This window comes from Pseudomonas extremorientalis, from assembly GCF_024584605.1.
In the GTDB taxonomy this organism is placed as follows: domain Bacteria; phylum Pseudomonadota; class Gammaproteobacteria; order Pseudomonadales; family Pseudomonadaceae; genus Aquipseudomonas; species Aquipseudomonas extremorientalis.
This window is the reverse complement of record NZ_CP089519.1, coordinates 1,257,114-1,372,456: the sequence shown is the minus strand read 5'-3', so window position 1 is coordinate 1,372,456 and position 115,343 is coordinate 1,257,114. Positions and strand designations below refer to the sequence as shown.

The following is a 115,343-nucleotide window of genomic DNA, read 5'->3' as shown; positions in this document are numbered from 1 at the left end:
CCGTGAAACCACGTCTGATCCGCCAACTGTTCCTGCCGCCCCTGATCATCGCCCTGATGATCGGCCTGGGTTTCATCGGCTTCTGGGTCAGTGAGTACTACGGCATCCGCACCCTCAGCGACACCGGCGAACGCCAGTTGGAGTTGCATGCCCGCACCGTCGAAAGCGAGCTGAGCAAATACACCTACCTGCCCAGCCTGCTGGAACTGGAGTCCAGCGTCTCCACGCTGCTGGCCGACCCGAACCAGGAAACCCGCAAGACCGTCAACGATTACCTCGAAGGCCTGAACCGACGCAGTCGCAGTCGGGCCATCTACGTGATGGACACCACCGGCCGCGTGCTGGCCACCAGTAACTGGCGCGATGCCGACAGTTACCAGGGTGAAGACCTGTCCTTCCGCGCCTATTTCCAGAACGCCGTGCGGGGCCAGCCAGGTCGCTTCTACGGCATCGGCAGCACCAACGGCGAACCCGGCTACTACCTGGCCCACGGCCTGGAAGAGCATGGCAAGATCATCGGCGTCGCGGTGGTCAAGGTACGCCTCGAAGCCCTCGAAGAGCGCTGGCAACGCGCACGCCTCGAAGCGTTCGTGAGCGACGAAAACGGCATCATCATCCTCTCCAGTGACCCGGCCCGGCGCCTCAAGGCCGTGCGCCCGCTGAGCGATGACACCAAGGACCGCCTGGCCCACAGCCTGCAATATTACTGGGCGACGCTGAACGAGCTGGAGCCCCTGGCCCGCGAGCGCCTCAACGAAGGCACCGAGAAGCTGACCTTCCCGGCCAACAGCGAAGTGGTCAACGACGCCCACGAAGTCAGCTACCTGGCGCAGACCCGTCCGCTCAACGACACGCCGTGGAATTTCACCCTGCTCACCCCGCTCAACGACCTGCGCCGCGCCGCAATCAACCAGGGCATCCTGGTGGCCGTTGCGTTTGGCCTGGTGGCGTTTTTGCTGATTGCCTGGAACGAGCGACGCAAAGTCATCGCCACACGCCTCGCCGCACGGGAAGCCTTGCAGGAAGCCAACAGCCAGTTGGAACGACGGATTGCCGAGCGCACCGCCGACCTGCGCGCCAGCAACGAACGGCTCAAGGGCCAGATCCGCGAACGGCGCCAGGCCGAAGAAACCCTGCGCCGTGCCCAGGATGAACTGGTGCAGGCCGGCAAACTGGCGGCCATCGGCCAGATGTCCACCAGCATCGCCCACGAATTGAATCAGCCACTGGCCGCGCTGCGTACCCTGTCCGGCAACACCGTGCGTTTCCTGGAGCGCGGCGCCCTGGATACCGCCAGCGCCAACCTCAAGACCATCAATGAACTGATCGACCGCATGGGCCGTATCACCGCCAGCCTGCGCTCCTTCGCCCGGCGCGGAGACGACCAGGGCGAAGCCAGCCTGGCCAAAGCGGTAGACGCCGCGTTCCAGGTGCTCGGCGCACGCATGGACAGCCTGCCACTGACCCTGCACCGCGACTTTTCCCACGCCCAATTGCAAATCGACCAGACGCGCCTGGAACAGATCCTGGTCAACCTGATCGGCAATGCCCTCGACGCCATGCAAGCCCAACCGGCCCCGCAATTGTGGCTGGAGGGCAGCAGCAGCGAGGGCAAATACCGCCTGCAAGTGCGCGACAATGGCCACGGCATCGATCCCGAGGCGCGCAAGCATTTGTTCGAACCGTTCTTCACCACCAAGCCCGGCGAGCAAGGCCTGGGCCTGGGCCTGACGCTGTCTGCCAGCCTCGCGGCGGCCACCGGCGGCAACCTCGCCGTGGAACACCCGGCCAGTGGTGGAACGGCCTTTGTCTTGTGCCTGCCGCTGGCGGGCACTCAACAAGCTGAGTCGACATGAATACAAACGCTACCGCCGTTAAAGAAGACCTCACCGTGCTGATCGTCGAAGACGACCCCCACGTGTTGCTCGGCTGCCAGCAAGCCCTGGCCCTGGAAGATATTCCCAGCGTCGGCGTGGGCAGTGCCGAAGAAGCCTTGAAGCGCATCGGCGAAAACTTCGCCGGCATCGTGATCAGCGATATCCGTTTGCCGGGCATCGACGGCCTGGAGCTGCTCACCCGCCTCAAGGCCCTGGATAAAAGCCTGCCGGTGGTGCTGATTACCGGGCACGGCGATATTTCCATGGCGGTCGGCGCGATGCGCAACGGCGCCTATGACTTCATGGAGAAACCCTTCTCCCCCGAACGCCTGGTCGACGTCGCCCGGCGCGCCCTGGAGCAGCGCGGGCTGGCGCGAGAAGTCTGGTCGCTGCGCCGCCAATTGGCCGAGCGCGATTCGTTGGAAGGCCGCATCATCGGCCGTTCGCCGGCCATGCAGAACCTGCGCGAACTGATCGCCAACGTCGCCGACACCTCGGCCAACGTGCTGATCGAAGGCGAGACCGGCACCGGCAAGGAACTGGTCGCGCGCTGCCTGCATGATTTCAGCCGGCGTCACGCCCACCAGTTTGTCGCCCTGAATTGCGGCGGCCTGCCGGAGAACCTCTTCGAAAGCGAGATTTTCGGCCACGAAGCCAACGCCTTCACCGGTGCCGGCAAGCGCCGCATCGGCAAGATCGAACACGCCCACGAAGGCACGCTGTTCCTCGATGAAGTGGAAAGCATGCCGATCAACCTGCAGATCAAGTTGCTGCGGGTATTGCAGGAACGCACTCTGGAACGCCTGGGGTCGAACCAGAGTGTCGCAGTGGATTGCCGGGTGATCGCCGCCACCAAGTCCGACCTCGACGAACTGAGCCGCGCCAACCAGTTCCGCAGCGACCTGTACTACCGCCTCAACGTGGTAACCCTGGAACTGCCGCCCCTGCGCGAGCGTCGCGAAGACATCCTGCAACTGTTCGAACACTTCCTGCAGCAGTCATCCCTGCGTTTCGACCGCACTGCGCCGGAGCTGGACAACCAGACCCTGTCGAGCCTGATGAGCCACGACTGGCCGGGCAACGTGCGCGAATTGCGCAACGTCGCCGAACGCTTCGCCCTCGGCCTGCCCGCCTTCAAGAAAAGCGGCGCCAGCAGCGGCGGCCAGGGGCTGGCCTTTACCGAGGCAGTGGAGGCCTTCGAACGCAACCTGCTCAACGATGCGCTGCAACGCAGCGGCGGCAACCTGACCCAGGCCAGCCAGGAACTGGGGATGGCCAAGACCACGCTGTTCGACAAGGTCAAGAAGTACGGGTTGAGTCACTGATGGACTTGCTATTGAAGGCCGCCCTCGGCGCGGCAGTGGTGCTGATTCTGGCGGCGCTGGCCAAGACCAAAAACTATTACATCGCAGGGCTGGTGCCGCTGTTTCCGACCTTTGCGTTGATCGCCCACTACATCGTCGGCAAAGGGCGCTCGGTAGACGACTTGAAGACCACGATCCTGTTCGGGATGTGGTCGATCATTCCGTATTTTGTGTACCTGGCGACCTTGTATGTGATGGTCGATCGGATGCGGTTGGAGGCATCACTGGCCGTGGCCGCCGTGGCGTGGTTGATGGCCGCGACGGTGCTGGTGAGCATATGGGTACGCGTCCACACCTGACCCAGCACGGTCAAAACTGTGGGAGGGGGCTTGCCCCCGATGGCGGTGTATCAGAGACAGAAAAGCTGTCTGACCCACTGCAATCGGGGGCAAGCCCCCTCCCACCTTTGAACCTCGATGTGTCAGCGGACGATCTTGTCGACCTGAATGCCCAGCTTCTTCAGGCGATACCAGAAACTGCGCTCGGAAATCCCGATCTTCGCCGCCGCTGCGGCCTGCACGCCATTGCTCTCCTGCAACGCTGCCAGAATATAGGCCTTCTCCACCTCTGCCAGCGCCGCATCCAGGTCCTGGGGAATGCCCGGCCCATCGCTGAGGATCGCCGTCACACCGCCCTCGCTCGGTTTGGATGCAAACAGATAACCCGGCAGGTCGATATCCTCGATTACCGGTGACGCCGCCACGATGGTCGCGCGCTCCACGCAGTTCTGCAGTTCACGGATATTGCCCGGCCAGTGATACGCCGCCATGGCCTGCAAGGCTTCCGGGCTGAAGCCAGTGATGCGTTTGCCGGCGGTGGCACTCAGGGTGTGGGCGAAGTGGCGGGCCAACGGCGCGATGTCTTCCACCCGCTCGCGCAAGGCCGGCAACGGGATCGGGAACACGTTGAGGCGGTAATACAGGTCTTCGCGAAACTCTTTGTTGGCCACCGCGTCCAGCAAATTCTTGTTGGTGGCGGCAATCACCCGCACGTCCACCTTGCGCTCGCGCAGGTCGCCCACCGGTTCGATCACCCGCTCCTGCAATGCACGCAGGATCTTCGCCTGCAACGCCAACGGCATGTCGCCCACTTCGTCGAGAAACAACGTGCCCTTGTCGGCCTGCTGGAAGCGCCCTACCCGGTCGGCCACGGCACCGGTAAACGCGCCTTTGCGATGGCCGAACATTTCGCTTTCCAGCAGTCCTTCCGGGATCGCCGCACAGTTGACCGCCACGAACGGCTGGTCGGCACGGCTGCCGTGTTTGTGGATGGCGCGGGCGACCATTTCCTTGCCGGTGCCGCTTTCGCCGGTGAGCAGGATGGTGGCGCTGCTGTCGCGCACCGAGTCCACCGCCTGCAGCACTTTGCGAAACGCCGGGCTGTCGCCCACCAGGCTGTCGAACTGTGCGTGCTCGTCCAGTTCGGCGCGCAGGCGCGCGTTGTCGCGCATGATGTCGCGAAACTGCAGGGCCTTGGCCACGGTGATGTCCAGCTCGTCGATATCGAACGGCTTGGCGATGTAGTCGTAGGCGCCATTGCGCATCGACTGCACGGCGTTTTTCACGGTGCTGTAGGCAGTCATCACGATCACCGGCACGTGGGGGTAACGCACCTTGATCTCGGCCAGCAGCGCCGGCCCGTCCATGCCTGGCATGCGCCAGTCGCTGATCACCAGGTCGATGTCTTCCTGCTCCAGCACCTTGAGCGCGTGCAGGCCGTTGCCGGCGATGAACACCTGCACGTTGTTCTGGCCCAGGGCCGACGCCAGCAGGTCGCAGAGCTTGGGTTCGTCGTCGACTACCAGAATGTTATGCGTCATGACTGTCCTCGTCGTCTTCGCCCATCGCCGGAATGTACAGGCTGAACGTGGCGCCGGCATCTTTTTCACTGGCGCATTCGATGCTGCCGTCGTGACTTTCCATGATCGAATAGACTTTGGCCAGGCCCAGCCCGGTGCCCGAGGCCTTGGTGGTGACGAACGGGGTAAAGATACGCTCGATCATGTCCGCCGGAATGCCCTGGCCGGTGTCGGCGATGCTGATCACTGTGTTGTCGTCCACCGAGCGAATGCCCAACGTCAGCCGCCCGCCTTCGGGCATCGCGTCGACGGCGTTGAGAATCAGGTTGAGACACGCCTGCTTGAGCTGCTTGGCGTCAGCATAGATGGTCGCTCCCGGCGCCTGGTCATCGACATGCGCATCGATCGCATGGGTGGCCAGTTCCGGCGCGCAAAAGCCGAGGATCTCGTCCACCAGCGCGCGCGCCGGCTGCAACACGCGCAGCGGCGGGTTGGGCTTGGCGAAGTCGAGGAACTCGGTGATCAGGTCGTTGATGCGGCTGACCTCACTGACCACGTATTCCAGGTGACGCTTGTCGGTTTCCGGCAGATCGGCACGCCGATGCAACAGTTGCGTGGCTGTCTTGATGATGCCCAGCGGGTTGCGGATCTCGTGGGCCAGGCCCATGGCGACTTCGCCCAGGGCGTGCAGGCGATCGCGTCGGCGCAACTGGGCCTCAAGGTAATGCAACTCGCCCAGGCGCTCGGTCATATGGTTGAAGGTGCTGCTCAACTGCGCCAGCTCATCGCCGCCGCTGACCGGCACACGGTGTTCGTAGTGACCCGAAATCACCGCGTCCACACCTTGGGACAGGTCGCGCAGCGGTTTGGTCAGGCGCCGCGACACCAACACCCCGGCCGCCAGCGACAAGGCCGAGCTAAGCAGGAAGATCAGCACGAACAGGTTGCTCTGGTTGACCAGCCCGACCAGGCTGGTGTGGCGCAGCAGACCGCTGAAAATCACGCCCTGCAAATCCCCCGCATCATTGAAGATCGGCCAGTACAGCCCGCTGTAGTTGTTGGTGAACTGCTCGCTGGGCTGGCGGGTGCTGCGCATCGCCGCTTCGACGCTCTTGGGGATGCGCGAGGGGTGATCCACGAAGCGCTGGGTCGAGAAGATCTCGGAAAAACCGTCGGGGTTGGCCAGGTACAGGCGCAGGTCGAGGGAATGCACATCGGCCACGCTGGTGAGGAAACTGCTGTCCAGGTAGGTGGCGACCAGCAACAGGTAGTCGACACCGTCACGGCTGGTTTCAAAGGTCGACACCACCAGGCCGGTATTCACCCCGGCCACCTGCACGGTCTGCAACACCGCGTTGCTGGTCAGGTTGATCTGTTTGACGATGTCATCGGAGGCGGTGCTGAATTCGACCTTGTGGTCGCTGGCGCGAATCAGCGCCACCACGTCGATGTCGGTAGCGTCGGCAATGTCGGCGGTCAGGCGGTCGTGCTTGGCGGCTTGCCGGCTTGACGGCGGGCTGGTGTAGCGCAGGAACAATTTGGCCATGCGCGCGTTGTCGTGAAGGATGTCGCCGATTTCGTCCTTGACGATCTTGGTCGACTCCTGCAGCCAGATGCGCACGTTGCTGTCGAAGATCTGCGACAGCGTGGTCGCGGCCAGCTCAGCCGCGATCATGGTAGGAATCACGCTGACCAACCAGAACGCCAGCACCAGCTTGCGCTGGACGCTCCAGCGCGAAATGGCAAAGGGGCGGGCTTTCTGGCGGGTCTTGGTGATCATCAGGTTTCGCTTATCGCAGCAGCCATGGCAGGGTCGGAACGGTCCGGTCGAATAAACAGTTTTACAAGCTTGAGCAGGCCGTTGACCAGCCGATTGCGGTGACGAAAAAACACACTGTTGCCCTGGAACTCGCAACCCAGGCGCAGCTTACTGGCATACCCGGCCTGGCCGCACTCATACACGGCAATATTGTGTTGAATACAGTAGTCGACATTGGTCAGCCAGCTGCGGAAGTACAGGTTGTAGTCGCGGGTGAACGCCACGTCATGCCCGAAAAACTTGTCCACCAGCCGGTGTTGGTCGACCAGCACCAGGTTGAACGCCACCAGTTGCTCGTCCACCCAGTAAAGAACACAGACCGCGCGCTCATCCAGGCGTTCGAGCACACCGGTGAAGTAACCGGCGGGCAGCCGTTCGAACTGCAACTCGGCACGCGTGAGCGTGGCCTCGTACAAGCGCATCACCTCGGGCAGCACGTCGTCGATATTGCGCCGCCACTCCACCCGCGGCCCCGGCGCACGCAGCTTGCGGCGCAGGTCCTTGCGTGTGGATTTGCCCAGCGAACCCAGGTAGGCATCCACCGAGCCGTACGGCAGCGGCAACACGCCGGTGGGCAAGCTCGGCATGCTCTGGAAGCCTGCCGCGCGGCAGCTCTGGAGCCAATGCGGATCCTTGCTCGGCGCATCCTTGACCGCCACCAGGCCGATGCCGAAGTCATCGGCATCCTGGCGGGCGGCGCCCAGCAGGTGCTTGAGCAACAGCGGACGCTGCGCATCCGCCACGCTGCTGGCGAAACCCACGTCGCAGCGTTCGGCCACCGGCGATCCGAGGGCATACAGCCCCAGTTGCAAAAGCCCCGGCCACAATCGTTCGACACGTTCGGTCAAGCGCTTGCCGGCGCCCGACACCGTGGTGTCGAGGCGATAATGCGTGATGAACGCGGCAGCCACGGCCACCAGCGTTCCATCCTGATAAACCGCGAGATAACGCCACTGGAAATCATCAATGGCCGCGTTTTCCACGGCTACGTAATAGTCCCAGTCCTCCAGGGCACCCGGGAAACAGTCGTTCCAGGCACTGCGCTGGATAGCCCGGATGGTCGGGAAGGCTTGGGCGGTGATCACATCGTGTCCTTTGTCAGAGTCTATGGCGGAGAGCGGGCTTGCTGTATCGAGTGGGCTCGCCACAAAGTGAACTGGCGCCCATGGCGGAGGTGTGTTGTTCGACGAAATCGGCGCTCAATTCGATCACCCGGCGGTATTGCAGGTCGACGGTGATCATGTGGTAGCAGTTGTCCAGCAGGATCTTGGTCACCGGCCCGCCGAGGTGGCGTTCCACGTAATCGGCGTTCCAGCGGCTGGTGATGTCGTCCTCGATGGAGTGCAATACCAGCGCCGGTACGTTGATCGACGGCATGCGTTTCTTGACCACGGCGTTCATCCAGTGCAATTCACGCACCGTCACGCCCTCCATCGTCAACAGGCCCGCCTCGCTGCTTTCGCCTTCCTTCATCTGCCGTTCAACGATGGCGCGCAGGCGTTCGTTCTTGATGCCGTAGGGCGGCTTCTCGGTAAAGCGGAACAGGCGCACGCCGAACGGGATACGGATGAGCAACGGCGTGATAAACGCCATTTTGTTGATGCTCCACCCGTCGTACTTGAGCGTGGTGGAATACATCAGCAAACCGGCCACCTGGCCCGGATGCTCCGACGCCAGGTACATCGACATCACCGCGCCCATCGACAAGCCGCCGACAAACACCTGCGCGTGGCGTTGCTTCACGCCCACGAAGGTCTTGCGCACGCCTTCGTACCAGTCCCGCCAGCCCGTGGCCTGCAGGTCGCTGTTGTCACCGCAGTGCCCGGCCAGGGTGGGCACGTACACCGTGCAATTGCCCACCTTGGCCAGGCCCTTGGCGACCTGGCGCAACTCCGTCGGGGTGCCGGTCAGGCCGTGGATCAACAGGATCCCGACCGGACCGTCACCGAGAACGAAACCGGCATCACCTTCACCGAGGTCGATCCCGACGCTGTTCACCGGTTGGTCGCCCGCACCAGCAGTTGCTCGAGCAGCTTCAGGCCCAGCTCGATTTCCGGGTAGCTGATTTCCAGGGACGGTGCCAGGGTGATCACGTTCTTGTAGTAGCCGCCCACGTCGAGGATCAGCCCGAGTTTCTGGCCGTCCACCACCATGTCGCCTTTCATGCCTTCTTCGACCATGTAGTCCAGGGTCGCCTTGTCGGGGGTGAAACCATCCGGGGCGCAGATTTCGCAGCGCAGCGCCAGGCCCAGGCCGTCGACATCGCCAATGATCGGGAAACGTTTCTGCAGGTCCTGCAGGCCTTCGAGGAAGAACTTGCCCTTGGCCATGACCATCGCGCCGTAGTCGATCTCGTTGGTCATCTTGAACATTTCCAGGCCTACCGCCGTGCCCAACGGGTTGGAGGCGAAGGTGGAGTGGGTCGAACCTGGCGGGAAGATCTTCGGGTTGATCAACTCTTCACGGGCCCAGATGCCGCCCAGTGGGTTGAGGCCGTTGGTCAGCGCCTTGCCGAACACGATCACATCCGGCTGCACGTCAAAGTGTTCGATCGACCACAGTTTTCCGGTGCGGTAGAAGCCCATCTGGATCTCGTCGGAGACCATCAGGATGCCGTGTTGATCCAGCACGTGCTTCAACTCGCGGTAGAAGTTCATCGGCGGGATCACGTAGCCGCCGGTGCCCTGGATCGGCTCGACGTAGAACGCGGCGTATTCGCTGGAGCCGACTTTCGGGTCCCACACCCCGTTGTATTCAGTCTCGAACAGGCGGGCGAATTGCTGCACGCAGTGGCTGCCGTATTCTTCCTTGGTCATGCCTTTGGGGCCACGGAAGTGGTACGGGAACGGGATGAACTGCGCGCGCTCGCCGAAGTGGCCGTAGCGACGACGGTAGCGGTAGCTGGAGGTGATCGACGAAGCACCCAGGGTGCGCCCGTGGTAGCCGCCCTCGAAGGCGAACATCAGGCTCTTGCCGTTGGTGGCGTTACGCACCACTTTCAGGGAATCTTCGATGGACTGCGAACCGCCGACGTTGAAGTGCACGCGACCGTCGAGGCCGAATTTCTTCTTGGCATCGACCGCGATCATTTCCGACAGCTCGATCTTGCCCTTGTGCAGGTACTGGCTGGCAATTTGCGGCAGCGTGTCGATCTGCTGTTTCAATGCGTTGTTCAGGCGCGGGTTGGCGTAGCCGAAGTTGACCGCCGAGTACCACATTTGCAGGTCGAGATAGGCCTGGTCTTCGGTGTCCCACACGTAGGAGCCTTCGCAACGGCTGAAAATACGCGGCGGCTCGATGTAGTGAACGGTATCGCCGTAGGAGCAATACTTGGCTTCTTTGTCCAGAAGGATCTGGTCTTCGGCGGTAGCGATACGGATATCAGACATGATGGAAGAGTTCCTGGTTGTCAGCAGTAAAGGTGGTGGCGTTGGCGGCGATGCCCTGAGGCAGCAGGGCCAGCAATGCAGGCAGTTCGGCAAAGGTGTCGAAGCGTGCGTGAGGAATGTCGTTGGCTTCGCAGTACTTGGCGAGGCTGCCCTTGGCGAACACGAAGTCGGCGGTGGAGGCCACGCACATATCGGACTTGCCGTCGCCGATCACCAGCACGCGCTTGTTGCGTGGGGTGGACTTGCACTTGCAGTTGCCGGAAGCGGCACGGCAGGCGTCGCTGGCATACGGGAAGTCGATGCGCCAGCTGTTCTGGTCGACCTGGCGCAGGCGGTTGGCAAGGATCGGCAGCAAGGTCACGTAATTGCGCGACAGGATGCGGGCGATGCCCTGCTCGATGCCGTCGCTGACCACTTCGATGGTCGCACCCAGTCCCATGACGTGGTCGACGAAGTCGGGGAAGTCCGGGTCGATCTCGACGCTGTCGAAGTACGCCAGCAGCTCGGAAGGTGTGGCCTTGATCAGCGCCAGTTGGCGGCTCAGGCATTCGCGTGAACCGATATGCCCATCCAGCCATTCCTGTTCGATGGTTTCCCACTCGGGGCCGGCGAAGCGTTGGAGGACGTTGTCGATGACATCGGTGGGGGTAATGGTCCCGTCGAAGTCACACACGATATGCCACTGGATCATCGTTGTTTACCTTGGAGGAGCGCGCTGTGTGCGCTTGCACCAGAGGTAGAGCAGGGACTGTGCCAACTGGCCACCACCCAGCAGGGCTGGGGCTCTGGCGCGTATCGAGGGCGGAATGTGTCGTCGAAGCTACAATTTTTGTAGCTTGCTACAAACAAGATGAGTGCTTGCGTGAAGCGAGCCCTTCGCGCGTTCATGCGCACGTAATCAATCAAGGAACCTGACCATGTACAGGATCACATGCGCTGCATTCGCCGGTTTGCTTGGCCTGTGGAGCTTTTCAAACGCTGCCCTGGCCGAAGGCATCACCGGTGAAGTGGGCGCAGGCATCAGTTATCAACCCCATGACCCCACCGCCAGCCGCTACGAAGTCCGCCCCGTGCCCTACCTGGACCTGGATTGGGGCAGCGTCAGCCTGGGCACCGATGACGGCTTGACCTGGAGCGCGCTCAACACCCACGGCTTTACCGCCGGCCCCTATATCAACTACCTGTCGGGGCGCACGTCCAATGGCGATCTGCAAGGCCTGCGCAATGTGTCGGACATGGCCGAGGTGGGTGGCTTCGTCCAGTACGCCCCGGCTGATTTCTGGCGGGTCTACGCGCAATTGGGGCAAGCCGTGGGCGGTGGGCATTCGCAGAGTGGCGCCCTCGGCAAACTGGGCGGCGAACTGGGCTACCCGCTGGGCGGCGGGATCATCGGCAGCAGCGGGCTGGTTGCGCATTTTGCCGATGCACGCCAGACCAACACGTTTTTTGGCGTGGATGACAACGAAGCCGCTTCCACCGGCTTTCGTCCCTACAACGCCAGCGGTGGTTTCCAGAACCTGACGCTGACCCAGAGTTTCGAATTTCCCCTGGCTGCCAACTGGTCCTTGCTGACCAGCGCCAGCTGGATTCACTTGGTGGGATCGGCCGCCAACAGCAGCATCGTCAAAGAGACCGGCGATGTGAACCAGGGCCAGGTGCAGACGGCCATCAGCTACAAGTTCGATTAGGTTGGTCTGGGGTTTGCAACAAGGTGCTGGAATCCACTTTTCCAGGACATTCTTCATGGCTCGCCCCGCTTACCGCCTGCTCCATCACTCGCTCTGGGACCTGGTGCCCATCGCCCTGGGCCTGGCGCATTTCGCATTTGTCGTCTGGCTGGTTGCCGCCTTCCATCACCTGAGCTGGTGGGCCCTGGTGCCGCTGGCGCTGCTTTACGCAGTCAGCCTGTCGTGGAGCATCAACAGCATCTCCCACAACCAGATCCACAACGCCTACTTCACCCATCGCGCCATGAACCGGGCCTTCGACCTGCTGCTGTCGGTGACCATCGGTTTCTCCCAGACGCTCTACCGCGACATCCACAATCGCCACCACCGTGGCAACGCCGACCTGCCGGGGCCGGACGGTAAAACCATCGACCCGCTGTCGATCTACCAGCGTGGCCATAATGGCCAGCCGGAAAACCCGTGGGCCTATACCTTCCTGAGTTTTTTCCGCGACGATCCCAAGCCGTTCTACGCCGAAATGACGCGCAAACGCCCGGCCGATGCGCGCTGGGTGAAAGTCGAGATCGGCGTGACCGTGGCGTTCTACATTGCGCTGGCGTTCTACAACTGGCAGGCGGTGCTGTGGCTGTTGCCGTTCTGGTACCTGGGCCAGTGCCTGTCATCGCTCAATGGCTACTACGAGCATTTCGGCGGCAACCCAAACCTGCCGATCGCCTGGGGCGTGAGTTCCTACAGCGTGCTGTACAACCTGATCTGGATGAATAACGGCTACCACGCCGAGCACCACTACCGGCCGAAGATGCACTGGACCCAGGTGAAGGCGTTTCATCGGGAGATTGCCGAGCAGCAGCGGGAGGCGGGGGTCAAAACACTTCCGGTGTCCCATGGCCTAGGTTTTTTGGTGAAACACCGCAAACCCTAGCCACTCAGTTTTCCTCGCCCTCTGCCAGGAGGGCGATACCCCCGATGATCACCGCCACCCCCACCCAGTGCAGCGGGCTGATATGTTCCCCCAGCCCCAGCCACGACCCGAGCAACACCACCACAAACACCAGTGAACTCAGCGGAAACGCCAGGGACAGGCTGCTGCGCCGCAGGATCAGCATCCATACGAAAAACGCGCCGATGTAGCTGGCAATCGCCGCCAGGATCCCAGGGTTGCGCGCCACTTGCGCCAACCACTGCCAACTGAAATCCATCTGCCCCAGTTGATCCCCGGCCACTTTGGTAAACAACTGGCCAGCGCTTTCGGTGCAGATCAACAAGGCCCACAGCACCACCGTGCCCAAACGCCCATGCAGCCATCCGGTATTCATCGTTTGCGTACTCATGCCTGACTCCCTGCAATCGCCACCAACATCACGCCCAAGGTAATCACCAGCGTGCCGAGCCAACGGCGCCGGCTGACGGTTTCGCCCAGCACCACCTTGCCCGCCAGCACCACGCCGCAATACGCCAGCGCGGCCGCCGGAAACAGCAGGCTCAACGGTGCTCGGGACAACGCTTCGAGCCACACGAAAAATTCGACGGCATAGGCGCCGATCCCCGCCCACAGCAACGGCGCATTGAACACCTGGCCCCAGAACGCATTCAGACGAAAACCGCCGTCCAACTCCGGCAAACGGTCCAGGCCGATCTTGAAACACAGCTGGCCGATCACATCGAGCACGATGGAAAACGCCACCAGCAACACCACGGTCAACGTCACGGGAACAGCTCCTCAAACAGATCAATCAGGGCTTCATTGGTCGCGGCATTGCGCTGCAAGTCCTCGGCACTCCAGCGTTCGGGCGGCGGCTGGTCGGACTTGGCCTCCCAACGCTTGAAGGCATTGCTGAACGCCGGCGTGGCGAACTCGCCGCACACGTCGATGCCGATGATGCGCTTGCGCGCCGCCAAAGCCCGCAAGGCTTGCAGCAGGTGGCTAAGGCGCATGCCGCCCTGATCCCAATTGGTGGCGGCGTCTTCGCTGGCGAGTACGTCTTTGTCGAGGGTGATCCAGATTGCCTCGGTGGGGAGGCTGTCGATCATCTGCTCAAGGAACGCCGCCCAGTCCAGCTCGGCCAGGTTGCGCCAATGCAGGTGGTTTTCCCGCTGCTGGTGGCCAGCGCCGTCCCCTACCCGCCCCCAGACTTTGGAGGGCGCATGCTGCCAGGGAAACAGCTGCAATTGCCCGCGTTTGAGGGCACCGAGGTTGCCGCCGCGCAGTTGCGGGTTGTGCAGGTCGTCGCTGCACGGGCCGAGGGTGACGATGCGTTTGATCGCCGGCATTTTCAACGCGCGATTGACCCACGAACCACAGTGACGCTTGGGCGCAAAGCGCACCCAGTCGGGGTGGTTGTCGAAGTGGATCAGGCTGATGGGCTCTTTCAAATCAGCCAGGAATGCCGGCGTGAGGTGGTGATAATCGCCGGAGCCGACAAACAGGATTTCCGGCCGTGCGTCGGAAGGCCGGGGCCGTTGGGCCAGGCGTTCGGCGAAGCGCTTCCAGGTTTTTTCGGTGGACCACAGGCGCAGCTTGGGGCCAAGGTCCAGCAGGTCGATACGATGGGCGCGCCCACTGGCCAGGCGCCGGGCAATCGGTGCCTGGCCGGTGAGGCTGTGGTCGAGGTCAAGAATGTTCAAGGCAGTGTCCCCTAAGGCTTTATGGGGTCAATGCAAGGGACGGGCCAGCACCTGTCTCAAGACCAATGGAGAACAATGTGGGAGGGAGCTTGCCCCCTATAGCAGAGTGTCAGTCAACACATGTCTTAACTGAACCACCGCTATCGGGGGCAAGCCCCCTCCCACATTTTGACCTGCGTTCGGCGTTAGTTTTTGGATTCGCTGATGATCTGCCGGATCGCGCCTACAAAAGCTTCCGCCGGCTGCCCACCGCTGACGGCATATTGATCGTTGAACACGATGGTCGGCACCGAGGTCACGCCACGGGAGATCCACAGTTGTTCCTGTTCGCGGACTTCGGCGGCGTACTCGTCGCTGGCCAGAATCTCGGCCGCACGCTGGATATCCAGCCCGACGCTCTCGGCAATGATCGCCAGCGTCGCGTGGTCGGACGGGTCCTGCTGGTCGGTGAAATACGCCTTGAACAACGCTTCCTTGAGGTTGTATTGCAAGCCCTCCAGCCCGGCCCAATGCAACAGGCGGTGCGCGTCGAAGGTGTTGTAGATGCGGCTCTGGCCGTCAGTGCGGAAGGCGAAGCCCAACCCGGCGCCCATGTCGCGGATGCGCTCGCGGTTAGCCTGGGATTGCTCGGCGGTGGAGCCATATTTCTCGGTGATGTGCTCGACGATGTTCTGCCCTTCGGCGGGCATGTTCGGGTTCAGTTCGAACGGCTGGAAGTGGATCTCGGCTTGCACGTCGGCGCCAAGCTGGTCGAGGGCTTCGGTCAGGCCGCGCAGGCCGATGATGCACCAGGGGCAGGACACATCGCTGACGAAATCGATTTTCAGGGGAGTACTCATGGCAGGCAACCTCGCTGGCAGTAATGCGCCGTAAAGGTTGCACGATACACCAATGTCACAACACCTTCGAAGGCTCGCCCAGGTCAATCTGCGCCCAGTGCGCCGCATCTTCCCGATGGGCTTGCAGGTACGGCAACACGGCCGTCAACAGGGGCGCCTTGAACGCTTCCTGGAACCGATGGGCCATGCCGGGAATCAGCTTCAACTGGCTGCCCTGGATATGCGCCGCCAGGTGCACGCCGTGCATCACCGGCAACAACGGGTCGGCCGTGCCGTGCACCACCAGGGTCGGCACGCGCAGTTGGTTGAGCAACGGCACGCGGCTCGGTTCGGCGAGGATCGCCATGATCTGGCGCTTCACGCCGTCCGGGTTGAAGGCGCGGTCGTAGGACAGCGCCGCCTGGTGCAACAGCGCCTGGCGATCATCCTTGACGTTCGGGCTGCCCAGTGCGGCGAGCAAGTCGGCCTGCTGCTCCAGGGCCACTTCACGATTCGGCGCGCTGCGTCGCGACAACAGCTGTACCAGCGCGGCATTCGGCGCCGGCAGGCCTTCGGCGCCGGAACTGGTCATGATCAGCGTGAGGCTTTCGACCCGCTGCGGCGCCATGGCGGCCAGGTGCTGGGCGATCATCCCGCCCATGCTCGCGCCGAGTACGTGGAATTGCTGGATCTGCAACGCGTCCATCAGGCCTATGGCGTCATCGGCCATGTCGGTCAAGGTATACGGAGCCGCCACCGGCAGGCCGAGTTTGTAGCGCAGCACTTCGAAGGTCAGGTTGGCATTGGCCGGAGCCTGGCGCCAGGTAGACAGGCCGACGTCTCGATTGTCATAGCGGATCACCCGGAACCCTTGCTGGCACAAGGCGACGACCACCTCGTCAGGCCAGTGGATCAACTGTCCGCCCAGGCCCATCACCAGCAGCAAGGCAGGGTCGGACGCACGGCCGATGCTCTGGTAGGCGATGCTCACCTGAGCCAGGTCGACCGTTTGGGTCGGGACATTCACATCACATCGAGAAGCCGCAAAAGACGGCAGGCCGAACACTAAGGCGGCCAATAAAAACAACACACGCATGGAAAACACCGAAACGCAGAACCCCAGTAGAGCGCGAGTCTGATGAAGTTTGTTCAAGCGCGCTGCCACAGTTGCGTGACAGTTTGATGAAGAGTGCTCAACGGTCACTGTCGACAGGGCTTACAACATGAGACAAACTCACGTCATTCCGATTCGTCACAAATTGTATTCATGGAGAGCCCGTGCTCGAAATCCGTCACCTCAAGACCCTGCACGCCCTGCGCGAAGCCGACAGCCTGGTGGAAGCGGCCGAGCGCCTGCACCTCACGCAATCAGCGCTGTCTCACCAGTTCAAGGAACTGGAAGAACGCCTGGGCATGCCGCTGTTCGTGCGCAAGACCAAGCCGCTGCGTTTCACCAGCGCAGGGCTGCGCCTGCTGCAACTGGCCGACGCCACCCTGCCGCTGCTGCGCGGCGCCGAGCGGGATATTGCGCGATTGGCCGGCGGCACCGCCGGGCGCCTGCACATGGCGATCGAGTGCCACAGTTGCTTCCAGTGGCTGATGCCGACCATCGACCAGTTCCGCGATGCCTGGCCGGAAGTCGAGCTGGACCTGGCCTCGGGTTTCGCCTTCGCCCCGCTGCCGGCCCTGGCCCGTGGCGACCTCGACCTGGTGGTCACCTCCGACCCGCTCGAGTTGCCCGGCATCACCTACGTGCCGCTGTTCACCTACGAAGCCATGCTGGCCGTGGCCAATCAGCACCCGTTGGCGAACAAGGCGTACATCGTGCCGGAGGACCTGCTGACCGAAACCCTGATCACCTACCCGGTGGAGCGTGACCGCCTGGACATCTTCACCCGCTTCCTGGAACCGGCCGACGTGGAACCGGCCCAGGTGCGCACCTCGGAACTGACGGTGATGATGATGCAACTGGTGGCCAGCGGCCGTGGCGTATGCGGCATGCCCCACTGGGCGCTGCATGAATACAGCTCGCGTGGTTATGTGAAAGCCAAGCGCCTCGGCGAGAAAGGCTTGTTCGCGACGTTGTATGCGGGGATTCGCGCCGACATGCTGGATGCACCGTACATGCGCGACTTCCTGCTGACGGCCAAGGACACCTCGTTCTCCACCCTGGATGGCGTCAGCGCGGTTCGCTGACCGCCCCCCATCAAGCGGACGTCGCGCAGCCGGCCAGCGATTCGCGGTAGAACGGCAGGATCAGGTCGCGGGTCAGCGGCGCCAGGTGCAAGCCGCCGTCGCCCATGGGATCGATCCAGCGTATTTCCTCGATTTCAGCGGCGGGCGTCACCGGTACGTCGATCCGCACCTGGAACAGCTCGGCTTCCACGGTGAAACCCGGCTCGTTGGCGGCCGGCGCCGAGAAGTGCCCCAGGTACAAGGCCTGGCCTGGATCGATATGCAGGTTCAGCTCTTCGTGCAGCTCGCGGGCCAGGGCCTGGGCGGGTTGCTCACCGGCGTCGATCTTGCCGCCCGGCTGCATGAAGGCCTGGGTGCCGCGCTTGCGAACCAGCAACGTGTGGCCGTCACTGCCGATCAGGAGGGCAGCAGCAATGCGGATAATGGTGGACATGCAATAAACCTCAGGCGCAAAAGCGGCAAGGATCACATGGGCATCCGTTGCAGGCAATCGCCCCCGGGCACGCGTTCACCCACACACATGCACCGCAACACGTGCAACCACCCACCCTAGACTCCGAACTCTGATCCAGCCGTGCGCAGCAAGCGCCTTCCATACGAGTTCACCATGTACCAGTCATCGCTTCCCCCCTCAGATGCCCCGGAACCACTCCTGCCGGTCAACGGGCCTGCCGACCTCTCGCAACCCGTGACCCTGCCGGTGGTACCCGCCGCCAACCAGACCGGCGACACCCAGCAAGTGCTGCTTATCCAGGCACTCGGCAGGTTCAATACCCAGACCGACGAACTGCTCCAGCAACAGCCGAATCTTGAAACGGTGTATCAGCAACAGTTGGCTGCCTTGTTTCCTGAATTGCAGCGGCCCATCAATCCCAACCACATTTTCTACAGCCGCTATCGCGAGGACGTACCGGGCCAGAAACAATGGCTGGGCAGCGAACCCCTGGGATCACTGCTGGCCAGGTTACGCGGCCCCGACGCGCAGGCTTATCTGACGCAAGAGAGCGGTGCCTTCTACCGGGAAAGCGGTACCGTGGATGAGGCCAAACGCCTGTCTGCGGCCAGCCCGACCGCCACACTGGCGGGCGTGCTGGAAATCGCCTTCACGGTCAAGCTCAATGAATTCTGGAGAGATCGGGAAGGCGACCAACCGACCCTCGAGGAGCGACTGGTCGACCTGCGCCGGCAGGTCCTGGCCCACCAATTGGCCCTGCGCACGCTGGACGGCACATTGTCGGCCGCGTCACGGACACTGGCGGACACGGTATTGAAATACCCCACCGCCGCGGCGCGCAAAAAGGTGTTTCCCACAGGCCCCAGACCTGCCGTGTACCGGCTGGCGCTGGACAATGGCAGCGAGTTCGCCGCCGCGTTCATCCTGAACGCCACCGGTGGCACACCGCCCGTTGGCAGCGTGCTGCTCTTCAGCCCTGGCGAAGGCTTCGAGGAATTTGAAAACCTGGCGCGGTTGAATGAAACCGTGGCGGCACGTCTGCGCGCCAGCGACCCCGCGGGCCAACGCCTGATTGCCAGCCTGCCGCTGGCCGCTCAAGCACACGCGAGTGACACGCCAATATTGGCGAGCGACCCGGCACGGATCGAGGCCGATGTGATCGCCGACCACGTCCGCTCCCTGCGGGTACGGCAGTACTTCAACACCCGGACGGCTCTGCGCCAACAGACGTTGCCACTGGCCGGTGAACTCGCTCTGGTTGCCGACCTGGCGAAACACCTGGATGTATCCGCGGCCCTCGCGGCACGCAACCTGCGCCTGGTCGCGCCGCACGACCCCGTCTGGCTGAGCACGGCCAGCCCGGCGGACCAGCAGTTGTACCGACAGCTGGAAACAACCCTGGTCGACAACAATGAGGCGCTGCGCCCACTGCTTGAACAGATTTCGACCCTGCCGGCATTCGCGGAGGATGAAACCCGCAAGGTGCTCAGCCGCCAGAAACCGGAATATGCCAATGTGGACCTGGACGTCCACAAGAGCCTGGTACGACTGCGTGTGAGCACGTCAATGCCAGTCAAGGTCACGGGTTATCGAGACGACGAATCCGAAACGGTCTACATCTGTGAAGACCCACAGCTCGATATTCCCCTGGTGTTGACGGAGCAGACATTGACCTTCGGCACCTGGAACGTCAAAGAAGTCGTGGACCTGCGCACCCTGGGAAGCTATGCCCGGCGCAACATCGATGCGTGGTCGCCCCATGAATTGCACAGAACGATCACCGCCACTGCCGACCTTTTCGACACGCGAGGAGAAAAAGTCGGCAGGCTCGACAACGCAGACCTGCGCGCCCTTGCCCTACAGGCCGACATTGGCCAGCAGTACGCGGCGTACCTCAGGGCGGCGTTCGCGCCAGACGGTGAAGGCCGCGCTTTCGCCAGCGCCTGGCAGCACGCGAATGCGGCAAGGATGCGCAAGGACGCCTTGGAGAGTCGGCTCAATCCTGCTGTCAACGACCTGTTTATTTTCAAGACACCCGGCGGTGGACTGGACTGGGTACAGGCAGTTGCGCAGCATCCCGACCCCACCACCCGGCCCAAGGTCGGCCAGTTCGATATCGAGGTCAATCTCCTGGTCATGGGAGGCGGGCTTGAAGGGGGCCAGGGAGGCCAGGTGATCAACGGCGTGCTGGTCATTCAGCGCAAGGGCACCAGGCCCGGCGGCGTGTGCGTGCTTTACACACCGGAGGCCCCCGATGATGCGCCCTTCAGGGAATTGGTGCTGGGCCTGGCGGAACTCGATACGCTCAAGGCCAAACCCGAATGGCGTGCCTATTTCAGCCAACGGATGGCCACGCACGATGTGCGCGAACTCTCCCGGGTATTCAATGACACTCGCAGCGTGCACCGTTATGCCCTGACCCCGGTCACCGGCGAACTGCATGCCTATTTGTATTCGGCACAACTGGGCTTTCAGCTTTCCCATGCCGATTACCGTTCGCGGACCAACGCAGAAATTGCCCTCGAATCGGCAGTCAACGGCTTTTTATTTTCCGTCGAAGTGGCTGACTTCCTCCTCGGACTGTCCCTGTTCAAGGCCCTGCGGCGCCTGGCCCACCGCTACATTGTCCGGGGGGTGCGCAACGCGCAGAAGTTGGGGCGCAGTATCCCGGGCCTGATCCGCAAAATCGGCGAAGACAAAAAAGCCTCCATCGTTCTCGCCAAACCCTCGATCCGCCCGCTGGACCCGGCCTGGGTCGATGTCGCAGAGTACCGACTGCCCCACTCGATCGACGCTCTTTTTGACGTCGAAGCGTTTGCCCAAACCCACCATTTTCGACTGTCGCGCGCGATGGGCGCGCTCAGTTTCATGGACAGTCGCAATCAGCATTTTGTCGCGATGATGGGCAACGACGGTCGCTATTACCTGTATGCGTCCCATGTGGAAGAAGGTGCGCGCTTTATCAAGCACCCGACGGGGAATAAGCCGGATTTCATGGTTGTGCCGGGCGATGCAAAAAGCTGGAAGCCACGCTTTGAGCGTACGACACGCGGGGGCGGGTCGGTGTTGGGCGTTCTCGGGGGGCGTACCGCCGAACAGCAAGTGCACGATGACCTGATCGCAGCGATGCGCATCTACTTCTCTGCTACCCATGGCGAAGCGATGCTCAAGGAGGTGACCGTGTCACAGAAACGTCGACTGCTGGACAACGCGCTGGAGCGCCTGAGTGTCGATGAGGCCACGTTTCGCCGTATTGTCTGGGGGCAGCGGGGGGTTCCCGCGCCGCGACTGCGCGAGACGTTATTGAACATTGAATTCGAAGCGAACCTTTATACACACCTGAACAAGACCACCTACTTCCTGTCCGGACAATTCACCCTTTCCAGCGAGGAGATGGAAAATCTGTTTATTAAAATCAAACGAATCGTTGGCCGGAACGACGACTTCTCAAAACACGTCGTGGCATCGATCAGTATTATCGACCAAGATACCGGCGCCACTTTCGTCGGTTATGCGTTCACCCAGAAACAGCTGAACAGCCTGACCAAGTTCGATAATAAGTTTCACTTGTCCACCTGGCGGCAGGAAACCCTCGAGGCGTTTGTGAGAGAAAAAGGACGCACGAAGATCGTCCAGGACATCGCTACACAACACAACATCAGCTTTAACGAGGCCTTGAAGAAACTGCTCGAGGCCCAGAGTATCCAGGAAGCCTTGGAAACGTTCAGGATCGAACGGCGCCGTGAGTTTTTACTGAAGCTCGGCGTCGATTCATTTTCAGACGATTTCAAAAAAGCCGGCATTCCCTACATTGTCTTGTCCCACGGCGAAAGGACCGGAGCAGTCTCCAGTTTCAAGGCGGTGGACAGCGTGACGGTCGCGGAATTTGAAAGAACCATTCCCAAATTCTCAACGCCTTTGGAATTTCAACCCGCACACCCGCCACTTCCTCGCGGTGAAAGGCTGCCTCAAAGGCCACAAACCCCTGTGCCACCGAGCCCCGTCACCCCCTCGGGCGACGGGGCGGCCCACATCGTCAGGTTCGACGAGCTGATGGAAACCCAACTGTCTCTGCTGCCAGCCAACGCCAAAAGCAAAATCGACGAAATCGTTCAGGACATTCAAGGAGGACGGGTCAGCGGCAAGAAAATCGGCAGCTACAGCTACGTGGATCTGCCGCAACTGGACCCAGGCGCCGGGCGCGGTCGATGGCGAGTGGCGCTCGAGAAAACCGGGAAAGACGGTGAGAAAGACGTGTACGTGCTCAGGGGCATCATCGACTATCACGGCAGCCGGCGTAAAACCTGGGGCCTGTAGGCAAACCGGGCCCCGTACGGAGCACACTAGGGGAGTTGCGCCTGCTCCTCGGGCGTCTTGATGAACACGCTGTACTTGGCGCCCTCCATCGCTTCGAACGCAATCAACTTGTCGACCAGCGGCAGGTTCAACACCTTGCCGGCGTTCAACAACAACATGCCGTTGTCGGCATTGAGGTTGCGGGCCAGGACCATGCCGGCCTCCAGTTCCCGAGTGGTGAGGACTTTTACCGTGGGGTCGCCCAGGGTCACGTCGCTCAGGAAGGTTGCGCAGGCCTGCACGAAATCTTCCACTAGGTCCGGATCGTAGAGGCGCCCGGCATATTTGCGGATAAACAGCAGGGCTTCATCGCTGTTCAAGTTGCGCTCGAGGATCAAGCCTTTCTGCAACTCGATGAAGTCCACCGCCAATTTCAACAGCCGTGAACCGGGAGGAATCGACTCGCCCTTGAGGTGGTCGGGAAAGCCCGTACCGTCCCAGCGCTCCTGATGATGGCGAATGATCCGCGCCGCGTCTTTCATCGGTTCAAGGGTCATCAACAGCGATTCACTCTGGGCCGGGTACTCGCGGTAGAGCGTGCGGTCGGTGCTGTGCAATTTGTCCGACGGCGACACCATCATGCTATCGGTCCAGCTCAGCTTGCCGATGTTGTAAAGCGCGGCGGCCATGGTCAGGTCGCGGGTGCTGGCTTCATCCATGGCCTGGGCGGCGCAGTACACGCGGATCAGTTCGATCAGCGCACGGTTGGTCTGCTTGTCCCTGGGCAGGCGCAGGTTGGCCAACAGCGAAAACACCTCGGTGCCGGTCACGTAGCTGCGCTTGAGTTCTTCGTAGGCCAGGTCGAGCATGTCGGCGGTTTGCTGCAACTCGGCGGTGCGCGACGCGACGCGTTTTTCCAGGGTGGCATTGAGCGCCTTGAGCTGGTCGTTCTGCACCTGGGTCAGCCGTTCAAGCCGCTGATGCTCAAGCGCCTGCTGCAGGATCAGCTTGAGTTCATCGTCATTCCACGGCTTGGCGATATAACGGTGGATCTGCCCTTCGTTGATCGCCTTGATGATGGTCGGCACGTCAGCGTAGCCGGTCAGCAGGATACGACTGGTGGCCGGGTACAGCCGGTGGACTTCGGCCAGTAGCTGCGCGCCATCCATGCCGGGCATGCGCGCATCGCTCATGATCAGGTCGATGGGCTGTGCCGCCATGATCTCCAGGGCCTGGGCGCCGCTGCCGGCCAGCACCACATCGAAGGCTTGACTGCGCAACAGCCGGCGCAGGCTATTGAGAATCGACTCTTCATCATCGACCAGTAAAACAGTGGGTTTCTCATCCATGGTGACCGCGCCTTCAAATCAAACAAAATGGAGCTAAATTGAACCCTTGTGCCCGGCCAGCTTCCTTCGCCTGAGGCGCGGGGTTGATTTGACGCCAACTGGCCGTCGATATCAAGGGACCTCGACTATGCTGACAGAACAGGTTGGCGCCCCGCTCCGAGGCGAAATCAGGGAAGGAGTCGTTATGCAGTCAAACCCTTTGTCGTCACGGAACAGGCCATGACTGCTGATTCCGCCAGGGCCAACCGGCGCATTCTGATCGTCGATGATACGGCCTCGATCCATCAGGACTTCCGCAAGATTCTCTGCGCCGATGCCAATGGCGAGCCTTCGTTGGAGAACCTTGAGGAAGCGCTGTTCGGCACCGCCCCTAAAGTACGCCAGGCCTTCAAGCTGGACTCCGCCTACCAGGGTGAGGAAGCCCTGGAACTGGTCAACCGGGCCCTGGCCGCCAACGCGCCCTATGCCCTGGCGTTCATCGACATGCGCATGCCGCCGGGTTGGGATGGCCTGCAGACCATCGAACAGCTGTGGAACGTCGATCCCAACCTGCAGATCGCCCTGTGCACGGCTTATTCCGACTATTCCTTCGAAGCCATCGAGGCGCGACTGAAGTACAACGACCAACTGCTGATCCTGAAAAAACCCTTCGACCACCTGGAAATCCGCCAGATGGCCAGCGCCCTGACCTGGAAATGGCAGCTTGCCCAGGATATCGCGCAGAAAGTGCTCGGCCTGGAGCGCACCATCGAAGAACGGGTGCAGGAATTGCTCAAGGTCTCGCACCTGTTGCAATACGACACCCTCACCGAATTGCCCAACAGTACCCTGCTGGGCGACCGGCTGACCCAGGCGATTGCCTTGGGCCGCCGGCATGACACGCAACTGGCGGTGATGTTTATCGGGCTGGACCGCTTCAAGCGCATCAATAATGCCTTGGGCTATCCGGTGGGCGACGAGGTGCTGCAACAAGTCAGCCAGAGCCTGGTGGCAGCTGTACGTGAGTCGGATTCGGTATTTCGCTACGGCTCGGACGAGTTCGTGGTCGTGCTCAACGATATCCAGCATCCCCAGCAAACCCAACATATTGCGCCAAAAATACTCACCGCCGTTAAAACCACCCGGCATGTGGCAGGGCACGACCTGAGCATTACCGCCAGCCTGGGCATCAGCATCTACCCCAATGACAGCGGGAATGCCGTGGAGCTGATCAAGCACGCTGAAACCGCCATGCACACCCGCAAGGAACAGGGCCCGGATGGTTTCAGCTTTTACACCGAAGACATGAACCTGCGCGCCCAATTCCAGCAAAACCTGGAAAGCGCGATTCGCCAGGCGCTGGACCGCAACGAGTTTGTGCTGCACTACCAGCCGAAGCTGGACCTGAAATCCGGCAAAATCGTCGGCGCCGAAGCGTTGATCCGTTGGTATCAGCCACGCTCGGGCTGGATCAAGCCAAGCGACTTCATCCCCGTGGCCGAAGACAGCGGGCTGATTGTGCCCCTGACCCAATGGGTGCTGCGCCAGGCCTGCGAGCAGGTGCAGTCCTGGCGTGCAATGGGCCTGCCGCCATTATGTGTCTCGGTGAATATCTCACCCCTGGACTTCCGCCAACGCGACTTCGTCGACAAACTCGCCGCCGTGCTGAAGCAAACCGGCGTGCCGCCGTACTTGCTTGAACTGGAAATCACCGAAAGCGTGCTGATGCAAAATGTCGAAGAAACCGTCAAGACCCTGCACACCATCAAGGCCATGGGCGTGCGCCTGGCCCTGGACGACTTCGGCACCGGTTACTCCAGCCTCAGCTACCTGAGACGCTTCCCCATCGACGTGTTGAAGATCGACCAGTCCTTCGTGCGCGGCCTGAACGTAAATAACCAGGACGAGCAACTGATCAGCGCTATCATCGGCATGGGCAGGAGCCTGGAACTGACTATCATCGCCGAAGGGGTCGAAACCCTCGATCAGCTGAGTTTCCTGCAAGCCCAGCTGTGTGAAGAAGGCCAGGGCTTTTTATTCAGCAAGGCCGTGCCTGCCAAAGACTTTGCCCAGTTGCTGCAAGTGGGCTGCGCGACATTGATGCCCACCCCATAGCCCTATGCTTGCAAGGAGTGCTCGCTTGAGCAATGTCTCAACTTACCGTCTTGGCCTGATGTTCATGCTGGGCCTGGCGGCACCGCTGCTGGCCGCACCACTGGATGAAGCGCTCAAACCGCTGCCTGCGGTTCCCACGCTGGACCCGGCCAGGGTCGAGCTGGGTCGCCAGCTGTTCAACGAACCGCGCCTGTCGGTCAACGGCACCCTCTCGTGCGCCAGTTGCCATCGACTGGCGTCCGGCGGTGCCGACGACAAGCCGTTTTCCCTTGGCTTCGACGGCAAGCCGGTCGAGATCAACACGCCGTCGGTATTCAACGCCAGCCTGAACTTCAAGCAGTTCTGGAATGGCCGGGTGGATACCCTGGAAGCCCAGGTCGAACAGGTGGTGATCAGCCCGGTGGAAATGGGCAGTGACTGGAAAACCGTGGTGCAGAACCTGTCCGCCATGCCTGCCTACCAGACCGCGTTCAGCCAGGCCTACCCCGACGGCGTCACCGCCGCCAATGTGCAAAACGCACTGGCCACCTATGAACGCACCCTGCTGACACCCAACTCGCGATTCGACCAGTACCTGCTGGGCAACACCGAGATCCTCACGACCCAGGAAAAGTACGGCTACCAACGCTTCAAGGACTACGGCTGCATTGCTTGCCACCAGGGGGTCAATATCGGCGGCAACATGTTCCAGAAGTTCGGCGTGATGGGCGACTATTTCAAGGCACGGGGCAATCCGGTGGAGTCGGACCTTGGGCGCTACCTGCTGACCCAGGACGAAGAGGACCGCCATGTGTTCAAGGTGCCCAGCCTGCGCAATGTAGCCGTCACCGCCCCGTACTTTCACGACGCCTCGGCCAGGACCCTGGAAGAAGCGGTCGATGTGATGTTCAAGTATCAACTGGGGCGCAACCCTTCCCAGGAAGACAAGGACCTGATCATTCAATTCCTCAAGACCCTGACGGGCGAATGGGCGGGCAAACCACTATGATCCTGGCCAGACGCCGTACCAGCCAACTGCTGCTCGCCCTGATCACCGTGCTGCTGGCCTCGACGCTGGTCTTTCTGTACTTCAAGTCAGGCCGTGACCAGACAGCCAGTTACACTCACTCGCGGGACCTGATCCGGCAACTCCAGCAACTCAATGCCCAATGGGACAGTGAGGTGCTCAAGGCCCGGATCTCTATTACCCATAACTACGACCCCCTGGTCGCGCCACTGCTGGAAATGACCCGGCTGTGGACCGAGCTGAAAAGCCGCGGTTCCTACCACGAGGCCACCGACCAGCCCCGCTGGCAGGCCGATCAACAAGCCTATGAGGCGGCCATCCAGGAAAAGGCCCGGTTGGTGGACCAGTTCAAATCCCACAACGCGGTGCTGCGCAACTCGCTGGCCTTCCTCCCGACTGCCGAGGACGATATCCAGGCCCAATTCAACCGGGTGGACGATGAGGGCAAGGCGCAACTGCAAAGCGTGGCCACCGACACCTACGACCTGTTGCTCAGCAGCCTGGAGTTCGCCCAGGTCACCAGCGATGATCGAGCCGCCGACATTCTCGTCGGCCTGGGCAAGCTGGCCGTCAACAAAGAGTTGCTGCCTGTCGAGTTCCAGGCGCCGGTCGATATTCTCAGCAATCATATTTCGCTGATCCTGCGCGAACAGCCGTTGGTCAACAGCCTGCTTGAACGGATCGCGGCGGTGCCCGTGGCCGAACGCCTGGATGACCTGACCACCCATCTCAACCAGGACCAGCAGACGGCCGACCTGATCGACCACCAATACCACCGTTACCTGCTGATTTTCTCGACCTTGCTGGTGGTGCTGTTGCTCTACCTGGCCGTGCGCCTGTTGCGCAGTTTCGCCGAGATCAACCGGGTCAACCGCGCCTTGCAGGCGGCCAATGAAACCCTGGAGCAACGCGTGGAGCGGCGCACGCAGCAACTCAAGGATGCCCAGAGTGAACTGATGGACAGCGCCCGCCAGGCCGGCATGGCCGAGATCGCCACCAACGTGCTGCACAACGTCGGCAATGTGCTCAACAGCGTGAACATTTCCGCCGACCTCGTCAGCCGCAAATTGCGTAGCAGCAAGGCCCTGGGCCTGGGTAAAGCCATGCAGTTGATCAACGAACGCCAGGCTGACCTGGGCACGTTCCTCACCGAAGATGAAAAGGGCAAACTGTTGCCCGGCTACTTGAACCAGTTGGTGGAAGCCATCGCCGCCGAACAGCAGGGCATGACCGAGGAACTGGCGCAGTTGAGCAAAAGCGTCGACCACATCAAGGACATCGTCGCCACCCAACAATCCTACGCCGGTGCGTCCACGCTGCTGGAGCCGGTCAACATCAGTGCCTTGATGGAAGATGCCTTGCGCATGAATGCCGGCGCCCTGAGCCGTCACCACGTCACGGTGGTCAAGGAGTACGCACGGGTGCCGGAAATCCTCGGGGATAAACACCGGCTGTTACTGATCATGGTCAACCTGATCAGCAACGCCAAGTACGCCATGTCCAACCTCACCGACCGGCCACGACAAATGACCCTGGTTGTCCAGCCGGGAGCCGATGACACCTTGCAGATCAGCGTGAAAGACGAGGGCGAAGGCATCCCCCCCGAGAATATGACCCGGATCTTCACCCACGGCTTCACCACCCGCAAGGAAGGCCACGGCTTCGGCCTGCACAGCTGCGCCCTGGCCGCCGTGGAAATGAACGGCCAGCTCAGCGCACACAGCGATGGGCCTGGCCTCGGTGCGGTGTTTACCTTGACGATTCCTCTCACTCTTGCCGGAAGCCCCCCATGAACCAGCCTCCCAACCGGCGCATCTTATTGATCGATGACACACCGTCGATCCATGACGACTTTCGCAAAATCCTGATGCCTGCCGTCGAATCCAACCAGGCGCTGGATGACATGGAGTCGGCCCTGTTCGGCGACACGGCCAAAGCCCAGGCCCAGGTGTTCGAGTTGCATTCGGCATACGGTGGAGAGGAAGGCCTGCAACTACTCATCACGGCCATGGCAAACAAACAACCCTACGCCCTGGCCTTTGTCGACATGCGTATGCCCCAGGGCTGGGATGGCGCAAAAACCATCGAGGAACTCTGGAAAGTCGCGCCCGACCTGCAGGTGGTGGTGTGCACCGCGTATTCGGACTATTCCTGGGAAGACCTGCTGGAGCGCCTGCACGCCCATGATCGCCTGCTGATCCTGAAAAAGCCCTTCGACAATATCGAAGTCCAGCAAATGGCCAACACCCTGGCCAACAAATGGGACATGGCCCGGCGTGCCTCCCTGCAAACCGCGCACCTGGAACAACTGGTGGAACAGCGCACCCAAGCGCTGCAACTGGAGATCGACGAGCGCAAGCACCTGGAAAGCCAACTGGTGCAGTCGGAAAAACTCGCGTCGCTGGGGCAACTGGCGGCGGGCGTGGCCCATGAGATCAACAACCCGGTGGGGTTTATCTCCTCCAACCTCAGTACCCTGGATGGCTATTTCAACCAGCTGCAACAGATGCTGGATGCCTACCGGACGGTCGAGGATAGCCTCGCATCGGGAACACAGCGCGATCAACTCAAGGCGATGCGCGACGAGGTGGAACTGGACTTTCTCAAGGAAGACATTCCGATCCTGATCAGGGAATCCAAGGAAGGCATCAGCCGCGTGGTACAGATCGTCAAGGACCTGAAGAACTTCTCCCGGGTGGACAACGACCAGACCTGGCAATTTGCCAACCTGCAACAGGGCATCGACTCCACGCTCAACATCGTCGCCAGCGAACTCAAGTACAAGGCCGATGTGGTCAAGCACTATGCCCCGCTACCGGAAATCGAGTGCCTGGCATCCCAGCTCAACCAGGTGGTGATGAACCTGGTGATCAATGCTGCGCAAGCCATGGGACCCGAGCGCGGCACCATCACCATCAGCAATGGTGTGGAAGGCGAGCATGTATGGCTGGAAGTGGCCGACAACGGCTGTGGGATTGCGCCTGAGAGCGTGCAGAAAATCTTCGACCCGTTCTTCACCACCAAACCGGTGGGTGAAGGCACAGGGCTGGGTCTGTCGCTGTCCTACGGCATCGTCAAGAAACACCGGGGCGATATTTCCGTCAGCAGCGAACCCGGCAAAGGTACGACGTTTCGGGTGGTGCTACCGATCCGGCAGACGGCGGCGTAGAACACGCCGCCATCATGTCGCTCAGGCCTCGGCTTTTTTCGGGCTAGAGCCAAACGACGCGAACCGCTTGTTGAACCCGGCAATGCGGCCTTCGGCCTGGGTCTTGCGCTGTTGGCCGGTGTAGACCGGGTGCGAGGCGCTGGACACGTCCAACGGAATATACGGGTAAGTGTTGCCGTCACTGTGTTTATGGGTGCGGTCGCTGTCGGCGGTGGAGCCGATCAGGAAAAACACGTCAGCGGCGGTGTCGTGGAACAGCACGGTGCGGTAATCAGGATGGATACCAGCTTTCATAAGGCCTCCGGGGCGTTTGAGTGCATTCGATGCGTTATACAGTAACACACGTCACATACCCAAACGAGAACAGATTGCAATAAGCATATACCTGTCAGAACTCACAGTAGACGTTGTTGGTGACTAACCAGACACTCCAGGTAAGCGCGTTGCCTCGGAGCACACGTATGAAGCGTCGACTGCTGATCCTGCTGCTCACTTACCTACCCTTGGTCGCGATGGCTCAGGATGACGTGGTCGAGCACTTGCTGGCGCAGATGACCCTTGAAGAAAAACTGGGCCAACTGACGCTGTTACACATAGTGGACACCCCTAACGGGGCCATCAACCATCTGCAAGGCCAGAAACACCTGGCGATGACTGATGTTGGCGCAGTGATAGGCGCCAGCGGTGCAGAAAAAACCCGTCAATTACAGCGTTTCGTGGTGGAAGGCTCGCGACTGCATATTCCTTTGCTGTTTTCTCTAGATGTCATTCATGGTTTTTGCACGATGTTCCCGGTCCCGCTTGCCGAAACCAGTGCCTGGGACCCTGATCTCACCCAGCGCACCGCGCATGCCGCCGCAGTGGAGGCGACGGCCAGTGGCGTGCATTGGACGTTCGCACCGATGATCGATATCACTCGCGACCCACGCTGGGGGCGAGTGGTGGAAGGTTCCGGCGAAGACCCCTTCTTGGGCTCGGCTATGGCCACGGCGCGAATCAAGGGTTTTCATGGAGACGGGCCGGCCAGTACGGCGTTCATGTTGGCCTCCGCGAAACATTTCGTGGCATACGGCGCCGCCGAAGCAGGACGCGACTACAACACCGTAGACTTGTCGCAACGAACGCTATGGGACGTCTACCTGCCACCCTTTCGGGCCGCCGTTCAGGCAAGCGTCGATGCCATCATGCCGGCTTTCAACGAACTTGAGGGGCTGCCAATGGCCAGCAACCAAGCACTGCTTGACCGTGTGCTGCGTCAGCGATGGGGGTTTTCGGGAATGATCGTCTCGGACTATGAGGCACTGGCGGAACTGATCACCCATGGCACTGCAGCGACACCCCTGGACGCGTCACGTCAAGCAATTGAGGCAGGCGTGGATGTAGAACTAGCCAACCAGTTTTTCAGGCTGACCCTGCCCTATCTGGTCAGTAACGGCCAAGTGCCGATGGCGACCGTGGACAACGCCGTACGCCGAGTACTCAAGGCCAAGCAACGGCTGGGCCTGTTCGATGATCCCTATCGCTACAGTGATACAACCCGGCAACGCTTGCTGTCCCAGACTCCGGAAGCCCGCGCACTTGCCCGAGAAGCCGCACAAAAGTCCATCGTGCTGCTGAAAAATGCCGATTCATTGCTGCCCTTGTCGAAAGATCTTCAAAATATTCTGGTCGTCGGCAGCCTCGCAACGGATGTCGCTGCCAGTCTGAAAACCTGTATGGCTGCGGAGCAACCCATCGGGGCGATCTCAATTCTGCAAGGCATACAGAACGCCACCTCCCCCGCCACTCGAGTGATCTACGTGCCCGGCGCTTCACCGTCAAGCCAGGACACCCGGGGTATTGCAGCGGCACAAAACGCTGCCCAAGACGCCGATGCAATCGTCGCAGTATTGGGTGAAACGTCAAACATGTCCGGCGAAGCCAACAGCCGCGCCAGCCTGGACCTGCCCGGCGCCCAGAATGCCCTCCTGCGGGCTCTCCTGGAAACCGGGAAGCCTGTGGTCGTTATCCTGGTGAATGGCCGCCCACTGGCACTGACCGACACTGTCGAGCAGGCGCCCGCAATCATCGAATCCTGGTTTCTGGGAACCGAAGCGGGCAACGCCGTGGCCGATGTACTGTTCGGCGACATAAACCCAAGCGGCAAACTGCCCATGACCTTCCCCCGCAGCGTCGGGCAGGTTCCCATCTACTATGCGCACAAAAACACCGGACGCCCGATTTTAGGCGAGGACGACAGTTGGAGCTCGCGTTACATCGATCAACCCTCGACCCCGTTATACCCTTTCGGTTTCGGTCTGAGCTATACCAGGTTCAGCTACGGCACGCCTCAATTGAGCAGCACGCGCCTCGGCTCCAGCCAGCCCTTGACTGTAACGACCACCGTTACCAATACCGGCCCACGCGCAGGCGATGAAATTGTTCAGCTGTACCTGCGGGACGATGTCGCCAGCGTCACCCGCCCGGTACGCCAGTTACGCGGCTTTCGCAAAGTGCATTTGGCAGCCGGCCAAACCCGGGAAGTGGTTTTCACACTCGATGAAAATGACTTTGCAGTGCTGGATGCGGATTTTGAGCCAAGGGTGGAAGCCGGCACCTTCACCCTGTTCGTTGGGGGTGATTCAACCACCGACAACCAGGCCCACTTCGAAGTCACTGATAGCCGCAAGCTCTCTATATCGGGCCAGTCCGTCTCACCCAGCATGCCAAATTGAACATTCCCACAGGTTGTCTAGGGTTTCCTTACAGGCGCAGAATGCCGTACCGACCAAAAGAGTCTGAACCCAAGGAAACCGTATGAGCCTGTCGTTGTTAAGCCGTTACGCCTTCTTTGCCGTGTGCGTCCTGTTCACCCTTGCCAGCCTCCCTTTTATCGAACACGAATGGCTCTGGCCCATCACGGTGGTCACCGGCGTGTTGAGCCTGATCGGTCTGTTCGACCTGCTGCAAAGCCCCCACGCCGTGCGCCGCAACTACCCGATCCTGGGCAATATCCGTTACCTGGTGGAAGCCATCCGCCCGGAGATCCGCCAGTACCTGCTCGAATCCGACAGCGATGCCCTGCCCTTCTCCCGCGCCCAGCGCTCACTGGTCTACTCGCGGGCGAAGAACGAAACCGCCGACAAACCTTTCGGCACCCTGATCGACGTGTACCAGTCGGGTTTCGAATTCATCGGCCACTCCATGCGCCCGGCGCCGCTCAGCGACCCCAGCGCATTCCGCGTGATGGTCGGCGGCCCGCAGTGCACGCAGCCGTACTCGGCATCGGTGTTCAATATCTCAGCGATGAGCTTTGGCTCGCTGAGCGCCAACGCGATTCGCGCGTTGAACCAGGGCGCCAAGCTCGGCAACTTCGCCCACGACACCGGCGAAGGCAGCATCAGCCCTTACCACCGCGAAAACGGCGGCGACCTGACCTGGGAACTCGGCAGCGGTTACTTCGGTTGCCGCACCAGCGATGGCCGTTTCGACCCGGAACGCTTCGCCGTGCAGGCGCAGAACCCGCAAGTGCGCATGATCGAAATCAAGATGAGCCAGGGCGCCAAACCCGGCCACGGCGGGATCCTGCCCAAGCACAAGGTCACCCAGGAAATCGCGGACACGCGTGGCATCCTGATGGGCGAAGACTGCATCTCGCCGTCGCGTCACAGCGCGTTCTCCACACCGATCGAATTGATGCAGTTCATCGCGCAACTGCGTGAACTGTCCGGCGGCAAACCGGTAGGCTTCAAGTTCTGCCTGGGCCACCCGTGGGAATTCATGGGCATCGCCAAGGCCATGCTCGAAACCGGCATCCTCCCGGACTTTATCGTGGTCGACGGCAAGGAAGGCGGCACCGGCGCCGCGCCAGTGGAGTTCACCGACCATATCGGCGTGCCGCTGCGTGAAGGCCTGCTGTTCGTGCACAACACCCTGGTGGGCCTGAATCTGCGCGACAAGATCAAGCTCGGCGCCAGCGGCAAGATCGTCAGCGCGTTCGATATCGCCAGCGTACTGGCCATCGGCGCCGACTGGGCCAACTCGGCGCGCGGCTTCATGTTTGCCATTGGCTGCATTCAGTCCCAGTCGTGCCACACCAACAAATGCCCGACCGGCGTGGCGACTCAAGACCCGCTGCGCCAGCGCGCCCTGGTGGTGCCGGACAAGGCCCAGCGCGTGTTCAACTTCCACCGCAACACCCTCAAGGCCCTGGCGGAAATGCTCGCGGCGGCGGGCCTGGAGCATCCGTCGCAACTGTCGGCCAAGCACCTGGTGCGGCGCATGTCGGCGACCGAGATCAAGTTGTTCTCGCAGTTGCATGTGTTCCTCAAGCCGGGCGAATTGTTGACCGGTGAGGTGAATGGCGAGTTCTATTCGCGGATGTGGCAGATGGCGCGGGCGGACAGCTTTGAACCCCACGAAGCCAGCGCCGCGTGATATCAAGATAACGACCCTCACCGCTGAACCGGACCACCGACGGCATCGTTGAAACAAGGAGATTCACATGCCGTTACTGGACTTTTCCGCCATCGCTGCGCAACTACCCGAGAGTTGGAAATCCAAGCGTCTGGGCCAGGTTGGCCGCGCGTGGATCAAGGTGTTGCGTATGGATGAGCAGGCGTACGAGGTAGAAACCCATGACTACAACGAAGGCTTACTGGTGATCGATGGCCTGTTGCGCCTGAGCATCGGCGACGACGAAATCAGGGTAGGCGCCGGCCAGATGTACCTCGTGGAAGCCGGTATCGCCCACGCAGTGCTCGCCGGCAGCCATGGCACACTGGTCATCATTGATGTCTAGAGACATTCAGTAATATCCAACCTTTGCAATTGCTTACAAATACCGCCAACCTGCGCCCGCCCGACGTGCGGCGTACGACAACGCCCACGCTCACCTGTCCTTGTTAAACCTGATATTCAAGAGCCCGTAGCCATGCCTGACGGACGCGACCCACGCATCGATTTTTTTCGGGGCCTGGCGTTGATCTTCATTTTCTGGGATCACGTCCCCCACAACCCTCTCGGCCAGATCACCTTGCGCAACGTCGGTTTCAGCGACGCGGCGGAGGTGTTCGTGTTCCTCGCCGGTTTTGCCGCCGTGCTCGCCTACGGCAAGATCCTGCAGCGCGACGGTTACTGGCTGGCCAGTTTGAAAATCCTGCGACGCACCTGGGTGCTGTACGTGGTGCATATCTTTTTGCTGGCGCTGCTGATGGGCATCGTGTTCTTCGCCAACAGCCATGTGGAAACCCGCGACCTGGTCGAGGAGATGGGCCTGACGCACTTCGTCACCCACCCCCAGCAGGCGCTGACCGACGAACTGCTGCTGCGCTTCAAGCCCAACCTGATGGACCCGCTGCCGCTGTATATCGTGCTGTTGGGCGGCCTGCCGCTGGTGCTGCCGATGATGATGCGCCGGGTCGAGGCCGTGGTGGCTGTGTCGCTGGCGATCTACTTGATGGCGCCCTGGATGGGCTGGAACCTGCGCGCGATTGCCGACGGCGTGTGGTACTTCAACCCGGTCACCTGGCAGTTGCTGTTCGTGCTTGGCGGCGCGGCGGCGGTGTACAGCCAGCGGCCGAAACCTGTGCAGGTATGCCCGTTGTCGCGCCAGCCGCTGTTTGTCGCATGTGCCCTGTATGTAGTGCTGGCTGCGGTGATCACCCTGTCGTGGCGCTGGCCGCACGTGCATGACGCCTGGATGCCGGCCTGGCTCAGTGATGGGCTGTACCCGATCAGCAAGACCGATTTGTCACCGGTGCGCCTCGTGCACTTCCTCGCCCTGGCCTACGTTACGGCGAAGCTGTTGCCCCACGTCGGCTGGACGCAGAACCGCGTTGCCACTGAGGTGTGCCGCATGGGCCGCTACTCCCTGGAAGTGTTTTGCCTTGGGGTCGTGCTGGCGCCCCTGGCAGACATGATCAACGCCTTGGCCCACGATGCCGTCGCCATGCAACTGGCGACCGCCGTGGCCGGTGCGCTGTTGATGGTCGGCCTGGCTATGTGGCTGGACATGCTCAAGCGCCTGGACTCGGCCCCCAAGCCCGCGCTACATAGGTAGCGCCCGGCAAAACCGGCAGGGTGATTCCATTTCCTTCCACTTAACCCGTGAAAGGAAATGGCCCATGCCAACCCATCAACTGCTCAACGGCCTGTCGGGCAACCTGCAATCGAGTGATGCCTGGGGCCGACAGCAAGCCCTGGAGCAGATCCGTGAAACCCTCACGCGCACACTGAACACCCTGAGCCCTGACCAGCAGCGCGATTATGTGCGGCTGCAACGCAATGCCCTCCAGGCCCTGAAAGCGGTAGAGACAGAAAACAACGCCCTGATCGGCACGTTCAAGACGTGGGGGCAGGCCCAATTGCGCGCGCGCATCGGCAACCAGGACCCCAAGCGCGTCTTCCTGCACACGCGCTACCTGGAACAGGTGCAGCCGCCGATGCCCTGGGAACCGCGCACCAGTTCCACCAGCCTCTCCCGGGAACGGCGGCGTTTTCGCCGGGCATACGATGAATGGAAATACCGCTCCCATGTGTCCACCCTTTCGTTGTGGGACGCCGCGTGCCTGAACTTCGACTTCACCACGGGCACACCGCAACGCCAGGGCAGTACCTTCGTCGATGCCTCCTACTTCACGGGCAATGAAAACCCGGTGTTGACCGTTCAGGGTTTTGTCGAGATCGCCCGCGAGCTGGACCTGGGCGGGCAACTGCAACGCACGCTCGATGCAGCCCTGGGCCGGGACGGAAGACTGCAACAGTTGCTGCAGGACAGCGCCCGTGCCTGCCTGCTCTTCGAAGCGTTGGAAGCCTATCGCAACCGCGCCGTGACAGGCGTCACCCTTGAACTCTACCACCGCCTGACCCAGGCCATTGAGGGCAGTGGCGCGGCGCTGGAATTCGAAACACTTGGGATGAGCACCGGTATCACGCTGCTGCCGGCGGTGCCGTTCGTGCCTTCCGACGAGACCATCCCGGTGCCGCTGCTGCTGATCCGGGTGGGCAGCCTCGGGGTAGTGTCCTACTTCCCGTTCCGTCCCGGCGGTGCGCTGCACTATCACGTCGACAGCAACGCGGCCCACGCGCACTTCATGCAGCAACTCAAGGACAGCCACCGCCGACATGACCTGGGCTGGTTTGCACGACAACTGCCCGTGACCGAAATGACGGCGTTCAAGCGCCTCGACCAGCAGGAGCGACGCCCGGAGCACCTCAGCGCCCTCGCCGGCTTCCTGTACGACACGTTCCATCGCCTGTTCCCGGCCAAGACCCTGGACAGCCTGCGCTTCAGCCCAGACCCCAGGCACGGGCGTCCCGAAACCCTGGTGCAAGCCCTCACTTACCGTCACGTCCAACACTACCAGGCCAATCTTTCCACCCTGGCCACCAGCCGCTCGACCCGCGACTTGCAGGCCGTCATGGACGGCGCTGCCGCCATCGCCGACGAAATCCTGCAATTGCTGCTGACGCCCATGCCCGGCGGCGTCACCGGCCTGAACCGGGTGATGCAGGTGGTGGTATTCGGCAGCCTCACCTACAGCACGATCGTGGGTATCAATGAAGCCGCGAAGGGCCAGGCCATGGACTTTGCCGCCGCATTGGCGGACGTGATGGACCTGGCGATCAACGGTCTGTTGATCACCACCGCCGGGCGGGTGCATCGGCTACGCATCCAAGGTTTGCTGCAACGCCTGGGCAACCCGCAAAAGCTGATGCGCAACGACGACACCGGGGTGCTCTGGAAACCGGACATAGGCCCCTACGCCATTCTCGATCAGAACCTGCTCAATGGTCAGACGCCCAATGCCCAGGGCGTGTACCAGATCAACGGGCAGCAGTACGCCTGGTTGAAGTACGGTGAAGAGCGACGCGTCGTGGAAATCAGCCATGACGCCAAGACTCTCAGGTTCGTGCTCAAGCAGGACAACGGCAGCGATGCGGCGCCGCCGATCGTGTTCGACCCCGCCTTGCAAGCCTGGACCCTGGACTTGAGAAACGCCCATGACCTGTCCGACGTGCAACTGCTCGAGCGCATGCTGCCCAATGGCTCAAGCCCGGTGCCCAGGCTCGACATGGAACGCATGCTGCGCAGCATCTCCCCCAGCCGCGCCACCCTGGACAACGTCTGGGCCGGCGCGCCTGCCCCCGTCAACCTGACCGAAGGCGTCAGGCGCCTGCAGGTTGACCGGCTCATAGACCAGTTGATCAGCGACTTTCACCGCCGCGGCCACCTGCCGCCCCATGCCGATGGGGCGGTGCTGTGCCTGTTGCCTCACGTGCCCGGCTGGCCAGCAGATGCGTCCCTCCGGGTGCATGACGCCCAAGGCACGCTCATCGAAACCTATGCCGCCGCCGATACCCCACCGGCCACGGGCACCGTTATCAAGCTCAAGCGCCGCGACGATGGCACCTATATCGCCCTGGACGGTCCGGACACCACCGTCGTCTCCCAGGAGCCGTTGTTCGAGCTGATCCTTGAGCAACAGCCTTCCGGTTCGGTACTGGGCAAAGAAGGCAGCCCGCACTTGACCACGGCGCAACGCATCGCCCGCGTGCGCCTGCAAATCAGCGAGCTGGCCCAGGCCCGGCGGTTGGCGCTGTTCAGCGCGCTGTACCGCTACGCCGGCCAGGCCCGGCATGAAGTACCGGCCAGTGATCCCGCACGCCTCTTTACGCCACTGAAGGTCGCGCCTCCTTTGGTGGAGGTCACGCCTGTGCTGAAGACACTGCGCGAGCGATTCGCACCGTTGACCCCGGCAAACCTGGCGCAACTGCTCAACGACATGCCCTTGAGTGAGCCTGAGCAGGCGCGCTTGCTTCAGACCGGCAAATTGCCGCAGGCGCTGCACGAGCACCTGGAGCATCACCGGACCGCGCTGCGCATCGATGTGGCCATCGACGGCCTTTACCACCGCCGCGCATCCAATCCGGACACCGATCGATGGGCGCGGGAGTTCGCTGTCAGCCTGCTACGCGACGCCCTGGGACGACATTTCGTGGTCACCGATATGAGCAGCGGCGATCCCAGGCAACGTTACGAATCCAGCGGACCCGACGACACCACGGTGGAATTGCTGTTCTACGGCGAAGGTCGCTACGAAGCCTACGACATGCGTAACGGCGGGCCGATCCCGGTATCACCGGCTGTCGACAGTTTCTACCTGGCCATCGGCTCGGTGCTGCAACCCCACGAACGCTTGAAACTGGGTATGCAATCCGCTTCCGATGCCCAGGGGTTGCGCACCACCCTGGGTGACCTGATGAGCGCCCAGCGCGGCCCTAGCGGCTATGTCAGTCTGCTGGACCTTTCGTTGCACCAGTACGAGCAGAACGTGGTGCTGCCGGCACACTTGCAAGCGGGCGCCAATGGCTTGTATGACCTGGACGGGCAAACCCTGCTGCCGCTCTATGGCTCGTTGTATCCGGTTGTCTATGACAACAGCCTGCGCAAGTGGCGGCTCAAGCACCCGGAAAAAATCGGCGTCGACACGCCCACTCTGGAACACAACCGTCGGGGCGCATGGCGCTTGTCCACCGAGAACCCGATGATCTGGAGCGATCATCGCCTGCTCTACCGCCTGGGTGCCCAGGACTACAACGTGGACGAAACCACCGCCGCGCGCATCCTGAAAATCACCGATACGCCGGCTCGGGCCCTGCGCGAGGTGCACAGCGCTCAACTGCCACCACCACCTTTGCTGGAAGACACCTGCAAACGCTTTCGCATCGAGCGCGACATTCTTCACTTTATCCAGGCGATGACCACCTATTCTGCCCAACAGAATGCGCGACCGTCCTTGCAACTGCAGCTCGCCAGCCACTTGCCTACCTGGCCGGACAGCCACAGCCTGGAGGTTGTCGACGACAACGGCCGCGTGATCAGCCAATACCGCTATCACCCCACCACCGAGAAAATACGCCTCACGGAGGCCGAAAGCCGCAGTCGCGAACCGTTGAAAAAGCTGGTGCAGAACGACGCCTTGACTCGCGCCTTGCTCGGCGAACTCCCGGCCACCCAGGAAGAACGCCTGTTCAAACTGGCCAAGACCATCGCCGAATATGCCTACCGCGAACGTGCGCAACTGTTCGACAACCTGTACGCCCAGAGCGAGCAGGGCGGCAACCGGCTGGAACAGCGCTTGAAATCCAATTTCCCGCAACTGCCCCGTAGCGCGGTCAGGGCCATCCTCGACCAGGCCACGCCGCAGGAACTCAAGCAACTGCAGGACCATAGTCAGGTCGGCCTGCGCCTGGTCGAACAGGCCCGGCTCACCGCCGACGATATGCGCCTGAACCGCGCCTACGAAGGCCTTTACCTCAGGACCCTGGCCAACCCCGACAGCGAAAGGATCATTTTGCATCTGCTCAAGGAGCTGCCCGGCTGGCCCCGGCAATTACGCCTGGACATCCACGACGGCAACGCCAGGGGCCGTCTGCTGGAGAGCGCCGGTCACCTCACCGGTATCGACCGACGCACCCTGGCGCGATTCAACGGCGGATTCCATGCCTATGACAAACAAGGCCGCTTGCTCAGCGACCCCGCCGAGGTCGGCAGCGACCTGTTGAGCGCCATCGCCCTGTTGCTGTCGGAAACCGAGTGCCGGACCCTGGGCATCGCCGACAGCGTTGACCTGTCCCCCCTGCGACACGCAATTGCCGAGCTGGCGTTGAACCAGCGCATTGCAATCAAGGGCCTGCTCGGCCTACGGCATATACCGCCGTGGCTGCAACCGCCGATGCAGGTGGACAGCTCGTTCATCGCCTATCCGTTCTCATTGAGAGGGCTATGGCCATTCGGCGGGGACCGGCCGGTGAACCTGGTCAGTAAAGTCCGCGAGCTTTACCCCAGTTTCAGCCACGCCAGGGCGCAAGAGTTGATCAACGGCCTGGGCATGAGCGAACCCGCCGCCCTGATCGAACTGCAACGCCGCAAAGCCGAGTATCAAGCCCTGCAGTTCGAATTGCAGCGCTGGATCGATACCCCCCAGGCCGTCGATGATCCGAACACCGATCCGGTCGGTTGGAACTACGGCGTGCGCAGGCAATTGGCCGACCGCATCCTGCGGGCCTGGCGCCAGGAAACACGCGCAGCCTATGACGGCGATACGGGACTGTTCGACACTCACCAACTGGTGCTGCGCCTGGACGGCAACAGCTTGCCCGACGCTGATTTCATCTTGAGCAACCGTAGCTTCGAGCACATTGAATACCTGCGCATCGACGGCGACGCCTTCCCGCAGACCGGCAACGCCTTCCTCGGCAAATTCACCGGCCTGACCCATCTGAAAATCGACTGCATGCTCAATGAGCTGCCCGCCAGCCTGACGCAGATGACCCAGCTTGAGAACCTTGACCTGAGCGACAACACTATCGTGCTGACGGCCGAATCCCGCCAGCGACTGGCCGGTATGACGCGACTGGCCGAGCTCCACCTGGATGGCAACCCCCTGGGCCTGACCCCGGATGTCTCCCGAATGGCCCGCCTGCGCGTGCTCTCGTTGCGTCAGACCAACATTGATCAGTGGCCCATCGGCGCCGACACCCGCAGCAGCCTGCGCACCCTGTTGTTGCAGGAAAACCGCTTGACCACGGTACCTGACGCAGTGCTTTCCGACGTGCGCATGGGGCCGACCAACCGCAACACCATCCTGCATGACAACCCGTTGAGCGAAGCTACCCTGGCCAGGATTCGCGAATACCGTCATCGCACCGGCATCGTCATCGGTGGCGCATTGCCGGGGATCTTGCACCAACAGGCCATGTCCAGGGAATTCAGCCGCTGGCTGGCCGGTGTTCCTGTCGCACAGCACAGTGCACGGCAACAGTTATGGGAGCAATTGCAACACCACGAGGGGGCGAGGTCGGATGACGCGTTCCGGGTACTGCGCGACCTGGTCCAATCCTATGCCTACACCCACAGTCCGGCCAGCCAGCAAGTCCTGACCACCAGGGTCTGGCACCTGCTCGAGGCCATGGGCCAATCAACTGAGCTGCGCGAGCGAATTTTCCTGAATACCTATGTCGCCGGTACGTGCGGCGATGGCGCCATCCTCGCCTTCATCGATATGGAGATTCAGCACAAGGTCCACCAGGCCCGGTCCCAGGCCGGCAGCAACCAGGCCGACCGGGATCTGCTGGCGCTTGCCAAAAGCCTGTTCTACCTGCGCCAGGTGGACCAATTGGCCGATAGCCACATCCAGGGACTGCGTGACGCCGGGGTGGAGCCGGACGATGCGGAAATCAAGCTGTATTACCGGCTGCGTTTTCTGCCGCAATTCGAACTGCCGATCCAACGCGAAGAAATGCTGTATGCCGTCGAGGACTGGGTTGATGAAAGCGACATCGCCGCCGCCCGCCGCCACCTGGAAGACTTGAGCAAGACCCAGGCGGCGCAGAACGCACTACTGATGGAGGAGTTCTGGATCGAGTACCTGGCCCGCAGTTACCCGGAGCCCTTCTCGACCATTGAGAACGTAGTGAGTCACCAATTGAACAGCCTGAACCTGGAGATCCCGGACAGACGCTCGGAAGCCTACCTGGAACGTCGGCAATCGCTGGTGGAGTTGCAGATCGCCGAACGTAATCGCCTGATACGCCAGTTGACCGAAGCGGCTCAACTGGCGCAGCGGGCCCATTGAGCGTCACGCCGAACGCGTGGCACCCTGTGCGGTGTCCAGCGGTTGCAGCTTGAACACGTAGAACAACACGGTCAGCAGCACCAGGAACGCCGGCCCCACATACAGCGCCACGCGGGTGTCCGGGAAGTACGCCATCAGGCCCACCACCAGCACCAGGAACGCCAGGGCCAGGTAGGAACTGACCGGGTACAGCCACATGCGGTATTTGAGCCCTGCCCGTTCGGCGGGGCTCAGGCCTTTGCGGAACTTGAGCTGGGCCAGCAGGATCATCAGCCAGGTCCAGATCGCACCGAAGGTGGCGATGGAGGTGACCCACACAAAGACTTTTTCCGGCACCAGGTAGTTGAGCAACACGCCTAGCAGCAAGGCAAAGATCGACAGCAGCAACGCCTTGCGCGGCACGCCGTTGCTGGAGGTCTGGCCGAACGTGGCCGGCGCCTGGCCGTTCTGCGCCAGGCTGTAGAGCATGCGCCCTGTGCTGAAGATGCCGCCGTTGCAAGACGACAGCGCGGCGGTGATCACCACGAAGTTGATGATGCCCGCGGCGGTCTTGATACCGAGCCGTTCGAAGGTCATCACGAACGGGCTGCCCTGGGTGCCGATCTCGTTCCACGGATAGATCGACAGGATCACAAACAATGCGCCCACGTAGAACAACAGGATGCGCCAGAACACTGAGCCGATGGCGCTGGGAATGGTCTTTTGCGGGTTCTTCGCTTCACCGGCGGTGAGGCCGATCATCTCGACGCCCAGGTAGGCAAACATCACCATCTGCAATGACATCAACACGCCCTGCACGCCATTGGGCATGAAGCCGCCGTGGGCCCACAGGTTGGAAATCCCCAGGGCCACGCCGTCATTGCCGAAGCCGAAGGCGATGATGCCGACGCCGCCGATGACCATGGCAATGATGGTGACGATCTTGATCAGGGCGAACCAGAATTCGAACTCACCAAACGCCTTGACCGCGATCAGGTTGATGGTGCCCATGCTGATCAACGCCGCCAGGGCCCAGATCCAGCGCGGCGTATCCGGGAACCAGACGCCCATGTACACCGCCACGGCGGTGATCTCCGCCACGCAGGTTACCAGCCACAGGAACCAGTAGTTCCAACCGGTGAGAAAGCCCGCCAGCGGGCCGAGGTAGTCTTGGGCATAGCGGCTGAAGGAGCCGGCTACCGGGTTGTGCACGGCCATTTCGCCGAGGGCGCGCATGATCACCAGGATCGCCAGGCCACCGATGATGTACGACAGCATGATCGCCGGGCCGGCCATTTCGATGGCCTTGGCCGAGCCGAGGAACAGGCCGACGCCGATGCAGGCGCCCAGCGCCATCAGGCGGATATGCCGTTCACCGAGTTCGCGTTTGAGCGGGCCGCCTTGAGCGGTCTCGCCATGGGGCAGTGGGTTGCCGACTGGCATAGGGTACAACCTCATTTTGTTATTGGATTGTCCGTCGAGTCTCCAGGGCGCGGGCCGGTAAGCCGGCACCCTTGCCGAGACCGGGGCCGCCTCATGGACGGGCCCTTCTTGCCAGGCAAGATCAGCGGGGCGTGCAGTATAAAAAGCCCGGAGCAGGGTCTTTCACTATAAAAGCGAGGCAATTTAGTGGAAGTGCTCGATATCTTGCAATTTAACAGGAGCATCTGACCTACATTGAGCGGCAAAACGTCGCGGCAGGCCCGCCCCCACAACCATCGGAAGGTTCTGACTCGAAAAACACATTTCCCTCACAAGCAGCGCCCAGCGACTACGCTTCAAGCAAGTCCGATCAATCTGCGTGAATGGATCAATCGACTATGGGCGCACTGTGGCAAACCGAATCGACCAAGGCTGCGAAACCACAAGGCAGTTCGGACCCAGCGCCTTTACCCGAAAGTAAACCCCGGCCGCGCCATGGGCGTCGCCTGTTCTGGTTGATCGTGCTGATGGCGCTGATCGCCCTGGGCTTTGCCGCCGCCAGGGAGATGCGCACCTCGCACCTGCAGGCCGAGGCACTCAGCCGGCTGGCCCGCGACCTGACTTATGACGTCAGGCCCGGCCCCAGCGATGCGATCGTTTACCCCGGCGCTGGCCCATTCGATCGTCGCCTGGGATACAGCGACCTCGATACATTCCTGCCGCGCTTGCTCAAGCGCGGCTACGTGATCGAAGCCCAGGCGCGGTTTTCCCCCGCGTTGATGGACTACAGCGCCAAAGGGCTGTTCGTGCCCTACACGGAAAAAATCCAGGCGGGACTTTCCATCACCGATTGTCGCGCCGTGCCGCTGTATCGGTACGACTACCCGCAACAGTTGTACTCAAGCTTCACGGCTATCCCCTCACTGGTCGTGAACAGCCTGCTGTTCATCGAAAACCGCGACCTGCTCGACCCCGCGCAACCCCAGGCCAACCCCGCCGTGGACTGGCCACGCTTCGCCAAGGCAGCCTGGTCGCAAGTCGCCCGGCTGCTGCACCTGCCGGGCCAGAGTGCCGGCGGCAGTACCCTCGCCACCCAATTGGAGAAATATCGCCATTCGCCAGACGGGCTGACCGTATCGGGTGGGGAAAAGCTGCGACAGATGTTTTCCGCCGCCGTGCGCGCTTACCATGATGGGCCAGAGACCTTGCCGGCGCGGCAGGATATTGTGCGCGACTACCTCAACAGCGTGCCGCTGTCGGCGGTGCCGGGGCACGGTGAAGTGCACGGCATGGCCGAGGGATTGCGGGTGTGGTACGGCGCCGACTTCAACCAGGTCAACCAGGCATTGCGCGGCCCAGTGAATGCGCAGCAAGGCCTGGCGTTGCGTCAGGTGCTGTCGTTGATCATCGCGCAGCGTCGTCCTTCCCATTACCTCGCCAAAGGGCGGGACGAACTTGCCGACCTGACCGACAGCCATTTACGCCTACTGGCCCAGAATGGCGTAATCGGACCTGACTTGCTGAAGGTCGCCCTGGCGAGCAAGGTCACTTACCGCGACTGGGCACAACAACCCACGCTTCAACCGATAGAAACCAATAAAGGCATCAGTGTGGCCCGCAGCCGTTTGGCCGCATTACTGGACCGGCCGCTGTACGACCTCGACCGCCTGGACCTGTCCGCCACCACGACCCTGCAAGCGCAGTTGCAGGGCCAAGTCAGTGACTACCTCAAGCAACTCGCCGACCCCGAGTATGCACGCCAGATCGGCCTGATCGGCGAGCGCCTGCTCACTCCCGCCAGTACCGCCCAGGTGCGCTACAGTTTCACCCTGTTCGAACTGACCCCGGACGGTTCGCGGGTGCGGGTACAGACCGACAACACCGACCAGCCCTTCGACATCAACGACGGCAGCAAGCTGGAGCTGGGCTCCACCGCCAAGCTGCGGGTGCTCACCACTTACCTGCAAATCATCGCCGAGCTACACGCCAAGTACGCCGCGCAAGCGCCCGCCGCGCTGAAAAAAGTCGCCGTCGACGACCAGGACCGCCTGAGCCGCTGGGCCCTCGACTACCTGATCCAGGCCCCGGACAAATCCCTGGCCGTCATGCTCGACGCGGCGCTGGACCGCACCTACTCGGCCAACCCCGGCGAGCGCTTCTTCACCGGCGGCGGCTTGCACAGCTTCCATAACTTTCGCAGCCAGGACAACGGCCGCAGCCCGACCCTGCGCGACGCCTTGCGCGAATCGATCAACCTGCCATTTATTCGGCTGATGCGCGACGTGGTGCGCTATGTCACCTATTCGGGCGAGAACAACAGCGCCGAGTTGCTCAAAGACGACAGCGACCCGCGCCGCCAGGAATACCTCGCCGGTTTTGCTGACCGCGAAGGCACCACCTTCCTGCGCAAGTTCTGGAAGAAGTACCAGAAGAAAGATACCCAGGCACGCCTCGACACCTTCCTCGACAGCCTGCGCCCCACGCCGATCCGCCTGGCCGCCGTGCACCGCTACCTGTTGCCCGACGCCAGCCAGGTGAGCTTCAACCTGTTCGTGCGCTCACACCTGGCCGGCATCAAGACCCACGAAAAACTCACCGACGAACGCCTGCAAAAACTCTACAAGGACTACGGCCCCGGCACCTACGACCTGCCCGACCAAGGCTACATCGCCAAGGTGCACCCGCTGGACCTGTGGTTGCTCGGCTACTTGCTCAACCATCCCGAGGCGACGTTCAGCGAGGTGGTCAAGGCCAGTCAGTTCGAACGCCAGGAGGTGTACAGCTGGTTGTTCAAGAGCCGCCACCAGAGTGCGCGGGACAGTCGCATCCGCACCATGTTGGAGATCGAGGCCTTCCTCGACATTCATCAGCGCTGGCAGGCCGTGGGCTACCCCTTCGATCACCTGGTGCCATCCCTGGCGACGGCGATCGGCAGCTCTGGCGATCGCCCGGCAGCCTTGGCGGAGCTGATGGGGATTATCCTCAACGATGGTGTGCGCCCCAGGGTGCTGCGTATCGACAGCCTGTTGTTTGCCGCCGGCACGCCTTACGAAACACGCGTCGTCAACGACCCGGCGCCGGGCAAGCAGGTGATCCCGGTCGAGGTCGCCAGAGCCCTGCGCGGCGCCTTGTCCCAGGTGGTGGATGCCGGCACCGCCAAACGCGTGGCCGGCAGTTTCAAGCTAGCCGACGGCACGCCACTGGCCATGGGCGGCAAGACCGGCACCGGCGACAATCGCATCGAAACCATCGGTGCTGGCGGGCGGATCCTCAGTTCCAAGTCGATCAACCGCACGGCCACCTTTGTGTTCTACATCGGCGAACATCATTTCGGCACCCTGACCGCCTTTGTGCCGGGCGCCTCCGCTCAACAGTTCACGTTCACGTCGGCGCTGCCGGTGCAGGTGCTCAAAGGCATGGCACCGCTGCTCAATCCGTTATTACAACCGGGGAGTCCCACCATGTGCCTGGCCGCTACTCACTGATTCAAAGGCCACCGCGCGACATGCCTGGGCGAAACAGACATGTAGTGGTTATGTAGGCCCGTCATTCCCTCGGCGGCCAATAGTGTGGGCATTCGCATGCAGAGACCTGCTCTGTATGGATAACCTTATCGCTACAGGACACCCAGGCTATGCCTACACAACCCCAGACCTCTACCGAGGACCTGCTACGCCGCTTGCCTATCCGTATCACCGCCATCGAGCACCTGCTGGACGCCCAGCCGGACTTGGCGACCGTCATGGCCACCGAACTGCGCCAGGGATTAGCGAAACTGGCACCCGCCAACCCGCCGAATCCCGATACGGTTTATCTCAACGAGTACGAGATTCCCTCGCAGACAGAGCAAGGCAGCGCACCTCGCATTACCCGGACACGTAACCTGACACAGCTGCTGCAAGAAACGATTGCCACCCAAAACCTGCCGACCGAGCTGGCCAAAGAGCCGCAAACCGGTAGCGTCAGTCAAGCCGCCGGGTTCTATCCAACTGCCCATGGCACCGGACGCGACACCGAACTGGCCGCGTTGGAAATCTCGGCAGTCAGTCAGTTGATCAGCGACCTGCAACTCAACAGCCAGACGCTCTACGTGAACACACTCAAGACGTTCTGGTCGTCGCCCCACGCAAGCACCGGTGCCCTGAGCGTCCTGGCGGCCGTGAGTCAAAAGCAGCGTGAGGTATTTACGCTGGAGGCGGACCTGAAGCTGCATGATGCATGGCAACAGGTCGAAAAGGCCGAGCAGAATCTGAAGAAAACGCCTGAAGATACTCAGGTTCAAGCGGCTGTGGCCACAGCCAAGTCACACCTGCAGGTGCTGATCGAAGGCCGGCAATTGATCGAAAACCGCGTACTCCATGAAACCAAGAACAACGCCACACCGCCGCTCACACTCAGTATTGCGCTGAACGCTACGAGCCCGCCTGACTGGACCACGACGCTCAACGGCTGCTTCGTGCTCACCGAGCAACTGCATGGGGCCAGACCGACCGTCCTGTATACCCCACAATGGGGGGGTGAATTTTTCGAGAATTTCTCGTCCATGGAAAATGCCTTGCGTCTACGCCTGGTGAGAAGCGCCGAAAGAGACCTGCTGTTCGCCAACATTGCCGCCAAGGAACACGCCCGCGCCAGGAACGTGTTACGCAATGAGCAGAAATTGACCTATGCGCCGATCACCGGGCAGGTATTCAGTGCGTGTCTGCACGCTCGGCGCATCCAGCAAGAGGCCGATATCGACCGGGCCTTCGATATGTCCCACACCACGTTCGAGACCCTGGCAGCCAGCGTACGCGCCACGCTGGCACTGCCGCTCAAGGGCAACCCGGGCTTGATCGCCCGCCTGCCTGTGCAGCCTGACTTGACACAGGCATCTCCCGTCCCGCTCACCCTGCCCGACACTGCGCAACAAACGCGTCTGATACAGCAGTGGAACTCGCTCAACCAACAGCTGGACCAGGTCCTGGAAAAGCACAAACATCCCTCGCTGGGCACTGTGCTGACGTCACTGCTCAAGGAGACCTTTGCACAATTGCCTGACGATACAGGGCTGGACAGCCTGTATGTCAACCGCTACCGCATCGACAGCAAGGGCGCACGCCATTTTGAATCTTCCCGCCCATTACTCGAGGCGGTGTGTGCCTTATTGCTTTGGGACAACACTGCAGTGGAAACGGATGAGGATCACGCCACTCAAGAAGATGACGCCAACCTGGTCGAGACCTTCGCCGAAAGTGTCTTTCGCAGCGCGACCGCGTTCAGCGAAACCGACCAACTGAACCAGACCGGCACACTGTCGGACCTGGCTCACAAGCTGAAAACACGATTGGCCGAACGGGTCACCACTTACTGGCGTACGCCAATAGCACCCGAGCTGGTCTGCCCACAGGTCCGGCTGATTGATATCCAGCGCCAAATCCTGGAGGTACAGGCACGCCTGCGCGTGGCCGACAATACCCTGAGCCCGCAGGCCAAATTGCTGATTGACCGTGTGCTGCGCTACCCGACTCAGGCGCGGCGCGAAGCGAGCTTCAGTCATGGCAACCGTCCCGGCGTCTATCAATTGACCGTAGTCACCGTCCGCAACGAAGTGGCGCGCATGGCCGGCAGCTTCGTCCTGACCTTCAATGACGGTTCCAGCCCGGTCACTCCTCATTGGCCCCAAGGGCACAAAAACCTGAGTACCCAAACAGCGGGCGTTGGCGCGGTAGTGTTATATACCCCGAACATGGGCTTTGAAGAGTGTGCATCCCTGCAAGCTCTGCATGACACACTCAAAGCCCGCATCAATGCCGGCGAAGACGCCGGCAGATTGTTTACCAGCGGCCTACCGCTGTTGGGTCAGCATGGAAAAACCGGATTGTGGGGCGATGACTTGAGTCGCATATTCGCGCCGATCGCAGACGATTTTGTGGCAGACAGCATCCAGGCCTTGCTCGACAAACAGCTCTCTGACATCGAAACCATTCTGGGCCTGACTGAGAATGGCTCGGACAGCGAAAAAAATGGCCGCGTGGAGCTGGCGGAACTGGTGGATATGGCCGGACCGTTCCTGGCGCGCAACCGGCTGCTGATAGAACACTGGCGGCCGGACTGGGAAAAGCGCTTGAGCGCGGCGGACCAGAAGGCTCTGCAAGATCAAGCCGACACCACCCTGGCCAAACAGGATGAACTGGCCAAACAATGGCAAGCGCTGATCCCCACATTGGCCGAGTATGCCAAGCAACAGGTACTGCCAAAAATTCGCGCCTTGCTGGTCGAAAAAGGCCAGGGCTATCCCGCGCAGGGCATCGACCCGGACAAAATAACAGTCGTCCGTACTACCCGAATAAGGATTTCATCCGGTGCCGGCTTTGGGTCTGTGCATGAAGAGGTCAAGAGCAGCAAGATGAGCCTGACCAACCTGCTGTTGAAAAACACCAAACCGTAGCAAATGGGCTTCAACTGGAAAGAAGGCGAGCTGTTGAATGCCGAACTGACCACCGCCCAGGGAGAATGGGTGCGCGATGCCAAGGGGACCATCATCACCTTGGAGAAAGAACGTCTTGAGCAGTGGCTCAAGGACCTGGATGTTGGCCAGCAGTACGAACAAAACGTGCTCGAAAAATACCTCGCCCCTCAGGCTACGGCAGCCGAGGCCCAGGCCTTGAAACAAGCCTGGATCGCATGCCAGGCAGCTGTCCTGGACTACGCGGCCCTTGCGGCCCGGTTGAATCCTGATATCTACCGCAGCCAAATGCCCGGTGACTCCGGGCAAAAGAAAGCGGCCGCTTGGGTGGAGGCGGTGCTCGCCTCGCCATCCCCCGCGACACGGCCACGGGTCGACGGGCAGGCAGTGATCGCCAACGCGCTGATGTTCAACCCGGCCAGTAACGCGCCCGAAGGATTAGGCGGGCAGACCGTGAATGGCGTGCTGATTCTCTCCACTGACGCCGATGACATGCGGGTGCTGTATACCCCGAATGCACCCGACGGTGTGGAACTCAGGGAACTCGCCGACGAGGCCGAGCTGGTACAACTGATGCGAGGGCCGGCCTGGCTGGATTATCTTCGCGCACGCCTGCCCGCCGATACACGCTTGCTCAATCATCGTCTGGCCGCGCATCGAGGCGATGTATTGGTCGGGCTGTACCGGCAGAACTACCTGTACCTGCTGGACAAAGCCGACACTGAAAGCTTGACCAACGAAGAATTGGAGGCCCAGTCGACCCTCAACAAGGTACTGTTCGGCGTGGACGTAGCGCTGAGCGTGCTGGGCGGTTTCCCCTGGAGCGGCCAGTTGGCCTCTTCGGCCGCCAGGTTTGTCGGTCGGGTGGGGCGCACGACGGTCCATACCCTGCGCAGCCTTGGACAAACCGTGGCGGGGCTCGTCGTGCGTCGCGGGTCACGTGCGCAAACGCTGTTTGAAGTCGCAAGAGTCACCACTACGGTTGCCGGGGTAACGCGAACAACAGGCCTGGGCATCAAGCCGCTGTCCATGCTACTGCGGCCAGGGAGAAACACACTGCGTCCGGACCTGCTGAAATACCAGAACGACTTTCTGCAAGAAAGCGCCCGCCTGGTGGTGAAAGGCGGCATCCCGGCCGGTGCAGAACTGGCCGAAGGCACAGGCATCTATCGCGTCCCCGGTTCGCCCAGTACCTACCTGGTACGCAGCGTCGGCGCAAAGGGCAAAGAGCAGGTGTTCCGTATTCAGAATGCGTTCAACCTCTATGACAGCAATGGCTTGGTCGCGCCGGTACTCACACCCGCTGGAGGCGTGACCCCGTTTCGGTTGCGGCGCCTGCCGAACAAATTCTGGGAGCTGGACACCTGGCAACGCCTGCCCGGCGCCGGGCCAAAAACCGACAGTCAGGTCGCCCAAGCACTCAGGGAATGGGACGCATACGTCAAAGCCGATGCGGCGTCCTCCACCCCACAGGCCGCTCTGAACCCGGCTGTTTTTTTCACAAGTCGCAATATCCCGTTGAAAACATGGAACAAATTCGTCAGGTCAGGCGGCGAAATAACTAAACGAGGCTTGGCACGACTCAACCCTGAGGGCACTACACATCTGTCAGACAATCTGTTCATGAAATGGGTAAACATGGAGCAGACGACCAAAGAAGCGGCGGATGCATTTATAAAAACACATGGCATTCACCCAGATCGTTGGAGCGAGTTCGTCGCCTGGGGCAAGCTGAACAAAGTTGGCGAGGCCCGCAAGGCAAGACTGACGAGCCTATCCGGCGGTTATTTCACCCGGATCACCGACCAGCATTTTCAAGACTGGTATCAGTTGGCCCTTAAACCGGTAAACCAGAACGCAGACGCAGTCTGGAAATTCGCCATCGATCGTGGCATTCACCCGCCATCCTGGACGCAATACGTGAACGCCGACGGCACCTTCAACACGAATATTGGAACAGTCGCGGAGCGTGTCAACCGACTAGGCCTTGAGTTCCCCCTTGACTTGACGAAACCCGGTCCGTCCTTACCCCCCACCTGAATCGCACTCGGCTGCCACTGCAGGAGCCGGGCTCGCTCCTGCAGATTGTGGCTAAACCTCTGAATCCCAGATCACCGTGACGCTGCCTTCATGAGTACTGGCCTGTCCAGGCCGTAAAAGAAGGGATTTCCAATTGCCTGACCGATGTATGGGCACGGTGCTGGTGCCGCCCTGGCAACCCGGCAGCCAGACCCTGTGCCGGGCAACCACTGAACTCAGTCGAGGCTGAAAAACAGCCGGCGTGCCATGCCCAGCGAGAGCTTCCCGCGCTCAATCTCAGGGATGGGCTCGAACTTGCCGGTCTGCCCACGGCGAATACGCGCAAACATCGCGGCTTCGACCTCAGCCTGGTCCTCGCGGCCCAGGTATTCCTGCCCGGGTTGCTTGAGGTGAGCGGCCTCGTAAGCCTCATTCTGCCGCGTCTGCGTCTTGTAGTGGAAATGGGCAAAGCACAGCGCCCGGCCGGTGGCGACATCGGCAACCTTGTACACCTGCAGGTAATCGTTTTTGTGCTTCTTGAGCTTCACCCGCTCACCGCGACGGGTAATCTGCACTTCGCGGTGGCTATACAGGAACTCCAGCGTGTCCGGGGTGATCGGCCGCAGCTTGCTTGCGCGTATCCGTGCGTCCAGGCCGGCCGCCTCCAGGCTCGCCACTGCGGCACGTAAACGGCTGACCATGGCCTCGGCTTTAGCCTGTTGCACCACCGCTAACCGTGCGGTGTCAAGCATGCTCAATTTCTTGCGGATGTCCTCGGCCACCCATCGCCGACTGATAGCCTGTGACTCGAGCAGGTGCTGCAGGCTCGCCGGTTCATTGACGGATTCGATCATCTTCTCCACGTTCCGGATGGCTTTTTCGTCATTGGCCAGCAAGTCTGCGCCCTTCTCCATCAGGCTGCTCAGTTCACGATTGGGGCGCCGCCGCGAGGGGGGTGGCTGGGCATCCCACACCCCATCCTCGGCTTCGGTGAACGCTGCGATGACCGCACCCGAGGGGTCCTGCAGCTCGGCGGTTTCGCCGCCCGGCAGCCCTGGCGCTTCACTCAGTTGCGCCACATACAGGTCGCGATTTCGCGTGCGGATGATTTTCTTGCGCCGCGCCCCAGGTACCGGCGGGGCAGGCTTGGTCTTGGGTGCGGCCGGCACCTCCCCTTGTTGCAGCTCGTTCAACTGACGTTCGATGTGCAGATGCAGGTCTGTCAGTAACGCCTGGAGTTGTTGCAGGTACTCCACATTAAACTTGTCCGGCTCCATTGCCCGCCAGAATTCGATTTGATCGTCGGTTTGCGCGTACACCCGGTCAATGCTCTGCAACAAATCAATGCGTTCCTGGTCAGTGACCTGAAGGTGACGCAAGTCCGCCATGGAACGGTTAGCCCGGCGGGCTCGATTGATGGTTTCACTCACGCTGTCAAAAAACCCGTCCTCCAGCGGTGGCCCCGCCACATCAATGGCAATGCCCCACAAGGTGGTAAATTGCAGGGCCTGCAGATCCTGGACCGACGGCCGTGCGGGCAAGGCTGCCGTGAGCGCCTCGGCCTTGGTGCGACCCTGCTTGGGAACTTGCCGTAGTTCGTCGAGGTAGCGATCCTCCAGGGTCCGCCAGCGAATGGCGTTTTCCTGAATCCTTGCCAGTTCACGCAGGCCCTGCCCAAGGGTTGAATGGGCCTGGCGATTGATGTCCGATTGGGCCTCATCCTCGGTTTCGTCTTCCAGTACCTTGAGCACCGGATCGAGCTGTGCGTTGGTCACGACCATGTGCTCGCGTGACAGGGAACCGAGCAGTTGCGTGCTCAGTATCACCGACTCCAGAGCCTCGCACAGTTCTTGCTCATAATGCGGACGCGGCGCCAGGTCACGCAATGCGCGCAGGCACTGCAATTCCCGCTGGGCATGACCCAGCGCTTTTTCAGCCTCCTGTTGATAGTGCCGGCTGGCTTCGATGCGACGTTGCTCGGCAATCGCGCCCACGGGCTGTTCGACGACGACGCGGGCGACCGCCATCGCACGGCGCGCCCGCGCCTGGGCCAGGCGTGCCTGTTGGTAATCTTCAGTCAGGGCATCCTTGAGTGTGCTCGCTGCCTGGCGTGCCTCCTGCAGCATCGAGTCGGCTGCGCCGCCACGCAGGTGCAGACCAAGATCGACGTCCCAACGCCCCTCACCGAGGTGCTTGAGCCATGGCCCCTGGACCTCACCGGTGGCGCTGACCACCCGCACCCGCCCCTGCTGGATCTGCACCCGGTAGACATGCCCACGCACCCGCGCCCGCCACTGCGGCGGCGTGGCGGAAGAGACCTTTACCAGGCCTTGCATGGGGCCGCTGGACTCGACAAGGTCCAGCGACTCGGCGGCGGGCGGCAGCATGAGGCTCAAGGCTGTCAACCGCGCCTGCATGGCCGGGGTCAAGGTATCCCGGGCATTGGCCCACCCCAGCGGCGCGCTGAACGCCACCGGCGCATCAACCCGCACTGGCGCGACAGCCACAGGTTCGGCACGTGCCAATGGCGCGAACGCCGGGTGTTCGAGGTCCAGGTGACGCTGCAAGTCATGGGGTGCGGCCTGATGCGCCAGCACCGCTACCAGGTTTACGAGCATGTCAGTGACTGCAGCTGCTCGCGCCTGCGGGTCGGTACTGCGCACGCTCTCAAGGTCATGTTGCACGCTGTCTGCCAGTTGCAACATCCAGCCCGCCAGTGCCATCGGCCCGCGCAGGAATGGCAGCAGGTTGGTAAACAGCAACCAACCGATCGTCTTCAGACTGGCCCAACGCTGCTCGGCATTGGACTGGGACTGGCGGTCGGCCAACGCCACCAGCGCGTCGGCAGTGGCCTTGAATACCTGCTGCGTCGGGTCGCCAGGTGCCACGTGCTTGTGCAATTGCGCGGGCCCCGGCTTGGTATAGACCGCGAATTCATCCGACGGTAGAAAATGGCGGATATGCGGCTCGCTGAAACCACCGTTGGCGTACACCGCCTGGCGCCGGGGCTCCATCCAGATGAGTGCCTGCTCTTGCAGCTCGCCCGGAGCCTTGATCGCCTCGAACAACGCCGCCAGGTTTTCATACTCCTGCAACATCGGGCTCAGCAGCGGCCGGTACAACAGGTGCGGCCCATCATGCCCGGCCTGTGGCCCGATGATGAACTGGTTGGCAACCACATCCGCAGCCTGATCGGGCGCAGCCTGGAACGCCAGCGGCCACAGGGCCATGGCTTTTCCGTCGAGCAGACGTTCCGTCGGGGTGGCTTGCAACGCGGCCTGCAGGCACAGGAACCCGCTGCGGGTCAGCCCCTGCAGCCCCCTGGCCTTGTATTCCAGGGCAAGCAGCGGCAATTGATTACGCAGTTGCCGGCTGAACAGACGCTGGCGGCGAGCGGCTTCAGTGGCATCGTCCACCAGCTTGCGTCTAAGCAACTGAGGATAGAACTGCCCGATATCAACCTGTTCGATGCAGGTGCCGAGCAGGCGGTAATTCAGCCACGCAGGGGCGTTCTCGCCCTTGAGGGTGATTGCCTTGGGGGTATGGGGAAACCCGGCGAGATTTTCCAGGGCCAGTTGCACCAGGGTCACTGTGACAGGTTCGACTTCACCGGCGATGAAACCACCCGGCACCGGTACGGCGGCGGCGATCACGCGATCAAACCTGATACTGATTTCGTGTGGTTTCAGTTCGACCGTCCCTGGATGCTGCTTCAAACACGCCCGCAATTGCTCATCGGCGAATTGCTCAATGGACGGGATGCCGTCCAGGTAGTCTTGCGCCCCGTCATCGTGCCCGGTCAGCGCCCAGCCGCGCAGCAACTGTGCAAAGGCCGCGCTGTCGGTGGCATCGGCCTGGCTCAACCACAGCGGCAAGCCGGCGCGCAATCGCTGCTGATACGGACTCAGTTGCGCGACAAACCAGCCGAGGGGGTCAATGATAGCGTCCAGCAATTGCTGCAAGGCCAAGGGCGTACGCGGCACCAAGCGGTTGATACGGTCGATGTCGCGCAATTGACGCTCCAGGAAGCTGGCCGCCAAGGCATCGAAAGGGTCACCCTCCACAGGCCGGACGAACCAGTGCGCAACCTGCCCGACCGGCAACGGGTCCACCTGCCCCACTAACAGCACTCCGATATCGTCCATGCGTTCGATGGGCGTTATCCCCGACGCCGGACTATAGAGCAGCAAGCATGAACCACCTTGCGGCAACGTTCGATCAAGCACCAGCCAGGGCAGTGTGCGCACCTGGTTTTGCTGCGACAGGTGCACGGTCTGCACCCGTAGCGTCGGGCTGTCCAGGCTCCATTGGCGGTCTGGCCGGTTCGGGCGCAACAGCGCCTTGGGAAACAGCTGCGCAACGCGCGCCTGGCTCATGCCGGGCGGCGTTTGTGCGTCGTAGAACAACGCCAGCAATTCATCGGACAAATACCCCCAGCGCACCATGTCCACGGGCATTGCCTCGTGCCACCACGCCTGCAGCCGCTGGGCAAAAGCCTCCAGCAGCAAGGCGCCGCACTCATTGATCAATACCTCCAGCTCGGCGAGGCTCAGCCCACCCGGCTCAAACACTTCGCGTACGCGTCGAACCACTTGGTGGCACGCTTCTACCAGCAACATCGGCCGCGCAGACGCCAGGCGCTCCACCAGCAACTGCGCCAATGAGACATAACGCCAAGCCCCCGCGCAGGGTGAGGCTTCTGGCGTCACGAGGTGCAGCGCTCCGGCGCGCTCATTACGCGCCGCAAAATGCTGGTCCAGATAGGCCTGGGCACTGTCCTGGGCCACCGCCAGCAATGACGGTGGGTCACTGAACAAGGTTTCGATCTGTTCGATATGGGCCTGGCGTCGGGCGCTGGCAGTCATGGTCATCCGGGTATCTCCGTCGAGTAAAGCCGCACACGCTAGCTCCTTGCTTGCGCCTTACCGACGTAGACAGTTACTACGCTTGCCTCACCTCACGCCCCCAGGCTTTGTGACCTAACCCGCGTTTTGTCTGATAACCCCGATCAGTTGTCATGCCCCGGACCAGTAGCTGTCCACCGCCAGTCGCCCCCGCCGGCGCTTGAGCCCACGCTTCAGATCTCGGAGTCCCAGACCACCGTGGCCGTGCCGGAATAAGTGGTGCCGCTGCCCTGCTCGAGCATCTGCGCGACTGCATCGGCCTGGACTGCAAAGTGCAGGGTACTGGGTTTGCGGTCGATGTAACGATTGGGTTGGAAACGTTCGCTGCCGCTGCCGTCCAGGCGCAGAGGCAGGTGATTGACCGGGCGCCCGGCAGCGTCGCTCAAGCCTGCCGGTAACGTGACCGCAAGGTCCAGCGGCACCTGGTGCGTACCATTGCTTACGCTGCAGGTATTGCCCATCGGCACGCCGCATTCCAGGGTCATCTTGAAGTGGGTACTGGTCCACAGGTTGACGGTTTGGTCGCGGTACAGACGGGTCGGTTTGCGCCCGTTCTGCAGCCAGGCCTGCCAACCTCCCTGGGGCTCCAACTGCACGCGGTTGCCGCCGGGAGGCACTTCGACTTTGAAGATGTGGTCGACATCCAGCTCGAAATTAACCAGGAAGGTATTGTCGTTGGCCAGGGTGATGTCGCCAAAGTCGAAGTCCATGCCAGGGCCCACAGTGTAAAGCATCTGCCCATGGTAGGTTCCCGCTGGCATGCTCAGTGGGTTGGGGGTACGCAGTTCATAGGTAAAGTACAGGCTGGCGTAATAAAAAACAGGCAGATTAAACAAGGCCTGAGTGACGCAGGCTCCGGCGTATTCCGGCACTAGCCAGAGCCATTGAACCTGGTAACTGGTGCCATTGAGCACCCCCGTGGGCAGGCACGGTGCCGGCGCTTTATGCCAGCGACCACTGCTCCATAACGCTTCATAGCCGCCACCATTGGTGATCTGCATGACGTCCCCGCCATGACGGGCCCAACCGCCAATTCCCGAGATACGTACCTCAAGTTCGCCGGTATCACCTTTATCGTTGTTAACCGAGACGGTTCGCCATTCAGACGGTATCTTCAGGTAAACCCCCTGGCGCGGATCGTCATGGTTGGCGGCAACCGGCGCCCCCGTTATCACCCCCACGGGCAAGTTCAAACTGAACCAGCCCCTGGGATCACAATAATAAGCAAAATGCTGGCAGAACCCGGTGCTGGGGGTGACGTTGGTAAAACGGTTGACCATAGGGTTGCTGGGGTCGGGACGAAACTTGGCCCGAACCTCAGCGGTGCCGGCCTGGGCCGCACCCGATACCCACATTAGAATAAGGACGCAGGCCCAGTGCCTGGCGCGTAAAAAGGCCATCAGTTCACTCCTGGCGCAATGGCATCGAACACCATGTGCACCGTGCCGTAGTAGTTGCCCGGCGCGTACTCATCCGCCGGTTTGATCGCTGCGATTTCCAGGGCCACCCGCTTGCCCGGCGCGGCGTCGGCGCTGGACACTACCTCAGTGGACGCCAGCCCCAGCACCTGCTGGTTGAAAGTCACACGCAGGTCGATACGGTCTTTGCCGTTGTACAGAAATGGTTCGGCATCCAACCGCGCGCCAATCGAGCCGCTGATGTTTTTGACATCGAACTGCGCACGCAGCGGGCTCAGTTGCGCCGATATCGGGTTGTAGTCCAGTGTCTGCTCGCGATGCACCAGCATCGGGTCCACCGGCAGCACATAAAACTGGGCTGTGGGAATCTCCACGAATACCTCGAAGGTTTCCCGCTCTACCGCAGCCCGGGCCGAGGGCAACACGCAAATAGCACTGAGCGAGGCGAATGCCAGCGTCTTGAAGAGTGTGATCACCCCTTGACCTCCATCGGTTTTTTCTCGCTGCCTTCGATCAGGCTGAAGCGGTAGGAGCGGCCAGGCTCTTTATCGAATCCATAGGAACGACCGGCCATGATGTGGTGCTTGACCGTCGGCCGGCATTCCAGGGTATTGGCCGCCGAGCAGTCCTTGAATTCATCGACCACCACGACACTGTTGCCCTTGTTGACCAAGGTGTAGCGCTTGCCTTCGTCACGCACCTGGGTGTCAAACCGCACGTTGCTGGGGCGTACGAAAAATACCGTGCCGTAACCGGCCAGCACGCGTACGCCAGCAGCCAGGCTGTCTTTGTATTGCTTACGCTCTTCTTCGGTGACGGCGAACTCGTCTTCGGTCTCGGGCACCACCGGTACGAAGCGCACGCGGAAGTAGCGTTCCTTGTCACGGTTGCCCATGAACAGCAGGCGCGTGCCCTGGGTGCCGTTGGCCGGTACGATCAGCCGCGCCGGGCTGGCCATCAGGCCATCGCGCGCAGCGGCCCCGGGCTGGTTCTGCAACGGTACTTCACGGTAGGAGCCATCGGCGTCGTAGATCATTTCCAGGATGTTGACCTTGACGAATGCCGTGGAGGTGCCGCCATTGAACACCCGTTTCATATAGGTGCTCTTACCCGCCTCCAGGTAGTCGTAGACCACGCCTACGTTGATCTGCGGGCCCGCCTGGGCCCCCAGGGAGAAAAGACATACGCATAACAACCAAAAACGTTTCATGCCACAACCTCATGTTTTGCAAGCGGCCAAACGCGGCCGTTTATCCAGGAACTATTCAACCCGCTGTTGCCGTGCCCAGGGTGGCCTCAGCCAGGGTGTCGGGGGTACAGCGCAGATCACCGATCATCAGCACATCGCTCTCCTGGCGCGCCTGGCTGGGGTCAAGGCGGAACTGGCAGAGCAACTGGTTGGCGTAGCGCACTTCCAGGGTGGGCGAGCTGGCGTTCATCTCCATGGAGAAGAACCCGTCGACCTCGCTGACCCCGCGACTGGCGTGATTGATCACGTGGTGCCCCTTGAGCGGCCGGCCCTGGGCATCCAGCAGGCGACCGAGCACCGTGACGGTTTTCATCACGCTGATCTTGCGGTAGCCCACCCCGCCCTTGTTCAAGTGGTAGCTGGACCGCGCCGGCTGAATGTTGGCCGCTGGTGGATGGTTGCCCTCGAAGTCGAAACTCAGGGTGCTGTTCTTGTAGGCGGTGATGGGCACGAAGTTGCGCCCCGGCCGCAGGGTGCTGCTGCCGCCGGTAAGGTCATCGGCGCGCAGGGTGATGTCGTCCAGGTCGGTCTCCACATCCACGATCATCCCGGCGCCGTGGCCTTGGGGCTGGCTGCTCAGGGCAACTTTCTGCCCGCCCACCGCGACGGTACTGCTCAGGTTCAAGCCACCGGTGATCTTGTTGTTGAAGGAGGAACGCTGGGCAAAGGCATCGCCGTACAGCGCATCGGTCTGGAAGCTGGTGCGACCGGACAACCCGACGCCGTAAGTATCGGCAATCGCCGTGGCCGACACGCTTTGCAGCATGTGATCGTCCAGGGTGCGCTGGTAGGTCAGCGAGCCATTGTTGTCGCGGCTGCCATCACGGGCGGTGCGCGTGCCGAGGCTGGCGGACCATTGCTCGTTGGGCCCGCCCAGGGCCAGGCTGACGCTCACGTCGACGCCCACGTTGCGTTTGTCGCCGGTGCTGGAGGTGGCCGGGCGATCGAACACCGAAAAGCGCCAGTTGGCATCGCTGCCAAGAAGCTTGCCGCGCTGGTTCCAACCCAGGTCCAGGCCGACCCCTTCGACGTTGCCCTGGCTGTAGGACAGGCGCGAGTTGATCGAACTCTTGTTGCTCAATCGATGGTTGATCGACAGCGACGAGTTGCTGGTCTGGCCGATAAAGGCGGTCCGCGGCCGCAGCCGTGTGCCGTCGGGGAGGATCTCGTAGGTGCGGCGGGTGTCCAGCCAACTGCGGTTGTGGCTGAGTACCACGCTGCCGTGCCCGTAGCTGTAGAGGCCTTGCATATCCAGGCCGGTGCCATGGTCCTGGGTCTGGTAGACGTTGGCGTAGAGGCTGGTGCTGTTGGCCAGTGTCCAGTCGATGGACGTGCCGTATTGCATCTTCTCGCGCACTTTGCGCGTGGACAGGCCCAGGATTACCCGTGGATGGGCCAGGTAGTTGGCGCTGGCGCCGTAGGTCATGAACCCGGTGGCTTGTTCGTCCCAGTTACTGAGCAGCTTGGTTTCCCGACCGACGAAGGTGTTATAGCGCCAGCGTTCGTCGGCATTGCGCCAGTTGTTGGGTTTGTACACCAGTTCCTGGGTGGTGGCCGTGGTCAGCCCGTCTTCGATCAGACGCACCTCTACTTCATAGATGCCCCCCGGCAGCGAGCGTGTGTCGAGGGTCTGCAACCCCGCCGCCACCGGCTGGCTATTGATCAACAGGCCATTACGGTAGATCTCTACCGACGCCTGGCGGCTGGCGGTGACGTAAATCGGGTACACGCTGGGCTTGGGGTTGTTGATCAGCAGGCTGTCGGAGCTGCCGTACATCAGGCCCACGGCGGTGTCGGGGTTGGCGCCGAATGAGCGGACCTGCCGCGTGAGGCCATCGGAGCCAGGGGTGAAGTAACCCAGGCGCAGGAAGTTGCCTTCCATTTCACGCTGGCTGTAAAGCTCATGCACGGCGTGGTACAGCGTGGTATCGGTGCCGCCGAAACGCGACAGTTGCAGGTTCAGTGCCTGGGTCCAATTGCCGACGCTGGCGCTGGCTTCCAGGCCATAACGGCCGCCCAACGCTTCATCCTGCCCACCATTGAGGTTCAATTGGTTATTGACGATCAGACCCAGGCTTCCGGCCTCCGGCTGGTCGTAATAACGCTTGGTCTGCGTGGTGCGCTCGACGTTCTCGGTGAGGATCGAGACCAATGAGTTTTCCAGGCTGTAGTGCATCGCCAGGAGTTGCTCTGGGCAACTTCTTTCGCAACTTCCAAGGGTCATTCCCTGTTGCAGGAGTTGCTGCCACTTGGCCCGTTCTGAAGCCGCGAAGGGACTATCGTTGGCGTCTGTGAATTCCAGCAAGGTAATACGGTCATTGCGATCCAGCACAATCATGGCCTCGCCGAGAAACTGTTGGTCCAGTTCCACGCGCACGGCCAAGGGCACGTCAAAAAAGTGCTCTTCGAAATCGTTTGGCAATCCCTTGGACTGTGACAGCAAACTGCCCGGCGTCGTGCCAGGCGCTGTCGGCGCGGCCAGGGCGCCGGCGCACATCAATAGCGCCAGCGCGCCCGCAATAGGCGTCTTCGAAAACATGAACGGAATACTCGTAAATACGCACAGTCAGGGCTGCTTGACAAGGTCGGCAGCCATTGCCGGCGACCGACCTTGGGTCAATGCCCGCGTGATCGTCGCGATCACGGGGCCAGGGGTGCTCCGCGTCGGTTACGGATTCGGCGTACGCGGCACGGCGTCGAAGATCACCGTGTAACTGGCGGTGTACAGGCCATTCTGGGTGTCTGTCGGCTTGGCCGGAGTGATCACCAGGTCGGCCTGGGTGCCCGGGGTGGATTGAGGGTCGTCCACCACTTCCTGCGGGGTGCCAGTCAGGGTGACGCCGTTGAAGGTGTTGGTCAGCGCAATGCTGTTGGAACCGTTGTACAGCGCTGCCGAAGACGGGCCGCCTTCGATGTAGGCATGCACCGAACCGTCGGTGTTTTTCACATCGAACGTGGCGCGCAGGGAACTCAGTTCACCGCTCACCGGGTTGTAGTTCATGGTTTCGTCTTTACCGAAGTTCGGGTCCCGTGGCTGAGCATGGAACTGCTTGGTCGGGATGTCGGCCTTGATGTTAATGGCGGTGCGCGCGTCATCGGCGGCAACGACCAGGGTTGAATTCAAGGCGACCGCGACCAGAGCGGCCGCGACGGAAAGTTGTTTCAACATAGCGATATACCTGTTGGCTAAAAACAATTTAGTGGAGTCATTAAAAACCTGCATTACGCAAACTTTTCAACAACTTGCATTGACGAACGTACCGTCTCGCCCTATGCCCAACCAGTATTCTCAAAATAAAAGCCCAAGTAAGCAGTCCGCTTCTCTACTTCATGTAGCCAAGACACACCTAGTAATATGGGAAAAAAGTGGCATTTTGCCAAAACTTTAAAATCAACTGTAAGAAACAGACTACTTGATAATAAACGAGAATAATTACGCACCGAACACGTTTGTAAGAACAGTATGACATGCGCATAAAAACTCCAACTCTCGCGTGCCGACAACGCGTGTAAGAGCACACCACTCACGACTTGAGTAATAGCTCTATTTATACAGAGTTGAATAACTCGAAACTTTCAGCCTGCTTGCCAAGCTCGTAATGCCTTGCGTGCCGTTGGTCGGGTGCGTTTGCCCTATCTATAAGATATATCTTACGTTGTATCTAAACACGACAGGAGAAGCGAAATGAGAGGACACCCTCACCACGACAGCCACGACGGCTTCGAAAAACGCGGCGGTCGCGAACGCGGTGGCCGCGGCCCGCGGGTCTTTGCCCCAGGCGATCTGAAATTGCTGCTGCCGGCGCTGATCGCCGAGCAGCCCTGCCACGGCTATGACCTGATCCGCCAGATCGAAAGCCTGTTCGACGGCGCCTACAGCCCCAGCCCCGGGGTGATCTACCCCACGCTGACCTTTCTTGAAGAAAGCGAGTTGATCAGCGGCGACACCGAAGGCGGGAAAAAACGCTACACAATCACCGACGCCGGTCGTCTCTTCTTAAGCGAGCAGACGGTTGCCCTCGACGGTATTCGTCTGCGCATGGACGTGAGCAAGCGCGCGCTGCGCGGCCAGGACCGACCGCCGGAAATCCACGAGGCGGTGCACAACCTGCGCCATGCCTTGCATTCGCACCACGGGCGCTGGAGCCCGGAAGAAATCGTGCGTGTCGCGGCGCTGCTCAACAGCACCGCCCAGGCCATTGTCGACGGGGAAAACCAATGAATACGCAAACCATCCATCGCGTTACCCACGAAATCAAACGTCGCCGCCTGCAGGTGCTGCGGGTGGTGGACATCACCCCGCGCATGCGTCGCATCACCCTGGGCGGGCCAGAATTGGCCGGGTTTGTCAGCCTGGGCAGTGACGATCACATCAAGCTGCTGTTCCCCCAGAACGCCGCCGAACAGGCCGCGCTGGAAAGCCCGACGTTCGCCATCAAGGGCGACGGGCCGCAACCGGCCATGCGCGACTACACGCCGCGGCGTTTCGACCTGAGCATCGGTGAGCTGGATATCGACTTCGTGCTGCATGGCGACGGCCCTGCGTCTACCTGGGCCGAGCAGGCGCAGGTTGGCCAACACCTGTACATCGGCGGGCCACGGGGCTCGATGATCGTGCCGGATATCTTCGACAGTTATCTGTTGATCGGCGATGAAACCGCCATCCCGGCCATCGCTCGCCGCCTGGAAGAGTTGCCGGCCGGGCGCACCGTGCTGGCCGTGATCGAGATCGCCAATACAGCCGAAAAGCAGGCGCTGCAAAGCGCGGCCGACGTCCAGGTAGTCTGGGTGATTCGCGGCCAGGACGACCTGCTCGACACCGTGCGCAAACTGACGCTGCCGAGTGGCTCGCTGTACAGCTTTGTCGCCACCGAAACCAAGCTGTCGCGCCAGGTGCGCCGCGTGCTGCTGGACACGCACCAGGTCAAGGAGGAGTTCCTCAAGGCCGTCGGTTACTGGCGCGCCGAAGGCAGCGACGAAGAATGAATCAGGGCTGGGGCTTGATGAGCTTGTCCAGCCCCACCACCGCCCCTGCTATCGCGACAAACCCCGCCAGAATGCCCCCCGCATTCACGAACACCTGTGGATAACCGAGGGTGCCCACATCAATGAACGGGTACTGATACTGCCCGAGCAAATCCCCCCGCAGCAGCACATAGGCGAAGTACACCAGCGGGTAAATCACCCAGCCGGCGATGTGCCTGAGGTGCAGGTTGCCCTTGGGCACGCACTGCCACCAGTAGATAAAAAACAGCACCGGCATTACGTCGTGCAGCAACTCGTCGGCAATGAACTGGAAGCCTTCGGGTTGCCACAGATGCCGCAGCAACAGGTTGTAAGCCAGGCCCACCACCAGGATGCTCACGGCGATCCCACTGCTGATGCCGGGCGCGAGGAAAAACCGCTTCGCGGGTGAATCGCGCCTCACCAGCGCATAGCTCAACACCACCACCGCGAGGGTGTTGGTGAGCACGGTGAAGAAACTGAAAAAATTGACCAGCCCGCCCATCAAGCTGGCGCCGGATTCCCAGCGCGAATAGAAAATCAGGTATTGCTGAATCACCAACCCCACCCAACCAGCAAGCGCCGCCGCAGCCACAAACCGCTTCATGGGATCAGTCCAGCGGGCGTTTGGTACGCATCAGTTTCACGTACAACCCTTCGACTTTTTCCCGCGCCCACGGGGTCTTGCGCAAGAACGTGAGGCTCGACTTGATGCTCGGGTCGCTCTTGAAGCAGCGCACGTCAATACGTTCGGCCAGGCCGGCCCATTCGTAATGCTCCACCAGGGTGGTGAGGACGTGTTGCAGGGTCACGCCGTGGAGAGGGTCGTTGCTTGTCGCGGTCATGCCAGGCCTTTAGAAAAGAGAACACACAGCTGCGCACTTTAGCACGATCAAAAAAGTTCCCGTTTTCAGCGAAAAAGAGATGTTATATTGTAACTACAAATCTCAAATCTTTTCGTTGCTTTACAAAGGAATGCCCAATGCTCTTCTCTTCCCTATGGCGCCTGTCCCCGCTCGCCGCCGCCCTGCTGATCGGCTCCGAAGCCCATGCCCTGGAGCTGCAACCCCAAGTCATCACCGGCAACCCGCTGGGCAGCGAGCAGCTCGCCTCGCCGACCACCGTGCTGGAAGGCGATGACCTGACCCTGCAACAAAAGGGCAGCCTCGGCGAAACCCTGAACAAGCAGCCAGGCGTGTCGTCGTCGTACTTTGGCCCGGGCGCCAGCCGGCCGATCATCCGCGGGCAGGATGGCGACCGCATTCGCATCCTGCGCAATGGCGTGGGCGCGCTGGATGCGTCGTCGCTGTCCTACGACCACGCGGTGCCGCTGGACCCGGTCAACGTGGATCGCGTTGAAATCGTGCGCGGCCCGGCGGCGCTGTTGTATGGCGGCAGCGCCATCGGTGGCGTGGTCAACACTTTTGACAACCGCATCCCCACCGAAGCCATCGAAGGCATCCACGGTGCCGGTGAATTGCGCTACGGCGGCGCCGACACCACGCGCAGCAGCGCCGGCAAACTGGAGGCAGGTAACGGCACGTTCGCCTTGCACCTGGACGCCAACGCGCGGGAATTCAACGACCTGAAAATCCCCGGCCAGGCGCGCAGCCGCCACGCCCCGGCAACCGACGACGTCCCCGGCAAGAATGGCCGCCTGGGCAACAGCGACGGGCGCCAGGACGGCGGTGCCGTGGGCGGTTCCTACACCTGGGACGACGGCTATGCCGGGTTGTCCTACAGCAACTACGACGCCAACTACGGCTCCCCTGCCGAACAGGATGTGCGCATCCGCATGAAGCAGGATCACTACGCCTTCGCTTCGGAAATCCGCAACCTGCAGGGGCCGTTCACCTCGGTGAAACTCGACGCGGGCTACACCGACTACGAGCACCGCGAAATCGAAGGGGGCGAAACCGGTACGATCTTCAAGAACAAGGGGTATGAAGCCCGGGTAGAAGCCCGCCACCAGCCGCTTGGCCCGTTCGACGGCGTGGTGGGGGCGCAAGTGACCCGCAACGAGTTCTCCGCCCTCGGCGAAGAGGCCTTCGTGCCGCAGACCGACACCAACGCCGGCGCGCTGTTTATCCTCGAAGAAATGCAGGCCACCGAGCGCCTCAAACTCAGCCTCGGCGGGCGCCTGGAACACACCAGCGTCGACCCGGATGCCAAGGGCAACGCGCGTTTTGCCAATGCCGACAAATCCAATGACTTCACCGCCGGCAGCTTGTCTTCGGGTGCGGTCTACACCCTCACACCCGTGTGGTCCCTGGCCGCCACCCTGGGCTACACCGAGCGTGCACCGACCTTCTACGAGCTGTATGCCAACGGCGCCCACGTCGCCACCGGCACCTACGAGCTGGGCGATGCCAACCTGAAAAAAGAAAAAGCAGTGTCTAGCGACCTGGCGCTGCGCTTTGACAATGGCACCCACAAGGGCAGCTTCGGGGTGTTCTACAGCCGCTTCTCCAACTACATCGGGCTGTTGGGCAGCGGTCGCACGCTGAACGATGAAGGCGAAGAAGACGCGGGCGGCATCCCTGAGTACAAGTACTCTGGCGTGCGGGCACGCTTCGCCGGCTTTGAAGCCCAGGAACACTGGAAACTTGGCGAAAGCGCCTACGGTAAGTTCGCGCTGGAACTGTCGGGCGACTACACCCGTGCGACCAACCTCGACACCGGCGAAGCCCTGCCGCGTATCGCACCGTTGCGTTTGAACAGCGGCTTGCTGTGGGAACTGGACCGCTGGCAGGCACGTATCGATGTGGAACACGCGGCGGGCCAGGGTCGCGTGCCGGATAACGAAAGCAGCACCGATGGCTACACCACCCTCGGCGCCAGCATGGGTTATCACTTCAATATGGGTGGCAGCCAATGGCTGGCGTTCGTGAACGGCGAGAACCTGACCAACCAGACCGTGCGCTATGCCAGCTCGATCCTGCGCGATATTGCCCCGGCGCCGGGTAGAAGTGTGCAGTTCGGCGTTCGAACCACCTTCTAAAAATTTTCCCCCCAGCCTGTAGCAACCCGCTTACTGTGGCGAGCGGGCTTGCCCCGCGTAGGGCTGCGCAGCAGCCCCAAAACCAGTCACTGAGTCTTTTTCAAAGAATGCGGTGAATTGACAGGGGGCTGCTTCGCAGCCCTACGCGGGGCAAGCCCGCTCGCCACAACAAGCCCGCTCGCCACAGGGCAGGGTTTCATGAAGCCAACGTTGCAGCGACTATCTGTCACTGTTACCAAATCTGAAATGATGCATCTTGCGATTTACGCTTTCTCTTGAAGCCCTCTCCCTTTATCCTTGCCGCAACAAACTGAAACGTTTCACGCCCCCCGGTCGACCTCATCTTGCTGATTATTCCCACCTGCAAAGACAGCGCTGTCTTACCCCGAGCTGCGCCTGGGGATAAATCGCCCGTCTGTGGATAACCCCACTTATCCCCAGAAAAACCGAATTAACGCTGAACCAAGCCCGTGCCGAATCGTCATCTACAGTGAAGCACGGGGTCACATAATTCCAACGTCACGGAGAAACACACTATGAGCACTGATGGTGCTTCGAGCCCAAGCCGCCTGCTGCCCAGGTTGCTAGGCGTCTTGCTGCTGATCATGGGCCTGGCCTTGCTGGCCGGGGGTATCAAGCTGACGATGCTCGGCGGGTCGCTGTACTACCTGCTGGCCGGTATCGGCATCACCCTGACCGGCATCCTGTTGCTGGCCACCCGCCGCGCCGCGCTGGGCCTGTACGCACTGGTGTTGTTCGCCAGTACCGTGTGGGCGCTGTGGGAAGTCGGCCTGGACTGGTGGCAGTTGGTGCCGCGCCTGGCGCTGCTGTTCGCCCTGGGTATCGTCATGCTGCTGCCGTGGTTCCGCCGTCCGTTGCTGCGCGGCCAACCTGCCCCACTGGGCACTGGCGCGCTGAGCGTCGCCGTGGTGTTGGCAGGTGCTACCGCCCTGGCCAGCCAGTTCACCAACCCGGGTGAGATGGTCAAGACCGGCCAACTGGACCGCGACGCGGTGCCAGGCATGGCCAGCGCTGCGCCGTCCCAGGCCGATGGCGACTGGAACTCCTACGGCCGTTCGGCCTACGGTGACCGTTACTCGCCGCTGGCGCAGATCACCCCGGAAAACGCCCACAAGTTGGTACCAGCGTGGACCTACCGCACCGGTGACATCCCTGGCCCGAATGATCCAGGCGAGACAACCGCGGAAAACACCCCGCTGAAAGTCAACGGCATGCTCTACGTGTGCACCCCGCACAGCCAGGTAATTGCCCTCGACCCGGACACCGGCAAGGAAATCTGGCGCTTCGATCCGAAGATCAGCAGCCAGGGGGCCGAGAACTTCAAGGGCTGGGCGCACATGACCTGCCGTGGCGTGTCGTATCACGATGACGCCGTGTACGCTTCCGAGCAAAGCCCGACCGGCAGCGCCAGCCCGGCCGCCGCACCGAACGCCTGCCCGAAACGCATCTTCGTGCCAACCGCCGACACCCGCCTGATCGCCCTCAACGCCGACACCGGCAAGATGTGCGAAGACTTCGGCGACAAAGGCCAGGTCGACCTGCGTGCCAACATCGGCAGCTTCGCCCCAGGCGGTTACTACTCCACCTCGCCACCGGCCGTCACCAAGAACCTGGTGGTGATCGGCGGCCACGTCACCGACAACGTCTCCACCGACGAGCCCAGCGGCGTGATCCGCGCGTTCGACGTGCACACCGGCAAGCTGGTGTGGAACTGGGACAGTGGCAACCCGGACGACACCACCCCGTTGGCCGAAGGCAAGACGTACACCCGCAACTCGCCGAACATGTGGTCCATGTTCGCCGTGGATGAAAAACTCGGCATGCTGTACCTGCCGATGGGCAACCAGATGCCCGACCAATACGGCGGCGACCGTACCGAAGACTCGGAAAAATACAGCGCCGGCCTGACCGCCCTGGACATCGACAGCGGCCATGTGAAGTGGACCTTCCAGTTCACTCACCATGACCTGTGGGACATGGACGTAGGCGGCCAGCCGTCGCTGATCGACATCAAGACCGAAGCCGGCGTGAAGCAGGCGGTGATGGCGTCGACCAAGCAAGGCAGCATCTACGTGCTGGACCGCGCCACCGGCCAACCCGTGGTGCCGATCCACGAAGTGGCCGTGCCGCAAGGCGCCGTCGCGGGCGACCACACCTCGCCAACCCAGCCGAAGTCGGACCTGAACTTCATGCCGCCGCCGCTCAAAGAGCGTGACATGTGGGGCGTGACACCGTTCGACCAACTGCTGTGCCGCATCGATTTCAAATCCATGCGCTACGACGGTGCGTTCACCCCGCCTTCACTGCAAGGTTCGATCGTGTACCCGGGCAACTTCGGCGTGTTTGACTGGGGTGGCATTTCCGTCGACCCGGTGCGCCAGATTGCCTTCGTCAACCCGAGCTACATGGCGTTCAAGTCCAAGCTGATCCCGGCGGCCGACATCGCCAAGCAAGGCCCGCGCGTCAGCGAAACCGAAGGCGTGCAGCCGAACAAAGGCGCGCCGTACGGCGTGATCCTCGAAGCCCTGCTGTCGCCAATGGGCCTGCCGTGCCAGGCACCGGCATGGGGTTATGTGGCCGCGGTCGACCTGACCACCCACAAAACCATCTGGATGCACAAGAACGGCACCGTGCGTGACAGCTCGCCGGTTCCGGTCCCGCTGACCATGGGCGTGCCTAGCCTGGGTGGCACCTTCACCACCGCCGGTGGCGTCGCGTTCCTCAGCGGCACCCTCGACCAGTACCTGCGTGCCTACGACGTGAAAAACGGCAAGCAACTGTGGGAAGGTCGCCTGCCAGCCGGCGCGCAGACCACCCCGATGACCTACACCGGCAAGGATGGCAAGCAGTACGTGCTGGTCATGGCCGGCGGTCACGGTTCACTGGGCACCAAGCAGGGTGACTATGTGATGGCGTTCAAACTGCCGGAATAAGCGACACCGGCAACAGAACTGTCACTGTGGGAGGGGGGCAAGCCCCCTCCCACATTTTTTATCAGTGTTCTATGACTTCACCGCGCATCACCGCCAACCGCGCAATCAAGCGGTTCTGCACCGGCACCGCGATTCCCTCGCTGTCCATCGCCTTGATCAAGTCCTCCACCAACGCATTGAAATCACTGCGGCTCACATTCTGGCCCTTGTGACTCTCGGCCATGCTGTCACCGGTGTAGGTGCACGGCCCACCCGCCTCCACACAGAACTGCTCGATCAGCTTGTTGCGCAGGCGCTGGATATCAATGCGCCGGAAGCGCTCGACGATGCGTTCATCCCGGGCGATGTTGAGCAACATGCCCTCCACGATCCGCGTGATGCCGGGCATGGCGCCGAGGTCGCGATAGAGGCTGTCGTCCTTGGGCGGTTGCTGCGCGCAGGCGCTGAGCAGCAGGACGAAAACCAGCGGTAAACAGCGCATCAGAAACTCCCCTGCACGGACAAATACGTGCCGTTCTGGTGGTCCAGCGTGGCGATTTCGCCAAGCCGTGCATAAGCCAATACAAACGACACATGCTTGTTGGGGAAGTACCCCACGAACAGATCCGCCCAATCACTTTCGCCGGCAAACGACAGGTTGTCGGGCTTCTCACGGTACTCCACGCCCACCGCCCAACGCGGGTTGAGCAGCAACGCCAGCGAGCCTTCCTTGAGCAGGCTGCGGCTGTCGCGGCGGTCGCCGCCAAAGCCGAGCAAGCCGGTTTCATTGGCCCGACTGTAGCGCAGGCTGCCGTTGACCAGCACGTTGTAGCCAAACGCGGCGCCCATGAACAGGCGGCTGGCGGCCAGGTAGCCTTCGACATCGCTGTCGCGCCTGGCGCCCACCAGGCTGGGGATATCAAAGTTCGTCTGGTGCTTGTATTCCAGGCCCAGGGAAACCTGGGGCAGCGCGTCGTAGATCACATCACCGAACAGGCGCACCTTGAGGCCAAGCACGTCCTGGCCCAGGTTGTCCTCGGGCAGTTTGAGCTTATGCACCAGGCTGCCGAGGTCAAAGCGCTGGCGGGCGAAAGACACCTCGATGCGGTTGTCGTAGGCCAGCGCCAGCCCGGCCACGTCCAGCCGATAATCCGGCAGGTTGACCGTGGTCGCGAACGCCGTGGCCCCCCATTCGTGCTGTTCGCCGTATCCGGCCAGCACTGCCCAGGGTGTGATCCCACCGCCCGCCGCACCTTCGATACTGCTGGCGCCGCCGGTAGCGATCAGGCGGCCGTTGTCGGCCAGTGCCGTTTGCAGGGCCAGTGCGCCAAGGCAACCGATCAGGAAAGAAAAACGCACGGTCATGTCACTCAATGAACCAGGGACGTTTGCGCACTGAGCGGCAAGGCCATCCAGGCTTCGAAGGCGTCGGCACTCAACGGCCGGCTGATCAGGTAACCCTGGGCCGTGTCGCAGTGCCAGCGCTCCAGCAGGCGCAGGCTGTGGGCGTATTCGACGCCCTCGGCAACGACCTTGAGGCCCAGGTTGTGGCTCATCTCGATGGTGGAGCGCACGATCACTGCGTCTTCACTGGTTTCATCGAGGTTGCGCACAAAGGATTGGTCGATCTTCAACTCCTGCACCGGCAGGCGCTTGAGGTGCGCCAGTGACGAATAGCCGGTGCCGAAATCGTCCACCGACAGGCCGATACCGCAATCGCGCAGCAAGTTGAGCACCTTGAGGGCTTTTTCCGGCTCACGCATCACCGCGCTTTCGGTGATTTCAAACAGCAGTTGTTCGGCCGGCAAACCATAGCGACACAGCAATGCCGAGACCCGGTGGGCCAGCTCATCGCCGAGCAGATCGTCCGCCGAGATGTTCAGCGACAGTTGCAAGGACAGGCCGCGCCGGTTCCATTCGCACAACTGGCGAATGCCCTGCTCGATCACCCATTGGGTCAGCAACTGGATACTGCCCGAGCGTTCGGCCAACGGGATGAATTCCCCCGGGGAGACCATGCCGAACTGCGGATGCTGCCAGCGCAACAGCGCTTCGGCCTGACGCACATGGCCCTGGCGGATATCCAGCTTGGGCTGGTAGTGCAGCAACAGTTGACCCTGGTTGGCCGCGTGGCGCAGGTCACGGATCAGGGTAATCTGGCGGCGGTGCGCCAGGTCGCGGCCCTGCTCATAGATTTGCAGGCGGCCGGGCATTTGCGCGGCGTCCTTCATGGCGATGGCCGCGCGTTCCAGCAAGGTGTGCGGGCTTTCACCATCAACCGGGTACACCGCGATGCCCAGGCGACAATCCAGCGCCAGGTCATGGCCGTTGATGCGCTGGGGACGCAGCAGCAGCTGTTGCAGTTTGTCGGCCATGCCCACCGCTTCGTCGCTGCCCGCACCTTCGAGCAGCAGCAGGAATTCGTCGGCGATCAGGTGCGCCACGGTATCGCCGGGGCGCAACGCCGCTTGCAGACGCTGGCTGACCGTGATCAGCAGTTGGTCCACCGCTTCGGGGCCGGCGGTTTCGCTGGCGGCGCGCAGGTTGTCGATGCCCAGGTAGATCAGGGCCACCGGGCGTTGCAGGGCAATCGAACTGCCCAGGCGTTCCATGGCCAGCGCACGGTTCGGCAGGCCGGTGACGCGATCATGCAAGGCATTGTGCGCCAGCTGTTGTTCGCGCTCGGCAATGCCGTTTTGCATCGCGTTGACCGCCAGGGCCAGGCGCCCCAGTTCATCACTGCGCGCCAGCACCACCGGGGTCTGATAGTCGCCGCTGCCGATGCGTTCGGCCGCCTGCGCCAAGGCCTGCACCGGACGCGACACCGTGCGCGCCAGCAGCAAGGCACCGATCAATGAAGCGATCAGCGCGACCAGGGCAATCCCGAGAATCTTTTCATCCAATGGCACAAAGGCCTGCATCGCCGCATCCAGCGGGCTTTGCAGCAGGGCCAGGACTTTGCCGTTTTCATCACTGGCCAATACCAGCGATTGACTGAGGAAGCGGTGCTCAAGGTGAGCGGTGGTGGACACGCCACGCCGCGTCGAGTCGCCCAGCATCAGCGCGCTGATGCTCTGGCGCAGTGCTTGCGGCTGGGTACTGACCAGCTCGCCGGGGCGGTCATGATCAATCGCCAGGAACGAGACTTCCAGGTTGCTCAGCGAACGCAGCTCATCGGCAAATGCCGCGTCCATGCTGAATCCCATTACCACCCGCGCGATAGGCAACGGCGCCAGCACCGAAGCTTCTACCAACAGATGCGGCTCGCCCTGCAACGGCACCACCAGCATCGCCTGACGATTGCGCCGGGCTTCGCGCAGGGCCTGGTCGTAGCGAAAGGTCGAGCCCTCCGAAACGTCCTCCAGGGTGCTGGCCAGGACTTTTCCGTCCATGCCCAGCAGGATCATGTCGCTGGCGTTGATGCGCTTGCCGTGGTTGAGCAGCACCGAGCGCAGGGTTGCCGAATCGCCACTGGCGACCGCATCGCGAAAACCGAAGTCGGCCGCCAACAACTGCACACCATCGGCCAGGCGCCGACCGCGTGTGTCGAGCAAGCGCTCGAACACCCGCGTGCCCACGTCCAGCTGGGCCAGGGCCTGGCCGTGGACCGCCGAGCGGGTGGCGGCCTTGACGCTGAAATACAGCGCGCCGATCACCACCAGTGACAGCACGATCAACACGCAGGCGACCCGCGCCTGGAAGCTACTGCGCAGTTTCATGGGCGGCTCGATTGAAGGCATCGCCAAAGGCGCTGGGCGGCGGCGGCAAATCCGCCGGTGCGGGCTCCAGGCTCAACGTCACACGGTGGCTGAGCCCGGCAGCAGGCATGTGCAAGCTGCCGCCATCCAACGGCTGCATATCTGCCAGTTGCGGATGCCACACGGTGAGGTGGTAGTCACCGGCCGGCAACTGTTCCAGGCGCACACGGCCCTGGGCATCGCTGACGCCGAAACGCGGGTCATCGGTGACGTAGATATAGCCGAGCATCCAGTCATGGATATTGCAGCCCAGCACCACCACGCCGGGCCTGTCGAACAGCAGCGGGTCAGTGGGCGTGCCTTCGTAAAGGCGCAGTTCGAAGCGCTTGGCAGCGGAGAACGAATACACCTGATGGCGAATATTGTCGCTGTTGGGGAAGCGCACCTGGGTACCGGTGTGCACTGCCAGTACATGGGGCGCGAAGCGTTGACCGCGCTGGTCCATATCCGCCTTGAGCACGCCTTGCGGCGCCTGCGCCGGGCCGTGCAAGGTGACCACTGCATCGGCAACAGGTTGACCGTCGACCTGCTGGGCCAACACCTCAAGCGTCGCCGCCGATGCGGGGCCGCCCACAGCCAGCAACAGTGCTGTACGAAGTAACGAGTGAAAAATCCAAGCCATGGTCGATCCGCAGGAAATGAGCTGAAAGAGCAGCCTGCCTTGGCACAGAAACATTGAAGTGCATGCATGATGACGCAAGCAAGGCCAATTGCCATCATCGGTTTTACAGCAATACATAACCGCCTGTCGGCAAAAAACTATGCATTCGGTCAAGCCTTGTAGAGGTTATCGACGCTGTTTTGAAAATCTGCAGTCGAAGGGAAAGGCTTTTCTAGATCGGCACCCGCTCACGCCGCATCCACATCTCGAACGCCATCGCGTTCAGCGGGCGGCTGATCAGGTAGCCCTGGGCGGTGTCGCAATTCCACTGCTTGAGCAGCTTGAGGCTGGGGGCGAACTCCACGCCCTCGGCCACTACCTTGAGTCCGAGGTTGTGGCTCATCTCGATGGTGGAGCGCACGATCACGGCGTCGCCGCTGGTGCTGTCGAGGTTGCGCACGAAGGACTGGTCGATCTTCAACTCCTGCACCGGCAAGCGCTGCAATTGCGCGAGGGACGAGTAGCCGGTACCAAAGTCATCCACCGATAGGCTGATACCGCAACCGCGCAGTTGCTCCAGCACACTGAGGGCCTGTTGCGGGTTGTGCATGATCGCGCTTTCGGTGATCTCGAAGATCAGTTGCCCGGCGTCCACCTGGTACTGCATCAACAGCGCGGTGACGCGAATCGCCAGGTCGTCATCAGCCAGGTCGTCCACCGAAATATTCACCGACAGCTGGATCAGCAGGCCGCGCTGCGCCCACTCGGCGATCTGGCGCACCGCTTCTTCGATCACCCACAGCGTCAGGCTGCTCATGCTGCCGGTGCGTTCGGCCAGGGGGATGAACTCGGCGGGAGACACCTGGCCCAGGGTCGGGTGCTGCCAGCGCAACAAGGCTTCGGCCTGACGCACATGGCCGTGCTTGAGGTCGAGCTTGGGCTGGTAGCACAGGAACAACTCGCCCTCGATGGCCGCACGCCGCAGGTCGCGGATCAGGGTGATCTGGCGCTGATGGGCCAGGTCGCGGTCCTGCTGGTAGATCTGCAGATGCCCCGGCAGGCTCGCGGCGTCATGCCGGGCGATGGCGGCGCGGCTGATCAACTCTTCCACTTGCTGGCCGTCGGCGGGGTAAGCCGCGATGCCGATGCTGACTTCGTGGCGCAGTTCGTCATTGCCGATGCGCTGGGGCTCGGTGAGCAGCGCGTAGAGGCGGTCGGCGCGGGCCACGGCGCGGTCGACCTCGGTGTTTTCCAGCAACAGCAAAAACTCACTGCCGGCAATACGTGCCGCGGTGTCGCTGGCCAACAGGCTCATGGCCAGGCAGCGACTGGCTTCGCGCAGCATTTCCTCGACACCTTCGGGGCCAAAGCCTTCGTTGATCACCCGGTAATTTTCGATCCCCACATACAGCAACACCACCGGCCTGCCGGCGCTGATCGCACTGCCCAGGCGCTCCATCGCCAGGGCGCGATTGGGCAGGCCGGTGAGCGGATCATGCAACGCGTTGTGCGCCAGTTGCCGCTCACGCACAGCGATGCCGCTTTGCATGGCGTTGAACGCACGGGCCAACAGGCCGAACTCATCATGGCTGCGCACCCGCACCGGCGTGCGGTAGTCACCGGCGCCGATGCGTTCGGCCGCCTGCACCAGCGCATTGAGCGGGCGCGACACCCGCCGCGCCAAAAACAACGCGCCGGCCAACGACACCACCAGCACCGCCAGGGCAATCCCGAGGAACTGCCGGTCCAGCGGCGCAAAGGATTCCAGGGCGTGGTCCAGCGGGCTTTGCAACAGCACCCGCACATCATCGCCGTCGCCGGTGTTGGCCAGCGGTAATACCTGGCTGAGCACACGCTGGCCGTAGAACAAATGGATCCGCGGTTCGGGGTCGATATGCCCGTCGCGCAACAGGCTGAGGGTACCGGCCTGGTAGGCGTCCGGCTGCGTGCTGAACAACGCGCCGGGCTTGCCGTCCTGCACGCTGAGGAACGACACCTCCAGGTTGCTCATGGAACGCAGTTCACTGGCGAACAGCTTGTCCATGGGGAACCCCATGACGATGCGAGCGATAGGCAGCGGGTCGAGTACTTCATCCTGCACCAACAAATACGGACGCCCATCCATGGCCACGATCAACATCTGCAGCCCCGTGCGCCGCGCGTGACGCAGGGCATCGTCGTAGGGGAAAACCTGGCCACGGGTGAGGATCGGCAACGTGCTGACCATGACCTTGCCATCCAGGCCCAGCACAAACACCTCACTGGAGCGGATACCCGTGCCGTGACGGCGCAACGCAGCAAGGATCGGCACGGTCTTGCCGTCGGCCACGGCTTGCTTGAACGGCAGGTCGGCGGTCAGCCAGTCCAGGCCGTATTGCAGGCGATGCCCGCGCAGATCGAGCAAGCGTTCGAACACCTGGCTGCCGGTTTTCAGTTGGACTTGCGCCTGGTTTTCCACAGCGCGGGCGGTGGCGGTCTTTACCGAGAAATAGGTGGCGGCCACGACTACCAGCAGCAGCAGCGCGAGCACCCCGGCGATGCGGGTCTGGAACGTGTGGCGCCACTTCATCGCAGTGCCCTCTGGCAGCGTTCGCCTCTCTCTGCCACTACGTCCCTTTGTCATGTGCATTCCCTGCGACTGCTGACCTGGCGTCAAAAAAATATCCATTTTTATTGAATATTCGATTTGAGGAGATTAGCTGGGAGTGGGCGTATGTGCACCCAATAAAGCCGGGGAACTGGGTGGCGGTTTTTTGGCGACAAAGGGTTGGCTGAGGTTTTGAGTTGAGTACATATCCGTTATTTGGATAACGGCGGCTTATGGCTCCACTCTTACAGTTGCGAACACTGCAATTGTGGCGAGCGGGCTTGCCACAGGGTAGTTATCGCCGGTTCTACTTAACGACCTTGATATGAACACAATCACCCACCCCGAGCCCGCATGAAATCCCCCCACCGCCGCACCAGATAATTGTGCTCATCCATCACCGAATTCCACACCGCAATATGCCCCATGCGCTGCTCATACGACCCCCCGTCCCGCACTTCCCCCACATCGATCAACGGCAACCCATCGCTGCCCAACAACTCCTCCCGCGCCGGCAACCCCGCATACCAGTAATCCCATTCGGCACTGCTCAAGTGATCACGACTGCGCGCGGGGTTACCAATGTAGTAACCCTGGCGCGCCATCACCGCCCCGGGCCAGCCGGACAGCCACCAATTCAAGTACGCATACGCCGCATCCAGCACCGGCCCCTTGGCATGCCGCGACAACGACAACCCGCCAAACCACGCGCGATACCCTTCACGCGGCACGGCAAGGCGGTATTTCACCCCTGCGCGATGCAGACGCATCAGGGTCGGCGACCACAGGCTCTGGATATCGATACTCGGGCTGAGCATCAACTGCGCAGCTTCTTCATCGTCGGACCAGAACGCCGCAAAGTGCCCTTCTTTCTGTTTACGCACCAGTATGTCAGCGAGCACGTCGATCTCTTCGATGCTCATATTGCCGATGTCCCTGAAGCTGGCCAGCCCCGCGCCCTGCACCGCCAGCGCGGCATCCAGGGCGCCGATGGCGGCGTCGCTTTGCAGCGCGGTGCGCGCACGCCAAGCCGGGTCCAGCAGCCAGCCCCAGCTCTCGTTACCGTGGCAAAAACCGTCGGGCAAGCGCTCGGGGCGGTAGGCGAAACTGTCGGCGTTGTGGGTCAGCGGCAGCATGCTGATGCGCTCGGTGACCGTGCTGCCGAGGCTGCCGTCGTGCTGCACGAACAGCCGCTCACTGGGCACGCTGCCACTGCCCAGGCGGTCGTCGGCCGACAGGCGCCCGCGCTTGGGCAGGTCGTTGATTTCATGCCACAAGGCGATGCGCCGGGTGTCGATAGGCTGGATCGCCTGGGCCGGCCACACAAAGTCGACGTTGTGGAACCACTGGTCGTACAGGTCGTAGCTGTCGGGCTGCATCACCGCAATACGCTGGGCCTGTTCGACATCGTGCACCTGGTACACCAGACGAATGCCCAGCTCTTGTTCGGCACGTACGCGCAGGCATTCAAGCAGGGTCACGGAGGTGCCGAGGACGCGCAGTGTGATCATGTCGCCCACCGCCGCGAAAAGACTTCAAACGAGCGCCTTAACAGCGCAGGGTCGAGGCCGCGCAGGATGAACACCAGGCGCGATTGGCGATCACTGCCCGGCCACGCCGGCAGATGCACCGGTGCGTGCAGGCAGTGCTGCACGCCATGGATGACGATGGGAGCGTTACTGGCGTTCACGTTGAGCAGCCCTTTGACCCGGAGGATTCGTTCGCCGTGGCATCTTAACAGCATCGACAACCACACCCCGAACCCCACCCAGTCCAGTGGCTGGTCGAACGTCAGGCTGCACACTTGCGCGGCGCCGTGAGTGGCAGTGGGGGTGCGATGCAACTGCCAGCGGCTGACTTCAACGGCGGGCTCGGCGCTGCGCAGGCCTTCGCCGAGCAGCAACTGGTCGCCGCCGTGAATATCCTGGGTATTGAAGATCGGCGTGCCGGCATTGAGTGCCTGCAAATGGGTACGTAGCGCTGCGCAATCCCTCGCCAGATCGGTCTTGCTCAGCAGCAAGCGATCCGCCGCCGCCACCTGCGCCAGCCATTCCGGGTGCAGGCGTTCTTGCAGGGCTGCGTGGCTGGCGTCGACCAGGGTGATCACCAGGCCGATATGGAAACGCCCGCGCAGTTGCACATCGTTGTTCAGGGTGGCGAGGATCGGTGCCGGATCGGCCAGGCCTGTGGTCTCCAGGATCACCCGTTTGAAGACCGGGATTTCACCGCGCTCGCGGCGCTGCAGCAGGTCAAGCAGCGCGTCTTTCAACTCGCCCCGGATCGAGCAACACACACAGCCGCTGGGCAGCAGCACGGTGTCCGGCGCTACCTCCTCAACCAGCAGATGGTCGATGCCGACGTCGCCGAATTCATTGATCAGCAACGCGGTGTCGCCCAGGCTTTCGCCTTGCAGCAGGCGCTTGAGCAAGGTGGTCTTGCCGCTGCCGAGGAAGCCGGTGATGACGTTGAGGGCGATGCTCATACGCAGGCCTCCAGATGATCCAGCAGGCGCGGATCGAGCGGGTCCAACGGACGGCCAAGCAAGGTCTCGGCAGCTTGCCAGAGTTGATCCAGGCCGCTGGCCAATGCCTGTTTACCGGTGGCGCCCAATAGCAGATAGGACGCGCCCTGGAAGTCTTCGACCTTGAGCCGGAACACCGCCAATACCTGGTTGATCGCCGCAATCCGGCGCAGGCGTTCGCGACGCCGGGGCAATTCATCGCCCAGGGGGTCGCTCCAGTGCAGGTCTTCGCCAAGCAATCCACAGAGTCCGCACATGGCTACACCTCACTCATGGCATGACATCGCCGGAGTTCGGGCCCAGGGTCTGGCCAACGAACAGGTTGCCGCCCGGCTCGCTGGCCAGCAGCACCGCGACCGGCGCCACTTCATCCGCCAGGCCGAAACGGCCCAGGGGCAGTTCCCTGGCCTTGGCGCGTTTCCAGTCGTCGCTGATGCCGCCGACCAGGGGCGTCTCGATCGGGCCGGGGGCGATGGCGTTGACCAGCACATTGTCCTTGGCCACTTCCAGGGCCAGGGATTTGGTAAAGCCGATCACCCCCGCCTTGGCCGCTGCGTAATGGGTCAACTCGGCGCCACCCTTGATGCCCAGTTGCGAAGCCACATTGATGATCCGCCCCCAGCGCTGCGCGAGCATGTGCGGCAACGCACGCTGGCTGGCGACGAACACACTGGTAAGGTCGACGCGCAGCATGTCGTTCCACATTTCAAGGGTCAGGTCCACGCAACGGGCCTGGGTGAGCATGCCGGCGTTGTTGACCAGAATGTCGATGCCGCCAAAGTGCTCGACGCAGCGGTCGACACTGGCCTGGGCACCTTCGACGGTACCGACATCGGCCAGGCATTCGAACACCTCGGCGCCGAGGTTGCGGCAGGTGATCGCGGTTTCCGCGAGGCTGGCCGCATTGCGGTCGGCCAGCACCAGGCGTGCACCTTCAGCGGCGTAGGCACGGGCGATGGCGGCACCGATGCCGCTGCCGGCGCCGGTGATCACGGCCCGGCGATTTGAAAGTTGGGACATGTAAATTCTCCTGAACAAAACACAGGTCCAATGTGGGAGGGGGCTTGCCCCCGATGGCAGTGGTTCAGATAAAACAACGGTGACTGATGCACCGCTATCGGGGGCAAGCCCCCTCCCACACTGGACCCAGTAAACCAGTTAGTCAGTCGGGCCAGCGGACGGTCAGGCCACCGTCGATGATGATGCTTTGCCCGGTCAAATAACTCGACGCCTCACTGGTCAAGAACTGCACCAGCGACGCCACTTCATCCGCCCGCCCTACCCGGCCCAAGGGGATCGCCCGCGCCGCTTTCGCCAAGCCTGCCGGCCCCAGCGAATTCTTCGCATCCAGCGACTGCGGCGTCTCGATCAACCCCGGGATCACCGCATTGCAACGAATCCCCAGCGGCGCCAACTCCACCGCCAGCGACCGGCACAACCCCGGCACACCGGCCTTGGCCGCCGCGTAATGGCTGTGTTCCTGCCAGCCGTATACGCCACCGGCAATCGACGAAATCGCCACCAGCGCACCACCTTCAGCCATATGGCGGGTGGCCGCACGGAAGGTGCGCATCACCCCCGTGAGATCGACATTGAGCATTTCGTCCCACAGCGCGTCGGTCATCTCCAGCAACGGTGCGCGGCGCAGCAGGCCGGCGTTGGCCACGGCGTAGTCCAACCGGCCGAAATGCGCCACCGCCTGTTCGGCCAGGGCGTCCACCGAGGCGGTATTGCCCACGTCCAAGGGCAGCATCAGGCATTTGCCGCCGACCTCTTCCACCAGGCCTACGGTGGTCTGCGGGTCATGGGGATCGGCCGGGTAATACCCGCCCACCACCGCCACACCCACGCGGGCATAGGCCACCGCGAGGGCTTGGCCGATGCCGCTGGCGGCACCGGTAATCAAGGCAACTTCAGGGATCATCGATCACTCCTTACTGAACGGTTTCCGGACGCACATGCCGTGCGGCGAACATCAGCGCTCCGGAGAGGAAGCACGGCAGTGCGCCAAACCACAGCGCGGCGGTCTGCCAGTCGCTGCCGGCAGACAACACTTGGGTCGCGCCAAAGCCTGCGACTACAGCGCCGATCGGCCCCATGGCATGGATGATCGCGCCACCGGTGGCGCGGATGCTGGTGGGGAAACTCTCGCTGATAAAGAACAGCGCCGCCGAGTACGGCCCGATTAGGAAAAACAGGCCCAGGCTGTACAGCCCGACCACCATCGGCATATTGCTCGGGCCAAACAGCATCCCGGCAAACGACAGCCCGCCGAGCATCCAGCCCAGGCCGATCACATTGCGACGGCCGATCTTGTCGCCCATCCAGCCGTGGCTCAGATAGCCGCAATAGCCCACCAGGTTCGACAGCACGAGGATGATCAGCGAGTTCTCGAACGAGATGTGGTGCACGCTGACGATCACCGAAGTGCCCAGCACGCTGAACACCTGGATCGCGGCCCAGTTGAGCAACAGCGCGGCGCCGATCACCAGGGTGGCGCGGCGCGCCGGGCCACGGAAGGCGGCCTTGAGGCCGGCCTTGCTGTGTTCGTCGTAGTCCACGCCGTAGGTCACGGCGACGTTCTGCGCTTCTTTCACCGCACCGCTTTTACGCAGCTCGCTGATGCGCTGGTGGATCTGGAACTGCGGGCTCTCCTTGAGCTTGCGCGCCATGATCGCGATGACGATGGCCGGGATCGCGGCAAAGATAAAGCAGCCCTGCCAGCCGATGATCGGCAGCAACAGCGCGGTCAACCCGGCGGCGATCAACGCACCGACCGGCCAGCCGCCTTGCACCAGGCTGTAGATAAAGCCACGGCGTTTGGTCAGGCGCGGGTCTTCCGAAGCGCCGTACAGCTCGCTCAGGTAGGTGGCGTTGACGGTCTCCTCGGCATAGCCCAGGCCGCCCAACGAGCGGATCAAAATCAGCGGCGACTTGCCCCACGCACCACCGATTGCGGTCAGCGCCGAACACAGCGCGGAACCCGCCACGGTGAAGATAATGCCTTTGCGCCGGCCCAACTTGTCGACCACCGGCCCAATGGCAAACGCCACCACCGCCGTGCCCACCGCGACCCAGGTCGCGATTTCCGCTTGCTCCACTTCACCCCAGCCGAAGTGCCGGCCAATCTCCGGCAGCAAGGTGCCGAACAGGATGAAGTCATACACCGCAAACACCCAGGCGAAAAACGCGATCCAGGTGGCGAAGCGCACTTCCTGGGACGTCAGTTGCCGGGGTTTCCAGCCAGTCAGGTCAAGCTTGTTGTAGATGGACATGGGTCGCGCCTCAGGGGTGGTTGCAAAGGTTCAGGTACGCGGTTGGCGGCGGATGAAGTCGTCGGCGATTTCGTCGAAGGTGACGAAGCGCACGCCGGCATGGCTCTGGATGTGTTCGATCAGGCGCTCCAGCATCAGCAGCACTTGCGGGCGACCGGACACGTCCGGGTGGATGGTCATGGTGAACACCGCGTGTTCGTGTTCGCGGTAGACCCAATCGAACTGGTCGCGCCACATTTCTTCGAGGTGACGCGGGTTGACGAAACCGTGGCTGTTGGGGGCTTTCTTGATGAACATCATCGGTGGCAGGTCGTCGAGGTACCAGTTGGCGGGGATCTCCACCAGGTCGGTTTCTTCGCCGCGCACCAGGGGTTTCATCCAGGTGTCGGGGTGCTGGCTGTAGTCGATCTTGGTCCAGCTGTCGCCCTTGCGCACGTAGTAGGGGTGGAAGTCGTTGTGCATCAGGCTGTGGTCGTACTTGATGCCTTTTTTCAGCAGCAGTTCGTTGGTCACCTTGCTGAATTCCCACCACGGCGCGACATAGCCGGTGGGGCGCTTGCCGGTGACCTGGGTGATCAGTTCGATGGATTTATCCAGGACGATTTCTTCCTGCTCGGCCGTCATCGCGATAGGGTTTTCGTGGCTGTAGCCGTGCACGCCGATTTCGTGACCGGCGTCGGCCACGGCCTTCATCTGTTCCGGGAAGGTTTCCATCGAATGGCCGGGGATGAACCAGGTGGTGCGCAGGCCGTAGCGTTCGAACAGCTTGAGCAACCGTGGCGCGCCGACCTCACCGGCGAACAGGCCACGGGAGATGTCGTCCGGCGAGTCTTCGCCGCCGTAGGAACCGAGCCAGCCGGCGACGGCGTCAACGTCGACGCCAAATGCACAGAGGATGTCTTTAGCCATGGTGTGTCTCCTTAAACGTTAAGTACGGTTTCGACGGACAACGCCGCGCGCAACAGGCGAGCGTCTTCTCCGGTGGGAGCGCTGAGCAGCAGCCCGGTGGGCAGGCCCTGGGCATCGCGGCCGCTGGGCAGGTTCACGCAGGCCATGTCGAGCAAACTGCCGGGCATGGTCAGGCGCAGGGTGGCGAGATTGGTTTTGACAAACAGGTCGTCGTCGGCCTCCAGCGGTGCCAGGGCTGGCGCGACATGGGCGACGGTGGGGGTGATCAGGATGGCGCCGTCGAGGTCGTCGATCAGTTGCTGTTGCAGGCGGCGGCGTGCGTCGGTCAGGTGGATAAGCTGACTGGCGGGCAGTGCGCGCGCGGCTTCGAGGCGGCGACGTACGCGAGGGTCGAGTTGCTCGGCATCAGGGCCGTCGAGCAGCACTTCATGCAGGGCAAAGGCTTCGAAGGAACCGAGCCAGCCGTGGTGCTTGATCAGGTCCAGGGTGGCCTGGAAGGTCGCGCATTCACGTTCTTCAACCAGTGCGCCCCGGGCCTTGAGTTGCTCCACGGCGCGCAGCAGATTGTTGCGCACAGCGGGCTCGACGTCCTGTTGCGCCAACACAAAGCGCTGGCCCTTGAGGCTGCGGGCAGCGTGGATCTGGGTACGGCCATGCAGCAGGTCGTCGATGGCCAGTGCATCGCGCACGCTGCGGGTCAGCGGCCCCAGGCTGTCGAGGGTATGGGCCAGGGGGAACACGCCGTCACGGCTGTAGCGTCGGCGGCTGCTGCGGTAGCCCACCAGGCCGTTGAACGCCGATGGGATGCGGATCGAGCCTGCAGTGTCGGTGCCCATGGCGATGGGCACGATCCCGGCCGCCACCGCCACCGCCGAGCCGGACGACGAGCCGCCAGGAATGCGCGGCTCGTCGTCGCCATGGGGATTGTGCGGCGTGCCGAAATGCGGGTTCAGACCCAGGCCGGAATAGGCCAGTTCGCTGAGGTTGGTCTTGCCGACACTGACCATTCCGACGCGGCACAACAGGCCGACCACAGGTGCATCGAGCAACGCGGCAGGCGCGTTGCGGCGATAGGCAGCGCCTGCGGTGGTGACGCTGCCGGCCACATCGAACAGGTCCTTCCAGGCCAGCGGCACACCATCGAACACGCTCAATGGCTGCCCGGCGCGCCAACGGGCAGCCGAGGCTTCGGCTTCACGGCGCGCACGCTCGGCAGTCAGGCTGATAAACACGGCCGGGGCTTGGCTGGCCTTATCGAGTGCCTGTTCGAGGGCTTGCACCGGGTCACTGCGACCGCTGGCAAAATCCTCGGCCATGGAAGTGGCGTCTGACATCGGCTTGATCCTCAAAACGTACATATTCATAAAATGTACATTTTACAAAGGCAGATTCCGTGCCAGTCTGTATCGGCACGTGTGTGCGCGATGAGGAAAGTTTGCCCAGAGCAGCGGGATAGATGCTTTTAGACGGCAGGAAAAATCTTGCCAGGACGAGGGAAAACACCTTCAATGAAATAATGTATCTTCTTTTAAAAAGTACATTTTGGTGCAGAAAAGTAACATCCTCGCTTTCAAGGCCCCAAAAAAGTGCCACCGACGTGGCGCAGAGTGACAGGCACGACTTATGAGAGAATCCTCGGCCACCTTCCTACAGTCTCCAGAGAAAACGATGAAAGCAGTGTCCGCCTCGGCGTCCCGTTACGCGATGATTCACAAGGTGATGCGTGACGCGATCGTCAACGGCACTGCGCGCCATGGCCTGGTGTTGCTGGAAGCGCCGCTGGCCGAATTGTTCGGCACCAGCCGTGTCCCAGTGCGCAAGGCCCTGGACCTGCTGCATGACGAAGGCCTGATCTGCCGCTTCAACGGCCGGGGTTACCTGATCAATCCCGAAGGCCTGGCCATGGAACCGCTGCGCCTGCCCCTGAGCCATGCACACCTGGGGCTCAACGGTGACGATGAACTGGTGGATACGCGGCCGTTGGGCGAACGTATCGTCGAAGAAATCGGCGCGGCGCTGTCCACCTGCATCGCCTTCGGCCATTACCGCCTCGACGAGCAAGCCGCCGCCGACCACTACGGCGTCAGTCGTGCGGTAGTGCGCGAAGCGCTGATGCGCCTGCGCGACCGTGGCCTGGTGGAAAAGGAGCCCTACTCCCAATGGCTGGCGGGGCCTTTGACGGCGCGGGAAGTCACCGAAGACTACGAACTGCGCGCCTGCCTGGAACCCGAAGCGCTGCGCCAGAGCGCGCCCCACCTCGACCGCGAGTTGCTCGAAGCCATGCTGCAGCGCGTGCTGGCCGCCCAGGACAACCCCCACTGCAGCCTGGAGGCCATCGAACAGATCGAGGACGACTTGCACCAACGCTGCCTCGCCGGCCTGCAGAACCGCAAGATCGCGGCGTTGATCCGCCAGGGCCAGAGCCCCATGATCATCAGCCGGATTTTCTACCGCTTGCTGGGGATCGGCGCGGATCCAGCCATGCTGGCCGAACATCGGTTGATATTGGAGCTGCTGCTGCATGGTGCGTTTGATGCGGCGGCGTTGAACCTGCGCGAGCATTTGCAGCGGGCCAGGCAACGTATGTTGCAGCGGTTGAAGGTGCTGTCGGTGTTACCGGAGCAGCCGTTGCCGAGTTATCTGCACAAGATCAGCTGAATTCATGCAATTTGTTGCTAACTCCACCCCGCCATTGAAACCACCACTGCCCCGCCCCATCTAAGCACCATACTTCCTTATGCAGGTGCCCCATGAGCGACCAGCAAGATTTCCCCGATTACGACCTCAACGACTACGCCGACCCCGAAAACGCTGAATCCGCCTCGTCCAATACCGGCCTGGCCCTGCCTGGGCAAAACCTGCCGGACAAGGTCTACATCATCCCGATCCACAATCGGCCGTTCTTCCCGGCGCAAGTGCTGCCGGTGATCGTCAATGAAGAACCGTGGGCCGAAACCCTGGAGCTGGTAAGCAAGTCCGACCACCACTCCCTGGCCCTGTTCTTCATGGACACGCCGCCGGAAGACCCGCGCCACTTCGACACCTCCAGCCTGCCGTTGTACGGCACCCTGGTGAAGGTGCACCACGCCAGCCGCGAGAACGGCAAGCTGCAATTCGTCGCCCAGGGCCTGACCCGCGTACGCATCAAGACCTGGCTCAAGCACCACCGCCCACCGTACCTGGTGGAAGTTGAGTACCCGCACCAGCCCAGCGAGCCGACCGACGAGGTCAAGGCCTATGGCATGGCACTGATCAATGCGATCAAGGAACTGCTGCCGCTCAACCCGCTGTACAGCGAAGAACTGAAGAACTACCTCAACCGTTTCAGCCCCAATGACCCGTCGCCGCTCACCGACTTCGCCGCCGCGCTGACCTCGGCCACCGGTAACGAGTTGCAGGAAGTGCTGGATTGCGTGCCCATGCTTAAGCGCATGGAAAAAGTGCTGCCGATGCTGCGCAAGGAAGTCGAAGTCGCACGCCTGCAAAAAGAACTCTCCGCCGAGGTGAACCGCAAGATCGGCGAGCACCAGCGCGAGTTCTTCCTCAAGGAACAGCTCAAGGTCATCCAGCAGGAGCTGGGCCTGACCAAGGACGACCGCAGCGCGGACGTCGAACAATTCGAGCAACGCCTGGAAGGCAAGGTGCTGCCGGCCCAGGCGAAGAAACGCATTGACGAAGAGTTGAACAAGCTGTCGATCCTCGAGACCGGTTCGCCGGAATACGCGGTGACGCGCAACTACCTGGACTGGGCCACCTCGGTGCCGTGGGGCGTGTACGGCGAGGACAAGCTCGACCTGAAACATGCGCGCAAGGTGCTGGACAAGCACCATGCGGGCCTGGACGACATCAAGAGCCGCATCCTCGAGTTCCTCGCGGTGGGCGCCTATAAAGGCGAAGTCGCCGGCTCCATCGTGCTGCTGGTCGGCCCGCCGGGTGTGGGCAAGACCAGTGTGGGCAAATCCATCGCGGAGTCCCTGGGGCGGCCGTTCTACCGCTTCAGCGTCGGCGGCATGCGCGACGAGGCCGAGATCAAGGGCCATCGCCGTACCTACATCGGCGCGCTGCCCGGCAAGCTGGTGCAGGCGCTCAAGGACGTGGAGGTGATGAACCCGGTGATCATGCTCGACGAGATCGACAAGATGGGCCAGAGCTTCCAGGGCGACCCGGCGTCGGCGCTGCTGGAAACCCTCGACCCGGAGCAGAACGTCGAATTCCTCGATCACTACCTGGACCTGCGCCTGGACCTGTCCAAGGTGCTGTTCGTGTGCACTGCCAACACCCTGGACTCCATCCCCGGCCCGCTGCTGGACCGTATGGAAGTGATTCGCCTGTCGGGCTATATCACCGAAGAAAAAGTCGCCATCGCCAAGCGTCACCTGTGGCCCAAGCAGCTGGAAAAAGCCGGTGTGGCGAAAACCAGCCTGACCATCAGCGACGGCGCCCTGCGCGCACTCATCGACGGCTACGCCCGCGAAGCCGGGGTGCGCCAGTTGGAGAAACAGCTGGGCAAACTGGTGCGCAAGGCGGTGGTCAAGCTGCTGGATGAGCCGGACTCGGTGATCAAGATCGGCAACAAGGACCTGGAAAGCTCCCTGGGCATGCCAGTGTTCCGCAATGAGCAAGTGCTGTCCGGCACCGGCGTGATCACAGGCCTGGCCTGGACCAGCATGGGCGGCGCAACCTTGCCGATCGAGGCCACGCGCATCCATACGCTCAACCGCGGCTTCAAGCTCACTGGGCAATTGGGTGAAGTGATGAAGGAATCTGCCGAAATCGCCTACAGCTACATCAGTTCGAACCTGAAGTCGTTTGGCGGCGATCCGAAATTCTTCGATGAAGCCTTCGTGCACTTGCATGTGCCGGAAGGCGCCACGCCCAAAGACGGTCCCAGCGCCGGGGTGACCATGGCCAGCGCGTTGTTGTCGCTGGCGCGTAACCAGCCGCCGAAAAAAGGCGTGGCCATGACCGGCGAACTGACGTTGACCGGGCATGTGCTGCCGATTGGCGGGGTGCGCGAGAAGGTCATTGCGGCGCGGCGCCAGAAGATTCATGAACTGATCTTGCCGGAGCCGAACCGCGGGAGTTTTGAAGAGTTGCCGGAGTACCTGAAGGAAGGCATGACGGTGCACTTTGCCAAGCGCTTTGCGGATGTGGCGAAGGTGCTCTTCTGACAGCTATCCAGCGCCTGGTAGGCCCCCTGTGGCGAGCAGGCTTGCCCTGCGTTGGGCTGCGAAGCAGCCCCTCTTTAAAGCAGTCCATTTTTCCTGAAAGTGTGGGTCGTTAGTTTTGGGGCTGCTTCGCAGCCCAACGCAGGGCACGCCTGCTCGCCACAACAAGCCTGCGGCCCTGTTGTCACACCTTGTCTCATCTTCGGTTATGCTCGCCCTTCGTCGTGAATGAATGGAGCCCCCATGACCGCTGCCCGCCTGCTTCTCCCCTTGAGCCTTGCCCTGCTGGCCGCGTGCGCCAGTGCACCGAAGCAAAACGTCACCGTGGACAACCAGAGCGCCTGCCCGCTTCAGCTTAAAAGCGGACAAAACCTGACCCTCACCCTCCCGAGCAACCCCACTACCGGTTACCGCTGGGCCATCCAGGATTCCGCCGGCGGCGTACTGCGTGCGTTGAGCCCTGAGGTCTACAGTAGCAGCGAGTCGGGCGTGATCGGCGGCGGCGGCCAATCGACCTGGCGCTTCCAGGCCTTCGCCGCCGGCCAGGGCCGTTTGCGCCTGACCTCCCAGCAACCCTGGGAGCCGGAGGCCGAACCTGTCGAAACCTTTGACTGCACCATTACGGTGAACTGATATGCCTTGGCTGATTCTTGCGTTGATGGGCGCCGGCACGTTCATCTACGGCCTGAGCACCCATGCCACCTTGCTGTGTCTATTGGTCAAGCCGCTGCCGGTACTTGCGCTGCTGGGCTGGCTGCATGATGCGCCGCCCACCGACTATCGACGCTGGATCAGCCTTGGGCTGATTTTTTCCCTGGTGGGGGATGTGCTGCTTGCCTGGCCCGGCGACCTGTTTATCTTTGGCCTGGGGGCGTTCCTGTTTGCGCACCTGGCGTATCTCAAGGCCTATTTCAGTGATTGCCGCCGCCTGGCGCTGCTGCCGCTGGTATTGGCGCTGGGGGTGGGCGCGATCCTGCTGAGCATCCTGATTTCCCACGGCCTGGGCGATCTGCTGATTCCGGTGGTGGTGTATGCGCTGGTGATCAGCGCCATGCTCTGGCGCGCATTGGCACGTTTGGGCAGTGAAGTGCCGCAGCGCTCGGCACTGTTGGCGGCGTCGGGCGCGGCGTCGTTTGTGTTTTCCGACACGCTGATCGGGATCAATCGGTTTGTGGTGGCGTTCGAGGCGGCGCCGTATTTGCTGATCGTCACTTATTGGCTCGGCCAGTGGGGCATCACCGCTTCGGCTTTCCATCAGACAACCCGCGCATCCGAGGGCCAAGTTGGCTAAAATGCCGGCCTTTCCCCCCTCGTCCCCCGGAACAGCCGTGAGCAAAGAACCCGATCGCCTATTCGCCCAGCCCCTGCCCCAGGTGCCGGACTTCGCCTTCAACGAAGACGTGGTGCGGGTGTTCCCGGACATGATCAAGCGCTCGGTGCCCGGTTACCCGACCATCGTCGAGAACCTCGGCGTACTCGCGGCACAATTTGCCCAGCCCAACAGCGTGCTGTATGACCTGGGCTCGTCCCTCGGCGCCGTCACCCAGGCCCTGCGCCGCCATGTGCGCACCGACGGTTGCCGGGTGATCGCGGTGGATAACTCGGCAGCCATGGTCGAGCGCTGCCGTGAGTACCTCAATGGCCAGGACTCGATGTTCCAGGAGTTGCTGCCGGTCGAGGTGATCGAGGGCGATATCCTCGCGCTGCAATTTGCCCCGGCCTCGGTGGTGGCGCTGAACTTTACCCTGCAATTCATTGCCCCCGATGAGCGCCTGGCGTTGCTCTCGCGCATCCGCCAGTCGCTGTTGCCGGGTGGTGCGTTGATCCTCTCGGAGAAGCTGCGCTTCAACGATGCCGAAGAACACGCGCTGCTCACCGACCTGCACATCGCGTTCAAACGCGCCAACGGCTACAGCGAACTGGAAATCGCCCAGAAGCGCAGCGCCATCGAAAACGTCATGAAGCCCGACAGCCTCGAAGAACACCGCGAACGCCTGCTGGCGGCCGGGTTCTCGAAAGTCGTGCCGTGGTTCCAGTGTCTTAACTTTGCCTCGTTGATTGCCTTGCCATGATTGATCTTTCCCCCCTCGCCCGCCATCTGGTCGGCACTCCCCTGGCCGTGTGGGCCCAGGGCCTGCAAGCGCAGCTCGACAGCAAGATGGAAAAGGGCCATGGCGACCTGGAGCGTTGGCAGAGTGCGTTGGATGCTCTGCCAAAGATCCAGCCCAGCGACGTTGATTTGCTCAACGGCCTGACACTCGATACCGACTGCGACGATGACACCCGCGCGCAGATGCACACTGCATTGATGGGCCTGAGCCCGTGGCGCAAAGGGCCGTTCAACCTGTTCGGCGTGCATGTGGACACCGAATGGCGCTCGGACTGGAAGTGGTCGCGGGTTGCGCCGCACCTGAACTTGAAGGGCAAACGTATCCTCGACGTAGGCTGCGGCAACGGTTACTACATGTGGCGCATGCTTGGCGCCGGCGCTGACAGCGTGATTGGCGTAGACCCGAACTGGTTGTTCTTCTGCCAGTTCCAGGCGGTACAGCGCTACCTGTCCGAGCCCAGGGCCTGGCACCTGCCGTTCCCGTTCGAAGACCTGCCGGCAAACCTGGAAGGCTTCGACACAGTGTTTTCCATGGGCGTGTTCTACCACCGTCGTTCGCCGATCGAACACCTGCTGGCGCTGAAAGACACCCTGGTCAAAGGTGGCGAACTGGTGCTGGAAACATTGGTGGTCGAAGGCGATCAGCAACAAGTGCTGGTGCCGGAAGATCGCTACGCGCAGATGCGTAACGTGTGGTTCCTGCCCTCAGTGCCGGCGCTGATGCTATGGCTGCGCCGTGCAGGCTTCACTGATGTGCGCTGCGTGGATGTGAGCGTGACCACCATCGAGGAACAGCGCGGGACGGAGTGGATGAAGTACCAGTCGTTGAGTGACTTCCTCGATCCCGAAGATCACAGCAAGACCATCGAAGGGCTGCCGGCGCCGATGCGGGCGGTGATCATTGCCAGGAAATGACGCTGATACCTCACTGATAAAATAGAGTTCCAAATGTGAGAGGGGGCTTGCCCCCGATGGCGGTGCATCAGTCATAAATATGCTTACTGACACACTGCTATCGGGGGCAAGCACCCTCCCACCTTTTGATTTCCAGCGTCGTTTAGAGAGCAGATTTGGCCCGGCGGGCCTTGAAGAACTCGCTCAAGACCGTCCCGCACTCCTCAGCCAGCACCCCGCCTTCAAACAACACTCGATGATTCAGAAAGCCCTGGGTAAAAAACTGCCCCTGGCTTTGCACGACTCCCGCCTTGGGCTCCAATGCGCCATACACCACCCGCGCAACCCGTGAATGCACGATCAAACCGGCGCACATGCTGCACGGCTCCAGGGTCACATACAGCGTGCTGCCCACCAGGCGGTAATTGCTGATGGCTTGCGCGGCGGCGCGGATGGCGACCATCTCGGCGTGAGCGCTGGGGTCGTTGCCGCTGATCGGGCAGTTGAAGCCTCGACCGATGATCTCGCCGTCCTGCACCAGCACCGCGCCGACGGGCACTTCTCCCAGCGCGGCGCCTTGGGCGGCGAGGGCCAGGGCTTCGCGCATGAAGTCCTGGTCGCGGCTGCGATCAATGATTGCGGTTGGGCGGATCTGGCGCATCACGCCACCTCGATGGCGGCCATCAGGCCGGTTTCCATATGGTCGATCACGTGGCAATGGAACATCCAGACGCCTGGGTTATCCGCCACCAGTGCCACGCGGGCACGCTCGTTCTTGCCCAGCAGGTAGGTGTCGGTGAAATACGGGATCACCTTGTGCCGGTTCGAGGCGATCACCTTGAAGCTCATGCCGTGCAGGTGGATCGGGTGCTGGTACTGGGTCATGTTCTTCAATTCGAAAATGTAGCTCTTGCCCTTCTCCAGCTTGGCAATCGGGCGGTCGGCGCACGTCTTGTCGGTGATGTCCCAGGCCTTGCCGTTGATCTGCCACAGGCTGGGTGGCTTGCCGTTGTCGGTGTTGACCGAGACCGAACCCACCCACTCGAAATTGAAGTTGAGTTTCTCGGCATTGGCCAGGTCCGGTTCGCTGATCGGGTTGGCGGGCAACGCAGGCGGCCATTCGCCTGGCGCATCGGTGTTGGCGACCGAACGGAAGGTGCCGAGGCGCACCGGACCGTTGCGGATCGACAGTTCCTCACCCACCGGCGGCGCCTTGATCGCCAGGCAGATACGCATGCCCGGGCCCAACCAATATTCCTTGCCCAGGGGGCGTGGCTCGATGGGGTTGCCGTCCAGCGCGTAGATCTGCGCTTCAACATCCGGGATGTTGATGCGATAGGTCAGGGTGTTGTCGAGGTTGAGCAACCGCACGCGGGTGATCTGCCCGGCCGGCAAATCGATCACCGCCTGGGACACGCCGTTGATCGTCGACAAACGCCCTGCCGTACCGCCCCGGGCCGCCTCACGCGGGATACTGAATGCGACGAAAGCCCCCTCTTCGTCTACATGCCAGCTTTTCAGGCTGAGGGTGCGCTCGTGCTTGAAACCGGTGGGTTCGCGCTCTTCGATGATCAGCGGGCCAACCAGGCCACGGCCAAGTTCTTCGCTGCTGTTCACGTGGGGGTGGTACCAGTAGCTGCCGGCGTCGGGTACGCGGAATTTGTAGTCGAAGTATTCGCCGGGCAGGACCGGCAATTGAGAGACGTAGGGCACGCCGTCCATTTCCAGCGGCAGGCGAATGCCGTGCCAGTGAATGGTGGTGGCGACCGGCAGGTGGTTGATAAAGCGTACCCGCAGCCATTCGCCCTGGCGCACCCGCAACTCGGTCCCCGGCGCCGAAGGGCCGAACGCCCAGGCTTCGGTCTTGTGCCCTGGCACCAATTCCACGTCCAGTGGCGCGGCGATCAGCTCGTAGTCGTGCCCCGCCTCGGCTTCGGCAACTTTCCCCAGCCAGTAGCGGTAGCCGCCACCGGCACCGACGCCCACTACGGCCAGGCCTGCAAGACCACCCAGGATTTGTCGACGGGAAAAGGATCGGGACACAACAACCTCACGTATCGGCCGCAGGCCCAAGGCCTGCAAAGGGCAGATACGATACACCTGCAACGGCTAAACAGTAAGGGTTCGCATGTGGGAGGGGGCAATCCCCTCCCACATTGCAACTGCATCGTTGTTTAGTGCTTGGCGGCAGCCAGGATCAGGGCTTTCATTTCGGCGACAGCGCCTTTGAAACCGACAAACAGCGCATGGGCCACCAGCGCATGGCCGATGTTCAGCTCGTTGATACCCTTGATCGCGGCCACGGCTTCGACGTTATGGTAATGCAGGCCATGGCCGGCGTTGACGATCAGGCCTTGCTTGAGGCCGCAGCTCACACCGTCGATGATGCGTTGCAGTTCCTCGGCCACTTCGGTGGGCGTGGTGGCGTCGGCGTAGCGGCCGGTGTGCAGTTCGATCGCCGGTGCACCGACACGACGCGAGGCTTCGATCTGGCGCTCGTCGGCGTCGATGAACAGCGAGACTTCACTGCCGATCTTCGACAGGCGCTCCACGGCGGCTTTGATCCGCGCTTCCTGGCCGGCCACGTCGAGGCCGCCTTCGGTGGTCAGCTCCTGGCGGGTTTCCGGCACCAGGCAGATGTGTGCCGGGCGGATGCGCTCGGCGAACTGCATCATTTCTTCGGTAACGCCCATTTCGAAATTCATGCGGGTTTGCAGCACATCCTTGAGCAGCAGCACGTCGCGCTCCTGGATGTGGCGGCGGTCTTCGCGCAGGTGCACGGTGATGCCGTCGGCGCCCGCTTCTTCGGCGTCCAGCGCGGCCTTGACCGGGTCAGGGTAACGGGTGCCCCGGGCCTGGCGCAGGGTGGCGACGTGGTCGATGTTGACGCCAAGAAGAATGCGATTGCTGGTGCTCACGGAAGCGCTCCTGAAAAGGGAAAGAAACGCCGCACAGCATACACGGGGTTGTCAGGGCTTTCGAAACAACTCGCGGCTGACCAGCGGCCGGCCGCCCAGGTGCACGGCCAGGGCCTGGCGCATCAGGCGCTTGGCGGCGGACAAGGCGCCGGGCGCCGTCCAGTCCGCTTCGCTCATGGCCAGCAGCTCGGTGCCCTGGAACAGGCCAGGTTGCAGCAGGTACACGCGCTCCAGGCCGGCGTCCACTTGCAGGCGATACATGCCATCGGCGGCGATGGGCTCGCCGTGCAGGTCGTTGGCCAGTTCGAAGCCGTAGCCCAGGTCGTCGAGCAGGCGCCATTCGAACGCACGCAGCAAGGGTTCCAGGGGACGGCCTTCGGCCAGGGCGAGCAAGGTGGCGGCGTAGTGATCGAATACTGCCGGGTGCGGGTCTTCGGCGGGGAGCAGGCGGATCAGCAGTTCATTGAGGTAAAGGCCGCTGAACAGCGCATCGCCGTTGAGCCAGGCCGAGGTGCCCACGCTTTCCATGCGGCCGACGTTTTTCAGCTCACCCTTGCCGCGAAACTCCACGTCCAGGGCCACGAACGGCCGCGCCAACGTGCCCGCCTTGCCCCGTGCACTGCGCAAGACGGCGCGCAGGCGGCCTTGGGGCGTGAGGAAGTCCACCAGGGCGCTGGTCTCGCGGTAGGCGCGGCTGTGCAGGACGTAGGCAAGTTGGCTGGGGGGTGGGGATTGGGACATGGCTGCTCACTGCTGGAATGCACTTTTGAAAACGACACAAACCTAATGTGGGAGGGGGCTTGCCCCCGATGGCAGTGTGTCAGTCACTTATTTGTCAACTGACCCACCGCTATCGGGGGCAAGCCCCCTCCCACATTTTCAGCCACGCGGTGCATTCAGGACCTTACAGGTCGCCATAGCCCAGGGAACGCAGTGCACGCTCGTCATCGGACCAGCCGCCCTTCACCTTCACCCACAGGTTCAGCATGATCTTGGAATCGAACAGCAATTCCATGTCCTTGCGCGCCTCGGTGCCGATGCGCTTGATACGCTCGCCCTTGTCGCCAATGATGATTTTCTTCTGACCGTCACGCTCGACGAGGATCAGCGCATGGATGTGCAAGGTCTTGCCCTGCTGCTTGAACTCTTCGATTTCCACGGTGATCTGGTACGGCAGCTCCGCACCCATCTGGCGCATGATTTTCTCGCGCACCAGTTCAGCGGCGAGGAAACGGCTGCTGCGGTCGGTGATCTGGTCTTCCGGGAAGAAGTGCTCGTTCTCCGGCAGGTGCTCGGCGATCACGCGCTCCAAGGCATCGAGGTTGTGGCCGTGCTGGGCCGAAATCGGGATGATCTGGGCGTTCGGCAGTTGTTCCTGCAGCCAGCTCAAGTGCGGCATCAGCTCGGCTTTGTCTTCGATACGGTCGGTCTTGTTCAGCGCGACGATCAACGGGCCGGTGACGTACTGCACGCGTTCGAGGACCATCTGGTCTTCGTCGGTCCACTTGGTGCGGTCGACCACGAAGATCACCACGTCGACGTCTTTCAACGCCGCCGAAGCGGTCTTGTTCATGTAGCGGTTCAGGGCTTTCTCGCCACCTTTGTGCATGCCTGGGGTGTCGACGTAGACCGCTTGCACGGTGCCTTCGGTCTTGATGCCCAGCATGTTGTGGCGGGTGGTCTGCGGCTTGCGCGAGGTGATCGCCAGCTTCTGGCCAAGGATGTGGTTGAGCAACGTGGACTTGCCCACGTTCGGGCGGCCGACGATGGCAACATAGCCACAGCGTGTTGCGGTTGAATCAGTCATGGCCATTCTCCACGCCCAGGGCAATCAGTGCTGCGGCGGCCGCTACCTGTTCGGCAATACGACGGCTCACACCCTGACCTCGGCTTTTTTCGTTCAGTAAGGTGATTTCACATTCCACGAAGAACACGCGGCAATGGGGCTCACCCTGGATATCCACCACTTCGTAGCGTGGCAGTTCGCACCCGCGGGACTGCAAAAATTCCTGCAGGCGGGTCTTGGGATCTTTGTTGGTGTCGACCAGCGTGAGGCTTTCGATCTCGGAGGTCAGCCAGGCAGTGACACGTTCCTTGGCGGCTTCCATGCCGGCATCGAGGTAGATGGCACCGATCAGCGCTTCAAGGGCATCGGCCAGGATCGACTCGCGACGAAAACCACCACTCTTCAACTCGCCGGACCCCAGGCGCAGGTACTCGCCCAGGCCGAAGCCACGGGCCAGCACGGCCAGGGTCTCGCCCTTCACCAGGCGCGCACGCAGGCGCGACAACTGGCCTTCACGGGCTTGGGGGAAGCGCTCGAACAGCGCCTCACCGGCGACGAAGTTGAGGATGGCATCACCGAGGAATTCCAGGCGCTCGTTGTTACGCCCGGCAAAGCTGCGGTGTGTGAGGGCAAGGACCATCAGTTCCTGATCCTTGAAGGTGTAGCCGAGCTGGCGCTCGAGACGTGCTAGAGAAACGGTCACGGTTTATCCATATCTAGTTGGTGGCACCGGCGGCCATCGACGATTGACGCAGTGTTCAAATTCAAATCCTGGTTGGTGCCGCATGAGGCAGGACCGATTTGTCCCCACCCCAGAAAAGCATTCGGCGCTGTGATCACAGCGCCGCCTGTATTACTTGATCAGCCCGATCCGCGAGAAGTTCGGCAGGTGGCTGAGTTTGGGTTCCGGCCAGCTCATCCAGACCGCAAAGGCCTTGCCGACGATATTCTGGTCGGGAACCATGCCCAGCAGGTCCTTGGGAATGTTGGGGTCATCCCAGTACCGGCTGTCATTGGAGTTGTCGCGGTTGTCGCCCATCATGAAGTAGTGCCCGGCCGGAACCTTCCACTGCCCATCAGGCTGGGCACGGTAGCGGCTCATTTCCTTGCGGATTTCGTGCTCCACCGCACCGAGCTTTTCCTGGTACAGCTCGGCGCTGCCCAGGCTGTTCGGCTCGGAACCCAGCAGCTTTTCAGCCACCGACTCACCATTGATGAACAGGCGCTTGTCACTGGTGTAGCGAATCACGTCGCCCGGCAAACCAACCACACGCTTGATGTAGTTGACATTCGGGTCGCTCGGGTAGCGGAACACCATTACATCGCCGCGCTGCGGGTCACCGACTTCGATGACCTTCTTGTCGATCACCGGCAGGCGAATGCCGTAGGAAAACTTGTTCACCAAGATGAAGTCGCCCACGTCCAGGGTAGGCTTCATCGACCCCGACGGGATCTGAAACGGCTCCACCAGGAAAGAACGCAGCACCAGCACGATGAACAACACCGGGAAGAACGACTTGCCGTATTCAACCAGCAAAGGCTCTTTGTTCAGCTTCTCGATCACCACGCCATCGGGCTGGCTGACGCTGCCCTGATAGGCCGCGATAGCCGCCCGCCGACGCGGGGCGAAGAACACCAGATCGAGCAACGCCAGGAGACCGCAAACGGCAACGGCGATGACCAGCAACAGCGGGAAATTTAGCGACATAGGACCTAACTATCCAACCTGAGCACCGCAAGGAAGGCTTCTTGTGGAACTTCCACGTTACCTACTTGCTTCATGCGTTTTTTACCGGCCTTTTGCTTCTCAAGCAGCTTGCGCTTACGGCTTACGTCACCGCCGTAGCATTTGGCCAGTACGTTCTTTCTGAGTGCCTTGACGGAGGTCCGCGCAATGATCTGCCCGCCAATGGCGGCCTGGATCGCGACGTCGAACATCTGGCGCGGAATCAGTTCTTTCATCTTCTCGGTCAACTGGCGACCTTTATAGTGCGCGTTGTCCTTGTGCACGATCAGTGCCAGGGCATCGACCTTGTCGCCGTTGATCAGCACATCCAGTTTCACCAGATTAGCCGATTGGTAACGGTCGAAATGGTAATCCAGCGAAGCATAGCCGCGACTGGTGGATTTGAGACGGTCGAAGAAGTCCAGCACCACCTCGTTCATCGGCATGTCGTAGGTCACCTGGACCTGGGTGCCGAGGAACAGCATGTCGCGCTGTACGCCACGTTTCTCGATGCACAGGGTGATGACGTTGCCCAAGTGTTCCTGCGGCACCAGGATATTGGCGCGCACGATCGGCTCGCGCATGTCTTCGATCGCCGAGAGATCCGGGAGCTTGGACGGGTTGTCGACGTAAATCGTTTCACCGGTTTTCAGCAACAACTCAAAAATAACGGTCGGCGCAGTGGTGATCAGGTCCAGGTCGTATTCGCGCTCGAGGCGCTCCTGGATGATTTCCATGTGCAGCATGCCCAGGAACCCGCAACGGAAGCCGAAGCCCAGGGCGTCGGAGCTTTCCGGGGTGTACTGCAACGACGAGTCGTTGAGGGTCAGCTTCTGCAGGGCTTCGCGGAAGTCTTCGAAATCGTCGGAGCTGACCGGGAACAGGCCGGCGTAGACCTGCGGCTGGATGCGCTTGAAGCCTGGCAGCACGTCGACGTCCGGCGTGGAACTCAGGGTCAGGGTGTCACCTACCGGTGCGCCGTGAATATCCTTGATGCCGGCGATGATGAAGCCCACTTCACCGGCTTTCAGATCAACGGTCGCGGTGTGCTTGGGGTTGAATACACCGACGCTGTCCACCAGATGGATCTTGCCGGTGGACTTGACCAGGATCTTGTCGCCCTTCTTCACGCGGCCATGGCGCACGCGCACCAGGGAGACTACGCCCAGATAGTTGTCGAACCAGGAGTCGATGATCAACGCTTGCAGCGGATCTTCGTAGTTGCCGGTCGGCGCAGGGATGGTGTGCACCAGGCGCTCGAGCACTTCGTCGACACCCAGGCCGGTCTTGGCGCTGCAGGTGACGGCGTCGGTGGCGTCGATGCCGATGATCTTCTCGATCTCTTCCTTGACGCGCTCAGGCTCGGCCTGGGGCAGGTCGATCTTGTTCAGCACGGGCATGACTTCCAGGCCCTGCTCGATCGCGGTGTAGCAGTTGGCAACCGACTGCGCCTCCACGCCCTGGCCGGCGTCCACCACCAGCAGGGCACCTTCACAGGCCGCCAGGGAACGGCTGACTTCGTAGGTGAAGTCGACGTGGCCCGGGGTGTCAATGAAGTTCAGCTGGTAGGTGATACCGTCTTTGGCCTTGTAATACAGAGTAACGCTGTGGGCCTTGATGGTGATGCCGCGCTCGCGTTCGAGGTCCATGGAGTCCAGGACCTGGGCTTCCATTTCGCGCTCGGCAAGGCCACCGCACATTTGGATAAACCGGTCGGCCAGCGTCGACTTGCCATGGTCAATGTGGGCGATGATGGAGAAATTGCGGATATGACTCAAATCACTCACGGATCAACACTCAAAAAGGCTGCAGGCAGATTGCCCGCTGAAAAATAGCCGGGAATTGTACCTGATGCTCAGGCCAGACGTCATCTTTGGTGACCAGAACAAAAATGCCCCGATCTCTCGACCGGGGCATTTTTTGATCATAAGCGCGACATCAGCCGGCTCGACGCAACAGCCAGAACCCGGCCAGGGCGCAGATGCCAGTGGGCACCAGCACCGCAAACAGCGGCGAGAAGCCAAACACCAGGCTCGAAGGGCCAAGCAGGTCCTGGGCGATGCGGAAGGTGAAGCCCACCAGCACACCCGTGAATACACGCTGGCCCAGGGTCACCGAACGCAGCGGGCCGAAAATGAAGGAAATCGCCATCAACACCAGCGCGGCGGTCACCACCGGTTGCAACACCTTGACCCAGAATGCCAGCCAGTAGCGGCCGTTGTTCAGGCCCTGGTCCTTCAGATAGTGGATATAGCCCCACAACCCGGAGATGGGCAGGCTTTCCGGGATCATCACCACGGTATTCAGCAACTCCGGCTTGAGGGCGATATCCCATTCCTGGCTCGGTACGTTGATCACTTCGGTGCTGGCCTTGGTGCCTTGGCCAATATTGCGGAAGTAGGTGGTGGTTACATCGCTGAGTTGCCACTTTTCGCCACCGTACTGCGCACGTTTGGCGAAGCTGGACTCCAGCAGGTGACGCTCCTTGTCGAACGTGTAACGGGTCACACCAATCAACAGTCCGCCGGGCTGCACGGCGTTGATGTGGATGAACTCATCGCCCTGGCGGTGCCACAGGCCATGCTTGGAGCTTTGCGCATCGCCTGACCCCTGGGCCAGGGCGCGATTGGCCTGGGCAGTGGTTTCGGCTGGTGGCGCGACGTATTCGCCGATCAGCACGCTGCAGGCCATCAGCAGCAGCATGGGCTTCATCACCGCCCAGACGATACGACCAATGGACACGCCAGCAGCGCGCATGATGGTCAGTTCGCTATTGCTGGCCAGGCTGCCCAGGCCGATCAGGCAGCCGATCAGCGCGGCCATCGGCATCATGTCGTAGAGGCGACGCGGCGCGGTGAGGGCCACATAGCTCAGCACGTCCCACACGGTGTAGGTGTCGCTGACATTGCTCACTTCATCGATGAAGGCGAACAACGACGCCAGACCGAGGATGATGCCCAGTACCGCCAGGATGGCGATCAGTACGCTGCTACCAATGTAGCGATCGAGCTTAGCCACGAGCCAACTCCTTCTGGCCACGACGGCTCATCATTTTCAAACGGATCGGCTCCCAGTAGAGCAGCCCCAGGCCGATCAATAGAAACATCCCATGCACCCACCACAGGCCCAGGGTCGGCGACAACTTGCCCTTCTCCAGGGAGCCACGGGCGGAAATCAGGATGGTCAGGTAGGCCATGTACAACAGGATTGCCGGCAACAGCTTGAGGAAGCGGCCCTGGCGCGGGTTGACGCGAGACAGCGGCACGGCCATCAAGGTCACGATGAACACCAGCAGCGGCAGGGAGAGTCGCCATTGCAACTCGGCGATGGAACGCAGTTCCTTGCTGCCCCACAGATCAGGCGTCGGGATGGCATCACGGTCGGTGACTTCGTCGCTGATGTCCGGACGAGCCAGCATCACGCCATAGGTGTCGTACTTGATCGCGCGGTAATCGGCCATGCCCGGGCTGCCGTCATAGCGGTAGCCATTTTCCAGGATCAGGTAGCGGCTGCCATCAGGACGGACTTCCTGGCGCCCCGAATCGGCCACCAGCACGGAAATGCCACGGTCTTTCTTGTCCTGGCCCAGGCGTTTCTCGGAGATGAACACGCCGCCCAGGTTGGCGCGGTCGTCGGTCAGGGTTTCGGTGTAGGTCACCCGGGAACCGTCATTGAGCGCCTGGAAGCGACCGGGTTCGAGGGTGTCGAACTCGGTCATCGCGTCCTGCTTGTTCAGTACCAGCTGGAACTGCAGGGCACCCTGGGGCGCCAGGCTCAGGCTCAGCCAGGCCACGATCAGCGCGATGCCGGCGGCCGGGATCATGGTCATGCCCAACAGGCGCTGCTGGCTCATGCCGGTGGCCGAGAGTACGGTCATTTCGCTTTCGAGGTACAGGCGGCCATAGGCCAGCAGTATCCCGAGGAACAGGCCCAACGGCAGGATCAACTGCAGGAAGCCCGGCAGGCGAAAGCCCATGATCAGGAACAGCGAACCCGGGTCCAGGGCGCCGGAGGCAGCCTGGGCCAGGTATTTGACGAAACGACCACTCATGATGATGACCAGCAGCACCGCACTCACGGCACTCAGGGTCAACAGGACTTCGCGGGACAGATAACGGAAGACGATCAAACCAGACACTCCAGGGTTGTCAGGCTAAGGCGGCCAAACAAGCAAGCATACCGAGACAGCCCATTTACACAGGGCCGGCTAAAAAGATGGCGCATTATCCTGTGATTGACCGCGCCTGTCACGGAGCTTGCTCGTGCACACGCACAAAGCGTGCACCAAGGGTTGTCAGGCTCCGTCGGCGAGGTTCAAACTGCGGCCTTTGTCGCCGGCGGCTTACACGGCTGCCTGGTATTAAAGCCGGAGTACAGACTCTTGGCCAACCGACCTTTATAAGGGACCCGAAAATGGAACTGGTTGTAAAAAGCGTTAGCCCCGAAACGTTGAAAACCGCCACCCTCGTGGTCGCCATCGGCGAAGGCCGCAAGCTCGGCGTGGCCGCCAGGCAACTCGACGAACTCAGCGGCGGCGCCATCAGCGCGGTGCTCAAGCGCGGCGACCTGGCCGGCAAAGTCGGCCAGAGCCTGCTGCTGCAAAGCCTGCCCAACCTGAAAGCCGACCGCGTATTGCTGGTGGGCGTGGGCAAGGACGCCGAACTGGGTGACCGTCCGTTCCGCAAAATCATCAGCGGCATCTTCAGCACCCTCAAGGGCCTGGGCGGCAGCGACGCGACGCTGGCCCTCGACGAAGTCGTGGTCAAAGACCGTGACAGTTATGGCAAGACCCGCCTGCTGGCCGAGAGCCTGGTAGACGGCGCCTATATCTTCGACCAGTTCAAGAGCACCAAGACCGAACCCCGCGCCCTGAAGAAAATCACCCTGCTGACCATCAAGGCCGCCCAGGCTGAAGTCCAGCGCGCCGTGACCCACGCCACGGCCATCGCCAACGGCATGTCGTTCACCCGTGACCTGGGCAACCTGCCGCCGAACATCTGCCACCCGACTTTCCTCGGCGAACAGGCCAAGGCGCTGGGCAAAGAGTTCAAGGGCCTGAAAGTCGAAGTGTTCGACGAGAAGAAGATCAAGGAACTGGGCATGGGCTCGTTCTATGCCGTGGGCCAGGGCAGCGACCAGCCGCCACGCCTGATCGTGATGCAATACAACGGCGGCAAGAAGTCCGAGAAGCCTTACGCCCTGGTGGGTAAAGGCATCACCTTCGACACCGGCGGCATCAGCCTCAAGCCGGGCCTGGGCATGGACGAGATGAAGTACGACATGGGCGGCGCCGCCAGCGTGTTCGGCACCCTGCGTGCCGTGCTGGAACTCAAGCTGCCGATCAACCTGGTGTGCATCCTGGCCTGTGCCGAGAACATGCCGAGCGGTGGCGCGACCCGTCCGGGCGACATCGTCACCACCCTGAGCGGCCAGACCGTCGAAATCCTCAACACCGACGCCGAAGGCCGCCTGGTGCTGTGCGATGCCCTGACCTACGCCGAGCGCTTCAAGCCGCAGGCTGTGATCGACATCGCCACCCTGACCGGCGCGTGCATCGTCGCCCTCGGCTCCCACACCTCCGGCCTGCTGGGTAACAGCGACGAGTTGATCGAGCAATTGCTCAGCGCCGGTAAAGCCGCCGACGACCGCGCCTGGCAACTGCCGCTGTTCGATGAGTACCAGGAACAGCTGGACAGCCCGTTCGCCGACATCGCCAACATCGGTGGCCCGAAAGCCGGCACCATCACCGCGGCCTGCTTCCTGTCGCGTTTTGCCAAGAACTTCAACTGGGCGCACCTGGACATCGCCGGCACGGCCTGGACCAGCGGCGGCAAGGACAAGGGCGCCACTGGCCGTCCGGTGCCGCTGCTGACCCAGTACCTGCTGGATCGCGCCAAGGCCTGAAACTGAAGATTCCGGGGCGACGCGTATGTCGCCTCGGTCTCGGGAACCGCAATGACCCAAGTCGACTTCTACATACTGCCCAGCGCCGATCCGCTCGCGCGCCTGGACTTTGCCTGCAAACTCACCGAAAAAGCCTGGCGCATGGGCCACCGCATCTACCTGCATTGCAGCGATGCTGCCCAACGCGATGAGCTGGATGCCCGCCTGTGGCGCTTCAAGGGCGAAAGCTTCGTACCCCATGGCCCCGCCGAGTCTGAACCTGAAGGGCTGGTGGTGCTCGGTTTGGGCGACAGTTGTGGCGATCACCATGACCTGTTGGTCAACCTGGACCTGAAAGTGCCGCCGTTCGCCAAGGCGTTTGCCCGTGTGGCCGAGGTGGTGGTGGAAGATCCGGCTATTCGTCAGGCCGCGCGGGAGAGTTTCCGTTTCTACCGCGAACAGGGCTATCCTCTCCAGGATCACCGGCTACAACGACTTTGAGTAAATGATGGACACGCCAAACCCGCTGAAAAAAGATGACCACCTGCTGGACGACCTGGAGTCAATCCGTCAGTTACTGGGTGATGATGACTTGCAACCGCCGCTGTTGACCGAAACGGTCGAGGGCGAGGTACAGATTCCGCTGCTGTTCGACATGGTCGGCGGCAAACCTGTCGCGCCGGAGCCGGTTGTCGAAGCACCCGCCGTCGCACCTGCCCCCGCTGAAAAAGGGCCCGACGCCCTGCTACTGCACCTGGACAACGAACTGCGCGCCGCCGCACAACTGATCATGCAGGACGTGATCGACGACTTTGCCCCGCATATCGAAACCGAGATCAAGCGGCGACTGGATGCGCGGATGGAGCGGCTGCTCAGCCAGTACCAGTCCTGAGCCTTGCATAATCTCCCAGTGGAAGGGGCAAGCCCCCTCCCACATTTGATTCGCACAAGTCTTCAACTCGCCCTCAGCTCCCAGCCCCGTTATACTTGCCGGCTTTCCTGAATTAATGCCAACTAGGGTCCCGCCGCGCATGGATAAGACCTACCAGCCGCACGCCATCGAAACTTCCTGGTACAACACCTGGGAATCCGAGAATTATTTCGCCCCGCAAGGCGCGGGCGATTCCTACACCATCATGATTCCGCCACCGAACGTCACTGGCAGCCTGCACATGGGCCATGGCTTCAACAATGCGATCATGGATGCCTTGATCCGTTTCCGCCGCATGCAGGGCCGCAATACCCTGTGGCAACCGGGCACCGACCACGCCGGTATCGCCACCCAGATGCTGGTGGAACGCCAACTCGAAGCCACCGGCCAGAACCGTCATGACCTGGGCCGCGAGAAATTCCTGGAAAAAATCTGGGAATGGAAGGACCAGTCCGGCGGCAATATCAGCCGTCAGATCCGTCGCCTCGGTTCGTCCGTAGACTGGAGCCGCGAACGCTTCACCATGGACGATGGCCTGTCGGAAGCCGTGAAAGAAGCCTTCGTGCGCCTGCATGAAGACGGCTTGATCTACCGCGGCAAGCGCCTGGTCAACTGGGACACTAAGTTGCACACGGCGATTTCCGACCTCGAAGTGGAAAACCACGACGAGAAAGGTTTCCTGTGGAACCTCAAGTACCCGCTGGCCGATGGCGCCAAGACCGCCGAAGGCAACGACTACCTGATCGTCGCCACCACGCGTCCGGAAACCATGCTCGGCGACGCCGCCGTGGCGGTTAACCCGAATGATGAACGCTACCAGGCGCTGATCGGCAAGTTCGTCGAGCTGCCGCTGGTGGGCCGCCGTATCCCGATCATCGCGGACGACTATTGCGACCCTGAATTCGGCACCGGCTGTGTGAAAATCACCCCGGCCCACGATTTTAACGACTACGAAGTCGGCAAGCGCCACAACCTGCCGCTGCTGAACATCTTCGACAAGAACGCTGCCGTGTTGCCAGCCTGCCAGGTGTTCAACCTGGACGGCACGCTGAACGAAACTGTCGATGGCAAGATCCCGGCTGAATACGCCGGCCTCGACCGGTTCGAAGCACGCAAGCAGATCGTTGCCGCCTTCGACGCCGCTGGTTTGCTGGTGAGCGTTGACGACCACGGCCTGAAAGTGCCGAAGGGCGACCGCTCCGGCACCGTGATCGAGCCGTGGCTGACCGACCAATGGTACGTCTCCACCAAGCCGCTGGCCGAACCGGCCATTGCCGCCGTGGAAGATGGCCGCATCCAGTTCGTACCCAAGCAGTACGAAAACATGTATTTCTCGTGGATGCGCGACATCCAGGATTGGTGCATCAGCCGTCAACTGTGGTGGGGCCACCGCATTCCGGCCTGGTACGACGAGTCGGGCAAGGTCTATGTAGGCCGCGACGAAGCCGAAGTGCGTGCCAAGCACAACCTGGGTGCCGACGTTGCGCTGCAGCAGGACAACGACGTACTGGACACCTGGTTCAGCTCGGGCCTTTGGACCTTCTCCACCCTCGGCTGGCCGCAGCAGACCGAATTCCTGAAGAAATTCCACTCCACCGACGTACTGGTCACTGGCTTCGACATCATTTTCTTCTGGGTTGCCCGGATGATCATGCTGACCATGCACCTGGTGAAAAACGAGGACGGCACGCCGCAGGTACCCTTCAAGACCGTGTACGTGCACGGCCTGGTACGTGATGGCCAAGGCCAGAAGATGTCCAAGTCCAAGGGTAACGTGCTGGACCCGCTGGACATCATCGACGGCATCGACCTGGAAACCCTGGTGCAGAAACGCACCTCGGGCCTGATGCAGCCGAAACTGGCGAAGAAGATCGAGAAGCAGACCCGCGACGAATTCGCCGACGGCATCGCCAGCTACGGCACCGACGCCCTGCGCTTCACCTTCTGCTCGCTGGCATCCACCGGTCGCGACATCAAGTTCGACATGGGCCGCGTCGAAGGCTATCGCAACTTCTGCAACAAGATCTGGAACGCGGCGCGCTACGTGCTGGATAAAGACGAAGACTGCGGCCAGAACGGCGAAGCCGTCGAACTGAGCCTGGCCGATCGCTGGATCATCTCGCAGCTGCAACGCACCGAAGCCGAAGTGACCCGCCAGCTCGACCAGTTCCGTTTCGACCTGGCCGCACAGGCCCTGTATGAGTTCATCTGGAACCAGTATTGCGACTGGTACCTGGAACTGTCCAAGCCTGTGCTGTGGGACGAGAACGCCCCGATCGAACGCCAGCGCGGCACCCGTCGCACCCTGGTGCGCGTACTCGAAGTCGCGCTGCGCCTGGCGCACCCGTTCATGCCGTTCATCACCGAAGAAATCTGGCAGCGCCTGGCGCCACTGGCCGGTATCGAAGGCAAGACCATCATGCTGCAACCCTGGCCGGTAGCCAACGAAGCGCGCATCGATGAGGCGGCCGAAAGCGATATCGAATGGCTCAAGACCCTGATGATGGGCACGCGTAACATCCGTGCCGAAATGAACATCGGGCCGGGCAAACCATTGGCAGTGTTCGTGAAGAACGCCAGTGCCGAGGACCTGCGTCGTCTCGCCGAGAACGATGCGCTGCTCAAGAAGCTGGCAAAGCTGGAGTCGATCACCGTATTGGCGGCCGGCGAAGAAGCACCGCTGTCCGCGACCGCACTGGTTGGCGAGATGGAAGTGCTGGTGCCAATGGCCGGCCTGATCGACAAGGGTGCCGAACTGGCCCGCCTCGACAAGGAAATCGCACGCCTGCAAGGCGAAGTGCAGCGGGTGGGTGGCAAGCTGTCCAACGCGGCGTTCGTCGACAAGGCGCCGGCTGAAGTGATCGAGAAGGAACGCGCCAAGCTGGCCGAGGCCGAACAGGCCCTGGGCAAACTGGCGGAGCAACATGCGCGGATTTCCAGCCTGTAAAATGGAACCTGTGTAAAAAAGAGGCCTTCGGGCCTCTTTTTTGTGTGGAACTAGCCAATACCTGACTGGCAATACGGTCAATGTGGGAGGGGGCTTGCCCCATCGGGGGCAAGCCCCCTCCCACATTTGACCGGGACAGGCTCAGGATGTGTGACAATGCCCACCACTTTGAGCCAACACCAGAATCATCATGACCGCCCCCAGCACGCCAAAACCTCCGCGCAAGAAGCCTAAAACCGCAGCCACGGCCAAACCCGTCGTGCCGCGCAAAGAGGCCACCCTGCATCCGCGCAACCGCCACACAGGGCGTTACGACTTCCCGGCGCTGATCAAGACTACGCCGGAACTGGCGCAATTCGTGATCATCAACCCTTATGGGAAAGAGAGCATCGACTTTGCCAGCCCCGATGCGGTGCGGGTGTTCAACCGTGCACTGTTGAAGGCGTTCTACGGCATCCAGCATTGGGACATCCCGGCCGACTACCTTTGTCCACCAGTGCCGGGGCGTGCGGACTACGTACACTTCCTCGCCGACCTGCTGGCCAGCACCAATGACGGCAAGATCCCGCGCGGTTCGATCGTCAAGGTGCTGGACATCGGCATGGGCGCCAACTGCGTCTACCCGCTGATTGGCTACATGGAGTACCGCTGGAACTTCCTCGGCTCCGAGGTCGACCCTATCGCCGTGGCTGCGGCCAAGGCCATCGTGCAGTCCAACGACCTGAGCAAGGTCATCCAGCTGCGCCAACAAACCAACCCCAAGCAGATCCTGCTGGGCTTGCTGGAGCCAGGTGAGCGCTTTGACCTGACCATGTGCAACCCGCCGTTCCATGCCTCCATGGACGAAGCGACCAAGGGCAGCGAACGCAAATGGCGCGCCCTGGGCAAGGCCGATCCCAAGCGCAAGTTGCCGGTGCTGAACTTCGGTGGCCAATCGGCTGAACTGTGGTGCGAAGGCGGTGAAGCGCGCTTTGTGACGCAGCTCATCGCTGAAAGTGCGCATTTTGCCCACAAGGTGTTGTGGTTCAGTTGCCTGGTGTCAAAAGCGTCGAACTTGCCCGCGATCGAGACGGCGTTGAAAAAAGCCGGCGTGCTGGAAAGCCAGGTGGTGGAGATGTCCCAGGGACAGAAGCAGAGTCGCTTCGTGGCCTGGACCTTCCAGACCAAGAACGAGCAGCAGATCTGGCGCCAGCGCTGGGTGCGCTAGGCACAAATTGCAGGCAACAAAAAACCGTGCCCGGATCGCTCCGGAGCACGGTTTTTTTTGCTGCGTCTTACTTGTTAACAGCGTCGGTCAGGCCTTTGGCCACAACCAGCTTGATAACTTTCTTGGCAGCGATTTCGATGGCGGCGCCGGTCGAAGGGTTACGGCCAGTACGGGCAGGACGCTCGGTCACTTTCAGTTTGCCAACGCCTGGCAGAGTGATTTCGCCGCCGTTTTCCAGCTGGTCAGCAACAACTTGGCTCAGTTGGTCCAGCAGAGCGCGCACGGTAGTTTTCGGTGCGTCTACTGCTTCAGCCAGGTCAGCGATCAGTTGGTCTTTAGTAATAGCCATTGTGGTGTTCCTTCCCTATCAAATTCATATGGATTGCAGAGTGCAGTGTCAGCCGTCGAGCCCGACCGTCACGGCCTGGCACCCCCGGCTATAACCACGGAGATCGGGGTTATAGATGCTTGAAACGGGGATTGGTTCGACCTGACAGATGCTGAATGCACGCTTATCGCCGAGACTTGGCGTAAGACGGGGCAAAACTAGCACAGAGACGGGGAAATATCCGCCTCTACCTACCCATTTGGTCAGCTTTATCGCTCTAAACCGTGAAAAAAAGGCATATGCCCCGTCGGAAGGTGCCCAAAACACCCTTCGAAGCACGTCTTGGCCAATGGTGCGGTACACTTGGCGACTTTTCGGGGAGGCCCACCGCTCCCCTCTCAACCAGCCGAGAAGCCTATGCCGATCCGTCATTGCATCGTCCACCTGATCGACAAAAAACCCGACGGCACACCTGCAGTTCTCCATGCCCGCGACTCCGAGCTTGCCGAGTCGGCCGCCATCGAGAACATGCTTGCCGACCTCAACGAGAGCTACAACGCCAAACAAGGCAAGGCCTGGGGTTTCTTCCATGCCGAGTCCGGCGCGCACCCGTTCAGCGGCTGGTTGAAGGAGTATTTCGACGGCGGGCAGGATTTCACCACGTTCAGCCGCACCGCCGTCGAGCACCTGCAGAAGCTGATGGAAGAGTCCAACCTCTCCACCGGTGGCCACGTGCTGTTCGCCCACTACCAGCAAGGCATGACCGACTACCTGGCCATCGCCCTGCTGCACCACAGCGAAGGCGTGGCGGTGACCGACGAGCTGGACGTGACCCCATCCCGTCACCTGGACCTGGGCCAACTGCACCTGGCGGCGCGGATCAACGTGTCCGAGTGGCAGAACAACAAGCAGTCCAAGCAGTACATCTCGTTTATCAAGGGCAAGAACGGCAAGAAGGTGTCGGAATACTTCCGCGACTTCATCGGCTGCCAGGAAGGCGTCGACGGCCCAGGAGAGACCCGCACCCTGCTCAAGGCCTTCAGCGACTTCGTTGAAAGCGAAGACCTGCCCGACGAATCCGCCCGCGAAAAGACCAAGACCCTGGTGGACTACGCCAGCAGCCAGGCCAAGCTTGGCGAACCCATGGGCCTGGAAGAACTCTCGGGGTTGATCGATGAAGATCGGCCAAAGGCGTTCTACGACCATATCCGCAACAAGGATTACGGCCTCTCGCCGGAGATTCCGGCGGATAAACGCACCCTCAACCAGTTCCGTCGCTTCACCGGCCGCGCCGAGGGCCTGTCCATCAGCTTTGAAGCACACCTGCTGGGGGACAAGATCGAGTACGACGAAGCCGCCGGCACCTTGATCATCAAGGGCCTGCCGACCCAGCTGACCGACCAGCTCAAGCGCCGTAACTGATGCTGGGCGGGGTTTTCAAGAAAGTCCTGCTGGTATTGCTGGTGGTGGTGGTGATCCAGAACTGGGGCAAGATCGAGCGGGTGTTCAACCCATCGCAGGTAGCCCCTGAACAAGTGCGCGCTTCGGCGCGCGTGGTGCTGTATGCCACCGCGTGGTGCGGGTACTGCAAGCAGATCCGCCGTTTCCTGGACCAGAAAGGCATCCCCTACCAGGCGTTCGATATCGAGAAAGACGCCCAGGCGCGCAAGACGTATGAGGCGTTGGGCGGCGGCGGGATTCCGTTTGTGGACGTGAACGGCACGCTGATTCGCGAGTACAGCCCCGAGAAGATCATGGCGGCGCTGAAGTAATCAGCGCACCACGATCATGCGCCCCAGCACCTGGTGCTGTTCAAAACCGAGAACCGCCTGCAAGGCATTCAGCACAGCCTGTGGGTCTTTGCTCGGGAAGCTGCCGCTGACGCGCCTGGCGCCCATCTCTTCGTTAAGCAACAGGATACGACCGGGGTAGTAACGGCCCAGGTCCTTCACTACGTCCGCCAAGGGCGCCTTGTAGTAGTTGAGCCAGCCGTCGCGCCAGGCCAGGCGTGATTCGCTGTCGACCCCATGCATTGGTTCGGCAATGCCATCGGCGTAGGCCACTTGCTGGCCGGCGGTAAGAACCTGCTGTTGGCCCTGCTTTGACGGCGTCACGCCAACCCGTCCGGACAACACCGTCACCTGGGCGCCTGCCGGTTGCAGGCGCACTTCGAACTGGGTGCCCAGCACCCGCGCTTCACCGCTGCCCGCCGCCACCACGAAGGATTGCCCGGTGTGGATCACGCTGAAAAAGCCGGCCCCGCGACGCAATTGGATACGCCGCTCGCCATGGTTGAAATCCACGGCGATGGCGCTGTCAGCGTCCAGGGTGACTTGGGAGTTGTCGGCCAGCGTGACGGTTTTGATTTCCCCGGGTGCCGTCACGTAGTCAGCGCCAAGGTCATCGACCCAGCGCGACGGCTGCCAACCAGCCCCCATGGACACCATCACCACCAGGCAGGCAGCCATGGCCAACGCCCCGGACCAACGCAGCACCCGCGAACGCTTCGGGGTGTTCATCGCATTGAGGTAGCCCTGCAAGGCCATGGCTTCTTCGTCCGCCAGCTTGCGCGCCGGGACTTCGCTCAACTCCCACAGCACCTGGGCCTGGGAATAGGCCTCGACATGTGCAGGGTCGGCCCGCAGCCACTGGCTGAACGTGGCCTGGTCGCCACTGCTGGGCTGGTCGTGCAGCAGGCTCAACCAGGCCAGGGCCGCTTGTTCCTGGGCGGGCGTGGGGGTGACGTTCACGGTGCTTTCCCTGGCGTGCGTGGGGATGAGGGGTCGCGAAGGCTGGCTTTGCAGGCTTCGAGGGCACGCATCATATGTTTTTCCACGGCACTTTGGGACAGGCCCATGGCCTTGGCGATTTGCGCGTACTTGCGCCCGTGGATGCGGTTGAGCAGGAAAATCTGCCGCGTGCGCTCGGGCAAACTGCGCAGCGCCGCTTCGACATGGCGCAGATCATTGCCGGCTTCCAACGCCGCCTGGGGCTCGGAGCCTTGGTTGTCGTGCTGTTCGGGCAGCCAGCCTTCGCTGCTGCGCACCCGCGCGCCTTCGCTGCGCAGGTGATCAATGGCGATATTGCCGGCGCAGCGCAGCAGGTAGGTGCTGAGTTCTTCGACCTGCACCAGCGGCCGGCGCCAGAAGCGCAGGAACAGGTCCTGCACCAGGTCCGCCGCCGTGGCGCGGCACCCCACGCGGCGACTCACCAGGGCTTCCATCTGCGAACGCTGGGACAGGAACACCTGCAGGAAATGCGCACGCCCACCGGCCGCGTCAGCGTGCTGGCTGTCCTGGGGTTCCGGTGGGGTGCTGATCATCATGGACGGGCTCAGAGGGTGGCGAAGGCTGCGACAGGGCTGGCGAGCAGGCCGACACCCGCCAGGATCAGGGCCAGCCTTGGCCGATACGGCAACAGCAGCACCAACAGCAGTGCGCTGAGCATCAACACGGCGCACCACTCCACCAGGCCCTGGCCCCAACCGGCGATGGCCACGGCGGGCCAGATCGACACGGTCAGCAGCAACCACCCGGCCACACGCAAACCCAGGCGCCGGCGAGGCGTGGGTCTACTGTGCAACAGTTCGCCGTGATGACGGTCGGTGGACAAGCACAGCGCAGTAAAGCCGGCGTAGCACATCAGCAGTGCAAGCAGCATTCAGTTCGCCTCCTGCTTAAGCGTCAACCCGCGTGTGCGTTCAACCTTGGGCGCAGGCACGGTGCGATGCCGCATCTTCCAGGCGGCCCAGCCGAGGAATATTCCGCTGGCCAGGCTCGTCAGGTCGAAGCCGGCCATGGCCCAGTCTCCGGTGGCCAATGAAACGCCCAGGTGATGCGAGGTGGTCAACGCGTTGAGCAATGGAATGGCGATAAACAGCAATGCGCCGACGCTCAACTGCTCGACCCAACCCTGGCGGCCACGCCGCAGGATGGCGTGCAGCAGGCTCAGGCCCCAGGCAATAAAGAAGGTTTGCACTTCCCAGCCGGAACGTTCGGCGAAGGTCACCGGCAGCAGGCGGTTGGCCCAGAAAAACGCCGCGATGGCGATCATCAGGCCAGACATGCTGGCGATGTTGAGTACTTCCACAAGACGCAGTTCAAACGGCATCACATTGCTCTTGAGGTGCTTGAGCTGACGCTTGCCAAGCCAGATGACCAGCCCGGTGCCGATCATCGCCGTGCCCGCCAGCCCGCAGATAAAGTACAACCAGCGCAGCACCGGGCCGGCGAAATGGCCCATGTGCAGGCCGTAGAAACTGCCGCCGATGGCCGCCGGCAGCGACTGCCCGCCGCTCACTCGCAACAGTTCGCCGGTGCTGCCATTGAAGGACACGGTACTGCCGAAATCGTGCACTACGCTGTCGGAACCGGCGCGCAATACATTGACCGAGGCGTTCATATCGCCGGGGTTATTCACCGCCACGCGCCCCACATGCCCGCCCGCCCACTGTGCCCGCGCCTGCTCGTACATCGGCACCAGCGGCAGCAATGTGCCTGGCTGGCCCGATGCAGGCGCGTTGTTGGTGTTCGGGAACACCTCGCTGAAAAAGGCGCGGGTGTCGTTGCCATAGGAAGCCAGGATCGGCGCCGGCATCACCATGCTCATGAAGATCACCAGGCTGCTGTAGGTGATCATCAGATGGAAAGGCAGCACCAGCACACCCACCGCGTTGTGCCCGTCGAGCCAGGAACGCTGGCCTTTGCGGGGACGGAAGGTGAAGAAGTCCTTGAAGATTTTCTTGTGGGTGATGATGCCGGTGATCAGCGCGATGAACATCACCATCGCGGCGATGGTCGACAGCCAGCGACCCCACGGGTGAGGCATTTGCAGTTGGAAGTGGAACCGGTAGAAG

General features: G+C 61.8%; 87 protein-coding genes (2 of these 87 cut by a window edge). 36 read left to right on the top strand and 51 right to left on the bottom strand.

The features are described from left to right. The 3 genes in view from aauS to LUU92_RS05925 are tightly spaced (each overlapping or abutting the next) and all read left to right on the top strand, a layout consistent with a single transcriptional unit that may run on beyond the window. Positions 1 to 1,856: the 3' portion of a two-component sensor histidine kinase AauS gene (gene aauS / locus LUU92_RS05935; protein WP_257103298.1), read on the top strand. It extends 46 nt beyond the left edge of the window; the window shows 1,856 of its 1,902 coding nt (coding positions 47–1,902); its start codon lies beyond the left edge, outside the window; its stop codon occupies positions 1,854 to 1,856. Beyond that, a complete protein-coding gene (aauR, locus tag LUU92_RS05930) occupies positions 1,853 to 3,202 on the top strand; it encodes a two-component response regulator AauR (RefSeq protein ID WP_071488701.1) in 1,350 nt (449 codons plus the stop codon). The genes aauS and aauR overlap by 4 nt, the downstream gene beginning before the upstream one ends. Further along, positions 3,202 to 3,540, top strand: a complete 339-nt coding sequence (locus tag LUU92_RS05925) for a GlpM family protein (RefSeq protein ID WP_071488700.1) — start codon at positions 3,202 to 3,204, stop codon at positions 3,538 to 3,540. The genes aauR and LUU92_RS05925 overlap by 1 nt, the downstream gene beginning before the upstream one ends. A gap of 122 nt (positions 3,541 to 3,662) precedes the next feature. Here LUU92_RS05925 and LUU92_RS05920 read toward each other — a convergent pair whose 3' ends face one another. The 6 genes from LUU92_RS05920 to LUU92_RS05895 are packed head-to-tail and all read right to left on the bottom strand — an operon-like array spanning position 3,663 to position 10,938. Next, the gene (locus tag LUU92_RS05920) at positions 3,663 to 5,060 is read right to left on the bottom strand and encodes a sigma-54-dependent transcriptional regulator (protein ID WP_257103297.1); all 1,398 of its coding nucleotides are present in this window, start codon (positions 5,058 to 5,060) and stop codon (positions 3,663 to 3,665) included. Beyond that, positions 5,050 to 6,819: a sensor histidine kinase gene (locus LUU92_RS05915; RefSeq protein WP_071488698.1), complete on the bottom strand. Its 1,770-nt coding sequence runs from the start codon at positions 6,817 to 6,819 to the stop codon at positions 5,050 to 5,052. The genes LUU92_RS05920 and LUU92_RS05915 overlap by 11 nt, the downstream gene beginning before the upstream one ends. Beyond that, positions 6,819 to 7,943, bottom strand: coding sequence for a GNAT family N-acetyltransferase (locus LUU92_RS05910; protein ID WP_071488697.1), 1,125 nt, complete (start codon positions 7,941 to 7,943; stop codon positions 6,819 to 6,821). Before LUU92_RS05910 ends, LUU92_RS05915 begins: the two co-directional genes overlap by 1 nt. A gap of 13 nt (positions 7,944 to 7,956) precedes the next feature. After that, a complete protein-coding gene (locus tag LUU92_RS05905) occupies positions 7,957 to 8,856 on the bottom strand; it encodes an alpha/beta hydrolase (protein WP_257103296.1) in 900 nt (299 codons plus the stop codon). After that, positions 8,853 to 10,247: an aspartate aminotransferase family protein gene (locus LUU92_RS05900; protein WP_071488695.1), complete on the bottom strand. Its 1,395-nt coding sequence runs from the start codon at positions 10,245 to 10,247 to the stop codon at positions 8,853 to 8,855. Before LUU92_RS05900 ends, LUU92_RS05905 begins: the two co-directional genes overlap by 4 nt. Then, positions 10,240 to 10,938: an MtnX-like HAD-IB family phosphatase gene (locus LUU92_RS05895; RefSeq protein ID WP_071488694.1), complete on the bottom strand. Its 699-nt coding sequence runs from the start codon at positions 10,936 to 10,938 to the stop codon at positions 10,240 to 10,242. Before LUU92_RS05895 ends, LUU92_RS05900 begins: the two co-directional genes overlap by 8 nt. A gap of 226 nt (positions 10,939 to 11,164) precedes the next feature. Here LUU92_RS05895 and LUU92_RS05890 point away from each other — a divergent pair, with 226 nt between their 5' ends. Together LUU92_RS05890 and LUU92_RS05885 are read left to right on the top strand one after the other, a co-directional pair. Beyond that, complete coding sequence (locus LUU92_RS05890) at positions 11,165 to 11,935, top strand: MipA/OmpV family protein (protein WP_071488693.1); 771 nt, start codon at positions 11,165 to 11,167, stop codon at positions 11,933 to 11,935. 55 nt (positions 11,936 to 11,990) lie between these two features. After that, positions 11,991 to 12,857 carry a fatty acid desaturase family protein gene (locus LUU92_RS05885; RefSeq protein WP_071488692.1) on the top strand — a complete coding sequence of 289 codons (867 nt, stop codon included), beginning with the start codon at positions 11,991 to 11,993 and terminating at the stop codon, positions 12,855 to 12,857. A gap of 4 nt (positions 12,858 to 12,861) precedes the next feature. On the opposite strand, the gene LUU92_RS05880 is transcribed toward LUU92_RS05885, so the two are convergent. The 5 genes from LUU92_RS05880 to LUU92_RS05860 all read right to left on the bottom strand — a co-directional run bounded on the left by LUU92_RS05880 (position 12,862) and on the right by LUU92_RS05860 (position 16,474). Beyond that, on the bottom strand, positions 12,862 to 13,266 hold the full coding sequence (locus LUU92_RS05880; protein ID WP_071488691.1) for a DMT family transporter: 405 nt from the start codon (positions 13,264 to 13,266) through the stop codon (positions 12,862 to 12,864). Continuing rightward, on the bottom strand, positions 13,263 to 13,643 hold the full coding sequence (locus LUU92_RS05875; protein ID WP_016977488.1) for a DMT family transporter: 381 nt from the start codon (positions 13,641 to 13,643) through the stop codon (positions 13,263 to 13,265). The genes LUU92_RS05880 and LUU92_RS05875 overlap by 4 nt, the downstream gene beginning before the upstream one ends. After that, a complete protein-coding gene (locus tag LUU92_RS05870) occupies positions 13,640 to 14,560 on the bottom strand; it encodes an arginase family protein (protein ID WP_222541074.1) in 921 nt (306 codons plus the stop codon). The genes LUU92_RS05875 and LUU92_RS05870 overlap by 4 nt, the downstream gene beginning before the upstream one ends. A gap of 185 nt (positions 14,561 to 14,745) precedes the next feature. Beyond that, positions 14,746 to 15,399, bottom strand: a complete 654-nt coding sequence (locus LUU92_RS05865) for a DsbA family oxidoreductase (RefSeq protein ID WP_222541073.1) — start codon at positions 15,397 to 15,399, stop codon at positions 14,746 to 14,748. A gap of 55 nt (positions 15,400 to 15,454) precedes the next feature. Next, positions 15,455 to 16,474, bottom strand: coding sequence for an alpha/beta fold hydrolase (locus LUU92_RS05860; protein WP_071488688.1), 1,020 nt, complete (start codon positions 16,472 to 16,474; stop codon positions 15,455 to 15,457). Positions 16,475 to 16,656: 182 nt separating this feature from the next. Between LUU92_RS05860 and metR the strand changes: the two genes are divergently transcribed. After that, on the top strand, positions 16,657 to 17,574 hold the full coding sequence (gene metR, locus LUU92_RS05855) for a transcriptional regulator MetR (RefSeq protein WP_071488687.1): 918 nt from the start codon (positions 16,657 to 16,659) through the stop codon (positions 17,572 to 17,574). Between the two features lie 10 nt (positions 17,575 to 17,584). Here metR and LUU92_RS05850 read toward each other — a convergent pair whose 3' ends face one another. Beyond that, complete coding sequence (locus tag LUU92_RS05850) at positions 17,585 to 18,007, bottom strand: NUDIX hydrolase (protein WP_071488686.1); 423 nt, start codon at positions 18,005 to 18,007, stop codon at positions 17,585 to 17,587. 174 nt (positions 18,008 to 18,181) lie between these two features. Between LUU92_RS05850 and LUU92_RS05845 the strand changes: the two genes are divergently transcribed. After that, positions 18,182 to 22,345 carry a DUF6543 domain-containing protein gene (locus tag LUU92_RS05845; protein WP_257103295.1) on the top strand — a complete coding sequence of 1,388 codons (4,164 nt, stop codon included), beginning with the start codon at positions 18,182 to 18,184 and terminating at the stop codon, positions 22,343 to 22,345. A 26-nt stretch (positions 22,346 to 22,371) separates the two neighbouring features. Here LUU92_RS05845 and nosR read toward each other — a convergent pair whose 3' ends face one another. Next, positions 22,372 to 23,673 carry a response regulator c-di-GMP phosphodiesterase, NosR family gene (gene nosR / locus LUU92_RS05840; protein ID WP_093512296.1) on the bottom strand — a complete coding sequence of 434 codons (1,302 nt, stop codon included), beginning with the start codon at positions 23,671 to 23,673 and terminating at the stop codon, positions 22,372 to 22,374. A gap of 219 nt (positions 23,674 to 23,892) precedes the next feature. On the opposite strand from nosR, the gene LUU92_RS05835 reads away from it, so the two are divergent. The 4 genes from LUU92_RS05835 to LUU92_RS05820 are packed head-to-tail and all read left to right on the top strand — an operon-like array spanning position 23,893 to position 29,942. Beyond that, positions 23,893 to 25,767: a putative bifunctional diguanylate cyclase/phosphodiesterase gene (locus LUU92_RS05835; RefSeq protein ID WP_257103294.1), complete on the top strand. Its 1,875-nt coding sequence runs from the start codon at positions 23,893 to 23,895 to the stop codon at positions 25,765 to 25,767. A gap of 25 nt (positions 25,768 to 25,792) precedes the next feature. After that, positions 25,793 to 26,755 carry a cytochrome-c peroxidase gene (locus LUU92_RS05830; RefSeq protein ID WP_071488682.1) on the top strand — a complete coding sequence of 321 codons (963 nt, stop codon included), beginning with the start codon at positions 25,793 to 25,795 and terminating at the stop codon, positions 26,753 to 26,755. Next, on the top strand, positions 26,752 to 28,566 hold the full coding sequence (locus LUU92_RS05825; protein ID WP_071488681.1) for a DAHL domain-containing sensor histidine kinase: 1,815 nt from the start codon (positions 26,752 to 26,754) through the stop codon (positions 28,564 to 28,566). The genes LUU92_RS05830 and LUU92_RS05825 overlap by 4 nt, the downstream gene beginning before the upstream one ends. After that, positions 28,563 to 29,942 (top strand): ATP-binding protein, encoded by a 1,380-nt coding sequence (locus LUU92_RS05820; protein ID WP_257103293.1) that lies wholly within the window; start codon positions 28,563 to 28,565, stop codon positions 29,940 to 29,942. The genes LUU92_RS05825 and LUU92_RS05820 overlap by 4 nt, the downstream gene beginning before the upstream one ends. 21 nt (positions 29,943 to 29,963) lie before the next feature. On the opposite strand, the gene LUU92_RS05815 is transcribed toward LUU92_RS05820, so the two are convergent. Then, positions 29,964 to 30,236 carry a type B 50S ribosomal protein L31 gene (locus LUU92_RS05815; protein WP_257103292.1) on the bottom strand — a complete coding sequence of 91 codons (273 nt, stop codon included), beginning with the start codon at positions 30,234 to 30,236 and terminating at the stop codon, positions 29,964 to 29,966. Between the two features lie 167 nt (positions 30,237 to 30,403). On the opposite strand from LUU92_RS05815, the gene bglX reads away from it, so the two are divergent. From bglX to LUU92_RS05790, 5 genes are all read left to right on the top strand, one after another. After that, a complete protein-coding gene (bglX, locus tag LUU92_RS05810; protein ID WP_257103291.1) occupies positions 30,404 to 32,656 on the top strand; it encodes a beta-glucosidase BglX in 2,253 nt (750 codons plus the stop codon). A gap of 82 nt (positions 32,657 to 32,738) precedes the next feature. Further along, complete coding sequence (locus LUU92_RS05805) at positions 32,739 to 34,358, top strand: FMN-binding glutamate synthase family protein (RefSeq protein ID WP_071488677.1); 1,620 nt, start codon at positions 32,739 to 32,741, stop codon at positions 34,356 to 34,358. A 67-nt stretch (positions 34,359 to 34,425) separates the two neighbouring features. Then, positions 34,426 to 34,722: a cupin domain-containing protein gene (locus tag LUU92_RS05800; RefSeq protein WP_071488676.1), complete on the top strand. Its 297-nt coding sequence runs from the start codon at positions 34,426 to 34,428 to the stop codon at positions 34,720 to 34,722. Between the two features lie 132 nt (positions 34,723 to 34,854). Beyond that, positions 34,855 to 35,982, top strand: coding sequence for an OpgC family protein (locus LUU92_RS05795; RefSeq protein WP_257103290.1), 1,128 nt, complete (start codon positions 34,855 to 34,857; stop codon positions 35,980 to 35,982). Between the two features lie 64 nt (positions 35,983 to 36,046). Then, entirely contained in the window at positions 36,047 to 42,562 is a 6,516-nt protein-coding gene (locus tag LUU92_RS05790; RefSeq protein ID WP_257103289.1) for an NEL-type E3 ubiquitin ligase domain-containing protein, read from the top strand. A gap of 3 nt (positions 42,563 to 42,565) precedes the next feature. Here LUU92_RS05790 and LUU92_RS05785 read toward each other — a convergent pair whose 3' ends face one another. Beyond that, positions 42,566 to 43,984: an amino acid permease gene (locus tag LUU92_RS05785; RefSeq protein WP_071488673.1), complete on the bottom strand. Its 1,419-nt coding sequence runs from the start codon at positions 43,982 to 43,984 to the stop codon at positions 42,566 to 42,568. 377 nt (positions 43,985 to 44,361) lie between these two features. Between LUU92_RS05785 and LUU92_RS05780 the strand changes: the two genes are divergently transcribed. From LUU92_RS05780 to LUU92_RS05770, 3 genes are all read left to right on the top strand, one after another. After that, positions 44,362 to 47,448 (top strand): transglycosylase domain-containing protein, encoded by a 3,087-nt coding sequence (locus LUU92_RS05780; RefSeq protein ID WP_257103288.1) that lies wholly within the window; start codon positions 44,362 to 44,364, stop codon positions 47,446 to 47,448. Between the two features lie 149 nt (positions 47,449 to 47,597). Beyond that, entirely contained in the window at positions 47,598 to 50,393 is a 2,796-nt protein-coding gene (locus tag LUU92_RS05775) for a hypothetical protein (RefSeq protein WP_257103287.1), read from the top strand. A 3-nt stretch (positions 50,394 to 50,396) separates the two neighbouring features. Then, positions 50,397 to 52,451, top strand: coding sequence for a dermonecrotic toxin domain-containing protein (locus tag LUU92_RS05770; protein ID WP_257103286.1), 2,055 nt, complete (start codon positions 50,397 to 50,399; stop codon positions 52,449 to 52,451). 215 nt (positions 52,452 to 52,666) lie between these two features. Here LUU92_RS05770 and LUU92_RS05765 read toward each other — a convergent pair whose 3' ends face one another. The 6 genes from LUU92_RS05765 to LUU92_RS05740 form a co-directional block, all read right to left on the bottom strand. Beyond that, positions 52,667 to 57,301, bottom strand: coding sequence for a hypothetical protein (locus tag LUU92_RS05765; protein WP_257103285.1), 4,635 nt, complete (start codon positions 57,299 to 57,301; stop codon positions 52,667 to 52,669). A 206-nt stretch (positions 57,302 to 57,507) separates the two neighbouring features. After that, positions 57,508 to 58,335, bottom strand: a complete 828-nt coding sequence (locus tag LUU92_RS05760; RefSeq protein ID WP_257103284.1) for a hypothetical protein — start codon at positions 58,333 to 58,335, stop codon at positions 57,508 to 57,510. 398 nt (positions 58,336 to 58,733) lie between these two features. Beyond that, entirely contained in the window at positions 58,734 to 59,225 is a 492-nt protein-coding gene (locus LUU92_RS05755; protein WP_071489096.1) for a CS1 type fimbrial major subunit, read from the bottom strand. Next, entirely contained in the window at positions 59,225 to 59,962 is a 738-nt protein-coding gene (locus LUU92_RS05750) for a pilus assembly protein (protein ID WP_071488668.1), read from the bottom strand. The genes LUU92_RS05755 and LUU92_RS05750 overlap by 1 nt, the downstream gene beginning before the upstream one ends. Before the next feature lie 55 nt (positions 59,963 to 60,017). Beyond that, positions 60,018 to 62,540 (bottom strand): CS1-pili formation C-terminal domain-containing protein, encoded by a 2,523-nt coding sequence (locus LUU92_RS05745; RefSeq protein ID WP_222541061.1) that lies wholly within the window; start codon positions 62,538 to 62,540, stop codon positions 60,018 to 60,020. A 129-nt stretch (positions 62,541 to 62,669) separates the two neighbouring features. Further along, positions 62,670 to 63,170 (bottom strand): CS1 type fimbrial major subunit, encoded by a 501-nt coding sequence (locus LUU92_RS05740; RefSeq protein WP_071488666.1) that lies wholly within the window; start codon positions 63,168 to 63,170, stop codon positions 62,670 to 62,672. 516 nt (positions 63,171 to 63,686) lie between these two features. On the opposite strand from LUU92_RS05740, the gene LUU92_RS05735 reads away from it, so the two are divergent. Both LUU92_RS05735 and LUU92_RS05730 read left to right on the top strand, forming a co-directional pair. Continuing rightward, positions 63,687 to 64,223: a PadR family transcriptional regulator gene (locus tag LUU92_RS05735; protein ID WP_071488665.1), complete on the top strand. Its 537-nt coding sequence runs from the start codon at positions 63,687 to 63,689 to the stop codon at positions 64,221 to 64,223. Then, entirely contained in the window at positions 64,220 to 64,987 is a 768-nt protein-coding gene (locus LUU92_RS05730) for a siderophore-interacting protein (protein WP_071488664.1), read from the top strand. Before LUU92_RS05735 ends, LUU92_RS05730 begins: the two co-directional genes overlap by 4 nt. Before the next feature lies 1 nt (position 64,988). Here LUU92_RS05730 and LUU92_RS05725 read toward each other — a convergent pair whose 3' ends face one another. Both LUU92_RS05725 and LUU92_RS05720 read right to left on the bottom strand, forming a co-directional pair. Next, positions 64,989 to 65,612 carry a Pr6Pr family membrane protein gene (locus LUU92_RS05725; protein WP_222541060.1) on the bottom strand — a complete coding sequence of 208 codons (624 nt, stop codon included), beginning with the start codon at positions 65,610 to 65,612 and terminating at the stop codon, positions 64,989 to 64,991. Positions 65,613 to 65,616: 4 nt separating this feature from the next. Next, complete coding sequence (locus LUU92_RS05720; protein WP_048720273.1) at positions 65,617 to 65,850, bottom strand: VF530 family protein; 234 nt, start codon at positions 65,848 to 65,850, stop codon at positions 65,617 to 65,619. Positions 65,851 to 65,987: 137 nt separating this feature from the next. On the opposite strand from LUU92_RS05720, the gene LUU92_RS05715 reads away from it, so the two are divergent. Then, entirely contained in the window at positions 65,988 to 68,006 is a 2,019-nt protein-coding gene (locus LUU92_RS05715) for a TonB-dependent receptor (RefSeq protein ID WP_257103283.1), read from the top strand. Positions 68,007 to 68,542: 536 nt separating this feature from the next. Next, positions 68,543 to 70,960 (top strand): glucose/quinate/shikimate family membrane-bound PQQ-dependent dehydrogenase, encoded by a 2,418-nt coding sequence (locus LUU92_RS05710; protein WP_071488661.1) that lies wholly within the window; start codon positions 68,543 to 68,545, stop codon positions 70,958 to 70,960. A 61-nt stretch (positions 70,961 to 71,021) separates the two neighbouring features. Here LUU92_RS05710 and LUU92_RS05705 read toward each other — a convergent pair whose 3' ends face one another. The 13 genes from LUU92_RS05705 to LUU92_RS05645 all read right to left on the bottom strand — a co-directional run bounded on the left by LUU92_RS05705 (position 71,022) and on the right by LUU92_RS05645 (position 85,924). Continuing rightward, a complete protein-coding gene (locus LUU92_RS05705) occupies positions 71,022 to 71,441 on the bottom strand; it encodes a group I truncated hemoglobin (protein WP_257103282.1) in 420 nt (139 codons plus the stop codon). Continuing rightward, positions 71,441 to 72,304 (bottom strand): DUF3034 family protein, encoded by an 864-nt coding sequence (locus tag LUU92_RS05700; RefSeq protein ID WP_222541058.1) that lies wholly within the window; start codon positions 72,302 to 72,304, stop codon positions 71,441 to 71,443. The genes LUU92_RS05705 and LUU92_RS05700 overlap by 1 nt, the downstream gene beginning before the upstream one ends. A gap of 5 nt (positions 72,305 to 72,309) precedes the next feature. Further along, on the bottom strand, positions 72,310 to 74,658 hold the full coding sequence (locus LUU92_RS05695) for a putative bifunctional diguanylate cyclase/phosphodiesterase (RefSeq protein ID WP_257103281.1): 2,349 nt from the start codon (positions 74,656 to 74,658) through the stop codon (positions 72,310 to 72,312). Continuing rightward, positions 74,642 to 75,319 carry a methylamine utilization protein gene (locus LUU92_RS05690; RefSeq protein WP_257103280.1) on the bottom strand — a complete coding sequence of 226 codons (678 nt, stop codon included), beginning with the start codon at positions 75,317 to 75,319 and terminating at the stop codon, positions 74,642 to 74,644. Before LUU92_RS05690 ends, LUU92_RS05695 begins: the two co-directional genes overlap by 17 nt. Before the next feature lie 211 nt (positions 75,320 to 75,530). Further along, on the bottom strand, positions 75,531 to 77,867 hold the full coding sequence (locus LUU92_RS05685; protein WP_257103279.1) for a putative bifunctional diguanylate cyclase/phosphodiesterase: 2,337 nt from the start codon (positions 77,865 to 77,867) through the stop codon (positions 75,531 to 75,533). 353 nt (positions 77,868 to 78,220) lie between these two features. After that, positions 78,221 to 79,396 carry an ABC transporter substrate-binding protein gene (locus tag LUU92_RS05680; protein WP_092240976.1) on the bottom strand — a complete coding sequence of 392 codons (1,176 nt, stop codon included), beginning with the start codon at positions 79,394 to 79,396 and terminating at the stop codon, positions 78,221 to 78,223. Continuing rightward, positions 79,393 to 80,367, bottom strand: coding sequence for a CobW family GTP-binding protein (locus tag LUU92_RS05675; protein ID WP_257103278.1), 975 nt, complete (start codon positions 80,365 to 80,367; stop codon positions 79,393 to 79,395). The genes LUU92_RS05680 and LUU92_RS05675 overlap by 4 nt, the downstream gene beginning before the upstream one ends. After that, on the bottom strand, positions 80,364 to 80,663 hold the full coding sequence (locus LUU92_RS05670; RefSeq protein WP_071488653.1) for a hypothetical protein: 300 nt from the start codon (positions 80,661 to 80,663) through the stop codon (positions 80,364 to 80,366). Before LUU92_RS05670 ends, LUU92_RS05675 begins: the two co-directional genes overlap by 4 nt. Positions 80,664 to 80,676: 13 nt before the next feature. After that, a complete protein-coding gene (locus LUU92_RS05665) occupies positions 80,677 to 81,426 on the bottom strand; it encodes an SDR family NAD(P)-dependent oxidoreductase (RefSeq protein ID WP_071488652.1) in 750 nt (249 codons plus the stop codon). A gap of 142 nt (positions 81,427 to 81,568) precedes the next feature. Beyond that, the gene (locus LUU92_RS05660; protein ID WP_257103277.1) at positions 81,569 to 82,330 is read right to left on the bottom strand and encodes an SDR family NAD(P)-dependent oxidoreductase; all 762 of its coding nucleotides are present in this window, start codon (positions 82,328 to 82,330) and stop codon (positions 81,569 to 81,571) included. 10 nt (positions 82,331 to 82,340) lie between these two features. Continuing rightward, on the bottom strand, positions 82,341 to 83,681 hold the full coding sequence (locus tag LUU92_RS05655) for an MFS transporter (protein ID WP_092240968.1): 1,341 nt from the start codon (positions 83,679 to 83,681) through the stop codon (positions 82,341 to 82,343). 30 nt (positions 83,682 to 83,711) lie between these two features. Then, positions 83,712 to 84,590 carry a polysaccharide deacetylase family protein gene (locus LUU92_RS05650; RefSeq protein ID WP_010212857.1) on the bottom strand — a complete coding sequence of 293 codons (879 nt, stop codon included), beginning with the start codon at positions 84,588 to 84,590 and terminating at the stop codon, positions 83,712 to 83,714. A gap of 11 nt (positions 84,591 to 84,601) precedes the next feature. Continuing rightward, entirely contained in the window at positions 84,602 to 85,924 is a 1,323-nt protein-coding gene (locus tag LUU92_RS05645) for an amidase (RefSeq protein WP_257103276.1), read from the bottom strand. 334 nt (positions 85,925 to 86,258) lie between these two features. Here LUU92_RS05645 and LUU92_RS05640 point away from each other — a divergent pair, with 334 nt between their 5' ends. The 6 genes from LUU92_RS05640 (at position 86,259) to cmoB (ending at position 92,783) form a co-directional block, all read left to right on the top strand. Beyond that, entirely contained in the window at positions 86,259 to 87,248 is a 990-nt protein-coding gene (locus LUU92_RS05640; RefSeq protein WP_222541050.1) for a GntR family transcriptional regulator, read from the top strand. Positions 87,249 to 87,340: 92 nt separating this feature from the next. Beyond that, positions 87,341 to 89,761, top strand: a complete 2,421-nt coding sequence (gene lon, locus LUU92_RS05635; RefSeq protein ID WP_071488647.1) for an endopeptidase La — start codon at positions 87,341 to 87,343, stop codon at positions 89,759 to 89,761. A gap of 240 nt (positions 89,762 to 90,001) precedes the next feature. After that, the gene (locus LUU92_RS05630) at positions 90,002 to 90,391 is read left to right on the top strand and encodes a protease inhibitor I42 family protein (protein ID WP_071488646.1); all 390 of its coding nucleotides are present in this window, start codon (positions 90,002 to 90,004) and stop codon (positions 90,389 to 90,391) included. 1 nt (position 90,392) lies between these two features. After that, positions 90,393 to 91,049: a lysoplasmalogenase gene (locus LUU92_RS05625; protein ID WP_257103275.1), complete on the top strand. Its 657-nt coding sequence runs from the start codon at positions 90,393 to 90,395 to the stop codon at positions 91,047 to 91,049. A gap of 37 nt (positions 91,050 to 91,086) precedes the next feature. Continuing rightward, entirely contained in the window at positions 91,087 to 91,830 is a 744-nt protein-coding gene (cmoA, locus tag LUU92_RS05620; protein WP_071494009.1) for a carboxy-S-adenosyl-L-methionine synthase CmoA, read from the top strand. Then, on the top strand, positions 91,827 to 92,783 hold the full coding sequence (gene cmoB / locus LUU92_RS05615) for a tRNA 5-methoxyuridine(34)/uridine 5-oxyacetic acid(34) synthase CmoB (protein ID WP_257103274.1): 957 nt from the start codon (positions 91,827 to 91,829) through the stop codon (positions 92,781 to 92,783). The genes cmoA and cmoB overlap by 4 nt, the downstream gene beginning before the upstream one ends. Before the next feature lie 142 nt (positions 92,784 to 92,925). Here the strand turns inward: cmoB and tadA are convergent, their stop codons facing one another. From tadA to lptF, 10 genes are all read right to left on the bottom strand, one after another. Continuing rightward, the gene (gene tadA, locus LUU92_RS05610; protein WP_093119568.1) at positions 92,926 to 93,423 is read right to left on the bottom strand and encodes a tRNA adenosine(34) deaminase TadA; all 498 of its coding nucleotides are present in this window, start codon (positions 93,421 to 93,423) and stop codon (positions 92,926 to 92,928) included. After that, the gene (locus LUU92_RS05605; RefSeq protein ID WP_071488641.1) at positions 93,423 to 94,805 is read right to left on the bottom strand and encodes a multicopper oxidase family protein; all 1,383 of its coding nucleotides are present in this window, start codon (positions 94,803 to 94,805) and stop codon (positions 93,423 to 93,425) included. The genes tadA and LUU92_RS05605 overlap by 1 nt, the downstream gene beginning before the upstream one ends. A gap of 131 nt (positions 94,806 to 94,936) precedes the next feature. Beyond that, entirely contained in the window at positions 94,937 to 95,680 is a 744-nt protein-coding gene (pdxJ, locus tag LUU92_RS05600; RefSeq protein ID WP_071488640.1) for a pyridoxine 5'-phosphate synthase, read from the bottom strand. 51 nt (positions 95,681 to 95,731) lie between these two features. Next, a complete protein-coding gene (gene recO / locus LUU92_RS05595) occupies positions 95,732 to 96,421 on the bottom strand; it encodes a DNA repair protein RecO (RefSeq protein ID WP_058425777.1) in 690 nt (229 codons plus the stop codon). Positions 96,422 to 96,584: 163 nt separating this feature from the next. After that, the gene (era, locus tag LUU92_RS05590) at positions 96,585 to 97,487 is read right to left on the bottom strand and encodes a GTPase Era (protein WP_033902448.1); all 903 of its coding nucleotides are present in this window, start codon (positions 97,485 to 97,487) and stop codon (positions 96,585 to 96,587) included. Next, positions 97,480 to 98,169, bottom strand: a complete 690-nt coding sequence (gene rnc, locus LUU92_RS05585) for a ribonuclease III (RefSeq protein WP_012722401.1) — start codon at positions 98,167 to 98,169, stop codon at positions 97,480 to 97,482. Before rnc ends, era begins: the two co-directional genes overlap by 8 nt. A 150-nt stretch (positions 98,170 to 98,319) precedes the next feature. Further along, a complete protein-coding gene (lepB, locus tag LUU92_RS05580) occupies positions 98,320 to 99,174 on the bottom strand; it encodes a signal peptidase I (RefSeq protein WP_071488638.1) in 855 nt (284 codons plus the stop codon). 5 nt (positions 99,175 to 99,179) lie between these two features. Further along, positions 99,180 to 100,979, bottom strand: coding sequence for a translation elongation factor 4 (gene lepA / locus LUU92_RS05575; protein ID WP_003188853.1), 1,800 nt, complete (start codon positions 100,977 to 100,979; stop codon positions 99,180 to 99,182). 151 nt (positions 100,980 to 101,130) lie between these two features. Beyond that, positions 101,131 to 102,210, bottom strand: coding sequence for an LPS export ABC transporter permease LptG (lptG, locus tag LUU92_RS05570; protein ID WP_071488637.1), 1,080 nt, complete (start codon positions 102,208 to 102,210; stop codon positions 101,131 to 101,133). Further along, positions 102,203 to 103,321 (bottom strand): LPS export ABC transporter permease LptF, encoded by a 1,119-nt coding sequence (gene lptF, locus LUU92_RS05565; protein ID WP_071488636.1) that lies wholly within the window; start codon positions 103,319 to 103,321, stop codon positions 102,203 to 102,205. The genes lptG and lptF overlap by 8 nt, the downstream gene beginning before the upstream one ends. A gap of 284 nt (positions 103,322 to 103,605) precedes the next feature. Here lptF and LUU92_RS05560 point away from each other — a divergent pair, with 284 nt between their 5' ends. The 5 genes from LUU92_RS05560 (at position 103,606) to rlmF (ending at position 110,160) form a co-directional block, all read left to right on the top strand. After that, the gene (locus tag LUU92_RS05560) at positions 103,606 to 105,096 is read left to right on the top strand and encodes a leucyl aminopeptidase (protein ID WP_257103273.1); all 1,491 of its coding nucleotides are present in this window, start codon (positions 103,606 to 103,608) and stop codon (positions 105,094 to 105,096) included. Positions 105,097 to 105,147: 51 nt separating this feature from the next. Continuing rightward, positions 105,148 to 105,576: a DNA polymerase III subunit chi gene (locus LUU92_RS05555; protein WP_012722396.1), complete on the top strand. Its 429-nt coding sequence runs from the start codon at positions 105,148 to 105,150 to the stop codon at positions 105,574 to 105,576. A gap of 4 nt (positions 105,577 to 105,580) precedes the next feature. After that, complete coding sequence (locus tag LUU92_RS05550) at positions 105,581 to 105,967, top strand: DNA polymerase III subunit chi (protein ID WP_083351543.1); 387 nt, start codon at positions 105,581 to 105,583, stop codon at positions 105,965 to 105,967. Positions 105,968 to 106,106: 139 nt separating this feature from the next. Further along, entirely contained in the window at positions 106,107 to 108,953 is a 2,847-nt protein-coding gene (locus LUU92_RS05545; RefSeq protein WP_257103272.1) for a valine--tRNA ligase, read from the top strand. A 190-nt stretch (positions 108,954 to 109,143) separates the two neighbouring features. Continuing rightward, positions 109,144 to 110,160, top strand: a complete 1,017-nt coding sequence (rlmF, locus tag LUU92_RS05540) for a 23S rRNA (adenine(1618)-N(6))-methyltransferase RlmF (RefSeq protein ID WP_071488632.1) — start codon at positions 109,144 to 109,146, stop codon at positions 110,158 to 110,160. Between the two features lie 67 nt (positions 110,161 to 110,227). Here the strand turns inward: rlmF and LUU92_RS05535 are convergent, their stop codons facing one another. Beyond that, positions 110,228 to 110,509, bottom strand: a complete 282-nt coding sequence (locus tag LUU92_RS05535; protein ID WP_003188840.1) for an HU family DNA-binding protein — start codon at positions 110,507 to 110,509, stop codon at positions 110,228 to 110,230. Between the two features lie 396 nt (positions 110,510 to 110,905). Here LUU92_RS05535 and yejK point away from each other — a divergent pair, with 396 nt between their 5' ends. Both yejK and LUU92_RS05525 read left to right on the top strand, forming a co-directional pair. Then, a complete protein-coding gene (yejK, locus tag LUU92_RS05530; protein WP_010212893.1) occupies positions 110,906 to 111,910 on the top strand; it encodes a nucleoid-associated protein YejK in 1,005 nt (334 codons plus the stop codon). After that, the gene (locus tag LUU92_RS05525; RefSeq protein WP_093119592.1) at positions 111,910 to 112,260 is read left to right on the top strand and encodes a glutaredoxin family protein; all 351 of its coding nucleotides are present in this window, start codon (positions 111,910 to 111,912) and stop codon (positions 112,258 to 112,260) included. The genes yejK and LUU92_RS05525 overlap by 1 nt, the downstream gene beginning before the upstream one ends. Here LUU92_RS05525 and LUU92_RS05520 read toward each other — a convergent pair whose 3' ends face one another. The 4 genes in view from LUU92_RS05520 to LUU92_RS05505 are tightly spaced (at most 8 nt apart) and all read right to left on the bottom strand, a layout consistent with a single transcriptional unit that may run on beyond the window. Further along, complete coding sequence (locus tag LUU92_RS05520) at positions 112,261 to 113,238, bottom strand: FecR family protein (RefSeq protein ID WP_257103271.1); 978 nt, start codon at positions 113,236 to 113,238, stop codon at positions 112,261 to 112,263. Further along, entirely contained in the window at positions 113,235 to 113,813 is a 579-nt protein-coding gene (locus LUU92_RS05515) for an RNA polymerase sigma factor (protein ID WP_071488629.1), read from the bottom strand. Before LUU92_RS05515 ends, LUU92_RS05520 begins: the two co-directional genes overlap by 4 nt. A gap of 8 nt (positions 113,814 to 113,821) precedes the next feature. Continuing rightward, the gene (locus tag LUU92_RS05510) at positions 113,822 to 114,148 is read right to left on the bottom strand and encodes a DUF3325 domain-containing protein (protein ID WP_071488628.1); all 327 of its coding nucleotides are present in this window, start codon (positions 114,146 to 114,148) and stop codon (positions 113,822 to 113,824) included. Further along, positions 114,149 to 115,343, bottom strand: the 3' portion of a protein-coding gene (locus tag LUU92_RS05505; protein ID WP_257103270.1) for a PepSY-associated TM helix domain-containing protein. The gene runs 380 nt beyond the window's last position; the window shows 1,195 of its 1,575 coding nt (coding positions 381–1,575); its start codon lies beyond the right edge, outside the window — the gene reads right to left on this strand; it ends in the stop codon at positions 114,149 to 114,151.

Excerpts from the sequence above, each read along its gene's own strand:
- aauR (WP_071488701.1), top strand. The coding sequence starts at position 1,853 with ATGAATACAAACGCTACCGCCGTTAAAGAAGACCTCACCGTGCTGATC.
- LUU92_RS05925 (WP_071488700.1), top strand. The coding sequence starts at position 3,202 with ATGGACTTGCTATTGAAGGCCGCCCTCGGCGCGGCAGTGGTGCTGATT.
- LUU92_RS05920 (WP_257103297.1), bottom strand. The coding sequence starts at position 5,060 with ATGACGCATAACATTCTGGTAGTCGACGACGAACCCAAGCTCTGCGAC.
- LUU92_RS05915 (WP_071488698.1), bottom strand. The coding sequence starts at position 6,819 with ATGATCACCAAGACCCGCCAGAAAGCCCGCCCCTTTGCCATTTCGCGC.
- LUU92_RS05900 (WP_071488695.1), bottom strand. The coding sequence starts at position 10,247 with ATGTCTGATATCCGTATCGCTACCGCCGAAGACCAGATCCTTCTGGAC.
- LUU92_RS05895 (WP_071488694.1), bottom strand. The coding sequence starts at position 10,938 with ATGATCCAGTGGCATATCGTGTGTGACTTCGACGGGACCATTACCCCC.
- LUU92_RS05890 (WP_071488693.1), top strand. The coding sequence starts at position 11,165 with ATGTACAGGATCACATGCGCTGCATTCGCCGGTTTGCTTGGCCTGTGG.
- LUU92_RS05885 (WP_071488692.1), top strand. The coding sequence starts at position 11,991 with ATGGCTCGCCCCGCTTACCGCCTGCTCCATCACTCGCTCTGGGACCTG.
- LUU92_RS05880 (WP_071488691.1), bottom strand. The coding sequence starts at position 13,266 with ATGAGTACGCAAACGATGAATACCGGATGGCTGCATGGGCGTTTGGGC.
- LUU92_RS05865 (WP_222541073.1), bottom strand. The coding sequence starts at position 15,399 with ATGAGTACTCCCCTGAAAATCGATTTCGTCAGCGATGTGTCCTGCCCC.
- LUU92_RS05860 (WP_071488688.1), bottom strand. The coding sequence starts at position 16,474 with ATGCGTGTGTTGTTTTTATTGGCCGCCTTAGTGTTCGGCCTGCCGTCT.
- LUU92_RS05850 (WP_071488686.1), bottom strand. The coding sequence starts at position 18,007 with ATGTCCACCATTATCCGCATTGCTGCTGCCCTCCTGATCGGCAGTGAC.
- LUU92_RS05845 (WP_257103295.1), top strand. The coding sequence starts at position 18,182 with ATGTACCAGTCATCGCTTCCCCCCTCAGATGCCCCGGAACCACTCCTG.
- nosR (WP_093512296.1), bottom strand. The coding sequence starts at position 23,673 with ATGGATGAGAAACCCACTGTTTTACTGGTCGATGATGAAGAGTCGATT.
- LUU92_RS05835 (WP_257103294.1), top strand. The coding sequence starts at position 23,893 with ATGACTGCTGATTCCGCCAGGGCCAACCGGCGCATTCTGATCGTCGAT.
- LUU92_RS05825 (WP_071488681.1), top strand. The coding sequence starts at position 26,752 with ATGATCCTGGCCAGACGCCGTACCAGCCAACTGCTGCTCGCCCTGATC.
- LUU92_RS05820 (WP_257103293.1), top strand. The coding sequence starts at position 28,563 with ATGAACCAGCCTCCCAACCGGCGCATCTTATTGATCGATGACACACCG.
- LUU92_RS05815 (WP_257103292.1), bottom strand. The coding sequence starts at position 30,236 with ATGAAAGCTGGTATCCATCCTGATTACCGCACCGTGCTGTTCCACGAC.
- bglX (WP_257103291.1), top strand. The coding sequence starts at position 30,404 with ATGAAGCGTCGACTGCTGATCCTGCTGCTCACTTACCTACCCTTGGTC.
- LUU92_RS05805 (WP_071488677.1), top strand. The coding sequence starts at position 32,739 with ATGAGCCTGTCGTTGTTAAGCCGTTACGCCTTCTTTGCCGTGTGCGTC.
- LUU92_RS05800 (WP_071488676.1), top strand. The coding sequence starts at position 34,426 with ATGCCGTTACTGGACTTTTCCGCCATCGCTGCGCAACTACCCGAGAGT.
- LUU92_RS05795 (WP_257103290.1), top strand. The coding sequence starts at position 34,855 with ATGCCTGACGGACGCGACCCACGCATCGATTTTTTTCGGGGCCTGGCG.
- LUU92_RS05790 (WP_257103289.1), top strand. The coding sequence starts at position 36,047 with ATGCCAACCCATCAACTGCTCAACGGCCTGTCGGGCAACCTGCAATCG.
- LUU92_RS05785 (WP_071488673.1), bottom strand. The coding sequence starts at position 43,984 with ATGCCAGTCGGCAACCCACTGCCCCATGGCGAGACCGCTCAAGGCGGC.
- LUU92_RS05780 (WP_257103288.1), top strand. The coding sequence starts at position 44,362 with ATGGGCGCACTGTGGCAAACCGAATCGACCAAGGCTGCGAAACCACAA.
- LUU92_RS05775 (WP_257103287.1), top strand. The coding sequence starts at position 47,598 with ATGCCTACACAACCCCAGACCTCTACCGAGGACCTGCTACGCCGCTTG.
- LUU92_RS05770 (WP_257103286.1), top strand. The coding sequence starts at position 50,397 with ATGGGCTTCAACTGGAAAGAAGGCGAGCTGTTGAATGCCGAACTGACC.
- LUU92_RS05765 (WP_257103285.1), bottom strand. The coding sequence starts at position 57,301 with ATGACCATGACTGCCAGCGCCCGACGCCAGGCCCATATCGAACAGATC.
- LUU92_RS05760 (WP_257103284.1), bottom strand. The coding sequence starts at position 58,335 with ATGCAGATCACCAATGGTGGCGGCTATGAAGCGTTATGGAGCAGTGGT.
- LUU92_RS05750 (WP_071488668.1), bottom strand. The coding sequence starts at position 59,962 with ATGAAACGTTTTTGGTTGTTATGCGTATGTCTTTTCTCCCTGGGGGCC.
- LUU92_RS05745 (WP_222541061.1), bottom strand. The coding sequence starts at position 62,540 with ATGTTTTCGAAGACGCCTATTGCGGGCGCGCTGGCGCTATTGATGTGC.
- LUU92_RS05740 (WP_071488666.1), bottom strand. The coding sequence starts at position 63,170 with ATGTTGAAACAACTTTCCGTCGCGGCCGCTCTGGTCGCGGTCGCCTTG.
- LUU92_RS05735 (WP_071488665.1), top strand. The coding sequence starts at position 63,687 with ATGAGAGGACACCCTCACCACGACAGCCACGACGGCTTCGAAAAACGC.
- LUU92_RS05730 (WP_071488664.1), top strand. The coding sequence starts at position 64,220 with ATGAATACGCAAACCATCCATCGCGTTACCCACGAAATCAAACGTCGC.
- LUU92_RS05725 (WP_222541060.1), bottom strand. The coding sequence starts at position 65,612 with ATGAAGCGGTTTGTGGCTGCGGCGGCGCTTGCTGGTTGGGTGGGGTTG.
- LUU92_RS05720 (WP_048720273.1), bottom strand. The coding sequence starts at position 65,850 with ATGACCGCGACAAGCAACGACCCTCTCCACGGCGTGACCCTGCAACAC.
- LUU92_RS05715 (WP_257103283.1), top strand. The coding sequence starts at position 65,988 with ATGCTCTTCTCTTCCCTATGGCGCCTGTCCCCGCTCGCCGCCGCCCTG.
- LUU92_RS05710 (WP_071488661.1), top strand. The coding sequence starts at position 68,543 with ATGAGCACTGATGGTGCTTCGAGCCCAAGCCGCCTGCTGCCCAGGTTG.
- LUU92_RS05705 (WP_257103282.1), bottom strand. The coding sequence starts at position 71,441 with ATGCGCTGTTTACCGCTGGTTTTCGTCCTGCTGCTCAGCGCCTGCGCG.
- LUU92_RS05700 (WP_222541058.1), bottom strand. The coding sequence starts at position 72,304 with ATGACCGTGCGTTTTTCTTTCCTGATCGGTTGCCTTGGCGCACTGGCC.
- LUU92_RS05695 (WP_257103281.1), bottom strand. The coding sequence starts at position 74,658 with ATGAAACTGCGCAGTAGCTTCCAGGCGCGGGTCGCCTGCGTGTTGATC.
- LUU92_RS05690 (WP_257103280.1), bottom strand. The coding sequence starts at position 75,319 with ATGGCTTGGATTTTTCACTCGTTACTTCGTACAGCACTGTTGCTGGCT.
- LUU92_RS05685 (WP_257103279.1), bottom strand. The coding sequence starts at position 77,867 with ATGAAGTGGCGCCACACGTTCCAGACCCGCATCGCCGGGGTGCTCGCG.
- LUU92_RS05680 (WP_092240976.1), bottom strand. The coding sequence starts at position 79,396 with ATGATCACACTGCGCGTCCTCGGCACCTCCGTGACCCTGCTTGAATGC.
- LUU92_RS05675 (WP_257103278.1), bottom strand. The coding sequence starts at position 80,367 with ATGAGCATCGCCCTCAACGTCATCACCGGCTTCCTCGGCAGCGGCAAG.
- LUU92_RS05670 (WP_071488653.1), bottom strand. The coding sequence starts at position 80,663 with ATGTGCGGACTCTGTGGATTGCTTGGCGAAGACCTGCACTGGAGCGAC.
- LUU92_RS05665 (WP_071488652.1), bottom strand. The coding sequence starts at position 81,426 with ATGTCCCAACTTTCAAATCGCCGGGCCGTGATCACCGGCGCCGGCAGC.
- LUU92_RS05660 (WP_257103277.1), bottom strand. The coding sequence starts at position 82,330 with ATGATCCCTGAAGTTGCCTTGATTACCGGTGCCGCCAGCGGCATCGGC.
- LUU92_RS05655 (WP_092240968.1), bottom strand. The coding sequence starts at position 83,681 with ATGTCCATCTACAACAAGCTTGACCTGACTGGCTGGAAACCCCGGCAA.
- LUU92_RS05650 (WP_010212857.1), bottom strand. The coding sequence starts at position 84,590 with ATGGCTAAAGACATCCTCTGTGCATTTGGCGTCGACGTTGACGCCGTC.
- LUU92_RS05645 (WP_257103276.1), bottom strand. The coding sequence starts at position 85,924 with ATGTCAGACGCCACTTCCATGGCCGAGGATTTTGCCAGCGGTCGCAGT.
- LUU92_RS05640 (WP_222541050.1), top strand. The coding sequence starts at position 86,259 with ATGAAAGCAGTGTCCGCCTCGGCGTCCCGTTACGCGATGATTCACAAG.
- lon (WP_071488647.1), top strand. The coding sequence starts at position 87,341 with ATGAGCGACCAGCAAGATTTCCCCGATTACGACCTCAACGACTACGCC.
- LUU92_RS05630 (WP_071488646.1), top strand. The coding sequence starts at position 90,002 with ATGACCGCTGCCCGCCTGCTTCTCCCCTTGAGCCTTGCCCTGCTGGCC.
- LUU92_RS05625 (WP_257103275.1), top strand. The coding sequence starts at position 90,393 with ATGCCTTGGCTGATTCTTGCGTTGATGGGCGCCGGCACGTTCATCTAC.
- cmoB (WP_257103274.1), top strand. The coding sequence starts at position 91,827 with ATGATTGATCTTTCCCCCCTCGCCCGCCATCTGGTCGGCACTCCCCTG.
- tadA (WP_093119568.1), bottom strand. The coding sequence starts at position 93,423 with ATGCGCCAGATCCGCCCAACCGCAATCATTGATCGCAGCCGCGACCAG.
- recO (WP_058425777.1), bottom strand. The coding sequence starts at position 96,421 with ATGTCCCAATCCCCACCCCCCAGCCAACTTGCCTACGTCCTGCACAGC.
- era (WP_033902448.1), bottom strand. The coding sequence starts at position 97,487 with ATGACTGATTCAACCGCAACACGCTGTGGCTATGTTGCCATCGTCGGC.
- lepB (WP_071488638.1), bottom strand. The coding sequence starts at position 99,174 with ATGTCGCTAAATTTCCCGCTGTTGCTGGTCATCGCCGTTGCCGTTTGC.
- LUU92_RS05560 (WP_257103273.1), top strand. The coding sequence starts at position 103,606 with ATGGAACTGGTTGTAAAAAGCGTTAGCCCCGAAACGTTGAAAACCGCC.
- LUU92_RS05555 (WP_012722396.1), top strand. The coding sequence starts at position 105,148 with ATGACCCAAGTCGACTTCTACATACTGCCCAGCGCCGATCCGCTCGCG.
- LUU92_RS05550 (WP_083351543.1), top strand. The coding sequence starts at position 105,581 with ATGATGGACACGCCAAACCCGCTGAAAAAAGATGACCACCTGCTGGAC.
- LUU92_RS05545 (WP_257103272.1), top strand. The coding sequence starts at position 106,107 with ATGGATAAGACCTACCAGCCGCACGCCATCGAAACTTCCTGGTACAAC.
- rlmF (WP_071488632.1), top strand. The coding sequence starts at position 109,144 with ATGACCGCCCCCAGCACGCCAAAACCTCCGCGCAAGAAGCCTAAAACC.
- LUU92_RS05535 (WP_003188840.1), bottom strand. The coding sequence starts at position 110,509 with ATGGCTATTACTAAAGACCAACTGATCGCTGACCTGGCTGAAGCAGTA.
- yejK (WP_010212893.1), top strand. The coding sequence starts at position 110,906 with ATGCCGATCCGTCATTGCATCGTCCACCTGATCGACAAAAAACCCGAC.
- LUU92_RS05525 (WP_093119592.1), top strand. The coding sequence starts at position 111,910 with ATGCTGGGCGGGGTTTTCAAGAAAGTCCTGCTGGTATTGCTGGTGGTG.
- LUU92_RS05515 (WP_071488629.1), bottom strand. The coding sequence starts at position 113,813 with ATGATGATCAGCACCCCACCGGAACCCCAGGACAGCCAGCACGCTGAC.
- LUU92_RS05510 (WP_071488628.1), bottom strand. The coding sequence starts at position 114,148 with ATGCTGCTTGCACTGCTGATGTGCTACGCCGGCTTTACTGCGCTGTGC.